The organism is Calditerrivibrio sp. (genome assembly GCF_049968475.1).
GTDB classification, from domain to species: Bacteria; Chrysiogenota; Deferribacteres; order Deferribacterales; family Calditerrivibrionaceae; genus Calditerrivibrio; species Calditerrivibrio nitroreducens_A.
In genome coordinates this window covers 1-115,343 of sequence record NZ_JBMFQS010000004.1, presented here as the reverse complement: position 1 = coordinate 115,343, position 115,343 = coordinate 1, and the positions used below count along the sequence as shown (strand labels likewise).

The 115,343-nt window shown below is 35.4% G+C and carries 120 protein-coding genes and 2 tRNA genes; 49 read left to right on the top strand and 73 right to left on the bottom strand.

Annotated features, from left to right (window positions below; genetic code table 11):
• Positions 1–143: 143 nt before the first annotated feature.
• The 5 genes from rfbB to ACP5Q2_RS05330 all read right to left on the bottom strand — a co-directional run bounded on the left by rfbB (position 144) and on the right by ACP5Q2_RS05330 (position 5,265).
• A complete protein-coding gene (rfbB, locus tag ACP5Q2_RS05350; RefSeq protein WP_428097963.1) occupies positions 144–1,244 on the bottom strand; it encodes a dTDP-glucose 4,6-dehydratase in 1,101 nt (366 codons plus the stop codon).
• Positions 1,245–1,248: 4 nt separating this feature from the next.
• Positions 1,249–2,145: a dTDP-4-dehydrorhamnose reductase gene (gene rfbD, locus ACP5Q2_RS05345; RefSeq protein ID WP_424605208.1), complete on the bottom strand. Its 897-nt coding sequence runs from the start codon at positions 2,143–2,145 to the stop codon at positions 1,249–1,251.
• A complete protein-coding gene (gene rfbC / locus ACP5Q2_RS05340; RefSeq protein WP_428097960.1) occupies positions 2,142–2,699 on the bottom strand; it encodes a dTDP-4-dehydrorhamnose 3,5-epimerase family protein in 558 nt (185 codons plus the stop codon). Before rfbC ends, rfbD begins: the two co-directional genes overlap by 4 nt.
• 1 nt (position 2,700) lies before the next feature.
• Complete coding sequence (rfbA, locus tag ACP5Q2_RS05335; RefSeq protein WP_424605210.1) at positions 2,701–3,567, bottom strand: glucose-1-phosphate thymidylyltransferase RfbA; 867 nt, start codon at positions 3,565–3,567, stop codon at positions 2,701–2,703.
• Between the two features lie 270 nt (positions 3,568–3,837).
• Positions 3,838–5,265 (bottom strand): mannose-1-phosphate guanylyltransferase/mannose-6-phosphate isomerase, encoded by a 1,428-nt coding sequence (locus ACP5Q2_RS05330; protein WP_428097956.1) that lies wholly within the window; start codon positions 5,263–5,265, stop codon positions 3,838–3,840.
• A gap of 245 nt (positions 5,266–5,510) precedes the next feature.
• Here ACP5Q2_RS05330 and ACP5Q2_RS05325 point away from each other — a divergent pair.
• Positions 5,511–5,584: transfer RNA gene (locus ACP5Q2_RS05325), tRNA-Arg, on the top strand.
• Between the two features lie 22 nt (positions 5,585–5,606).
• Here the strand turns inward: ACP5Q2_RS05325 and ACP5Q2_RS05320 are convergent.
• From ACP5Q2_RS05320 to fliD, 13 genes are all read right to left on the bottom strand, one after another.
• Positions 5,607–6,386 (bottom strand): menaquinone biosynthetic enzyme MqnA/MqnD family protein, encoded by a 780-nt coding sequence (locus ACP5Q2_RS05320; RefSeq protein WP_424605212.1) that lies wholly within the window; start codon positions 6,384–6,386, stop codon positions 5,607–5,609.
• A gap of 1 nt (position 6,387) precedes the next feature.
• Positions 6,388–6,933, bottom strand: a complete 546-nt coding sequence (locus ACP5Q2_RS05315; protein WP_428097952.1) for a manganese efflux pump MntP family protein — start codon at positions 6,931–6,933, stop codon at positions 6,388–6,390.
• Positions 6,933–8,501, bottom strand: coding sequence for an aspartate:alanine exchanger family transporter (locus ACP5Q2_RS05310; protein ID WP_428097949.1), 1,569 nt, complete (start codon positions 8,499–8,501; stop codon positions 6,933–6,935). The genes ACP5Q2_RS05315 and ACP5Q2_RS05310 overlap by 1 nt, the downstream gene beginning before the upstream one ends.
• 23 nt (positions 8,502–8,524) lie before the next feature.
• Positions 8,525–9,346, bottom strand: coding sequence for a pyrroline-5-carboxylate reductase (gene proC / locus ACP5Q2_RS05305; protein ID WP_428097946.1), 822 nt, complete (start codon positions 9,344–9,346; stop codon positions 8,525–8,527).
• Positions 9,333–10,187, bottom strand: coding sequence for an alpha/beta hydrolase (locus ACP5Q2_RS05300; protein ID WP_428097944.1), 855 nt, complete (start codon positions 10,185–10,187; stop codon positions 9,333–9,335). The genes proC and ACP5Q2_RS05300 overlap by 14 nt, the downstream gene beginning before the upstream one ends.
• Positions 10,188–10,268: 81 nt before the next feature.
• Positions 10,269–10,697: a metal-dependent transcriptional regulator gene (locus tag ACP5Q2_RS05295; protein ID WP_428097940.1), complete on the bottom strand. Its 429-nt coding sequence runs from the start codon at positions 10,695–10,697 to the stop codon at positions 10,269–10,271.
• Between the two features lie 40 nt (positions 10,698–10,737).
• On the bottom strand, positions 10,738–11,709 hold the full coding sequence (locus ACP5Q2_RS05290) for a ribonuclease Z (RefSeq protein ID WP_424605218.1): 972 nt from the start codon (positions 11,707–11,709) through the stop codon (positions 10,738–10,740).
• Positions 11,699–13,246: an AAA family ATPase gene (locus ACP5Q2_RS05285; RefSeq protein WP_428097937.1), complete on the bottom strand. Its 1,548-nt coding sequence runs from the start codon at positions 13,244–13,246 to the stop codon at positions 11,699–11,701. Before ACP5Q2_RS05285 ends, ACP5Q2_RS05290 begins: the two co-directional genes overlap by 11 nt.
• A gap of 22 nt (positions 13,247–13,268) precedes the next feature.
• Positions 13,269–13,595: a hypothetical protein gene (locus ACP5Q2_RS05280; protein WP_428097934.1), complete on the bottom strand. Its 327-nt coding sequence runs from the start codon at positions 13,593–13,595 to the stop codon at positions 13,269–13,271.
• Positions 13,596–13,613: 18 nt separating this feature from the next.
• The gene (locus tag ACP5Q2_RS05275) at positions 13,614–13,790 is read right to left on the bottom strand and encodes a hypothetical protein (protein WP_424605221.1); all 177 of its coding nucleotides are present in this window, start codon (positions 13,788–13,790) and stop codon (positions 13,614–13,616) included.
• 14 nt (positions 13,791–13,804) lie between these two features.
• A complete protein-coding gene (locus tag ACP5Q2_RS05270; protein WP_428097931.1) occupies positions 13,805–14,140 on the bottom strand; it encodes a hypothetical protein in 336 nt (111 codons plus the stop codon).
• A 3-nt stretch (positions 14,141–14,143) separates the two neighbouring features.
• Positions 14,144–14,578 carry a flagellar export chaperone FliS gene (gene fliS / locus ACP5Q2_RS05265; RefSeq protein WP_424605223.1) on the bottom strand — a complete coding sequence of 145 codons (435 nt, stop codon included), beginning with the start codon at positions 14,576–14,578 and terminating at the stop codon, positions 14,144–14,146.
• Between the two features lie 12 nt (positions 14,579–14,590).
• Positions 14,591–17,188 carry a flagellar filament capping protein FliD gene (fliD, locus tag ACP5Q2_RS05260; protein WP_428097927.1) on the bottom strand — a complete coding sequence of 866 codons (2,598 nt, stop codon included), beginning with the start codon at positions 17,186–17,188 and terminating at the stop codon, positions 14,591–14,593.
• Between the two features lie 99 nt (positions 17,189–17,287).
• Here fliD and ACP5Q2_RS05255 point away from each other — a divergent pair, with 99 nt between their 5' ends.
• Positions 17,288–17,902, top strand: a complete 615-nt coding sequence (locus ACP5Q2_RS05255) for an HAD family hydrolase (protein ID WP_428097924.1) — start codon at positions 17,288–17,290, stop codon at positions 17,900–17,902.
• Positions 17,899–18,621, top strand: a complete 723-nt coding sequence (locus ACP5Q2_RS05250; protein ID WP_424605226.1) for an acyl-[acyl-carrier-protein] thioesterase — start codon at positions 17,899–17,901, stop codon at positions 18,619–18,621. Before ACP5Q2_RS05255 ends, ACP5Q2_RS05250 begins: the two co-directional genes overlap by 4 nt.
• Here ACP5Q2_RS05250 and murI read toward each other — a convergent pair.
• The 21 genes from murI to trkA all read right to left on the bottom strand — a co-directional run bounded on the left by murI (position 18,613) and on the right by trkA (position 38,126).
• The gene (gene murI, locus ACP5Q2_RS05245; protein ID WP_424605227.1) at positions 18,613–19,398 is read right to left on the bottom strand and encodes a glutamate racemase; all 786 of its coding nucleotides are present in this window, start codon (positions 19,396–19,398) and stop codon (positions 18,613–18,615) included. The two genes, ACP5Q2_RS05250 and murI, sit on opposite strands and share 9 nt — an antisense overlap.
• A gap of 76 nt (positions 19,399–19,474) precedes the next feature.
• Positions 19,475–20,434 (bottom strand): hypothetical protein, encoded by a 960-nt coding sequence (locus tag ACP5Q2_RS05240; RefSeq protein WP_428097921.1) that lies wholly within the window; start codon positions 20,432–20,434, stop codon positions 19,475–19,477.
• On the bottom strand, positions 20,431–21,066 hold the full coding sequence (locus tag ACP5Q2_RS05235; RefSeq protein WP_428097918.1) for a response regulator transcription factor: 636 nt from the start codon (positions 21,064–21,066) through the stop codon (positions 20,431–20,433). Before ACP5Q2_RS05235 ends, ACP5Q2_RS05240 begins: the two co-directional genes overlap by 4 nt.
• A complete protein-coding gene (locus ACP5Q2_RS05230) occupies positions 21,063–21,689 on the bottom strand; it encodes an MBL fold metallo-hydrolase (protein ID WP_428097915.1) in 627 nt (208 codons plus the stop codon). The genes ACP5Q2_RS05235 and ACP5Q2_RS05230 overlap by 4 nt, the downstream gene beginning before the upstream one ends.
• A gap of 10 nt (positions 21,690–21,699) precedes the next feature.
• Positions 21,700–22,143, bottom strand: coding sequence for a D-aminoacyl-tRNA deacylase (dtd, locus tag ACP5Q2_RS05225; protein ID WP_424605231.1), 444 nt, complete (start codon positions 22,141–22,143; stop codon positions 21,700–21,702).
• Positions 22,140–23,624: a murein biosynthesis integral membrane protein MurJ gene (gene murJ, locus ACP5Q2_RS05220; RefSeq protein WP_428097911.1), complete on the bottom strand. Its 1,485-nt coding sequence runs from the start codon at positions 23,622–23,624 to the stop codon at positions 22,140–22,142. The genes dtd and murJ overlap by 4 nt, the downstream gene beginning before the upstream one ends.
• A complete protein-coding gene (locus tag ACP5Q2_RS05215; protein WP_428097908.1) occupies positions 23,621–25,108 on the bottom strand; it encodes an NFACT RNA binding domain-containing protein in 1,488 nt (495 codons plus the stop codon). The genes murJ and ACP5Q2_RS05215 overlap by 4 nt, the downstream gene beginning before the upstream one ends.
• Before the next feature lie 60 nt (positions 25,109–25,168).
• Complete coding sequence (locus tag ACP5Q2_RS05210) at positions 25,169–26,233, bottom strand: type IV pilus twitching motility protein PilT (RefSeq protein ID WP_424605234.1); 1,065 nt, start codon at positions 26,231–26,233, stop codon at positions 25,169–25,171.
• A 10-nt stretch (positions 26,234–26,243) separates the two neighbouring features.
• Positions 26,244–27,053, bottom strand: coding sequence for a hypothetical protein (locus tag ACP5Q2_RS05205; RefSeq protein ID WP_428097905.1), 810 nt, complete (start codon positions 27,051–27,053; stop codon positions 26,244–26,246).
• Complete coding sequence (locus tag ACP5Q2_RS05200) at positions 27,046–28,038, bottom strand: tetratricopeptide repeat protein (protein WP_424605236.1); 993 nt, start codon at positions 28,036–28,038, stop codon at positions 27,046–27,048. The genes ACP5Q2_RS05205 and ACP5Q2_RS05200 overlap by 8 nt, the downstream gene beginning before the upstream one ends.
• On the bottom strand, positions 28,039–28,719 hold the full coding sequence (locus ACP5Q2_RS05195; protein ID WP_428097902.1) for a 3'-5' exonuclease: 681 nt from the start codon (positions 28,717–28,719) through the stop codon (positions 28,039–28,041).
• Positions 28,720–28,852: 133 nt separating this feature from the next.
• Positions 28,853–29,698, bottom strand: a complete 846-nt coding sequence (locus tag ACP5Q2_RS05190) for a DUF4384 domain-containing protein (RefSeq protein ID WP_424605238.1) — start codon at positions 29,696–29,698, stop codon at positions 28,853–28,855.
• Positions 29,699–29,722: 24 nt separating this feature from the next.
• Positions 29,723–29,796: transfer RNA gene (locus ACP5Q2_RS05185), tRNA-Arg, on the bottom strand.
• 92 nt (positions 29,797–29,888) lie between these two features.
• Entirely contained in the window at positions 29,889–32,171 is a 2,283-nt protein-coding gene (locus tag ACP5Q2_RS05180; protein WP_428097900.1) for an endonuclease MutS2, read from the bottom strand.
• Positions 32,171–32,701 (bottom strand): CvpA family protein, encoded by a 531-nt coding sequence (locus ACP5Q2_RS05175; RefSeq protein WP_428097897.1) that lies wholly within the window; start codon positions 32,699–32,701, stop codon positions 32,171–32,173. Before ACP5Q2_RS05175 ends, ACP5Q2_RS05180 begins: the two co-directional genes overlap by 1 nt.
• Before the next feature lie 15 nt (positions 32,702–32,716).
• Positions 32,717–33,169 (bottom strand): GatB/YqeY domain-containing protein, encoded by a 453-nt coding sequence (locus tag ACP5Q2_RS05170; RefSeq protein WP_424605241.1) that lies wholly within the window; start codon positions 33,167–33,169, stop codon positions 32,717–32,719.
• Entirely contained in the window at positions 33,144–33,680 is a 537-nt protein-coding gene (locus ACP5Q2_RS05165; protein ID WP_424605242.1) for a cob(I)yrinic acid a,c-diamide adenosyltransferase, read from the bottom strand. The genes ACP5Q2_RS05170 and ACP5Q2_RS05165 overlap by 26 nt, the downstream gene beginning before the upstream one ends.
• A complete protein-coding gene (gene pfkA, locus ACP5Q2_RS05160) occupies positions 33,681–34,643 on the bottom strand; it encodes a 6-phosphofructokinase (RefSeq protein ID WP_424605243.1) in 963 nt (320 codons plus the stop codon). It abuts the gene before it with no gap.
• A gap of 10 nt (positions 34,644–34,653) precedes the next feature.
• On the bottom strand, positions 34,654–35,319 hold the full coding sequence (gene queC, locus ACP5Q2_RS05155; RefSeq protein WP_428097893.1) for a 7-cyano-7-deazaguanine synthase: 666 nt from the start codon (positions 35,317–35,319) through the stop codon (positions 34,654–34,656).
• 9 nt (positions 35,320–35,328) lie between these two features.
• Positions 35,329–36,720: a TrkH family potassium uptake protein gene (locus ACP5Q2_RS05150; protein WP_428097890.1), complete on the bottom strand. Its 1,392-nt coding sequence runs from the start codon at positions 36,718–36,720 to the stop codon at positions 35,329–35,331.
• Between the two features lie 62 nt (positions 36,721–36,782).
• On the bottom strand, positions 36,783–38,126 hold the full coding sequence (trkA, locus tag ACP5Q2_RS05145) for a Trk system potassium transporter TrkA (protein ID WP_428097887.1): 1,344 nt from the start codon (positions 38,124–38,126) through the stop codon (positions 36,783–36,785).
• Positions 38,127–38,305: 179 nt separating this feature from the next.
• On the opposite strand from trkA, the gene ACP5Q2_RS05140 reads away from it, so the two are divergent.
• The 11 genes from ACP5Q2_RS05140 (at position 38,306) to rsmD (ending at position 46,484) form a co-directional block, all read left to right on the top strand.
• Positions 38,306–38,818 (top strand): YceD family protein, encoded by a 513-nt coding sequence (locus tag ACP5Q2_RS05140; protein ID WP_424605247.1) that lies wholly within the window; start codon positions 38,306–38,308, stop codon positions 38,816–38,818.
• A gap of 2 nt (positions 38,819–38,820) precedes the next feature.
• Positions 38,821–39,003: a 50S ribosomal protein L32 gene (gene rpmF / locus ACP5Q2_RS05135; RefSeq protein ID WP_424605248.1), complete on the top strand. Its 183-nt coding sequence runs from the start codon at positions 38,821–38,823 to the stop codon at positions 39,001–39,003.
• Positions 39,004–40,086 (top strand): phosphate acyltransferase PlsX, encoded by a 1,083-nt coding sequence (plsX, locus tag ACP5Q2_RS05130; protein ID WP_424605249.1) that lies wholly within the window; start codon positions 39,004–39,006, stop codon positions 40,084–40,086. It abuts the gene before it with no gap.
• A gap of 10 nt (positions 40,087–40,096) precedes the next feature.
• Positions 40,097–41,071, top strand: coding sequence for a beta-ketoacyl-ACP synthase III (locus tag ACP5Q2_RS05125; protein WP_428098053.1), 975 nt, complete (start codon positions 40,097–40,099; stop codon positions 41,069–41,071).
• 14 nt (positions 41,072–41,085) lie between these two features.
• Entirely contained in the window at positions 41,086–42,018 is a 933-nt protein-coding gene (fabD, locus tag ACP5Q2_RS05120; protein ID WP_424605250.1) for an ACP S-malonyltransferase, read from the top strand.
• Positions 42,011–42,754, top strand: coding sequence for a 3-oxoacyl-[acyl-carrier-protein] reductase (gene fabG, locus ACP5Q2_RS05115; RefSeq protein WP_428097883.1), 744 nt, complete (start codon positions 42,011–42,013; stop codon positions 42,752–42,754). The genes fabD and fabG overlap by 8 nt, the downstream gene beginning before the upstream one ends.
• Positions 42,755–42,787: 33 nt before the next feature.
• Complete coding sequence (locus ACP5Q2_RS05110; RefSeq protein WP_013451346.1) at positions 42,788–43,024, top strand: acyl carrier protein; 237 nt, start codon at positions 42,788–42,790, stop codon at positions 43,022–43,024.
• Between the two features lie 91 nt (positions 43,025–43,115).
• Positions 43,116–44,357: a beta-ketoacyl-ACP synthase II gene (gene fabF, locus ACP5Q2_RS05105; RefSeq protein ID WP_428097880.1), complete on the top strand. Its 1,242-nt coding sequence runs from the start codon at positions 43,116–43,118 to the stop codon at positions 44,355–44,357.
• The gene (gene rnc / locus ACP5Q2_RS05100; RefSeq protein ID WP_428097878.1) at positions 44,347–45,042 is read left to right on the top strand and encodes a ribonuclease III family protein; all 696 of its coding nucleotides are present in this window, start codon (positions 44,347–44,349) and stop codon (positions 45,040–45,042) included. The genes fabF and rnc overlap by 11 nt, the downstream gene beginning before the upstream one ends.
• Entirely contained in the window at positions 45,035–46,036 is a 1,002-nt protein-coding gene (locus ACP5Q2_RS05095; RefSeq protein WP_428097875.1) for a radical SAM protein, read from the top strand. The genes rnc and ACP5Q2_RS05095 overlap by 8 nt, the downstream gene beginning before the upstream one ends.
• Positions 45,957–46,484, top strand: a complete 528-nt coding sequence (gene rsmD, locus ACP5Q2_RS05090) for a 16S rRNA (guanine(966)-N(2))-methyltransferase RsmD (protein ID WP_428097872.1) — start codon at positions 45,957–45,959, stop codon at positions 46,482–46,484. Before ACP5Q2_RS05095 ends, rsmD begins: the two co-directional genes overlap by 80 nt.
• A gap of 16 nt (positions 46,485–46,500) precedes the next feature.
• Here the strand turns inward: rsmD and ACP5Q2_RS05085 are convergent, their stop codons facing one another.
• Genes ACP5Q2_RS05085 through ACP5Q2_RS05070 form a run of 4 tightly spaced genes read right to left on the bottom strand, consistent with a single transcriptional unit; the run spans position 46,501 to position 49,578 of the window.
• A complete protein-coding gene (locus ACP5Q2_RS05085) occupies positions 46,501–47,763 on the bottom strand; it encodes an Nramp family divalent metal transporter (RefSeq protein ID WP_428097870.1) in 1,263 nt (420 codons plus the stop codon).
• Positions 47,764–47,768: 5 nt separating this feature from the next.
• Entirely contained in the window at positions 47,769–48,347 is a 579-nt protein-coding gene (gene ruvA / locus ACP5Q2_RS05080; protein ID WP_424605257.1) for a Holliday junction branch migration protein RuvA, read from the bottom strand.
• Between the two features lie 3 nt (positions 48,348–48,350).
• Entirely contained in the window at positions 48,351–48,845 is a 495-nt protein-coding gene (gene ruvC / locus ACP5Q2_RS05075; protein WP_428097866.1) for a crossover junction endodeoxyribonuclease RuvC, read from the bottom strand.
• Positions 48,846–48,849: 4 nt separating this feature from the next.
• On the bottom strand, positions 48,850–49,578 hold the full coding sequence (locus ACP5Q2_RS05070) for a YebC/PmpR family DNA-binding transcriptional regulator (RefSeq protein ID WP_424605259.1): 729 nt from the start codon (positions 49,576–49,578) through the stop codon (positions 48,850–48,852).
• Between the two features lie 135 nt (positions 49,579–49,713).
• Here ACP5Q2_RS05070 and ACP5Q2_RS05065 point away from each other — a divergent pair, with 135 nt between their 5' ends.
• Genes ACP5Q2_RS05065 through secF form a run of 9 tightly spaced genes read left to right on the top strand, consistent with a single transcriptional unit; the run spans position 49,714 to position 57,422 of the window.
• The gene (locus ACP5Q2_RS05065) at positions 49,714–50,211 is read left to right on the top strand and encodes a YajQ family cyclic di-GMP-binding protein (RefSeq protein ID WP_013451355.1); all 498 of its coding nucleotides are present in this window, start codon (positions 49,714–49,716) and stop codon (positions 50,209–50,211) included.
• Positions 50,212–50,222: 11 nt separating this feature from the next.
• Entirely contained in the window at positions 50,223–50,576 is a 354-nt protein-coding gene (locus ACP5Q2_RS05060) for a cupin domain-containing protein (RefSeq protein WP_428097862.1), read from the top strand.
• 9 nt (positions 50,577–50,585) lie between these two features.
• The gene (gene ndk, locus ACP5Q2_RS05055) at positions 50,586–50,999 is read left to right on the top strand and encodes a nucleoside-diphosphate kinase (protein ID WP_424605261.1); all 414 of its coding nucleotides are present in this window, start codon (positions 50,586–50,588) and stop codon (positions 50,997–50,999) included.
• A gap of 56 nt (positions 51,000–51,055) precedes the next feature.
• On the top strand, positions 51,056–52,450 hold the full coding sequence (gene thrC / locus ACP5Q2_RS05050; protein ID WP_424605262.1) for a threonine synthase: 1,395 nt from the start codon (positions 51,056–51,058) through the stop codon (positions 52,448–52,450).
• Positions 52,451–53,470: a tRNA preQ1(34) S-adenosylmethionine ribosyltransferase-isomerase QueA gene (queA, locus tag ACP5Q2_RS05045; RefSeq protein ID WP_424605263.1), complete on the top strand. Its 1,020-nt coding sequence runs from the start codon at positions 52,451–52,453 to the stop codon at positions 53,468–53,470.
• Between the two features lie 4 nt (positions 53,471–53,474).
• Positions 53,475–54,608, top strand: coding sequence for a tRNA guanosine(34) transglycosylase Tgt (gene tgt / locus ACP5Q2_RS05040; protein WP_424605264.1), 1,134 nt, complete (start codon positions 53,475–53,477; stop codon positions 54,606–54,608).
• On the top strand, positions 54,601–54,927 hold the full coding sequence (gene yajC, locus ACP5Q2_RS05035; RefSeq protein ID WP_424605265.1) for a preprotein translocase subunit YajC: 327 nt from the start codon (positions 54,601–54,603) through the stop codon (positions 54,925–54,927). The genes tgt and yajC overlap by 8 nt, the downstream gene beginning before the upstream one ends.
• A gap of 16 nt (positions 54,928–54,943) precedes the next feature.
• A complete protein-coding gene (secD, locus tag ACP5Q2_RS05030) occupies positions 54,944–56,497 on the top strand; it encodes a protein translocase subunit SecD (protein ID WP_424605266.1) in 1,554 nt (517 codons plus the stop codon).
• Positions 56,498–56,507: 10 nt separating this feature from the next.
• Positions 56,508–57,422, top strand: a complete 915-nt coding sequence (secF, locus tag ACP5Q2_RS05025; RefSeq protein ID WP_428097856.1) for a protein translocase subunit SecF — start codon at positions 56,508–56,510, stop codon at positions 57,420–57,422.
• A gap of 39 nt (positions 57,423–57,461) precedes the next feature.
• On the opposite strand, the gene ACP5Q2_RS05020 is transcribed toward secF, so the two are convergent.
• Complete coding sequence (locus ACP5Q2_RS05020) at positions 57,462–58,082, bottom strand: flagellar hook-basal body complex protein (protein WP_424605268.1); 621 nt, start codon at positions 58,080–58,082, stop codon at positions 57,462–57,464.
• A gap of 80 nt (positions 58,083–58,162) precedes the next feature.
• On the opposite strand from ACP5Q2_RS05020, the gene ACP5Q2_RS05015 reads away from it, so the two are divergent.
• The 5 genes from ACP5Q2_RS05015 to ACP5Q2_RS04995 all read left to right on the top strand — a co-directional run bounded on the left by ACP5Q2_RS05015 (position 58,163) and on the right by ACP5Q2_RS04995 (position 63,540).
• A complete protein-coding gene (locus tag ACP5Q2_RS05015) occupies positions 58,163–58,921 on the top strand; it encodes a DUF3108 domain-containing protein (protein WP_424605269.1) in 759 nt (252 codons plus the stop codon).
• A 469-nt stretch (positions 58,922–59,390) separates the two neighbouring features.
• The gene (locus ACP5Q2_RS05010) at positions 59,391–60,041 is read left to right on the top strand and encodes an acetate uptake transporter (RefSeq protein WP_424605270.1); all 651 of its coding nucleotides are present in this window, start codon (positions 59,391–59,393) and stop codon (positions 60,039–60,041) included.
• A gap of 124 nt (positions 60,042–60,165) precedes the next feature.
• On the top strand, positions 60,166–61,242 hold the full coding sequence (gene leuB, locus ACP5Q2_RS05005; protein ID WP_424605271.1) for a 3-isopropylmalate dehydrogenase: 1,077 nt from the start codon (positions 60,166–60,168) through the stop codon (positions 61,240–61,242).
• A 164-nt stretch (positions 61,243–61,406) separates the two neighbouring features.
• On the top strand, positions 61,407–62,237 hold the full coding sequence (locus ACP5Q2_RS05000; protein WP_428097850.1) for an SIR2 family NAD-dependent protein deacylase: 831 nt from the start codon (positions 61,407–61,409) through the stop codon (positions 62,235–62,237).
• A gap of 73 nt (positions 62,238–62,310) precedes the next feature.
• Positions 62,311–63,540 (top strand): hypothetical protein, encoded by a 1,230-nt coding sequence (locus ACP5Q2_RS04995; RefSeq protein ID WP_424605273.1) that lies wholly within the window; start codon positions 62,311–62,313, stop codon positions 63,538–63,540.
• Between the two features lie 89 nt (positions 63,541–63,629).
• On the opposite strand, the gene ACP5Q2_RS04990 is transcribed toward ACP5Q2_RS04995, so the two are convergent.
• The 20 genes from ACP5Q2_RS04990 to ACP5Q2_RS04895 form a co-directional block, all read right to left on the bottom strand.
• Positions 63,630–64,094, bottom strand: a complete 465-nt coding sequence (locus ACP5Q2_RS04990; protein WP_428097848.1) for a nucleoside deaminase — start codon at positions 64,092–64,094, stop codon at positions 63,630–63,632.
• 1 nt (position 64,095) lies between these two features.
• On the bottom strand, positions 64,096–64,797 hold the full coding sequence (locus ACP5Q2_RS04985; RefSeq protein ID WP_424605275.1) for an RsmE family RNA methyltransferase: 702 nt from the start codon (positions 64,795–64,797) through the stop codon (positions 64,096–64,098).
• A complete protein-coding gene (locus ACP5Q2_RS04980; protein ID WP_428097844.1) occupies positions 64,790–65,575 on the bottom strand; it encodes a 50S ribosomal protein L11 methyltransferase in 786 nt (261 codons plus the stop codon). The genes ACP5Q2_RS04985 and ACP5Q2_RS04980 overlap by 8 nt, the downstream gene beginning before the upstream one ends.
• 1 nt (position 65,576) lies before the next feature.
• On the bottom strand, positions 65,577–66,047 hold the full coding sequence (locus ACP5Q2_RS04975; protein ID WP_424605277.1) for a tRNA (cytidine(34)-2'-O)-methyltransferase: 471 nt from the start codon (positions 66,045–66,047) through the stop codon (positions 65,577–65,579).
• Positions 66,047–66,382 (bottom strand): ribosome silencing factor, encoded by a 336-nt coding sequence (rsfS, locus tag ACP5Q2_RS04970; protein ID WP_424605278.1) that lies wholly within the window; start codon positions 66,380–66,382, stop codon positions 66,047–66,049. Before rsfS ends, ACP5Q2_RS04975 begins: the two co-directional genes overlap by 1 nt.
• Entirely contained in the window at positions 66,379–67,023 is a 645-nt protein-coding gene (gene nadD / locus ACP5Q2_RS04965; protein ID WP_428097840.1) for a nicotinate-nucleotide adenylyltransferase, read from the bottom strand. The genes rsfS and nadD overlap by 4 nt, the downstream gene beginning before the upstream one ends.
• A gap of 1 nt (position 67,024) precedes the next feature.
• On the bottom strand, positions 67,025–68,290 hold the full coding sequence (locus ACP5Q2_RS04960) for a glutamate-5-semialdehyde dehydrogenase (RefSeq protein WP_428098051.1): 1,266 nt from the start codon (positions 68,288–68,290) through the stop codon (positions 67,025–67,027).
• Positions 68,241–69,395: a glutamate 5-kinase gene (gene proB / locus ACP5Q2_RS04955; RefSeq protein ID WP_424605280.1), complete on the bottom strand. Its 1,155-nt coding sequence runs from the start codon at positions 69,393–69,395 to the stop codon at positions 68,241–68,243. Before proB ends, ACP5Q2_RS04960 begins: the two co-directional genes overlap by 50 nt.
• Before the next feature lie 99 nt (positions 69,396–69,494).
• Positions 69,495–70,238, bottom strand: coding sequence for a polysaccharide deacetylase family protein (locus tag ACP5Q2_RS04950; protein ID WP_428097837.1), 744 nt, complete (start codon positions 70,236–70,238; stop codon positions 69,495–69,497).
• A 9-nt stretch (positions 70,239–70,247) separates the two neighbouring features.
• The gene (locus tag ACP5Q2_RS04945; protein WP_428097834.1) at positions 70,248–71,303 is read right to left on the bottom strand and encodes a glycosyltransferase family 4 protein; all 1,056 of its coding nucleotides are present in this window, start codon (positions 71,301–71,303) and stop codon (positions 70,248–70,250) included.
• 83 nt (positions 71,304–71,386) lie between these two features.
• The gene (locus ACP5Q2_RS04940) at positions 71,387–72,103 is read right to left on the bottom strand and encodes a succinate dehydrogenase iron-sulfur subunit (RefSeq protein WP_428097831.1); all 717 of its coding nucleotides are present in this window, start codon (positions 72,101–72,103) and stop codon (positions 71,387–71,389) included.
• A 14-nt stretch (positions 72,104–72,117) separates the two neighbouring features.
• Complete coding sequence (gene sdhA, locus ACP5Q2_RS04935) at positions 72,118–73,887, bottom strand: succinate dehydrogenase flavoprotein subunit (protein WP_428097829.1); 1,770 nt, start codon at positions 73,885–73,887, stop codon at positions 72,118–72,120.
• A gap of 22 nt (positions 73,888–73,909) precedes the next feature.
• Positions 73,910–74,230, bottom strand: coding sequence for a succinate dehydrogenase, hydrophobic membrane anchor protein (locus ACP5Q2_RS04930; protein ID WP_428097826.1), 321 nt, complete (start codon positions 74,228–74,230; stop codon positions 73,910–73,912).
• A 12-nt stretch (positions 74,231–74,242) separates the two neighbouring features.
• Positions 74,243–74,659 (bottom strand): succinate dehydrogenase, cytochrome b556 subunit, encoded by a 417-nt coding sequence (locus ACP5Q2_RS04925; RefSeq protein WP_428097824.1) that lies wholly within the window; start codon positions 74,657–74,659, stop codon positions 74,243–74,245.
• Between the two features lie 152 nt (positions 74,660–74,811).
• Complete coding sequence (locus ACP5Q2_RS04920) at positions 74,812–75,207, bottom strand: hypothetical protein (protein WP_424605287.1); 396 nt, start codon at positions 75,205–75,207, stop codon at positions 74,812–74,814.
• A gap of 87 nt (positions 75,208–75,294) precedes the next feature.
• Positions 75,295–75,531, bottom strand: a complete 237-nt coding sequence (locus tag ACP5Q2_RS04915; RefSeq protein ID WP_428097821.1) for a hypothetical protein — start codon at positions 75,529–75,531, stop codon at positions 75,295–75,297.
• Positions 75,532–75,585: 54 nt separating this feature from the next.
• Entirely contained in the window at positions 75,586–77,955 is a 2,370-nt protein-coding gene (locus ACP5Q2_RS04910; RefSeq protein WP_428097818.1) for a DUF4388 domain-containing protein, read from the bottom strand.
• Complete coding sequence (locus ACP5Q2_RS04905; RefSeq protein ID WP_428097815.1) at positions 77,948–78,712, bottom strand: inositol monophosphatase family protein; 765 nt, start codon at positions 78,710–78,712, stop codon at positions 77,948–77,950. Before ACP5Q2_RS04905 ends, ACP5Q2_RS04910 begins: the two co-directional genes overlap by 8 nt.
• A gap of 49 nt (positions 78,713–78,761) precedes the next feature.
• Positions 78,762–79,799, bottom strand: coding sequence for a cell division protein ZapE (gene zapE / locus ACP5Q2_RS04900; RefSeq protein WP_428097812.1), 1,038 nt, complete (start codon positions 79,797–79,799; stop codon positions 78,762–78,764).
• A gap of 143 nt (positions 79,800–79,942) precedes the next feature.
• Positions 79,943–81,268, bottom strand: coding sequence for a citrate (Si)-synthase (locus tag ACP5Q2_RS04895; RefSeq protein WP_428097809.1), 1,326 nt, complete (start codon positions 81,266–81,268; stop codon positions 79,943–79,945).
• 285 nt (positions 81,269–81,553) lie between these two features.
• Between ACP5Q2_RS04895 and ACP5Q2_RS04890 the strand changes: the two genes are divergently transcribed.
• The 21 genes from ACP5Q2_RS04890 (at position 81,554) to ACP5Q2_RS04790 (ending at position 105,335) form a co-directional block, all read left to right on the top strand.
• Complete coding sequence (locus ACP5Q2_RS04890) at positions 81,554–82,393, top strand: GRP family sugar transporter (RefSeq protein ID WP_428097807.1); 840 nt, start codon at positions 81,554–81,556, stop codon at positions 82,391–82,393.
• A 162-nt stretch (positions 82,394–82,555) separates the two neighbouring features.
• Positions 82,556–83,197 carry an enoyl-CoA hydratase/isomerase family protein gene (locus ACP5Q2_RS04885; RefSeq protein WP_428097804.1) on the top strand — a complete coding sequence of 214 codons (642 nt, stop codon included), beginning with the start codon at positions 82,556–82,558 and terminating at the stop codon, positions 83,195–83,197.
• The gene (locus ACP5Q2_RS04880) at positions 83,197–85,572 is read left to right on the top strand and encodes a DNA polymerase (protein WP_428097802.1); all 2,376 of its coding nucleotides are present in this window, start codon (positions 83,197–83,199) and stop codon (positions 85,570–85,572) included. Before ACP5Q2_RS04885 ends, ACP5Q2_RS04880 begins: the two co-directional genes overlap by 1 nt.
• Positions 85,572–86,609, top strand: coding sequence for a sensor domain-containing diguanylate cyclase (locus ACP5Q2_RS04875; protein WP_424605296.1), 1,038 nt, complete (start codon positions 85,572–85,574; stop codon positions 86,607–86,609). The genes ACP5Q2_RS04880 and ACP5Q2_RS04875 overlap by 1 nt, the downstream gene beginning before the upstream one ends.
• A complete protein-coding gene (hisD, locus tag ACP5Q2_RS04870) occupies positions 86,606–87,865 on the top strand; it encodes a histidinol dehydrogenase (RefSeq protein ID WP_428097799.1) in 1,260 nt (419 codons plus the stop codon). The genes ACP5Q2_RS04875 and hisD overlap by 4 nt, the downstream gene beginning before the upstream one ends.
• A gap of 3 nt (positions 87,866–87,868) precedes the next feature.
• Positions 87,869–88,510, top strand: a complete 642-nt coding sequence (rpe, locus tag ACP5Q2_RS04865; RefSeq protein ID WP_428097797.1) for a ribulose-phosphate 3-epimerase — start codon at positions 87,869–87,871, stop codon at positions 88,508–88,510.
• Positions 88,511–89,836 (top strand): methyltransferase RsmF C-terminal domain-like protein, encoded by a 1,326-nt coding sequence (locus ACP5Q2_RS04860; RefSeq protein ID WP_428097795.1) that lies wholly within the window; start codon positions 88,511–88,513, stop codon positions 89,834–89,836.
• Positions 89,836–91,122, top strand: coding sequence for a GGDEF domain-containing response regulator (locus ACP5Q2_RS04855; RefSeq protein ID WP_428097792.1), 1,287 nt, complete (start codon positions 89,836–89,838; stop codon positions 91,120–91,122). The genes ACP5Q2_RS04860 and ACP5Q2_RS04855 overlap by 1 nt, the downstream gene beginning before the upstream one ends.
• Positions 91,115–92,530, top strand: coding sequence for a L,D-transpeptidase family protein (locus ACP5Q2_RS04850; protein ID WP_428097788.1), 1,416 nt, complete (start codon positions 91,115–91,117; stop codon positions 92,528–92,530). Before ACP5Q2_RS04855 ends, ACP5Q2_RS04850 begins: the two co-directional genes overlap by 8 nt.
• Positions 92,527–93,945, top strand: a complete 1,419-nt coding sequence (locus ACP5Q2_RS04845; protein ID WP_428097785.1) for a M99 family carboxypeptidase catalytic domain-containing protein — start codon at positions 92,527–92,529, stop codon at positions 93,943–93,945. Before ACP5Q2_RS04850 ends, ACP5Q2_RS04845 begins: the two co-directional genes overlap by 4 nt.
• A gap of 48 nt (positions 93,946–93,993) precedes the next feature.
• On the top strand, positions 93,994–95,052 hold the full coding sequence (locus ACP5Q2_RS04840; RefSeq protein WP_424605303.1) for a BMP family ABC transporter substrate-binding protein: 1,059 nt from the start codon (positions 93,994–93,996) through the stop codon (positions 95,050–95,052).
• A 36-nt stretch (positions 95,053–95,088) separates the two neighbouring features.
• Positions 95,089–96,597 carry an ABC transporter ATP-binding protein gene (locus tag ACP5Q2_RS04835; RefSeq protein ID WP_424605304.1) on the top strand — a complete coding sequence of 503 codons (1,509 nt, stop codon included), beginning with the start codon at positions 95,089–95,091 and terminating at the stop codon, positions 96,595–96,597.
• The gene (locus tag ACP5Q2_RS04830) at positions 96,590–97,654 is read left to right on the top strand and encodes an ABC transporter permease (RefSeq protein WP_428097781.1); all 1,065 of its coding nucleotides are present in this window, start codon (positions 96,590–96,592) and stop codon (positions 97,652–97,654) included. The genes ACP5Q2_RS04835 and ACP5Q2_RS04830 overlap by 8 nt, the downstream gene beginning before the upstream one ends.
• Entirely contained in the window at positions 97,647–98,558 is a 912-nt protein-coding gene (locus tag ACP5Q2_RS04825; protein WP_428097778.1) for an ABC transporter permease, read from the top strand. The genes ACP5Q2_RS04830 and ACP5Q2_RS04825 overlap by 8 nt, the downstream gene beginning before the upstream one ends.
• On the top strand, positions 98,555–99,103 hold the full coding sequence (locus ACP5Q2_RS04820) for a phosphoribosyltransferase family protein (protein WP_428097774.1): 549 nt from the start codon (positions 98,555–98,557) through the stop codon (positions 99,101–99,103). The genes ACP5Q2_RS04825 and ACP5Q2_RS04820 overlap by 4 nt, the downstream gene beginning before the upstream one ends.
• Positions 99,090–100,592 carry an ATP-binding protein gene (locus tag ACP5Q2_RS04815; RefSeq protein ID WP_428097771.1) on the top strand — a complete coding sequence of 501 codons (1,503 nt, stop codon included), beginning with the start codon at positions 99,090–99,092 and terminating at the stop codon, positions 100,590–100,592. The genes ACP5Q2_RS04820 and ACP5Q2_RS04815 overlap by 14 nt, the downstream gene beginning before the upstream one ends.
• A complete protein-coding gene (locus ACP5Q2_RS04810; protein WP_424605309.1) occupies positions 100,579–101,307 on the top strand; it encodes a glycosyltransferase family 2 protein in 729 nt (242 codons plus the stop codon). The genes ACP5Q2_RS04815 and ACP5Q2_RS04810 overlap by 14 nt, the downstream gene beginning before the upstream one ends.
• Positions 101,297–101,578, top strand: coding sequence for a lipid-A-disaccharide synthase N-terminal domain-containing protein (locus tag ACP5Q2_RS04805; protein WP_424605310.1), 282 nt, complete (start codon positions 101,297–101,299; stop codon positions 101,576–101,578). The genes ACP5Q2_RS04810 and ACP5Q2_RS04805 overlap by 11 nt, the downstream gene beginning before the upstream one ends.
• Positions 101,565–103,157, top strand: a complete 1,593-nt coding sequence (locus tag ACP5Q2_RS04800; protein ID WP_428097766.1) for an ArnT family glycosyltransferase — start codon at positions 101,565–101,567, stop codon at positions 103,155–103,157. Before ACP5Q2_RS04805 ends, ACP5Q2_RS04800 begins: the two co-directional genes overlap by 14 nt.
• A 20-nt stretch (positions 103,158–103,177) precedes the next feature.
• Positions 103,178–103,771: a phosphatase PAP2 family protein gene (locus ACP5Q2_RS04795; RefSeq protein ID WP_428097764.1), complete on the top strand. Its 594-nt coding sequence runs from the start codon at positions 103,178–103,180 to the stop codon at positions 103,769–103,771.
• Positions 103,749–105,335 carry an ArnT family glycosyltransferase gene (locus tag ACP5Q2_RS04790; protein ID WP_428097761.1) on the top strand — a complete coding sequence of 529 codons (1,587 nt, stop codon included), beginning with the start codon at positions 103,749–103,751 and terminating at the stop codon, positions 105,333–105,335. The genes ACP5Q2_RS04795 and ACP5Q2_RS04790 overlap by 23 nt, the downstream gene beginning before the upstream one ends.
• Here ACP5Q2_RS04790 and ACP5Q2_RS04785 read toward each other — a convergent pair.
• The 9 genes from ACP5Q2_RS04785 to rimP form a co-directional block, all read right to left on the bottom strand.
• The gene (locus tag ACP5Q2_RS04785) at positions 105,332–105,919 is read right to left on the bottom strand and encodes a hypothetical protein (protein WP_428097758.1); all 588 of its coding nucleotides are present in this window, start codon (positions 105,917–105,919) and stop codon (positions 105,332–105,334) included. The two genes, ACP5Q2_RS04790 and ACP5Q2_RS04785, sit on opposite strands and share 4 nt — an antisense overlap.
• A gap of 174 nt (positions 105,920–106,093) precedes the next feature.
• Complete coding sequence (pnp, locus tag ACP5Q2_RS04780; protein ID WP_428097755.1) at positions 106,094–108,214, bottom strand: polyribonucleotide nucleotidyltransferase; 2,121 nt, start codon at positions 108,212–108,214, stop codon at positions 106,094–106,096.
• A 2-nt stretch (positions 108,215–108,216) separates the two neighbouring features.
• Complete coding sequence (gene rpsO, locus ACP5Q2_RS04775) at positions 108,217–108,486, bottom strand: 30S ribosomal protein S15 (protein ID WP_013451416.1); 270 nt, start codon at positions 108,484–108,486, stop codon at positions 108,217–108,219.
• 67 nt (positions 108,487–108,553) lie between these two features.
• Positions 108,554–109,459, bottom strand: a complete 906-nt coding sequence (truB, locus tag ACP5Q2_RS04770) for a tRNA pseudouridine(55) synthase TruB (protein WP_424605316.1) — start codon at positions 109,457–109,459, stop codon at positions 108,554–108,556.
• Positions 109,459–109,809 (bottom strand): 30S ribosome-binding factor RbfA, encoded by a 351-nt coding sequence (rbfA, locus tag ACP5Q2_RS04765; RefSeq protein WP_424605317.1) that lies wholly within the window; start codon positions 109,807–109,809, stop codon positions 109,459–109,461. Before rbfA ends, truB begins: the two co-directional genes overlap by 1 nt.
• The gene (locus ACP5Q2_RS04760) at positions 109,809–110,090 is read right to left on the bottom strand and encodes a DUF503 domain-containing protein (protein ID WP_428097750.1); all 282 of its coding nucleotides are present in this window, start codon (positions 110,088–110,090) and stop codon (positions 109,809–109,811) included. Before ACP5Q2_RS04760 ends, rbfA begins: the two co-directional genes overlap by 1 nt.
• A complete protein-coding gene (infB, locus tag ACP5Q2_RS04755; RefSeq protein ID WP_428097747.1) occupies positions 110,090–113,221 on the bottom strand; it encodes a translation initiation factor IF-2 in 3,132 nt (1,043 codons plus the stop codon). The genes ACP5Q2_RS04760 and infB overlap by 1 nt, the downstream gene beginning before the upstream one ends.
• A gap of 73 nt (positions 113,222–113,294) precedes the next feature.
• Positions 113,295–114,581 (bottom strand): transcription termination factor NusA, encoded by a 1,287-nt coding sequence (nusA, locus tag ACP5Q2_RS04750; RefSeq protein WP_428097744.1) that lies wholly within the window; start codon positions 114,579–114,581, stop codon positions 113,295–113,297.
• Positions 114,582–114,606: 25 nt separating this feature from the next.
• Positions 114,607–115,080 carry a ribosome maturation factor RimP gene (rimP, locus tag ACP5Q2_RS04745; RefSeq protein ID WP_428097741.1) on the bottom strand — a complete coding sequence of 158 codons (474 nt, stop codon included), beginning with the start codon at positions 115,078–115,080 and terminating at the stop codon, positions 114,607–114,609.
• Positions 115,081–115,343 lie beyond the last annotated feature (263 nt).

Here is a 115,343-nt window from a genome sequence, read left to right as displayed (position 1 = left end):
TTTTTAGACATTTAAAAATCAAAAATCATTTAAAATCAATTATTTAGCGATGTCTATTGGTTACAACCTTTTTAAAGTGGTTGTAACCTTATCTCCGACAAAATTCCAATAAAAATTTTAACATTAAATTAACAAACCTAACTTTACCGATCACTGTAATTCTTCTCAATCCACTTCAAATACTCCCCAGACCTTATATTTTCCACCCACTTTTTATTGTCTATATACCATCTTACTGTCCTGCGGAGACCTTCTTCAAATGAGACTGATTGCTTCCAGCCAAGTGCCTGCTTTATTTTTGTGCAATCTATGGCATACCTTCTATCATGGCCGGGTCGATCTTTTACAAATGTAATGAGATCTTTTAACTTTTCCTGTGGTTTACCTGTTTCCTCCGATACCATCCAAATCAGATACTCAAGTAGTCTTATATTCTCCCACTCATTTTCTCCACCAATATTATACTTTTCACCTATTTTACCAAATCTAATTACCTGCCACACAGCTATATTGTGATCCTCCACGTATAGCCAGTCTCTGATATTTTTACCATCACCATATACAGGTAAAGGCTTATCCTCAAGCATGTTTAATATCATAATTGGGATAAATTTCTCTGGGAATTGATATGGACCGTAATTATTTGAACAGTTTGTCAAAGTAACAGGTAATCCGTAGGTGTGATGGTATGCCATCACCAAATGGTCGCTACCTGCTTTGCTGGCTGAATATGGGGATCTGGGATCATAAGGGGTATTTTCCGTAAAATATCCTGTATCTCCAAGGCTTCCGTAGACCTCATCTGTAGAAATATGATGGAATAATACTGGGGCATCAGACAATCTACCATAAATCTCTTGCCAGTAATTTCTCGCCACATCGAGCAGTGTATAAGTACCAAGAACATTTGTGGTGATAAATGCCTCCGGCCCAAGAATTGATCTATCCACATGGCTTTCCGCCGCAAAATGAATCACACAGTCAAGATTATACTTTTTGAAAATATGTTCTATAGCAGGCCTATCCCTGATGTCAGCCTTCACAAATCGGTATCTGGGACTTGAACCACTACCGAACCTTTCTTCTACATCTATCAAGCTTCCCAAATTACCTGCATAGGTTAGTAAATCTACGTTTATTACAACACCTTTAAAACCAGATTCTTCTGACAAAAGGTATCTAATCATATTAGATCCTATAAAACCAGCACCACCAGTAATAAGAATTGTATTGAAATTTCTCATAACTTTAGCTCCTGTATCTTTGGGATATACCACTGATAAAATTTCTTAAGCTATCTTTCCAGAAGGGTACCTCCACACCTATCTTCTTAATTTTCTCTTTTGATAAAACTGAATACTTAGGTCGCTTTACCTTTGTGGGGTAATCTTCAGTTTTAATTGGCTTTATATTGCAATTCTCTTTTAAAATCTCATACTCCCTACCAAGTCTGTAAATCTCAAGGGCAAAATCATACCAGGAAATCTCCCCTTCATTTGAATAATGGTAAATACCTATAGGCTGTTTATCTTTCGACAAATTTATCATTTGTAAAATAGCAATTGCAAGATCGTATGTCCAGGTAGGACTTCCAAATTGGTCAGAAACTACAGAGATTTCTTTTCTTTCATTCATCAACTTTAACATTGTATAGACAAAATTATTACCAAACTCCCCATATAGCCATGAAGTGCGAATAATAATACTTTCAGGAAATATTGATAAAAGGCGCTTTTCCCCCTCAAGCTTTGTCCTACCATAAATAGAAATAGGAGAAGTGGGATCATCTTCCAGATATGGGCGGGGCTTACCATTTTCTATTATCGATTCTCCCGAAAAAACATAATCTGTGGAGATATGAATGACAGTGGCACCTATCTGCTTTCCAACCTTACCAATATTTTCAACACCTTCTACATTGATAGCAGTACATAATTCTACTTCATCTTCTGCTTTGTCCACTGCTGTGTAGGCGGCACAGTTTACAATGAATTTAATTGTTCTATTTCTTGCAAATTGAAATAGAGTTTCATGGTCAGTAATAGAAATCTCTTTATCCGTAGCAATAAAAGGTACCGAAATCGATTTAAACATCTCCGAAAGCTCTGTACCTAGCATCCCTCTGGCACCGATAATCCATATCACAACATATCCCCCTGAATCTCTTTTAAATACGGTAGTTGCATATCCTTTTGAGATATAATGTATTCGACACCAAGATCAGGCCAATTTATATTAATCATCGGATCGTCCCAGCGAATACCACCATCTGATTGGGCATTATATTCTGCGGTACATTTATATTCAAGCTCTGTATCATCCTTAAGAGCAAGAAAACCGTGGGCAAATCCTGCAGGAATCCATAACATGAGATTATTTTCTCCAGATAACTCCAAAGCATACCATTTCCCAAAGGTAGAAGATCCTTTCCGTAGGTCTACGGCAACATCCCAGGCAGCTCCCCGCGTAACCCGCACTAGCTTCCCCTGAGCATGAGGCTGTTTTTGAAAATGCAGGCCTCTTATGGTCCCTTTTTTTGATTTTGAATGATTATCCTGAACAAATCGATCTAAAATGCCTAGTGACTTGAAATCGCTTTCTTTATAAGTTTCCATAAAAAAGCCCCTATCATCTCTAAAAATCTGGGGCTTAATCACTAAAAGCCCATCAATTGGAGAGTCAATTACTGTAAAAGGCATCTTATTCCCCATCAGCTATAAAACGAAGGTATGCACCATAATCTGTTTTAATACCATTTGCAAGTTCAAGCAATTGAAACTTATTTATCCATCTATTCCTATAAGCTATCTCTTCGATGCAGGCAACGTACAACCCCTGTCTTTTTTGAATGGCCTCCACAAAATTGGCTGCATCAAGTAGTCCATCATAAGTACCGGTATCAAACCAAGCCATCCCTCTTCCAAGAATCTCCACGTTCAGCGCACCCATCTTTAAATACTCATTGTTTACTGCAGTTATCTCAAGCTCCCCTCTATCGGAAGGTTTTATATTTTTTGATATATCCACAACTCTATTGTCATAAAAATATAGTCCCGGAACGGCATAGTGGGATTTCGGATTTTGTGGCTTTTCTTCAATAGAAATGGCTTTGCCGGAAGCATCAAACTCCACAACACCGTAAGATTTTGGATCTTTTACCCAGTAACCAAAAATAGTGGCTGATGAACTACTTAATACAGCTTTTTGTAATATATCCGTAAAATGCTGACCGTAGAAAATATTATCACCTAATACCATTGCCACCCTATCTTTACCTATAAAATCTTCACCTACAATAAACGCATCCGCAAGCCCTCTGGGTGTTTCCTGAATAGCATATTCAAACCTCATCCCCAGCCAATGACCATCTCCCAAAAGCTCTTTGAATACGTTTATATCTCTTGGTGTAGAGATAATAAGGACCTCCCTGATACCTGCAAGCATCAAAACTGATAAGGGGTAATAAATCATAGGCTTATCATACACCGGAAGAATCTGCTTTGATATCGCTTTAGTGATTGGATAAAGTCTAGTGCCTGAACCACCTGCCAAAATTATACCTTTCATAAAGCCTCCTAGTAAAAAAGTGTTAAGAAAAGTTCAATGTTATATGTAAATGGTTGTTTTTTTAACTTTTAACTTTTAACTTAGAAATTAGAAATTGAACTGTTTCCAAGCTACCGCCCAAGGAACTAAATCCCCAATCTAAAAAACGCAACAGATTTTAAATTCATCAAAAAAACTCAATATCACTTAATGGTATATTATAAACTACAAAAAAATTTCTTTCAATCTATTTTTTAAATGACAAGTTTAAGAATTAAATGAATTCTTCCGTTAATTCCCCCTGTAAAAATCGTCGTCTATCCTCACTATATCATCTTCACCTGTATATTCACCCACCTGAGCTTCTATAAGCACCACAGGTATTTTTCCGGGATTGCCAAGTCTATGCAAATCGCCCATTTTTATATAGGTACTCTCATTGGGTCTCACTAAGTATACTTTATCCCCCACCTGAACCTCAGCGGTACCACTCACAACTATCCAGTGTTCATTTCTGTGGAAATGTTTTTGAAGGGAAAGTCTTTTACCAGGTTTCACCACAATTCTTTTTATTTTGTAATTTTTTTCATCGATGAGCACTTCGTAAGTACCCCACGGGCGGTGGACCTTTGAGTGAGTAGTAAGTAGAGAGTTGTTAGTAGTTTTGAGTTGATTTACTATATCTTTTACTTTTTGGGTTTGGCCTTTTTTGGCTATCAATAGAGCATCATTTGTATCTATAACAATAAAATCTCTTAATCCTATGGTGGATATAACTTTTTTGTCATTATCAGAGTATAAAAAGTTTTCCTCCCCATCAATCTCCACAATCTTTTCCCTATCTGTCTTAACTTCTTTAATTAAACTATCGAAACTTCCCACATCATTCCATTCAAATTCGGATAGTACTACCTTGATATTTTTACTTTTCTCCATCACGGCATAATCTACACTTATATCAGGTATCTTCTCCATAAAGATATCCACAATCCTTTTTTGATTTCCGTTGATTTTTTTAGAATTTTCAAAAGCTTTCTTGGATGATTCGTATACTTCAGGGGCATGAGTTTTCAATTCTTCCAGATACACTCCTGCTTTGAACATAAACATACCGCTATTCCACAAAAATAATGTTGAATGCTGATTGCTGAATGTTGAATTTTTTTCTAAATACTTAATGGCTGTATCTAAATCTGGTTTTTCGTGAAATAATTCCACATTCAAAATTCCTAATTCAACATTTATTTCGGGCTTTGCTTGAATATAACCGTACCCTGTATTTGGACTATCTGGGGTGATGCCAAATGTCACGAGATAGCCCTCTTTCGCCAGATCCCTACCTTTATTTATAGCTTCTATATATTTACTTTCATTTTTTATTAGATGGTCGCTCGGCGTAACAAAAAGAATCTCATTCTCATCACTATCAAATGCACCAAAAGCTATTGCACCTGCTGTATTTCTACCGAAAGGCTCTAAAATAAATGACAGATTTTGCGAGTTTAATAATGAATTTTCTTCCATCTGATCGATGGCTAAAAAATATTGATCCTCATTTGAAATAATAATAAAACTGCTGCAAAATTTTAAGTTTCTCTCAACGGTCAATTGAAAAAGAGACTTGCCGTCAAACAACTTCAAATACTGTTTTGGTAATAATCTTCTACTGAGAGGCCATAATCTTGTGCCGCTACCACCGCTTAAAATCAGATTCTTCATTAAAATCTCCTTTTTAAAATCTATAAACGATACGAAAAGAATATTATATATTTTGAAGATGTCAAGGAATTTTGATTTTTTAATGTAAAATTTTGAATGTTGGATTTTGAATTATGGATGATGAATTGTGGAACTGCTGTGTCAAAAATAAAATATTGTTAATAAATAAATATATAAAGAAGTATCCCTTTTAAAACAAAAAATCCTTTACTTTACACGATTAATATGTTATAAATATTGTCTGTGTCCCCGTAGCTCAGCAGGATAGAGCAACAGATTCCTAATCTGTAGGTCGCACGTTCGAATCGTGTCGGGGACGCTTTTTTTATTTATAGAAATTCTTAAAAATAAAAATTCAACGGCGGAACCTCTTTTAAAATACCCAATTCTTTTGCATATCTATAATAAAGCAACAAACCTTTTATATGCTTATCCGTCAGGTTATAATCAATCGTCTCCCAATAATCAATTATCTGATACGAAGTCAACCCTTCAAACATATACCTGTCTATCAAAATGGAGAGATTATCTTTAGATCTATATTTTACGTCTATCAATACCTTAATAAACTCTTCCGCCTCCTGAACCTTCCCCCTGTTCAAAAGCCATAGTGCATACACAAAGGGATAACCTGTATTTTCATACCATATTTTACCAAGATCGAAAATATGAGGAAATTTGCCGTTGTAATAGTTGAATAAAGCCCTATCACCAATATAAAGGGATGCATCCGCACCATCCTCTTCATTTAAAAATTCCACTTCAACACCCCAGAATTTTTTCAGTATAATCTTGAGCAAAATAACACTTGTCCCAGATTCGTCGGTGAGATAGATTTTGGCTCCATTTAATTCATCTTTAGGAAGATGGGAAAAGAGAACAACGCTTTTTACGTAATTGATGGAACTTATAGATATCTCAGGAATAATCAGAAACCTATCCGGATACCTTGCATAGACAATACTACTCAACGCAGATGTATCTATCACTCCTTCGATCATCATCCTGTTAAGATAAGACGGAACTCCTCTTATAAAATTGAATTCTGGCAGTTTCAACTGCTTTAGATGATAGAAAATGGGATAAACATTTGCATACTGAATTTCACCTATATTTAACATTTTACACCACCAAAAACTTAATCCCTATAACCACAAGCACCACAGCTCCAAAAAACTCAGCGTATTTACCTGTAAAATGTCTACTAATTTTACCAAAATATACTCCCATCAATGTCCCAATAGCACACACAATACCTATAATCAATGAAGGAAAGATTATACTACCTTTGTAAAGGGCAAGCGAAACACCCACTCCCAATGCATCCATACTTGTGGCAACAGAAAGCACAACAAGAGACCAGCCTCTGGTGGGATCATTCAGTGAACATTTTTGTTCCTCATCCTTAAAAGACTCCTTCATCATTCTATAGGCTATGTAAAAAAGTATAAGAGCAGCGATAATATTAATATTTCCAACCCACCTCATCAGTATTCTACCAAAAAAAGCCCCCAAAATAGGCATAATAAACTGGAAAAGCCCAAAATGCCAGCTAAGTCTGAAATAATGTCTTGGGGTATTGTAGCTACACCCTATTCCAAAAGCAACACTGAAAGCATCCACGCTCATCGCAACAGCTATAAGAAAAATCTCAATAATTGTAAGCATTAAAGAAGTACTCCAGCTACCTGAGCCAGCAACATCGTAATGATAAGAGCAAAAGGGTAAGTGGAAGCATAACTAATTGAAGGATAATCAGTCTTTGTAATTTCATTTGCCATCGTAAGTGTAGGTGTGGACGTCATAGCTCCAGCAAAAATACCAAAAACATCTATAATATTCAACTTAAAAAAATATCTCATTATAAACACGAAGATAATAAGAGTAAAAAGTATAGCACCCACCGACACATAGATGGATGAAAGTCCATGTTTTTGAATCGATACCACCACAAACTTTCCGGAATTTGCACCAATTACCGCCATAAAAACAAGCTGACCAAGGGTCTTTAAAAGGGAAGTGGAATGAGGAGAAAGCTGCCAAACCAGTTTACCAGTTCTTCCCAAACGTCCAAGTACAACTGCAGTGATAAATACTCCCCCCACAAAACTCAACCTGAAATCACCCAAAAAAGGTAAATTTATAGGTATCTTACCTATAAAAATACCCAACACAATACCGATGGATATCGGCAGAAAATCCCCAGCAGGATAAGCTAACAAATTATTACCAATATATTCCGTCACAGCATCTGCATTATTTTCAGGCACAGTAATGTAAAGCTTATCCCCTAACATCAGAGTCAACCCAGGATTTGGCTTGATGTCGATCCCTGATCTTCTTATTTTAGTAATTACACCACCTAAAGCCTTTAACCTCTTAATCTCACCAATCTTTTTACCAACCACCTGTTTTGAAGTTACAAGCAGACGCAGCACCTTCATATTATCGTGAAACTCCACAAAATCTTTTATCTCCTGTCCCAACATCAATTGAGCAGTTTTCAACTCCTGTTCTGTCCCCACAACCCTTAGTATATCACCCATTTCTATGATATTCCTGTCTTTAGAATTTTGAGATTTTTCTATCCTCTCTATAAAACATCCCGTCATTACTTCAAATTGATCTTTTGTAATCTTTTCTCTACCAAAATTCTCATTCGTTACCAAAAAGTTTTTACCACCTAACTTCTCATAGGATGATACAAGCTGATTTTCATAGAGGGTGACCTCATTTTGAATATTTATACGAAAAATCGTCGGAATCAGTCTTACAAAAACAACACTGGATATGATCCCAAAAGGATAAGTCAAACCAAAAAACACCGATGCCTGACTGATATAATTATGCTCCAAAACAGCCGCAAGAGAAGGGGCACTGGACATACTGCCGGTAAAAACACCAATCAAGGCACCTTTTGAAAAACCTAATAGTTTTCCTGATATAAATATCACAAAAAAAATAAAGCATATTATCCCTGTTGCTAACGTGTTAAAAAATATCCCATTTTTCTTAAACGTCTCAAAGAAAAGTGGCCCGGTTTGTAACCCCACCGCATACATAAAAAGAGCCAGACCAAAGTACTTAAAATCCTCAGGCAGTGTAACACCATAATACCCTGCAATCAGAGCCACCACCAAAATCGCTGATATATCAAGGGAAAATCCTCTAAACTTTACATTTCCCAGAAGATATCCGAGAGTGACAATTATAAAAAGATGAAGTACAGTATCCAAATTAAATCTCTCCTAGTTTGAAACTATTTTTTCTTACCAAGCTCTATGGATCTCCTGGTGGCGGTTTCAACCGCATTAATGAGGGTAGTCCTGAGTCCCCCCTGCTCCAATGTATGTATACCTGCTATTGCTGTACCCCCCGGAGACGTAACCATATCCTTTAGAGTGCCCGGGTGTAATCCCGTTTCGATCTGCAGTTTGGCAGATCCTAAAACCGTCTGAGCAGCCAGCTTCATGGAGATATCCCTCGAAAGCCCAACCTTTACTCCTGCATCACTCAGCGCTTCAATTATCATAAAAATATAAGCAGGCCCGCTACCAGAAAGCCCGGTGACAGCATCCATCTGATACTCTTCAACGATTACAGATATCCCCACTGCTGAAAATATCTCCTGTGCTATTTTTACATCCTCTTCAGTGGCATTGTCCCCAGGAGCGATGCCCGTTGCACCAGATAGAACAAGTGCCGGAGTATTTGGCATCGTACGAATAAAACGTATCTTTTTCCCCAATGTATCCTCCACAAACTGAGAGGATATCCCGGCGGCAATTGAAATAAGTAATTTATTATCATTTACCCTTTCACTTATGTCCTTTAAAACCTTCTCCATTATCTGAGGTTTCACAGATAAAACCACCACATCCACATCGTCCACAAGTTTTTTATTGTCTTTGAATATGATATTAATTCCAAATTCATTGCTCAATTGCTCCAGCTTCTCAATATCCACATCGCTGGCGTATATGCTCTCTGCAGGAATCTTTTCTGACTTTAAAAGCCCCTTAATGAGGGCTGTAGCCATATTTCCGGAACCAATGAAACCTATCTTTTTATTTTTTAACATCCATCGCCTCCAACCAACCTAATATTTTTTCGTATATCTCTTCCTTTTTAGGGTTTAAACTACTCGATAAAATATGTTTTACTTTTGGGTCGTCTATTAAAACAAGCTCTTTTGAAACGGAAACTTCGTTAAAAAATTTTACACTGCCACGGTAGTCCACCACGTCGTCAAACTTAGAATGAAAAACAAGTATAGGTTTTTTTAGTAGATCCTTATGTTCCCATGTATACTCTATAAGATATCTGAGATTTACCATCCCTTTAACAGACCTCTCTCCATAATAATATTCTTTGAGATTTGATGTATCAGAATATTCTTTTTGTATGCTATTTATGAAATACTGTGCAATTGGAACAAAATCGAATCTTGAATCTAAAATATCAAGCGCCGGGGATAGAAGAATAACACCATCCAGATCATTGTAATATGCCACGTTTAATGCCAACAATCCCCCCATCGACTGTCCTATCAAGAAAATCTTTTTGCAGCTATTTTTCAGAGTAAAATAACCATATTTTAATGAATCGTACCAATCCCTATAACTTAATCTATCCAGATAAGCCGATTTTGACCCATGCCCCACCAACCTAACATTGTAAACGGTAAAACCTTTTCTATTCAGATACTCCCCAAGCTCAGACATCTCAAAAGGGGAAGCGGTGAAGCCATGTATTAATAAAATTCCAACGTTTCGATCACCCATTTTAAATTCGGGCATATTTCTGCTATTTAATACCCCTTCAGATAAAGCTCTTTTTTTATCTATAGAAATTAGCTCATTTATATCAACATTTTTCAGATCAGGAAAACTATCCAATCGATAAGGAGGCTTTTTATTCATAACCAACACCACAGTAAAAATAATTGAAAACAATAACCACGGCAGTATAAACCATCTTAAAACAACCTTTTTATTAGCCATTTAATTTTTACATTCTTTTTTAAATTTTTCTATATCGATACAGTTCTTATCAGATTCAAGAACAAATTTTAAAAAAGCTTCCAGACGATTAAAGGTCCCTTCACTTATCACATGCTCCACCTTGCAGGCGTCATCCTCAGCTACCGAAAACTCAACATCAAGCACATCGGTAAAAAATCTCGTGATGATTTTGTGTTTATCAAGTAGATTTTCCGCCAATTCCTTCCCTTTTCTGGTAAATTGCACCTCTTTATATGGAAAATACTCCACTAGACCCTTGTCGGATAATATTTTTAAAGCATTTGTAACAGCTGGTTTTTTTACATTCAGTCTTTTGGCTATATCTGTAACTCTTGCGGAACCATGCTCCTTCTGGAGCATCAGTATCATCTCCAGGTAGTCCTCAAGGCTTTTGGTTAATTCATCCATAATATCTCCGACGATACATTACATTATTAATAAAAATTTATCAAATAATTTTTTCTGAAAACCCATCGTAAAGCTCATCCATAAAATGATCCCTATCATGTTCATATTTCGGTGCAAAATGGAAAAATTTAACAAATTTTGACCTAGATCTCAAAAAAATCTCTTTTGCTAAAGATATTGTAAGATGGGATTTTTCAATAGCATGAAGGACATCAAACTTGCTAAACATCGCTTCTATCAAAAGAATATAGCTATTTCTGGCAAAATCCACCGCTTTTTTGAAATTCTCATAAGTGGGTGCTATATCGGTAATAAATGTTATATCCTGAGGCTCTGAATATATCACAAGCTCCTTTTCAAGATCTGCCACGTTATACAATCTACCATCCACTTCGATATCACCTTTATTTTCACCTTTAATTAACCTATCTTTTAGATCTGTAAGCCAGGGTCCAGCTTTTAGATTTAGCTTTTCAAGTACATTTTTTTTTATATTTATATGCACCGGCTCTTTAATACGATAACCAACAGAGATAGTCTTATGATCAAAAAAACAATAGTCAAACTGGAAACGATCCCCTAAAAGAACCTCTTTTGGAACCTCCTGTTCATATATCGGCACAAATCCGTTTAATGCGGAAAAAACAGCTTTTTTAACCCTTTTTACTCCCAGCTCATATACCTCAATAGTAAGTGGATAGCTTTTGATCAGATTCCATGTATAACCGTCAAGCTTACCTTTTACATTATTGATAAAATTGGGAGGTCCATAGAATCTTATGGGCTTTTCTGACCTCAAACAACCCCTCAATATCCTGTCAAAACCGTAAAAGTGATCCATATGGGTATGGGAAACAAATACGTCCCTTACGTCAAGCAGCTCACTGTTTGTAATATCCCCTAATCTACCGCAATCAAAAAGGAATGCATCTTTTTTGTAAATATTTCTCACAAAGAATGCAGTGTCATCAAAGGGGGAGTTCACCCTCTTTATAAGATAGTTATTTCTCATAACGGGCTTTCAATTCAGACATTATATCATAGGCATTCTGCTCAGGTTCACCAATAGTAACAACGGTGAGATCAGCCCCTATATCTTCAAACTCATTTTTCTGTTTTTCATAGATCTCCGGCCTACCATCTGAAACTGACTCCTTCTCAAATCTTTTATCCAATCTTTGATAGATAACTTCATCCGGTGCTGTAAATTTTACTTTTATAGGTTCCCCTCTGAAAATACCCAAAAATTCATTTAAATACCTCTTTTTTCCAAAGCTTCCATCCACCACCACCATTCTGTAATTGTTTAACGATTTGTTGGCAAGATCCGCAAGTGTTTGATAAACCTTTTTTGTCATCTCCTCAGAATACAGCCCCTCATTATAGCCATCAAAGACCCTATCGGTGGGCTTTACACCTGCAATCTCTTTTCTTACCACATCACTATTTAGATATTTTGCAGCGTATTTATTCGCAAAAAACTTACCATTTTTACTTTTACCAGACGCTATCATTCCGTAGAATATAAGCGACTTTGTATCAAACATATTCACCGCATAAGACAACGAAAGATCAGCCATCCTTTTTACTTCAGCAAGCTTTTCCCCATACAGTCCCCAGCTTTCATCTTTTCCATCCAACATAAAACAACCCACCTTGAAACGGACAAAAGCTCTGTAACATTTATAAAAGTTTATCAGATGTTTACTATCTTCATCATCATACAACGATAAAAACCCGGAAAGGAGACTATCTGATATATCAACGTAACCCATATAATCTGTCTCCATACACAAAAAGACAAAATCTGACACAACGTCGTTGTATCTAAATCTCTTGTTAAACTCGATACAATCTATCAAACCTATATCATCCCCATCGAAATATACATGTTCCGCCCTCAGATCCCCATGACCATCTATGACATACCCATTTTCAAGCCTTCGTTCAAATAGTTGTTTATTTTCGTTTAAAAACTTCATGGTAGTATTCTTGATGAACTGGTAATCCGATTCTGAAATAAATTTACCCACATACTTCGAGGTCTGATCAAAATTCTCCTCACAATTTTTCTTCACGATCTCATATGAACCATTCTCTTTTGCTGTGGCATAATCTGTTTTTATATTTTTAAAGAGAATTGCTATCTGTCTGCCGATATTAAACCCTTTTTCTACGTTGATCTCACCATTTTTCAGCTTTGTGGAGAAGAAATCTTTATCATCAAGCCGCCTCATCTTTACGAGATATTCTACTGTTGGAAGGGTATTTTCTATCGGGACGATATCAAAACCCTTATTTTTTCTAACTACTTTCAGTAAATCAAGATAAACCCCTTTCGAAAACCTCTCATTAAGCTCTTTTTCAAGATAACAGTAACTCCTTCTATACTGAGACAGCGTAAAATCAAGAAAGCCATAATTAACAGCCTTTTTCATCTTATAAACATACTCATCCTTGATAAAAACGTATGAAATATGGGTTTCTATTATCCTGTCAGGTCTGAGTAAATCTTTTACTATAATGGCATTTGGGCTCATCTCGTTCATAAATGCTCCTTGAATTAAAATTTTATATCTTCTTGTCAATTAAACTTTCAAGTTCTTTATGGGTATTATTAAACCTATTACTTACTACGACTTTTCTGTTTGTGGATTCTATTGTATTTTTGACCTTTTTTTTCATTTCATTCAAATGTATGTTCAGATCATTGTTTATAATACTAAGATTCATAGCGATGTCTTCGAAGGGGTGATCTTTTAATATTGATATAAGCTGGTCTAAAAAATTAAGATATATGCTTAATGTTTCTTCAATCTTTTCATATTCTGATGTAGATCTGATTTTGGATGCTATATCACTGATCTGTTTTAATAATATTTCAGCTTCCTTTCTCATGCATCAGTAATACTTAAATCAGGCGTAAAGGTCAATAATATTTTTTGAATCAGAAATCTTCGGGGCTGATTGTATCAGCTTCATCACCTCTGCACCCTGCTGTTTTTGCAGATCCAGGGCAGTTTTAGCCATCTTTACACCGTAAGCATACTGATACTGTGAAAGTTTCATGTTGCTTGCCGCTTCAAAGTTCATATTTTTTCTCCATATTATTCAAAAGGATAGAACCTCAACACCTTATTAGGATCAGCTTTTTTATGGGCATCAATCACTTTCGGAAGCTCACCTTTAAACAGTCTTTTAAGCTCCTCAATATGCCTGTTTGCCTCTTCCTGATCACGTATAAAACCGCTTTTAGAAGCCAGAATATTTTCTTCCCTCACCTTTAAAAAGTTTATAAGCGTATTGTCCATCTTCTTCTGAAGTGATCCATCCTGTTTGAATGATCCCTCAGTGGAAGAGCTTTTGGGTGGGGGGCTCTTTTTATCCAGCTTCAGCAGCCTATCCTTCAGACTAATTATGGAATTGCCGTCACCAATTACCATAATTTAACCTGCCACGTTTAATTTTATATTATCCACCTTTTGTTGATTATTAGGAGTTTGTTTTCCAAGCTCCTCCTGAGTCACCACTTCTTTCCATGCATCCCTTAATGTTTTCAGAATTCCTAAAACTGGTGTCAGTTTCTCCACATCTTTCGTCTTATTTGCTTCCACAAGCTGCCATATTGCAAAATCGTAAAGTTTGAACAGATTTTCTGCTATCTCCCCAGCTTCCATATTTAAAGTACTCAAAAGCTCATACAGTATATTTTCAGCCTTTATGATATTTTCATGGGCAGCTACTATATTTTTCTCTTCTATAGCCTTCACTGCCATATTGATAAATTTTATTGCCCCATCATACAGGAGCAAAACCAGTTTCCCTTTCGTAGCTCCTTCTATCTCATTTTTGAGATAGGTTTTTTGAGCTTGCTGATACATAGTTACCTCCTTTTACTTTGTGCCACCTGTAATAGACGAAATTATTCCTGAAAGAGCATTTCCTCTAGCCTGTAATTCTGCGATTCTAGATTCCATAGCACTAAACTGACTCCATAGCCTTTCATAATAAGCATCCACACTTCTCTGAGTCCTATCCATAGCTTCAGCTAAATTTAAGATCTGCCTATCTATCGTTCCATAGGTTTTGATCTTATCATAGATAGATCCACCCACTGAACTATAACTCTTTATAGTGTTTTCAATTCTTCTGGCCCACCCGGTGGCTGTGGTAGTATTTTCGGCAAAAAGGTTAAAAACATCATCGGGATAGTTAGTAATTGCATTGATGAATGTACTGTTGTTTTGAAGTTGGGATTTAATGGCATCAAGATCTGTAGTATCTTTGACAAGATAACCTTTCTTAAGTATCTCCAGATCCCCATCACCTGCTATATTAAGTCCAATCTGGGAAAGATTGTTATACTTGCCGGTTATTCCGGTCAAGTCAGAAAAAAGATTGCTTCTCAGGGAGTTTTTTAAATTTCTAAATTCTGCACTTTTTCTTATAATTTCATAGGTATTAAGCGTCTTCCATTTCTCTTCGTAATTCTTCACCTCCGTTTCAGACATTTTATTTTTATCTGCTGTTGTCAATGCATTGAGGTATTTCTCATCCTCTTTGTTTATTTTTGGGGGATTCAACTTCTCCACCAATTCATTATAATGCTTTATAAAACTAGCCATGTATTCAACTGCTTTTGTGGTATCAACAGTGATATCTATGGTAACAGGTGTAGGAGAGGCAGATTTTAAGTTTAATGTAACCCCTTCTATAATATCACTTATACTATTATTTTTTCTCACGTAGTTTATACCATCCACATTTACAACCGCATTCTGTCCAGCGTATCCAATCTCCTTCTGTACTGTTGTGTTGTCTGTAAGATTTAAAGCTTCAAGAAGATTGCTGGTATCACTTGGAGAACCAAACTTAATCTTATCTATACCATTCGTTGAAACGATATTAATCTTGTCTCTTGATCTTTCATAACTGATATTAACCCCGGCACCTGAGTTGTTTATCTTTGATATTACACTATCTAATGTATCAACATCAGGATCCACATAGATAGAAACTCCATTTATTGTAAATACTCCTTTAATTACTGTTGCTGTCAAACCGGACTGAACCAAAGTGGATGTTGTATCTACCGTACCAAAAGTTTTACCTGTTACCGTCTGGGCGCCGGATAAAACTGTAAGTTTCATAATTGATAGGATGTTGCTCGTATCTGAAAAATCCCCAAGGGATATGGTTGATGAACCTAATGTGGTGGATTTTAATTCAAAGCTCTTTGTGGCTGTATTGTAGCTTGCCACCACACCAGCCCCGGAAGAGTTTATCTGAGCTATGAGATCGTTTACTGAAATCTGGGTATAATCAGCGATTGTTATCTTTTTTCCATTTATGGTAAAGGTTCCATTTGTGGCTGAAGTGGGGGCTGTGGAAAACCCTGCATTCTGCAAACCGGTAACCGATGTATTTAAGGTACCTGTTGTCACCTGTGCACCGTAAATCATAGTATAGGTGGCTGCAGAGACGTTTAACGTTGCATCCTGAGGAATCTTCATTATACCAGATGATAATGCTGCTGTGTTGAAAGTAACACCGGGGATAAGCCCCCCTGTAGAATTATTTATTTTTGTTAAAAGGTTTGAATATGAGTTACCCACATGATATTTTTTCATCTCAGATACTGTTGACGTGGTTGTGGTGGATAGTCCAAGATCAGACTGCAAACTACCACCGGTAATCGATAAGTCGAGCTGTTCTGAGGATGTGCTGTAAAAGCCTAATCTCCAATTTCCGCTATTATAATCCGCCCTTACAGAAAAATATTGAATGTTTGATGTATTATACTGGGTATTGAGTTGGTTGTTTAGGGAGGTTTCAATCTGGTTTGTAATACTGTTTATATCATCACCACTATTAATGGTGAGATTTATTGTGTATGTATTTGATGCTACGTTCAATAGTAATGTACCGGTAGAGCTGGAAGTAAAATTACCATAGCTATCTACGTTAGTTACATTACTACCTCCCGTTACTTTTTTAAGCTGTCCCAATTCATTAAACTTAAAACTATCTGTGGAAACGTAGTATGTTCCATCATCGGAGATGGAAACATCATGAACACCTTCATTAAAATCTGTCGGTCTACCAGTAATGGAAGTCACCCCTGCACTATTCAACTGCAATTTTGCTCTTGTGAACTGGCTTAATGAATATGAGTTTTTTGCAGTCTGAATTACCTCAACAGTGTGGCTACCAACTTTCGCAGAAGGTGTAACTGTAGCTGAAACAACAGAGTTATTTGAGGAGGTGGAATTTTTATTTTTAAATGTGGATTCTAATTTTAAATTGAAAAGATCTGTCCTCATTGTATTAAGTCTATCAGATATATCCTGATAAACGGACTTTTCCAGAGTCTTTAGATTATACTTTGCTTCAAGATTATCCAATGGAATTCTGGCCTGAGAAACCAGCTTTTCCACGAGTGCGTTTGTATCCATCCCTGATATAACGCCACCAATCCTCAATGCATCCATACTAACCTCCCTGTTAGCTAATTACCTAATCGACACTAATAGTAAAAACTTTAGAAAAAAACTTGCTATTTAAAAAAATTGGTTTAAATTATCCCGATGATGAAAAAGCTTGTTATATACGATTGTGATGGTGTTCTTTTTGATAGTTTTGATGCTGTAATGGCGTACTACGACTTTATCTGTGAAGAATTCGGACTAAAAAAGATCGATCGTTCGGACAAAAAGATGGTAGAATCTGCAATGATTAAAACAAACGAAGAGATAATTAATCTTCTTACCGATGACAAAAAAAAGGTTGCTGAAATCCTCGAATTTGCAAAAAAACAGAATTTTACAAAGTTCTTAAATCTGATGAAGCCTACTAAAAACATAAAAGAGGCCTTATCCCTTCTCAAATCAAAAGGTTTAAATATTGCCGTTTTTACGAATAGAGGTTCATCACTCGGTTATCTCTTGAAAAACTTTGATATGGATAGATATTTTGACTTCACAGTAAACTCATTTGACGTAAATAATCCAAAACCTCACCCGGAAGGGCTTATTAAGATATTAAACCATTTTAATCTAACAAATAGAGACGCCTTATTCATCGGTGATTCAATAAACGATTATTTACCTGCCAGAAGCACAGACACAGACTTTGTAGCCTTTGGAAATAAGATAGAAAATGCACCGGTAATTTACGATCACCTTGAGATAGAGAGGTTCATATGATATACGAGTTTAAATATTCAGTAAATTATAGGGATGTAGACCAGAATAGATTTTTAAGAAGCGATTCTCTGGTGTCTCTTTTGCAGGAGGCAGCCATTCTACACTCTGAATTTGTGGGGTTTGATGCCGACTATATGTTAAAGCACAACGTAGCATGGATGCTGAATAGATTTGCTCTGGTGATTCACGACTACCCATTCCTGAGGGACGAGATAACGATAAAAACCTGGTCGAGGGGGTTAAAATCGTTTAAAGCTTTTAGAGACTTTGAGGTTTTTAACAATGGAAAGCTGATCGCAAACGCCACATCTTACTGGTTTTTCATAGATACGAAAAGAAAAAGGATAGCAAAAGTACCGGAAGAGGTTCAAAAGATGTATGGTTACCACGATATGGCCACAAATATATCAATAGATGATTCAGAGCCACCTCATCTGGAAGACTTCTTTCTGGATAAACAGCAGATTATCCGATATAGCGATATTGACAGCAACGGTCATCTGAACAACGTAATATATCTGAATATGCTTGAGGATACTTTAAAAGGGCATGGTATTATGAAAAAAATCAAAGAATATTACATTTCTTTCAAAAAAGAGATCACTTACAATCTTTTATCCATAAACGTATCTATTATGCAGGCGGATCAAAATAGATACTTTTTCCATTTTAACAAAGAGGAGGATATATACGCCGAAGGGGTTGTAAATCTATTTTAGTTCTATACTATCAAGATTCACCTTAAACGTGGGTATGTCACCTATAATGAGCTTTTTCAGATTTTCAAAGGAAACAGATTCGTCTGTCACAAACAGGTTTCTAAGCCCTTTTTCGTTTAAATCCAGATTTATTTTATTAAGGTAATCTATTATAGCCACAGATGAATCCACAAGATTTAAGTCCGGATAAATTCTATTTATAACATCTTTTAAAACCGGATAATGGGTACAGCCTAAAATCAGAGTGTCTATCCCTTCCAAAACGATATCATCTAAATATTCTTTTAAAATGATTTCTGTAACAGGATGCACTATCTTACCCTCTTCCACTAATGGGACCAGCAGAGGACACCCTTTTTGATAGACTCTCACACCACCCCCAGTAAGGGCACTTAACGTATTTGCGTATGAATTACTATTTATCGTAGCCTGTGTACCTATAACCCCAATTTTTCTATTCTTAGTGGCATTTATAGCTGCAATGCATCCCGGCTCCACCACTCCTATTATGGGGATATTGTATCTATTTTTTAAAAAATCAAGCGCATAAGATGATGCAGTATTACAAGCCACAACCACCACATCCACAGCAAAACTCTTTACAAGAAACTCCGTAAGCTCTAAGCTGTACTTTACAATGGTATCTCTTGACTTATTACCGTAAGGAACCCTGGCCGTATCGCCAATATAGTAAATATCAACAGTTTTAAATCTATCAGATATCGATTTAAATACCGTCAAACCACCCACACCTGAGTCAAATACTCCAATAGACATACATTCTCCAATATAAATTTAGAAAACAGCATCTAATAATAAAAATAGTTATTTGTGTCAATTCAAATATTAATCTTTAAAATGTTATCAATACGATAAAATAACGATTCTTTTTCCACCTCATCCTAAAACCGCTCTTACGACATAGTATCTCCCCAAGGGACAACCCCACCCCAAGCCCCCCTGACTGTTTATCAGCTATATCATTTAAAAACAGCAGATAATTCCTATGCTTATAAATTCCAGATCTGATATATACAAAACTTTTAGCATATTTATTTATATTATCCATAAGTATAAACAGCAAAAATTCGAGGTCATAACGATTTCCCTTCACCATCAAATCAGAGGTTTTTACTTTTATTTTAAGCTTTTTATTGAAAATTAATATATCTTTCAATAAATTATTTAGATTAATCTCTTCAATCTTTTCGGAAGCAATATTTATATTCCTTACGTAATTTTCCATTGCTGAGATATCGGTATTCAATCTATTATAACTTTCCTCGATCCTGCTTACAGCAGAATTATTTAACCCTTTAAGCAATTCGAGATTTATTTTCTGTGTGGAAAGATAATTTCTCAATTTATGGGAGAATATCAGCAAAATTGCCTCAAAACTACTTCTAACCCTTTTTTCTTTTAAAATCATTCGGTGAACGGTAAAATAGTAAAGTAATGAGATAACCATCAATATTATAAAATCCCAATATACCATGAGAAGTATCTTATCTTTTATCCTCTCCTGAAAATAGCTATTTTTAACATAAAAAAAGTTCGGTTTATCAACCTCAAAAAGGGTATATCTTTTACCATCCATCTCATTTTTTGAAATCTTTAAATATTCCGGATAATCAAAAGGGATATTATGTTTTGAGAGAATCTGGTAGTTTCTTATCTCCTGCCTTAAGTTGTCTTCTATTTGCCCATTTATAGTCATGATAAATATCAGATTTATCATGGTAAGACCCATCATCAACACCAAAAGCATCAAAAGAAATACCTTAGACTCAAAAGATAAAGATATATCTTTCATTTTAATTTATACCCTCTACCTTTATAGGTAACTATAAAGTTATCCGGTAGAGCTTTTCTGAGATTTTTTATATAAGTGCGGATAGATTCGGTACCCACAACTTTATCCCCCCAGATATAACTTAAAATTTTATCCATTGTCACAAGCTTGCCTCTATTCTGGGCAAGTAAACACAGCAACTCCCACTCTATCCTTGAAAGATGAACCTCCAGATCATCCACATATAACTTTTTACCGGAAAAATCTATCAAAACATTATCAATTCTAAGATTTTCGCAACAGTAAATCCTTTTGGTAAGGGCTTTTATCCTCAACAGCAATTCTTTTGGATCAAATGGTTTTACGATATAATCATCCGCACCGTACTCAAAGCATATCTCTTTACTTTCCATATCGTTTTTGGCAGTAATGACAATTATCGGCAAATCCAACCTTTTTTTTCTGATCTCTTTTAAAATATACTCCCCTTTTTTATCCTTTAGCATCAAATCGAGAAGGATTATGTCAAAATGTTCGACTGAATAAATCTCCTCCGGGTAAGACAAAACTTCAGCTTCAAAATTATTTACCTCAAGGTACTCTTTGAGGGACTCCGCAAGTAATATATCATCTTCTATTATTAAAACCCTCAAACTACCCTCACAAAATGATTATGGCGTTTTTCATCACCTATGGTTGTAAACTCACCATGACCTGGTATAACTATTGTATTATCATTCAATCGATATAACTTCAATATCGATTCTTTCAACTCATTGAAATCACTATACGGGAAATCTGTCCTGCCCACAGATCCAGCAAAAAGGGTATCCCCTGTAATCACGAGGTTTAGTTCTTTTACGTAAAAAGAGATCCCTCCAGGTGTATGTCCAGGGGTTTCAATAATTAAAACATTAGCAACAGTATTTTCAATTCTAACATTCTCGGATAGGTCAAAATCCACATCGGGAGATACAACTGGTGGTAGACCAAACATCGATGCATGCAAAGAAGCCTGTCTGAGCAAAAACTCATCCTTTCTGCTCATGTAAAAAGGGATTCTAAATCTATTTTTTAGTTCAAACACAGCACCGATGTGATCAAAATGTCCATGTGTATTGATTAAAACCTCAGGGACAACCCCTTTTTCTTCTAAAAAACCAATGATCTTTTCAATAGATCCACCTGGGTCAACTATGATGCAGTTTTTATCATTATAAATAATTGTACAATTAACCATCAAAGGTCCTGTCGGTATAACGTTAAAACTTAGCATAAAAAACCTCTTAAAGTTTAATTATTATCGTCACAGGCCCATCATTTAAAATGGAAACCTTCATATCGGCGGCAAAAACACCACTTTTTACCTTATCATCCCCAACGATTTTTTTACATTCATAGATAAATTTTTCATAGTATTCTTTTGCAAGATCAGGATGCATGGCGTTTGTGAAATCCGGTCTTCTACCCTTTGATACATCCCCGGCTAAGGTAAACTGACTGACAATAAGCATTTCACCTTTAATATCAATGAGCGACTTTGACATCTTGCCATTTTCATCTTCAAAAATTCTGAGCTCAGAACATTTTTTCGCCATCCTGGCAATATTCTCAACATTATCCCCCTTTTCGAAACCGATGAGAATATTAACCCCCTTTTCTATTTGGGAGTATAAACTGCCATCTATCACAACAGAGCTTTGTAAAACCCTCTGGACAACCGCTATCACCTCAAAACCTCCCGTATCCTGATTCCCATAAGTCTACAAGAAGCAAAATACAACAAAGACGATAATACGACATTTATAAGCACATTAATTTTAAAATATTTACCTATTATGATAAAACAAGACATAATTACGGAAGATAAAACGATTTTCAACATCAGTCCACCATTTTCATAAAAGGAAAAACGATAATCACCTATTTTCTTGTAAAGTATTATAGTATTTATCATCGCCACGACAGATGAAGCTAACGCAATACCAGCATGTCCGAATCTAAACATAAATATATAGTCTAATAACGCATTTAACATAGACATAAAAAATGCTACCCTGACGGGTGTTATTGTATCCTTTTTAGTATAAAATACTCTTGTAAATAGCCCCACTAGAGAATAGAATAGAAGCCCTATCGAATACATTTTAAGAGCTTCAGATGTGAGCTTTGCCTCAGTGATTCCAAATGATTTCCTTTTGTATATGAGAGCGGTAATATCGTATGATAATAAAAATAGTCCTATGGTGGCGGGGATAACTATGAAACAAAGCGAAATAATCGATTTATCGATTATCTTATAAGCTCTAACCCTGTCATTGTTGGCTAAGGCCCTGCTCATTTCGGTTAGAGAAACTGAATTAAGAGCTACGGAAAAGACCCCCAGGGGAAATTGAAAAAGCCTATTTGCATAGTAAAGAAAGGAGATACTGCCAGCAGATAAAAATGAAGCAAAAATTCTATCCACCACAAAATTTATCTGATTTATTCCGAGCCCTGCAATGGAAGGAATGATAAGTAGAAAAGTTTTTTTGAGATCCGGGTCTCTTTCCCCAAAAGAAACGACTTTAAAACCTTTTTTCAAAGAATAAAAAAACACGTAAAGTAGTTGAGCCACTCCACCCAATAAAACACCCCAGGCAAGGTAAATGATATTTCCTCCATAATGATACCCCGCTAAAGCTCCTAACATCATAAAGATATTGAGCATAGCAGTGGATGAATAAGGAACATAATAGCTACCCATTAGATTTAAGTAACCTGTAAGCATTGCAACAACCGTTACAAACCAGAGATAAGGCATCACGATTACCAACATCTTTGATGCTGCTCCAATGACATCCAGGTCATTTCTACTTCCCGGCATAAACAGGGTAATTATGTAATCTGGAAAGATGTATACCAAAAGGGTAATAAAAAGAATGAACCCGGATACTCCAATTATAAGTTGATTTAAGTATTTTATGGCATTATCTTTACTCTTAGCATACTTTTCAGCAAGTATTGGAACATAGGCTGAGCTTAATGCCCCTTCCGCAAAAAGTGCCCGAAATAGATTGGGTATGGCAAAAGCCACAAAAAAGGCATCCGTAAATCTATTTGCCCCAAATACTGCAGCTACGGTTAAATCCCTCACAAGCCCCAACACTCTACTCGTCATTATCCCTGAACTTGACTTTAAAAAATAATGAAGAAAACCTCTGTTTTTCATTTCTCCTCCAGAGTAAATCCGATCTCTTCCGGTGAAGCCGGTTGAACCATGATAGTTTTGAATCTATCGTAAATTACAAATCCCTTTGCAGCACCTTTCACCTTACGGACATACTTTCTTGATGTCCAATCCACCGCCACTTTTTGTTCATTTTTCAACACACTATAATATGCTGTAACCCTTGCAACATCAGTCAAAAGATCATATGACGGTAGGCCAACATTAGATTTTAAAATTACATGGGAGGATGGATACCCATGAACATGAAACCAGATATCCTCTTTATCCGCCAGACCTAATATCTCATCATTACCGAAACTATTTCTGCCTATCAATAAGATAAAATCATCCTTCCCGTATTTATAATATCTTTTCACCTTTTTAGTCCTTCCCTTTTTCACTCTATGATCAGGTTTTAAAAGATCTCCTATTTCATCATAGTCTATATCTCCATTATCCAGAAAAAAAGATAACTCTTCGTAGAAATCAATCTCCATCTTTATATCTGAAATCCTTTTTCTTATCAAAGGTATAGACCTTTCAAGCTTTTTCCCTCTATTAAAAAGGGATTCGATATAGGCATCCATATCCCTCACATCTTTTAATTCAATTGAAACAATCTTCTCCCCATTTGGAGTAAATTCTAAAAACTCTCCACTTCTCATAGCTTCATCTATTCTAAAAAGATTATTCTTCAAAATCTCAGCTTTATGAAGTAATTCATGATAATTTTCTGCGATGGATAGCTCCCCTTCCAGCTTTTTCAAAAGATCTTTTTTATCAGAAATCCTTTTTTTTAGCTGCCTCTTGATACCTTCAAAAGAGAAAACTTTTTTTTCTTTGTTAAATTTACATTTATAATCTTTAATATTGATCTCGTTTAAATCCTCCGAAATCCTAAAAGGGTAGGCTCTACCATCACTGTCAATATAGATATTTTCATCTGATAACAGCTCTTTTATATAACATACCACATCCCCCACTTCACCTTTTATCCCTATTAATCTATTTGCAAAATCGGCAGTTTTTTTATAAAACCCTTCCAAAAGATTGAAATCGGAAATGGAATCATAATTATCAAGGGAAAACTGCTTATTGGATCTAAAGACCTGATACTTACATCCTATGGAGATATCCCTATCCTGGTCGATATTTTTGTCTGAAAATCTGTACAATATTATATGTCCATTATCTAAGATAAAAAAATTAGAGTTACCCCCAACTAATTCAAAAACAAGTTTGAAATATTCAGATATCCCAGATGCTTTTCTCTTTTTCACCTGAATATAAAATGCCCTGTCATATCCTCTCTGTTTAAAGCTGATGATCTGGGAACTGTTTAATTTTGAAAAAACCTCCTTCCCGGAGAAGGATCCTGGAAAGTATATACTACCATCCTTCATATCAAAAACGATGTAGCATCTATCATTACCAGAGTATACGATCAGGCATAGGTTATTACCATCGGTTAAAATATTATTCACGTTGGAGTTGATGAAACGATTTAGATATTTCAAAAACTTATATAATAAAAGCCCATCCATCTACTGCTTCTGCTGTAGAAACTTTTCAAACATCTTCTTATCATTAGCCTTAAGATAAGCCTCTTCGGGAGAAATGACTTTATTCATAAGAAAATCCAGAATGACCTGATCCATCATCTGCATACCATCAGCCTTACCAGTTTGCATTATGGATGGGATCTGGAATATCTTCCCTTCCCTTATTAGATTTGCAATTGCACTATTTACCACCATTATCTCAAGGGCGGCTACCCTTCCAGGCTTATCCGATCTTTTTAAAAGCTGCTGGGAAATAACACCTTTCAAAGACTCTGAAAGCATCGTTCTAATTTGAGCCTGTTGTCCTGCTGGGAAGGCATCTATAATCCGGTCAACGGTTTTGGGGGCAGAATTGGTATGGAGAGTTCCAAAAACAAGATGGCCGGTCTCCGCAGCTGTTATGGCAAGCTCTATCGTCTCTAAATCCCTCATCTCACCCACTAGAATCACATCCGGATCCTCCCTCAGGGCAGCTCTTAAGGCGGCACTAAACGATTGTGTCATAGACCCAACCTCTCTGTGGTTTACAAGACAACCTTTGCTTTCATGAACAAACTCCACAGGATCCTCAATCGTAAGTATGTGATCTTTTCTATTTCTGTTTATATAATCTATAATTGCCGCAAGTGTTGTGGATTTTCCACTTCCGGTTGGACCTGTGACCAAGACAAGCCCCCTCGAAAGATTGGCAAACTTTAGCACCTGCGGAGGTAACCCTAATTCTTCCGCTGTTAGAATCTTAGATGGAATAATCCTGAAAACAGCCGCAATCCCCCTTTTCTGGTAAAAGTAGTTTGCCCTGAATCTCGCCATACCAGGTATTTCATATGCAAAATCCAGATCCTTTTTCTTCAGAAAGAACTCCCTCTGTTCATCTGAGATTATCTCAAAAAGTAGCTTTTCAAGGATCTCATTGGTCAGCTCCTGATATTTTATCTCCTCCAATTCACCATGTTTCCTCACCATTGGTTTACACCCACTACTTAAATGTAAATCACTACAGTTATTTTCCATCATATATTTAAAAAAAGCATCTATCTTAGCCATATTTCACCACCTAAGATATTAGTATGAGATCTTTATAATCTATTTTAATATTGCTGACAAAAGGGTACCCTTCCACAGGTGCATATCTTTTAAAAACTTTAACTTTACCAATATAATCCATATTGGAGAAATAGATTCCATCCTCCAGTTCAACCGGATAAAGCTGCATATACACCCCATTGCACCCGGTAATCTCTTCGTAAAAAAAACTGTAACGTTCTTTTAAATATTCCCGAACCTCTTTCATCCCAAGATAGAAAAGATCATCAAAAACTTTATTTCTACGATCATTTAAAAAATTATACACCATCAAGCGATCAGATATGATAAAAAAATCGTATCTTATCCCATTTTCAAGGATTAAATCTTTTAATCTGTCAAATTCGCTGTCAGCTTTACCTTCAACCATATTTAAAATATCCAAGATATTCTCCTCACTGGCGACAGACAAAAGAACTTTTTTATTGGAAACCCTCTCAAAATACTCCACCACTTTGGTATCAAATGGATCATCTGTAATTACAGAGATATTATATTCATCTGCATATATGGGCAAGGCTTTATGACTCTTCATAAATTCTATTGAAAAACGCTTCACCAATTCGAAATCGACCTGATCTTTACCTACAATGACAAATGGCAGATCGATCTGTTTACTTATAACATAATCAAGCTCTGCTTTGCTTATTTTTCCAAGCTTTACAAGTGCTTCGCCAAGCCTTATTTTCTCTTTCTTCTGTAACTGTAACCCTTCCTCTATATCTTTATCGTTGATCATCCCCATATCTTTCAATATCAACCCAAGATTTCTATTACTCATAATCAAACTCCTCTCCAAAGCTATTTTTTATAACATCATCCACACGATCTATAAACTTATCGAAGAAATTAATAGACTCCAATTGGGCAATATGTTTCTTTACATTCTGCAATCTCACGCCATAAAACCTCTCGATGATGACGGATACCTCCCACTCCTGTAAAATTGCATCAAGTATAAAACAGTCGCAAATTGCAGCCAGCATCTTATCAGAAGCGGAATATTTTACCTGATTTAATTCTATTAACATATCCACCATTAACTCTATCTCCACATCTGCATAGTTTCTTATGGATAAAACCTCCACCAGATAGCGGAGAGCTTTTGAATAAACACCGGTCTTAAATGAAAATTTTTCAATGTTATTAAAATAAAATAGCTTGATGTTGTTTTTATAATACCCCTCAATATCCACAATATATTCATATTCATCCTGTAGAGAAATATTTCCCTGGTATATGGAAAGGGCATTAAGTATAACGTCCTTTGCCTCAGAAAAACGTTTTTTTATAAGGAAATAGTATGCAACCTTTATATAATCATTCACCCCCAAAAGGTGAGATTGATGAAGATCTCTATATATGGAAACGGCATTTTCATAATCTGATACAAGGATCTTGTAGAATAAATAAAGCAATTTGCCTCTGGTACTATACCTTTCATCGTCCATAAGCTTCATTATATACCTTAAGGCACTTTCATCCCTTCCTAAATCTATCAATACCTCCGCCATAAGAGAAAACGATTCGATATCATCAGAAACATCTTTTTCGTATTGCTTAAAATATTCCAGAGATTTTAACCTATCACCTTTAACATAGTGGTATTTACCTAAAATACGATAAATCTTTTTCAAGAATTCCGGGTCTTCGCCATATTTCATGAATATTTTTGTTATCCCCTCATCGGCTTTATCAAGCTCCCCTGCCTCTATTAAATTCTCTATATCTTTACACAATATATCAATGAAATTTATCTTTTTCACCTATGTTTGCTCCCTATGCAATTCATAAAGATCCCGGACTGTTTTACATGTATCAGAAATCTGCATAATCATCTTATTGAATACCTCGGCAGTAGCCATTGCATCCCCAAGAGCCGTATGTCTGCCATTACATTTCACTTTATAAAGATCTAGCAAAAAATCAAGACCCACATGGTCGTTTTTCTTAGCAATTCCCCTGGTGTATATAAACATCGTATCAAGATATTTCTGTTTTAACGCGCATCCAAAAGTTTCCGTAAGCTCTTTTGATATCATATCCACATCAAACCTTATATGATGTCCCACAATGACAGACTTTCGTATGAATTTCACAAATTCGGGCATCACCTCCACCACAAATGGTTTATCCTTTACCATTTCATCCGTAATCCCATGCCATTTGATCGATTCTGGATCTATGCTTTTACCGGGATTTATAAATACATTGTAATAATCTATTATCTTAAATCCTTTTATCTTAACCGCCGCAAGATTGATAATTTTAGCCGTATTAATATCAAGACCAGTGGTTTCGGTATCCACCACACAAAACTCCACATCAAATATGGCTCTATTAAGAAAATCTGTTTTATTGTATGTTTCACAAATTTTTACAACGTAATTACGAATAGGGTCATTATAAAAATCTGTTTTACCCTTTTTGAATAATTTTCCAAACATAGCTACCCCCAGAAATAGATAGATTATATTACCATTTTAATCAAGCGTTATTTATAAGTGTATAACATTTCACCTTATTTACTCTAAGTCCATAATAAATTATCACAATTTAGTCAACTATTTGATGAAAAGATTATCTCACATTCACCTTCAAACTTTTCTCAAAAAACTCTTCGATTGGCTGTGTATTGTCGGTTTTCGGTTTTAAGCTTATACCCCTTGTGGACAGGGATAGATCATCTTTGCTTGTTGTTTTCACTTTGTAAATAGCTCCGACACTTTCTGTGTCTATCTTTCCAAGCTCAGTGGTGCTCGCATACAAAATGATCTCATCCTCCCCAAAAGGAGGCTCTATTTTTAATTCAAAGCGGTCTCTGGCTGAGGGAACCTCATAAATCACCCCACCCTCAAAATGGTAATCCGATCTGTAAGGATTCGGCAGGATTTGCAATATCTGACCCGTTGAATCTTTGTAAAAAATCTTTGCGTAAAAAGGCTTATTACCCTGTATATATATCTTTACCGTATCATTAACCTTGTAAACCTTTTTATTGGTGAAAATGTTTACCACGAGTGGTGCCGAAGGATCATTGATCAGAAGATTTTCTATCGATTTATCTTTATCGAATGCAGGGATAACCTCCGCCTTAATCCTCACTTTGTAGCAATCACCTATTGCGGGTGGCTCTTTGTCCCAATTTCCTTCCTGCTCTATAACCTTTACATTTGAAGAGGCAAAGGACTCAACGATATCATTTTTTAATTTCAGATCCTCCACCAATGTTTGGGATTTTATTTTAGTGGATACCTTTTCTGCTGCATTCCGCTTAGCATCATTTATCGCCATCTCTTCCGCCTGTCGTTTAGTTCTATCCTCCGAAAGGCAGGCATAGCCATAAGATTCTGTAATAACTGAGGTGGATGCAAATACAGATTTGATAAATAGAGTAAGCACAAATAGAAAAATAATTTTTTTCATAAAATCCCCCAGGTATAAAAAAAACGCGCCCTGCAGGAGTCGAACCCACAACCTTCTGATCCGTAGTCAGATGCTCTATCCAGTTGAGCTAAGGGCGCCTACTATTTCGAAGAATTATTTAATACCACAGATACGAAAATAAGTCAAGTAGGGGCGAACCTCTCCTGCTTGTTCGCCCTTGTGTCTGCCTCTATATCAATTCCACTATGGTAATTGCATCCCCACCCTCTTTTATATCTGCAATTCGAAAGCCTTTTACCCTTTGATCTGATTTTAAAATATTATGCAACCCTTTTCTTAAAGCACCAGAACCCCTACCATGTATGACGAACACCCTATCCCATCCGGATAATATAGCCTTGTCCAAAAATTTATCCAGTTCGTCCCAGGCTTCATCCACCGTCTTACCCACGAGCAGTATTTCATATTTGGGACTTCTTTCAACTACAGTACTCACGGATATATCCTTATCCAATTTTTTATGGTTTACAGACAATTTTTCTCCTCTGATCTTATCAAGTTCGATGGTAAATTTCATCCCCTCCATATCCACATACGCTTTGTTTTTAGATATTTCGAGAATCTTAGCAACTTTATTATATTTTGAAAGTTTTACAATATCCCCCACTTTGAGGTCTGTTAGATGATCACCACTTTCCAGTGATTCCATCCTCTTAATTATCTTACTTTTTATTTCGTCAACTTCTTTGTTATCCATTGAACGTACTTTCATAGATTTTACTTTATTCAAAATAGAAAGGGCATCAGATAATATCTGTTCCTCTTTTGCATTTAGCTTCTTTTTTAGCTCATTCTCCTTTACAATTAACTCCGACTCTTTTATCTCAAGTGATCTCTTCAATTCAACAAGAGTATATCTCTCCTTTTCAATATCCAATTTTAGTCTGTTGAGCTCATCAGCGGAAAGGGTCTCAAGGGAGCTATACTCTTCTAATATCTTTTTAGCTCTTAGAATTATAGATTCATTGAAATGCAATTTACCAGCAATAATAAGTGGATCCGAACGCCCCGCCAACCCTTTTATCAATCTGAATTTAGGTTCAAAATTTTCATAATCGAAATCGACACCATAAAGTACCACACCTTTGTATCTATATGCCATATTTCTGACACCACTAAAATGAGTGGTGACTATTACCCTGGAACCTTTCCCCATCAAATACTCGATAATGGAGATAGCAAGAGCCTCCCCTTCTTTCGGCTCTGTACCTGTACCCAATTCATCCAGCAAAACCAGAGAATCACCATCAGCATTATCCACAATATGTTTGATATTTACCATATGTGAAGTAAAAGTACTTAAATCCATCACTAAAGACTGCTGATCTCCTATATCGGTGAAAATCTTATCAACATTTATCAATTCAGCGTACCTTGCAAACAAAGGTAACCCACACCTACCTAACACTGTATTTATGCCTATCGATTTTAGACCTGCCGTCTTACCTCCGGCATTTGGGCCTGTAATTATTGCCACGTTTACATCTTCTGCCATTTCAAAATCTATAGGTACTGATTTTTCTTTTTTTAAATCATAAATCAATGGATGGTGAAGTTTTTCAACGTAAATTTTGTTTGAAAAATTGGGAAAAACATAATCCCTTTCCCCTATATAACTGAAAATTGCATAAAAATAGTAGAGTTTCTTCATTGAATTTACCGTTTCGGTGATTTCGTAAGATTTTGACTTAATAACATCCAGCAACTTTTGTAAAATTCTGTTTACCTCTATCTCTTCCAGAGAGATAAGCTCTTGATAACGATTATTCATATCCACCACATTTGACGGCTCCACATATAGCGTCATACCGGTTCCGGATATGGAATGAACTATACCATTTATAAACTGCCTGAAGTTGGGCCTAAGAAGCAGCATAAGTCTATTGCTGTACTCTTTTATTACCCTTTCCTGCACAAATTTCTCCGAATCTTTACCGTTTATCAGATTGTTTAACGTATCATAAATCTTTTCTTTAACACTTTTTTTCTCTTTTCTTATATCCCGGAGTCTTTCAGATGCATCATCCTTTACCTGCCCATCATTGGTTATCTTTGAAAAGACATCATCCACAATCTCCGGCAACACATAGATATTTGAAAATAAAGTTTTAAGATGATTTACATTAAAATCAGCAAACACTGCTTTCTTAAATTCACCAAGCTTTTTATGAAATTCTGCAAATACAATAAAGTCCACCACCAGCCATGATGAATATGGATCTAAAAGTTTTTTATAGAATTGATAATAATTTTTTGAATCCGGCAGTTCTCTTCCAAAATCTCCAAATAGCTCCAGCGCCTCACGAATCTGATTCTGCTCTTTGATTATTTTTTGGATTGAGTTATAAGGATCTAACTCATCTATAAAATCTGATGAAAATTGTGAAATGGAATGTTTTTTTAAGTGTTCTTTAAACTGTAGAAAATCTATCTGCTGAAAAGGTGAATCCATCACAGAATATTCTTACCATTTTTCAAAAAAGGGTTGGAAAAGCTTTTACCTGTTATCTTATTCAGCATCTCATAGATATAAGGATTCATAGCTATTATTCTGGAAGAAACAGGAGAGCTTAAAAGCTGCCTTGTAAAAGAGGATGAAGGGGATATTGAAACCACAAAGCTCAGTAATATGCTCATAATAACGGCTGATTTCAATAATCCGAATAACGCACCCCCAGTTTTATCAATCCATCCAAGCTTAATTGCTCTGAAAAATTTTTTTGTCAAATATGACGCCGTGATTACCAAAACAAAAATAATAAGAAACGTCAGCACAAAACCAAAAAGCTTTGCCATAGCGGGGCTAAAGCCAAAAAATTCTAAGACTTTCATTGAAAAAGGGTTTATCTGGAAGGAAAAAAGGTATGAAAGGATAATTCCCAAAATCCTGAAGATCTCCCAGATCAACCCTCTTAAAAAACCTTTGATTGTAAAGACAAGCAGAATTATTAGAAAAAAAGTATCCCAGCCTGAAAAATACATACAAGAACCGTAAAGCTAAATTTTGCCACTTATCACGTCATTGACCAGAGTATTTACCTCTTTACCGTCGTATCTACCCTGAATGCGTCCCATCACACTTCTCATCACCACACCAAAATTCTTTTTATCTGTTATATCAACCTTAGCCACCTCTTCTTTTATAATGGCAATTACCTCATCCTTATTCAAACCTTTCGGTAAATACTTTTCAAGATACTTAAGCTCTTCTTCCTCTTTTTCCACAAGGTCATTTCTGCCAGCATTTTTAAACTGCTCAATGGAATCCTTTCTTTTCTTTATGGAAGACTGTATTACCTTTACCACCTCATCATCTGACAATTCCCCTATTTTGGCGATTTCAGCATTTTTTATCTCTGCTTTAATCATCCTTACAGCATTAAGAGCCAGTTGATTTTTCTCCTTCATATACTGCTTCATATCTTCATTTATCATCTCTTTTAAACCCATGTATCTTTCCTCCTTTTCTCTTTCCTATGACCCTTGCCATCATAAACAAAAGATCGGAAAGTCTATTTATAAATCTTAAAACGATTTTGTCAATATTTTCATGTACAGAAAGCTCAACCGCCCTTCTTTCAAACCTCCTGCATATAGTTCTACAAATATCCGCAATAGAGGCTTCATAACACTCGGATGGCATCACAAAACCTTTTAATTCACCCACTTCATTTTCATAACTATACAAAAGATCTTCGATCTCAGCCAGATCCTTTTCCTTAATTAAGAATTTCTCATTATCTATAGTTGTAGCTAGATATGAATTTATCTGGTAAAGTTTATTCTGGATCAACTCAATTTCATCATAAAAAACTGAATAGCTATTCTTTAACAAACCAAGAAAGCTAATCAACTCATCACAGGTGCCGTAGGCTTCCACCCTAAAATCATACTTTTTTACCCTTTCACCGGAATAAAGGGATGTCTCACCACCATCCCCTTTTTTTGTGGCAATACTCATCTACCTACTCAGAACTTCAGCAATCTCTATGAGCTTATGATCTAAAGGTTTTTTAAGCCCTATAATATCTTTAAACGGCACAAGCTCAATTTTGGTCTTCTGTAGAGCCGTCATGGATGCTGTAACACCATCAAGGAGAGCCTCCACTGCAGCCGTGCCCATTCTGGTGGCTAAAATCCTATCAAAAACAGTGGGGCTACCACCACGCTGCAGATGCCCCAGCACCGTCACCCTCGTATCAAAACCTCCTATCATACCAAAAACTTTTCCAAAATCCATAGCAGATCCAACCCCTTCGGCAATAATTATGATACTTCTCGTCTTACCCTCTTCGTAACGTTTTTTTATTTTGGCAATTATCTTTTCTATATCGTATTCAACTTCAGGGATTAGAACAGCTTCCGCACCGGTGGCAATTGCTGAAACAAGTGCAAGATAACCACAATTTCTACCCATCACCTCTATTAAAAACGTTCTGTCATGTGAGCTGGCGGTATCATTTATTGAGTCCACAGCTCTAACTATAGTATTTAAAGCCGTATCGACACCTATCGACATATCAGTACAACATAGGTCATTGTCTATCGACCCGGGGATACCTATCGTTTTAATACCATACCTTTCTGAAAGTATCTTGGCACCTGTGAGAGATCCATCGCCACCTATTACGATAAGTCCATCTATCCCTAATTCTGCAAGATTATTCACCGCTTTTCTCTGCCCCTCATCGGTCTTAAATTCCATTGATCGGGCACTTTTCAAAATAGTACCGCCCCGCTGAATAATATTTGCCACAGATTTATTATTCATTGGAATAATCTTCCCTTCAATTAATCCTTTATATCCCTGCTCAATCCCAAAAGGTTCGAGATTGTGAGCAATGGCAGTTCTAACAACGCTTCTTATGGCTGCATTCATACCAGGGCAATCCCCACCACTTGTCATAACCGCAATTCTTTTCATAATTCCCCCTTTATTTTCTATATGGGATAGGATCAACCATCCCAGCCTCTTTGAAACCTTTTAATCTAAGTAAACAACTATCACAAACACCGCATGCAAGCTCATTTTCACCATAACATGACCAGGTCAATTCAAAAGGTGCCCCCAATTTCGCACCTATACGGACAATCTCCCCCTTGGTCTTGTCAATCAAAGGTGTTTCTATCAAAAGGTCAGTATAGGCAAGCCCAACTTTTAAAATCTGATTGAATGCATCGTAAAACTGCTTTCTACAATCGGGATAACCGCTACTATCCTCCTCCACAACACCGATGAAGATCCTATCAGCCCTGATGACCTCAGCCCAGCTGACAGCAATGGATAGAATATTTCCGTTTCTAAAAGGCACATATGTATTTGGGATATCTTTTCTGAAAAGGTCCCCTCTTTCGATTTCCATTGAATCCACAGTCAGAGAGGATCCGCCTATCACTTTTAAATAGCTGATATCAACAATCAGTTTCCCTACCACTTTAAAAAAATCTGCCAATTTATAAAAGGACTCAAGCTCTTTTTTTTCAGTTTTCTGACCATAATTAATATGAAGAAAATAAAGAGAGTACCCCATATTTTTAGCAATTGCAGCGGTCACACAGCTGTCCAATCCCCCACTCACGAGCACAATCCCTCTTTTCATAAGTTTCTCCTATTTTTTCCAGTAGTATGGTGTTATTATAATAAGAAATGTATAAATTTCAAGTCTTCCCAGCAGCATACCGAAACTTAAAGTCCATTTTGCGAAATCAGAAAAAGAACTATAATTATCCATAGGTCCCACTGCACCAAAGCCAGGGCCGATATTACCTACACACGCCAGAGAAGCAGTAACTGCCGTGATAAGGTCAACTCCGGAGATGCTTATTATGATAATTATAAAAAGGTTTGTGAGCATATACAAAAAGAAGAAACCTGAAATTGCATAAACTGTGTTTTTTCTGACAGACTCACCATTTATCTTCAAGACAAATACCCCTCTTGGGTGTACTAAGTATTTCATTTCATTGATGGCCTGTTTTAAAAGGGTTAGCACCCTTACCACCTTTATCCCTCCACCGGTGGATCCGGAACAACCACCCACAAACATCAAAGCAAAAAGTAGTACCTGAGAAAAAGCCGGCCACTTTTCGTAGTCAGCTGAAGCAAAGCCTGTTGTTGTGATGATGGTGGCCACCTGAAAAAAAGCTGATCTAATACTATCGTGGAATGATAAACCAAGTGATTTATAAAGGTCAACTCCGATAATAAAAGTATACAACCCTATCAAAGCCACATAAAATTTCCACTCTGAATCTTTCTTTAGTATCTCAAATCGCCCCAGAAAAAGTTTATAATGAAGAGTAAAATTCATCCCGGCAAGTATCATAAATATTGCCACCACCCATTCGTAGTATGGGTTTTTATATGATAAAAAACTCTCATTTTTCACAGAAAAACCACCTGTGGCAAGGGTGGCAAAGGAATGGTTTAACGCATCGAAAAAATTCATCCCTCCAACCATTAAAAGCAACACTTCAGCTACAGTCAGAGCAATATATATATACCATAGATACTTGGCGGTGGTGGTTATCCTTGGGGATATCTTATCAACGGAAGGTCCAGGGGCTTCTGCTTTGATAAGCTGCATCCCTCCTATCCCTAAAAGGGGAAAAATTGCTACAGTAAGAACAACTATCCCCATTCCACCCAACCAGTGAGTGAGTGATCTCCAGAACAGAATCGATTTTGGAAGGTGCTCCACCGCAGTAAAGATAGTTGCTCCGGTGGTGGTATAACCCGATATGCTTTCAAAAAAGGCATCTGTAAATGAATTTACAACACCGGAGAGGGTATAAGGCAGGGCACTCACCAGTGATATGACAATCCATCCAATAGATACTAAAAACATTCCGTCAGCGGATGACAGATAATTCTTTTTTATCTTTCTAAAAAGAAATATTAATATAAAACTTACGCATAAATTGAAAACCATTGTGAAGAAAAAAACCTTTGCGATCAAAACTTCTTTGTAAATAAATGCTACTATTATTGGAAATATCATAAAAAGAGACACAATCAAAACTAAATATGCAAAAACTTTAAATATAAATTTAAATCTCATCTCTATTCTACAAAAAGCTCCTCAATATCTTTAATAGCATCTTTAAGTGCAAAAGTTATGACAATGTCCCCACTTTTGAAAGCAAAATTACCATCGGGTATATAGCTTTTGCCATCTCTATTTACAGCCACAATAACAGAATCCTTAGGTATCGGACAATCTTTTATCTTAAGCCCTTCAAGGTGTGTTCCTGGTTTCAATAAAAACTCAATTGCCTCCGCTTTACCATTAAAAATAGAGTAAACATTTAGAATATTGCCCCGCTTTATATACTTCAAAATAGCATTAACTGCACTCAATTTAGGACTAATACATATATCTATTCCAAGTCCACTGGCCATGTGAAGGTAATTATTTTTATCGATAAGAGCGATAGCCCTTTTTACCCCGATAGATTTGTAGTAGCTTGCTGATAAGATATTTATTTCATCGTTGTCGGTGGCAGTAATTATTAGATCTTTACTATTTAAATCTTCTTCTTCAAGCAACGATTCATCGGAGATATCACTATTCAAAACAAGAATATCCGGAAACATATCCGCAAGCTTTTTCGACTTTTCATAATCTTTTTCAATTACGATAATCTCTCTTCCTTTACTGATCAAACCATCAATAACAAGCCGCTGAATTTTGCCACCACCAGCTATCAGGACAGATTTTATCTTTCTTCTTTTTAAGCCTATGTGAGAAAAAAGATGATCAAGATCTCCCCTTGATCCCACCACAAAAAGATGGTCACCCCTTTTTACCTCATATTTACCAGCAGGTATTAAAAAATTATTTTCATTGAAAATCCCCGCAACCACAAAGGGTATATTGCTCTTTTTCCTTATTGTTTCGAGTGTTTTACCGGCTATATTGACGTCATCATCCACAAAAACTTCCCGCAACTGAATATCGGTATCATCAAACACAAAAATATCACTTACAGCACCATATTCAACAGCTCTAATAATAGATTTAGCCGCCTCCACCTCTGGATTTATAAGATAGTCAAAACCAGCAATCTTTTTATCAAAAAGGTTGATTTTGTGATAATCAATATTTCTTACCCTTGCTATTTTTGTATCCACAGAAAAGTTTGAATTTACAATAAGGCACGATATCATATTTACTTCATCAGAATCTGTCACGGCAATAAAAAAACTCGCATCATCGACATTTATACTTTTTAGCAGATCATAGTTTGTTACTTCCCCTTCCACCACAAAGCAATCAAGATGCTCATTTACGTATTTAATTCTATCTTTGTCCTTATCAATGAGTGTAACATCATAACCATTCTCCACAAGATGCCTGGCTAGATTAAACCCCACTTCACCTGCACCTGCAATTACAATCTTCAAAATACACCTCACATAATTTTATAATAGTTTATATCATTTATTTTTATAAAAATCAAAGGGGAAAAAGCAAATCGGAACTTATTGTAAATTTTATGTTTTAGTAATACCAATAATTTTAAAAGTTGACAACACAAATACTTTAACATATAAGAATATTTCAAATTTTTAACGGTGAGATTATGAAGATTTTTTTTGAACAGATAAAACAGGATGGAAATGTTGTTAAAACAAATTTCGACTTTGAGGTTGAGGATGTAGTTTTTTCTGTTAGAGATTTTAACGGTAAATTATACCCGATTAAAAAAGGGTATATCCTTGATGGAGATATAAAGCTTGTTATTTCAGATAAATGCGACAGATGCTTGAAAAATTTTGATGAAACGTTTAACGAGCACATAACGGTTGAAATAGTAAGGGAATTATCCACTGATGAGGATGAAGAAAAAGAGTTAGAAGATGATGACATGGGATTTTATCATGTTAAGGAAGACTTTATAAATATTCATGAGATACTTTTTCAGGAGGCTATGTTAATAAGACCGATGAAGAGATTGTGCAATGAGAATTGCAAAGGGATATGCCCCGTATGTGGTAAAGATCTAAATGAAGATAAATGTAGCTGTACAAATGAACTGGATGATAGGTGGAAAGCTTTAACAAAGCTATTACAAAACAATAAAATAGAGGTGTAAAGATGCCAAACCCAAAAGGTAAATCAAGCAGATCAAAGATCGGAGCAAGAAGGAGTCATCACAGGGCAGTTCCACGTGGCTATGCCAAATGCGATAACTGCGGAGAGTTAAAGCTTAGTCATGCAGTTTGCCCAAATTGTGGATACTATGCAAAAAAGAAGGTAGTAGAAGTAGAAGAGATCTAAATGATCAGAGTTGCTGTTGATGCTATGGGGGGGGATTTTGCCCCCCAAGAAGTCATAAAAGGTGTTTTGCTTGCCAATAAAGAGTACCCAATAGATATAATACTCGTGGGTGATGAAAGGATAATCAAGCAGGAATTGGAAAAGCAGGCCAAAACCTCTTCCATAGAAAGGGTATTCATCGTAAATGCTGAAGAAGAGATAAAGATGGATGATATCCCATCCGTAGCAGCACGTAGAAAAAGAAACTCATCCATGCACGTGGGTATGAAGCTGGTCAGGAATGGGGAAGCAAATGCTTTCTTCAGTGCAGGCAACACCGGTGCAATGATGGCAGTATCGAAACTGATCCTTAGAACCATAGAAGGTGTTGATAGACCAGCAATTGGGGCGGTATTTCCTAACATAAAATCGAGTACGATCATTCTGGACGTCGGTGCCAATGTGGATTGTAAGCCTATACATTTTTTACAATTTGCAATTATGGGAAAGGCATACGCCAGATATATATTAAAACTGGAAAACCCAAGAATAGGCTTATTAAGCATCGGTGAAGAGGATGTAAAAGGTAATGAACTTACCAAATCTGTATTCACACTACTAAGAAACTCAAATAATTTAAACTTTATCGGAAATGTTGAAGCAAAAGAGATCTTCAAAGGTGTTGCGGACGTTATAGTTTGTGATGGGTTTACCGGAAACATAGCGTTAAAATCCAGTGAAGCTGCTGCAGGCTATATAGGCACACTCCTGAAAGAGGAACTTAAAAGAACATTTATATCAAAAATAGGAGCACTACTTGCAAAGGGTGCCTTTGATAGAGTCAAAAAAAGAACCGATTATACTGAATATGGCGGAGCCCCGTTGCTTGGTGTGGATGGTATAGTCATAATAGGTCACGGCAGTTCAAATGCAAATGCTGTGAAAAATGGGATAAGAGTCTCTTATGAGCTTGCTTTAAATAAAGTCAACACACATATTGCAGAGGATATAAGAAATTCTCTGGAAAATCACAAGCAGAATGTTTCTCTATGGGAAAGTATAAAAGACAAAGTAAAAAACATGGCTTCACAAATCCAGAAGTGAGGTTATTATGATATATACAAAAATCTTAGGAACAGGATCTTATTTTCCTGAAAAAGTTCTAACCAACAAAGATCTTGAACAGATGGTTGATACCACAGATGAATGGATAACCACACGAACCGGCATAAAAGAAAGAAGGATCTCAGTAGATGAACCAACTTCTGTATTAGGTATGAAAGCCGCAGAAAAAGCAATCGAAATGGCTCAGATAGATAAAAATGAAATAAGTGGTATAATAGTAGCCACATTTACACCTGATACCACAATGCCTTCCGCAGCTTGTGTGATCCAGAATCTACTTGGTATCCAGAATAATTCTTTCGCATTCGACTTAGCGGCAGCCTGTACAGGGTTTATATATGCTTTATCAGTGGCTGATTCGATGATAAAGTCAGGCATTGCGGATAAGATTCTGGTGATTGGTGCAGAAAGAATCTCCCCAAATGTTGACTGGACAGATAGAAATACATGTGTTTTATTTGGTGATGGAGCAGGAGCAGTAGTTTTAGGAAAAAGTAAAGAGCCAGGATTTAGATCTTTCCATATACATGCGGATGGTTCAGCCAATAGACTATTGACACTCGATACTCTTGGTAGCAACTTTATGGCAAATAGAAAGAATATGAATATCGAAGAAAATCTTATAAAAATGAAAGGGAATGAGGTTTTTAAAATAGCTGTAAGAGCAATGGCGGAAGCCACCGCAAAGGCTGTTGAATCAAGCGGTTTAAAATATGAAGAGGTTGACTTTTTCATCCCACACCAGGCAAATTTGAGGATAATAGATGCCGCAGCCAAAAGAATAAATCTGACTTATGAAAAGGTTATTATTACACTTGACAAATTTGGCAACACCTCTTCCGCCACAATACCCACCGCACTTGATATAGCTGTGAGGGATGGCAGGATCAAACGGGGATCAAATATTGTATCTGCTGCTTTTGGTGGTGGTTTGACATGGGGCTCAACGTTGTTTACATTTTAATATAAGGAGATATGATGGGTAAGATTGCTGTTGTATTCCCCGGTCAGGGCTCACAATATGTGGGAATGGGTAAAGATTTTTATGAAACTTATTCGGAATCTAAAAAATTTTTCGAGATAGCCAACTCAGTTTTAAAATACAAACTTACAGATATAATGTTTAATGGGCCTGAGGATGAACTTAAAATAACTTACAATACCCAACCTGCACTATTAACAGTAAGTATAGCTATATGGGAATTAATAAAAAATAAATTGGATGTAAGCTATTTTGCCGGCCATTCACTGGGGGAGTATTCAGCAATTGTTGCGGCAGGTGGCATGAGCTTCGAAGATGCTGTTCTGGCTGTCCACAATAGAGGTAAATTCATGCAGGAAGCTGTTCCGGTGGGGACTGGTGCAATGGCGGCGGTTTTATCGATGGATGAAGCCATTATACTTGAAACCTGCAAAGAGATTTCAAAAGATGGATTCGTAGTGGAACCAGCGAATTTTAATTCAGAAGCACAGATAGTTGTGGCTGGCCATGCAGAAGCAGTTGATAGGTTTATCGAAAAAATCAAAGAAAAAGGTGGCAGAAAAGTGGTAAAGCTTCCGGTTAGCGCCCCATTCCACTGCTCCCTTATGAAACCAGCAGAATTAAAGATGGCAGAGTATTTGAAAAATGTACAGATAAAAGATCTATCAAGACCGGTTTTCAATAATGTAACTGCTTCTATGGAAACCGCCTCTTTAGAGGTAAGGGAAAATCTTATAAAACAGGTTTCATCACCGGTAAGATGGACAGAGCTAATAAAAAATATGATAAGTGAAGGTGTGGATACATTTTTTGAAGTGGGGGCAGGGAATGTATTAACTGGTCTCATAAAAAAGATTGATAAAAATGTTAAATGTTTTAACATATCTAAAATAGATGACTTACAAACTCTTGGGGGATTTAATGTTTAAAGATAAGGTTGTACTTGTAACTGGAGCTTCAAGAGGTATCGGTAGAGCAATAGCAAAAGCTTTTGCTGAAGCTGGAGCAAAGGTTTGTATAAATTACAGCTCAAGCAAAGAAAAAGCAGTTGAATTAAAAGAAGAGATTATTTCAAAAGGGCTTACTGCTGAAATCTTCCAAAGCAATATTGCTGATGAGTCTTCTGTAAAAACTATGTTTGATGAGATAGAAAAAACCTTTGGCATTGTTGATATCCTTGTGAACAATGCCGGAATTACAAAGGATAATATCATCCTCAGAATGAAATCAGATGAGTGGGATGATGTAATAAATACAAACCTGAAAGGTGCTTTTAACTGCATCAAAATCGCCTCCAAAGGGATGATGAAAAAAAGATATGGTAAGATAATAAATATAACAAGTGTCGTTGCATTTACAGGTAATGTTGGTCAGGCAAACTATATTTCAAGTAAAAGTGGTATAGTGGGGCTTACAAAATCGGCGGCGATAGAATTAGCAGGTAGAGGAATAAGGGTAAATGCCATAGCCCCAGGTTTTATTGAAACAGAGATGACAAAAGATCTACCAGAAGATATAAAAAATGGTATGCTTTCTAGGATACTGCTAGGATATTTTGGCAAACCTGAAGATGTTTCAAAAGCCTGCATTTTTTTAGCGTCACCCGATTCGGATTATATTACCGGTTCAGTATTACATGTAAATGGTGGAATGTTTTTAGGCTAATTAATAAATTACTATAAAAAAGGAGGCTCAATTATGGCTGATGTAGCAGAAAGAGTGAAAAAAATCATTGCCGAGCAACTCAATATCGATGAAGCTCAAGTAAAACCGGAAGCATCTTTTATAGATGATCTTGGTGCTGACTCCCTCGACACTGTTGAGTTGATTATGGCTCTTGAAGAGGAATTTGACATCGAAATTCCTGATGATGTTGCGGAAAAGATCAAAACCGTTGGAGATGCCATTGATCAAATCTCAAAGATGGTTGCCTAATTTCATATTACTAAAACATAACCCCCGTAAGGGGGTTATGGGGTAATCAATATATTTTATTGTTTTACCCTTTAATATTTTTGGAGGAAATATGAAGAGAAGAGTAGTTATCACAGGTATAGGCCTCCTTTCTCCTGTGGGAAATGGAACTGAAGAAACTTTCAAAAGTCTTATAGAAGGTAAAAATGGTGTTGGTTATGTTACCTATTTTGACACGTCAGATTTCCCGGTAAAAATAGCAGCAGAGATAAAAAATCTCAATCTTGAAGATTATGTGGATAAAAAAGATATAAAGATATTTGATAGATTTGTGCTTTACGGTCTTGTGGCCGCTGAATTTGCCAGAAGAGATGCAAACCTAGATACAACAAAGATCAATGGTGAAAGAGCCGGCGTAATAATTGGATCTGGTATAGGTGGATTCACAACGATAGAGGAAACCCATAAAACTTACCTTGAAAAAGGTATGAGGAGGATCTCTCCTTTCTTCATTCCATCAGCCATAATAAATATGGCAAGTGGAGCAGTATCCATTAGATATGGTCTGAAGGGACCAAATACCAGCGTTGTAACTGCTTGCGCCACTGGGGCCCATTCAGTGGGGGATGCATTTAAAATCATACAACGTGGAGATGCTGACATCATGTTTGCCGGTGGCTGTGAAAGTGCAATTACGCCTACAGCTTTGGGTGGTTTTGCAAATATGAAAGCATTATCCAGAAGAAACGATGAACCGGAAAAGGCAAGTAGACCTTTTGATAAAGATAGAGACGGCTTTGTCATGGGTGAAGGGGCAGGTATACTCATCCTGGAAGAGCTGGATCACGCTCTGAAAAGAGGGGCAAAAATCTATGCTGAAATTGTGGGGTATGGTTTGACCGGAGATGCATATCACATAACTGCTCCCGATGAGACCGGCGATGGTGCCAGAAGATGTATGCTTATGGCATTAAAAGATGCTGGAGTTTCTCCGGAGGTGGTGGATTATATAAATGCCCACGGTACATCAACACCTTACAACGATGTAATCGAGACAAAAGCTATAAAAGCCGTTTTTGGTGAACATGCCTACAAATTAAAAATCAGTTCAACCAAATCGATGACCGGCCATATGCTGGGGGCTGCAGGCAGTGTCGAAATAGGTGTATGTGCATTGAGCATCTACAATGAGATTTTACATCCCACTATGAATCTTGAAAATCAAGATCCTGAATGCGATCTTTATTATATACCAAATAAACCAGAAAAAGCTAAGATAAACTATGCCCTTTCAAACTCACTCGGTTTTGGCGGTACAAATGCTACTATTCTTCTAAAACGTTATGAATCTTGAAAAATTGAATGAGATATTAAACTACAATTTTGAAAATAAAGAGCTTCTTATTGAAGCTCTTACCCACTCATCCTTCTCATACGAGAACAAACTTTATAGAAATTATGAAAGATTGGAATTTCTGGGGGATGCAGTACTTCAACTGATCGTTTCGGAGTATCTCGTATTCAAATATAAAGATTTCGATGAAGGGATGCTTTCCAGATACAGAGCATACTTTGTCAGTGAAGAGTTTATAAGTGAGCTTGCCAAACAGATAGAGTTAGGAAATTTCATAAGATTAGGTAAAGGTGAATTAAATTCCGGCGGTAACGATAGGCCATCTATCTTGTGTGATATATTCGAATCGATCGTTGCTGCAATGTATCTTGATGGCGGATACAACGAAGCCAGAAGATTTATAATTACCATCGCCGCAGATAAAATAGATGAAGTTATACAACAAAACATATTTACAGATTATAAAAGTGAATTACAGAAACTGACCCAAAAGATCTTCGAATCTCTACCAGATTATAGAGTAAAAGATGAAACTGGACCAGAGCACGATAAAACCTTCATCGTTGATCTTTACATTAATGACACATATTATTGTAGTGGCAGTGGAAAAAGTAAGAAGAAAGCAGAGCAGGACGCCGCTAAAAAAGCTTTTTTAATGTTGAATGAACATAAAGTAGATGCTTAAAACAAAAAAAATAAAGATTCTACCAGTATTTATACCATTTTTAGGTTGTCCTAATAGATGTCTTTTTTGCAATCAAAACGCCATAACCGGCATAGATAAAAACTACAAAGAATCAATAATCTCCCAGATAGAAGATTACCTCAAAATAAATGAAAATTGGGATGAGATTGCTTTCTTTGGCGGAAGCTTTACCTGTTTAAAAAAAGATTTAAGATATTTTTTTTATGATACTGCCCATAGATATAATTTTAATAACATAAGGGTATCCACCCGACCTGAATGTTTTTCCGAAGAAATCGTGGAAGAGCTTTTTCAAAATGACGTAAAAACTGTTGAAATTGGTGTACAATCCACCTCAAGCAAGGTACTGAAGTTTAACCTTAGGAATTATGACAAAAAAGTTATTTTTAATACAATAGCGCTTTTAAAAGGGAATTTCAAAATCTGTACACAACTTATGACGGGGATGTACGAAGAAGAGCTGCAGGATATATTTGAAATGATAACTGATATCTTACACCTATCTCCAGATTATGCCAGGATATACCCAACGGTCGTTTTAAAAAACTCACCTCTTGAAGTTCTTTATTTAAATGGATCTTTCATACCAGATCCCCCGTCTGTAATTATTGCCAAAACTTCCATTGTGTATTCTTACCTTTTATGTAATGATATCAGGGTGATCAGAGTGGGCCTCCCGGAATCCATAAATTTAAAGAGAGAAACCTCTAGTGGATTCCATCATCCAGCTATGGGTGATATTGTGAAAACAACAGCTAAGATGGCCTACATATTGAAGTTCAACAAAATACCAAACGACATGATCTCTTTTAAAGGTCTAATAAATAAACTTTATAGCAACCTGCATATTGTTACTGATAAATATTGGTTAAAAAATCTCTGTGGAGAAGAAATTGAGGATAACTGGCGGTTTTTTGAAAGGGCGGCAGATATCGTTTCTAAAGGACTCCAACATCAGACCAACCACCGATAAAAATAGAAGCGCCATATTTTCTATTTTATCAGATAAGGTGATTGATGCAGATATACTTGATGTATGCTGCGGTACAGGGGCTTTTGGAATTGAAGCCATAAGTCGTGGAGCAAGATCTGCAACATTTATAGACAGAGATACTTCTAATCTATTAAAAAATCTCCACTTAGTAGATGGTTATAATTATACTATTATTAAAGGTGATTTTCTGAAAAAAATGGTAACACTTATCGAAAAGAGTTTTGATATTATCTTCATTGACCCACCATATTTGAAATACATTTTAAAAGATATCCTTGAGATCTCTTCAAAACCTTTGAGGGATAATGGTATTTTAATTGTTGAAGATTCCTCTAAGGTTGTCCCCTATGAAAATGAAACCTTTAAAATAATAGACCATAGAATCTACGGCGACTCCACAGTGATATTTTTTAACAAAAAATCCTGATAATAATGATCAAATTCTACAATATGATACTAAAAAACAGGGCTATATTAAGTATCGTTACTACCCCGGCTATTGAGTAAAGTAGGATTTTAGTAAATTTTGAATTTTTGTACTTCCCCATAACCTTCTCAGAAGATGTCAGATAAACCTGCACAAAGATTGTAATGGGAAGTTGTATACTTAAACACATCTGGGATACAATGAGCCCTTTAAATGGATTGGAAATTAAAAATATGATAAACAGAGCAAAAATTAGTGAAATCAAAACACCCAGCTTCGAGTGGCTATCCTTTATATCATAAGGCTCTTTAAAAATACCTGCAAAAATAGTACCCGCCGCCATACCAGATGTGGTGGTGGAAGCTACGCCCGATAATAAGAGGGCAAAGGCAAATACCACTGCAGCATTATTTCCCAGAAGTGGAGCAAGTAGTACACTTGCCTGTTCCAACTCTGTAACCTGTTTTTTTGCCACATAAAACGTAGTTGCTGCCAGCAGTATCATCGCACTATTTATAGCCCAACCCACCAGCATAGAAAAAAAAGTATCCAGAAACTCATATTTCAGCTGTTTCCTTATGATATTTTCGTCCTTCTTATTCCACTGTCTACTCTGGACAATCTCAGAATGAAGAAATAGGTTGTGGGGCATCACCACAGCACCCAACACACTCATCACAACAACCATAGAACCTTCGGGAAATGAAGGGGTGACCCAACCTTTGACCGCCATATCCCATTCAATATTCACAAGGGAAAGCTCATATAAAAAGGATAGCCCAATTACAGAAACAAACATGATGATCCATCGTTCCAATATCTTGTAAGAATTTGTATAAAGCATAATTATGACAAAAATGGTAACCAATAAAGCCCCTATTTTTAAAGGTATATCAAACAACATCTTAAGAGCTATGGCCCCACCTAAAATTTCAGCCAGTGATGTGGATATGGAGGCCAGCATAGCAGAAAAAAGTATCAATTTTGAATAAACAGGTTTCAAGTACACTGTTGTAGCTTCAGACAAACAAAGCCCTGTAACAATCCCCAGATGGGCTACATTGTGCTGCAATATTATCAACATTATGGTGGATAATGTAACCATCCACAAAAGAGAATAGCCGTAATCCCCCCCAGCAGCAAGATTAGAAGCCCAATTCCCCGGATCGATAAAGCCTACTGTGACCAGAAGGCCGGGTCCAATATACTTAAAGATCTCCAGTCCTTCAAAAGTTGGTCTATGCCTATTTCTGTCAAATATCTTAAGAAAGTTATGCATATCTTTTAAAGTTTATTCAGCAGTTTCAAGGCTTCCCTAAGCCTTTCTTCAAACGTTTTATACCTTTCATCCAATCTTTTCAAAGCTGATGATGCATCCACCTTTTTGTAACCAAGATTCACAAGGGCACTTATGATATCATCATCTAATCCACCAGCATTCTCATCCATAGCCACTTCAAACTCTTCTATCTTATCCCTCAATTCCAGAATGATCCTTTCGGCAGTTTTTTTACCCACTCCGGGTGCTGTAGCTATTAGGTTTATATCTCTGTTCTTTATGGCAGACTTTAATTTTACTATCTCACAGGTGGAAAGGATGGAGATTGCAAGTTTGGGTCCAACTTTTGAAACGGAGTTTAGCAAAAGAAACAAACGTTTCTCATCGTCATTTAAAAATCCGTAAATACTTATCCCATCCTCCCTCACAATAGTATAGGTGGATATAATCAGTTCAGAATTCAAATCGGGAAGTGCTGTAAAGCAGTTTAATGAAATCGATATCTCAAAAAAGATACCATTTACATCTAAAATGATAGAATTAGGCTTTTTTTCATGGAGTTTACCTCTTAGTTTTGCAATCATAGGCTACCTCAAATTTCCAAAGGTGTAATTGGTCAAATTCAGTCCAAGACATATAGCACAGGCAAGGGCATCGCTGGCATCATTTAAAGTATTTTTCAATTCGATCTTAAGAAGCATCTCCACCATCTTTTTCACCTGCTCTTTATCAGCCTTACCATAACCCACCACAGATTTTTTTATCTGTAAAGCAGTATACTCCATCACTTCCACCCCTGAGGCAACAAGTGTTGAAATGATACAACCTCTCGTTTGCCCCAGAAGGATAGCACTTTTAATATTGACTGAATAAAAGATATCTTCAACCGCAGCATAGGATGGCTGAAATTGTTTTATTATATTCGATAGACCAATAGTAATCTCTTTTAAACGCAACACAAGAGATTCTTTTGGATCTGTTTTTATAACAAAATGGTTCAGGTAACTTAGGTTTTTATTCCCAACCTTTAAAATACCCACACCTGTCTTATTTAAACCTGGATCTATACCTAAAATTATCAAATTGCTATTCTACCATGTCAAAATTCGAATAGACTTCTTGTACATCATCCAGATCTTCCAGAGCTTCCAACAATGCCATAGTTTTCTCGGCTTCTTCCCCTGATAGCTCGATCGTGTTTTTGGGTCTCATAGTTATTTCAGCATATTCAATCTTTATGTTATTCGATTCTATAGCCTTCTTTACCGTTTCATAGCTTGAAGGATCTGTGATTACTTCGTATCCATCATCATTTGAGACAACATCCTCAGCACCTGAATCTATTGCAATCATCATCAACGTATCCTCATCCACAGCATCCTTCGGTACATTTATAACACCTTTTTTATCAAACATCCAGGATACACAACCAGCTTCCCCCATACTCCCACCACGTTTTGTAAGGGTAGATCGTACCTCAGCTACAGTCCTATTCTTGTTATCCGTCAGCGCCTGTATCAGTATTGCTACACCACCTGGACCATACCCCTCATAAATCACATCTTCGTAGTTTGAACCATCACCCTCTCCAAGACCTTTTTTAATTGCCCTTTCCACATTATCTTTCGGCATATTTGCAGCTTTTGCCTTATCAAGGGCAAGTCTCAACCTTGGATTAAACTCTGGGTCTCCACTCTGACCTATTTTTGCAGCAACTGTTAATTCTTTTGCAATCTTCGTAAAAATCTTCCCTTTTTTAGCGTCTTGAGCCGCTTTTCTATGTTTTATATTAGCCCACTTACTATGACCTGCCATATAATACCTCCAATCTTATTTTAAGCTTTCAGTTATACTCAATAATCTATTTTTTTTCAAGATTTTTCTTGATTTTGTATCTACTTTATGTAATATTTATATTTTGTGGTCTTACAAAAATTCATGGAGGACTAAATGGCTGATGAGCATTCTTTCGATATAGGTTGTGATGTCGATTTCCAGGAGGTACTTAATGCTGTCAACCAAGCAAATAAAGAGATAGAGCAGAGATTTGATTTTAAGGGTTCTGTCAGCAAAATTGATTTCAATAAAGGTGAAAAGGAGATTACAATCGTATCAGATAATGAAGGTAAGTTAAAAAGTGTCCATGAAATACTGTTATCAAAACTCGTCAAAAGAAATGTCTCCACCAAAGCCCTCATCTTTGGAAACATTGAAAAAAGTTCTGGCAACACTGTCCGCCAGAAAATAACGTTTCAGCAGGGGATACCTCAGGATAAAGCCAAAGAGATCGTAAAATTGATAAAAGATTCCAAGATAAAAGTTACAGCCTCCATAAACGAAGATAAAGTGAGGGTAAAAGGTAAAAAAATTGATGACCTGCAAGAGGTAATTAAGCTTGTTAAGTCTAAAGATTTTGGAATAGAGATACAGTTTTCCAATTATAGATAGGAGGCAATGGAATGATAATTAGAGGAAATGAAATAGCTGAAAAAATTGTGGAAAAACCGAGGGATGGAAGAGGAACACTAATTAATCTGGCGTATGAAAAAGCTTGTGGAATACAGGGAACAATAAAGATGTTTTCCGTGGTAACACTTAATTCAGATTCTATGGTGGGGTATCATCAGCATGTTGATGATATGGAGATATATCTCATGCTTGACGGTACCGCCGTGGTTAATGACAATGGCACAGTAGATCTATTAAAGTCTGGGGATATGTTAGTCACAAATTTTGGGGAATGGCACTCCATTGAAAATAAATCCGCTGATCCGATCACATTCATGGCAATTATAATTGATAAAATAAAGTAGGAGGAATAAATGGAAAAAACATTCGCAATAATCAAACCTGATGCTGTGGCTGCAGGTTACTCAGGAAGAATAATCGACAGAATCGAAAAAGAGGGATTTAAGATTGTGGCCATGAAAAAGATCTGGATGACCAAAAAGATGGCCGAAGGATTCTATGCCGTTCACAAAGATAAGCCTTTTTTCGATGCTTTGACCACCTTCATGAGCAGTGGCCCATCCATAGTGATGATTTTAGAAAAGGAAAACGCCATAGCAGACTGGAGAAAATTAATGGGCGCCACAAACCCTGCTAATGCTGAAGAAGGAACGTTAAGAAAAGAGTTTGGCAAAAACATCGACAACAATGCTGTCCACGGATCAGATGCCCCAGAAACAGCAGCACAGGAAACAAGATATTTCTTTGCCGATATCGAAATGGTATAACAATCTGGGGGTCTTTTCCCCCTTTTTTCACGAAATCTTGAAATGGAGAAAAAGTGATGAAATATAAAAGCACAAGAGGTAAAGTAAACCAATTATCTTTCAGCGAAACAGTCCTCATGGGACTTGCAGATGATGGTGGTTTGATAATACCGGAAAAGATACCACAAATTGGAAAAGAAGAGATACTAAGATTAAGTGATCTCCCCTATAAAGAGCTTGCCTTGAATATTATGGAATATTTTATCGACGATATCCCCCGGATTGATCTAAAAACAATTATCAATGATAGCTATTCCGCTTTTGATACCGAAGAGGTTATACCTGTGGTCTCTTTCGGAGGTAATCTTTTTATAGGTGAGATCTTCCATGGACCCACCCACGCATTTAAAGATATCGCTTTACAATTTTTAGGTAACCTTTTCTCTTTTATATTAAATCAAAAAGGGCAGAAAATGAATATCCTTGGGGCCACAAGTGGTGATACCGGAAGTGCCGCCATATATGGCTTTAAAGGGAAAAAAGATATCAATATATTTATCTTGCACCCCCACGGGAAAGTAAGCCCGGTGCAAGAGCTTCAAATGACAACGGTGGATGACAAAAATGTCTTCAACATAGCCATCGAAGGGACATTTGACGATTGCCAGTTTATTGTAAAATCGATATTTAATGACCTTGAGTTTAAAAAAAGATATTCACTGGGGGCGATAAACTCGATAAACTGGTCAAGGGTACTGGCACAGATCATATACTATTTTTATACATATTTTAAATCCACAAAAGGTAACGATGAGTTGCCCGAAGTTTATTTTGCAGTACCTACAGGTAATTTTGGAAATATATTTGCAGGTTACGTAGCCAAAAAAATGGGGCTACCTATTAAAAAACTTATTTTAGCCACTAATGAAAACAATATTTTGACGAGGTTTATCAATAATGGGGACTATAGCCTGTCAAAAGTAGTTGAAACCTATAGCCCCTCAATGGATATCCAGATCGCCAGCAACCTTGAAAGGTATCTCTATTTTCTTTACAACGAAGAATCTGAGATACTTTCTGAAAAAATGAATGAATTTGAAAAAAACAAACGGCTTTCATTTAAGGGTGATGAACTCAAAAAGATCCAGTCTGACTTCGTATCTATATCCACAAGCAATGAACAGACACTTAAAACGATAAAAAATTTTTACAAAAAATATTCCTATATTCTTGATCCCCATACAGCATGTGCCATCAACGCAGTGGAAGCTGTTTATAATACCCAAGATATATTTATAGCTCTTGCCACGGCTCATCCGGCAAAATTTGAAGATGCAATAGTAAAAGCTATAGGGATAAAACCTGAAGAGCCCTCAAGGATAAAGCAGATAAAAGGTAAACCCAAAAGATTTACTATACTACAAAACTCAATAGAAGATGTAAAAAGATTCATACAGGAAGCCTTGAGTTAGATGTCATACCTTTTAAAAGATTACGATTTTGAACTACCTGAAGAATTGATAGCCCAATACCCTGCTGAAAAAAGGGAAGAATCGAATCTTATGATTGTGGATAGATCGAAAAAAGATTTTTTTATCACAAAATTCAAAAATATAGTGGATTACCTGCCGGAAAAAAGTTTTTTAGTTGTTAATAATACAAAAGTTTTAAAAAGTCGCATCTATGCGCAAAAAATTTCAGGCGGTAGAGTTGAAATCTTCTTTATCGAAAAGATAGATGATCGAAGCTTCAAAGCTATGACAAGGGGTAAATTAAAAGATGGTGATATACTGAAGATCAATGATTCGATTACACTAAAAATATTGGGAAGTTGTGAAGATAATTTAAGAATAGTAGAGCTATCAGGCATAGACATCTATAGTTTATTGGATAAATTTGGTCATATCCCCCTTCCCCCATACATAAAAAGGGAAGATAACAGCCACGATGAAACAAGATACCAAACTGTTTATGCCCAAAACCCAGGTTCGGTGGCAGCCCCCACCGCAGGCTTACATTTTACAGAAGAGCTAATAGATCAGATTAGACTAAAACATGACATCGTGGAAATAACTCTCAACGTTGGGATAGGTACCTTCAGACCTGTTAAAACTGAAAATATTAAAGAGCATCAAATGCATTCTGAGAAATTTTTCATCCCTGAAGAATCATTCAAAAGAATAAATTCATTAAAGTCACAGGGGTATAAACTTATCTCAGTAGGCACAACCTCCACCAGATGCCTCGAAGCTGTGGCTAAAGACGGCCTACTTCAATCTTATGGTGAATCGGAAACGGATATCTTCATAAAGCCTGGATATAAATTTCAGATAATTGACCATTTAATCACCAATTTTCATCTGCCAAAGTCCACTCTTTTCATTCTTGTGTCAACATTTGCAGGATTAGATCTTATGAAAAAGGCATATACCTATGCCATAGAAAAGAGGATGCGATTTTTTAGCTATGGTGATGCTATGTTAATAATATAATAATGTGGAGGTAGATATACTATCGTTTGTTATTGATAAAAAGGATAAAAACTGCTCAGCAAGAGCCGGAACAATAAAAACCACCCACGGAATCATAGAAACACCGATATTTATGCCTGTGGGAACAGTTGGGTCTGTAAAAACCCTCACCCCTGATGAACTTTACGAAATAGGAGCCACTATCATTTTAGGGAACACTTACCACCTTCATCTGAGGCCAGGTGAGGAGATTGTGGCACACTTTGGTGGATTACACAGATTTATGAACTGGCAGAGGAATATTCTTACAGATAGCGGTGGATTTCAGGTTTTCAGCCTTGCAGATTTAAACAAAATTACTGAAGATGGTGTAGAATTTAAGTCACACATAGACGGTAGCAGACATTTTTTTTCCCCGGAAATATCCATGGAAATACAGAAAAAATTGGGTTCAGATATCGTTATGGCATTTGATGAGTGTGTCCCCTACCCTTCCGAAAAGAGTTATGTTGCAAAATCTCTCGAAAGGACAACCAGATGGGCAAAACGGTGCAAAGAATACACCCTTGACAATCACCAATCACTTTTTGGTATAGTTCAGGGGGGGGTATTTAAAGATCTTCGTAAAATAAGTGCAGATCAGCTAATAGATCTGGACTTTCCGGGATATGCCATAGGTGGATTAAGTGTTGGTGAAGAGATCCCACTGATGTACGAAATTGCAGAGTATACAGCCCATTTATTGCCTGAAGAAAAACCCAGATACCTTATGGGTGTGGGTACCCCTGAAGATATATTAAATGGGATAAGTTTTGGGATAGACATGTTTGACTGCGTCATGCCCACGAGAAATGCCAGAAATGCCCTTCTTTTTACATCTGAAGGGAGGCTTTCCATAAAAAGGGCTGATCTGGCTAAATCCGATGACCCCATTGATAAAAATTGTGGTTGTTACACCTGTCGTAATTTTAGCAGGGGATACCTGAGACACCTTTATAAAGCAGGTGAAATATTGGCCATGAGGCTTAACACCATTCATAACCTTCACTTTTATATTTCTCTTGTAAAATCTGCTAGAAATGCTATAATTAATGGAAATTTTGAAAAATTTAAAAGCGATATGCTATTAAAATTAAATCAAGGAGGCAACAATGTTTGAATCATTAGCTTATGCATCAAATGGAGCAGCACAGGGAGGTAATCCTCTAGCAGGTCTCATCCCCCTTATACTTATTTTCGGAGTATTTTATTTTCTGTTGATAAGACCCCAACAAAAAAGGCAGAAAGAGCATATGAAATTGCTTGAATCACTAAAGGCTGGAGATGAAGTAATCACAACAGGCGGCATATATGGAAAGATCGACAGGGTTGTGGATCAAAACACATTTGACGTGGAAATAGCAAAAAATGTCATAGTAAGAATGACTAAAAATGCAGTTGCTGGAAAAATAACCCAACAGACTTCAAATAATCAATAAATAGGAGAGCTTGATAATGCAGCTAAAGCTTAGATGGATTACTATATTGATTGTATTTGCAGTATCCTTTTTTTTTATGTTCCCATTGGACAAAAGAATCAATCTGGGGCTTGATCTAAAAGGTGGTATGCATGTAATCCTTGGAGTGGAAACAGACAAAGCTGTCCAGGCCAAGATCGACACATTAACAGGTCAGATCAGAAAAGAACTGAGAAACTCAAAGATAAACTTCGCCTTTGTTCAAAAAAATGAAGCAGGTAAGATAACTATTGGTCTTTCCGATCCCGCCGAAAGAAACAAAGTAAAGGATCTCATATCAAAAAATTATCCTATACTAAAAGAAAGTGGCTTAAATAGCGATGAGAAAGTTATAGAGCTGAGTCTTGATCCGGATGAAGCAAAACGCATAAAAGATTATGCGGTGGAGCAGGCTGTTCAGGTTATTAGAAACAGAGTAGACCAGTTTGGTGTAAATGAACCGGTAATACAAAGACAGGGTAAAGAACATATCCTTGTGCAGCTTGCGGGGGTAACAGATCCTGAAAGGGCTGTTAAACTCATTGGAAAAACTGCCCAGCTAAAATTTTATCTCCTTGATGAAAATGCTAATAACGAAGAAACTATAAAATCTGGAAATATTCCACCAGATGATATAATATTGTATGGCAAAAAGATCGACAAAGTCACCGGTCAGGTTGTTTCCACCACCCCTTATGTATTGAAGAAGGATGCCGTTTTGACTGGTGATTATCTACTTGAAGCTGAAGTTCGTATCTCATCTCAATTTAATGAACCTTACGTCTCTATAAAATTTGATCCCGCTGGAAGTAAAATCTTTGAAGAGATCACAGCTGAAAATGTAAACAAAAGGATGGCAATCGTTCTTGATGATAATGTCTATTCAGCACCAGTTATAAGAGAAAGAATAGCAGGTGGTGAGGCCCAGATATCAGGTAGTTTTACCCTTGAAGAGGCAAAAGATCTGGCCATAGTATTGCGAGCTGGTAGTTTACCTGCTCCCGTAAAGATTCTTGAAAATAGAACAATAGGCCCATCTTTAGGGGAAGATTCAATAAAAAAAGGGATTATAGCAGGTATTATAGGTGTAGCAGCGGTCATCGCCTTTATGTTAATTTACTATAAATTTTCAGGGTTCATCGCAAGTATTGCACTACTGTCAAATGCCATAATAATTCTGGGAGCTATGGGTATGTTTAAAGCAACCCTTACATTGCCAGGTATTGCCGGATTGATACTTACAATGGGTATGGCAATAGACGCCAACGTACTAATTTTTGAGAGGGTCAGAGAGGAACTGCGATTGGGCAGAACTCCTATGAATGCCCTTGAGGCTGGTTTTGAAAAGGCAATGTCCACAATTATTGATTCAAACATTACAACTCTTATAGCAGGCTTAGTTCTCTTCCAATTCGGTACAGGCCCTGTAAAAGGTTTTGCTGTAACCTTGACAATAGGTATTCTTTCATCAATATTTACGGCAGTCACTTTATCTAAAACGATCTTTTTGACACTCTACGGCAACAAAGAGATCAAAAAACTCAGTGTATAAGGAGATTGTAATGGCTGAATTTTTAGAACTAATCAAAAATGACTCAAGGATAGATTTTTTAGGTAAAGCAAAGCTATTTTTTGTTATTTCAGGAGCTCTAATAGTAATATCTTTGTTTTTAATTTTTACAAAAGGCTTAAATCTTGGTATAGACTTTTCTGGTGGCACAGTAATACAATTGAAGTATGAAAAACCAGCAGATCTTGACAAATTAAGAAAGGGTATTGGTGATCTCAAAATAGGAGATGTATCAATTCAGAATTTTGGTAACCCAGAAGAAGTCCTAATTAGATTAGGTAAAACAAGAGATATGCCATTGGAAGATCTTTCTAAAACTATTCGTGCAAAAGTGGCTGAAATTGATCCAAATAACAAGTTTATAGTTGAAAGGGTGGAACAGGTGGGACCACAGGTGGGATCAGAACTTCAGTACAAAGCCATGATGGCTTTGCTTTATGCCAATATCGGGGTTTTAATTTATGTTGCCATAAGATTTGAGCTTATTTTTGCCATTGGTGCTATATTGGCTCTTGTCCACGATGTTATCATCACACTCGGATTCTTAAGCCTTACATCCAAAGAGTTTAACCTCACCGTTGTGGCAGCGCTACTTGCCCTTATAGGTTATTCTTTGAACGATACTATAGTCGTTTTTGATAGGATTAGGGAGAGGATTAAAGCTACAGCAAATGATAAGATCAACATAAAAGATATTATGAATAAAAGTATTAATGAAACCCTTAGTAGAACCATCATCACATCTCTTTTGACATTTCTTACAGTCCTGTCACTGATGATTTTTGGTGGTGAAGTAATCAACCCTTTTGCATTTACACTCGTAATAGGGATAATAGTAGGTACATATTCTTCAATAGGTATTGCAAGTGGTCTTGTTTACCTGATAAAAAATTTCAAAAAAAACTAACACTAAAAGGATGGGTAAAAAACCTATCCTTCTTTTCATTCATCCAACGATATTCACAATATTCCCCAGCATTTCATCTACGGTTTTGGCAGTTTTGACGTTTGCCTGAATATATCTAAAGTTTGTTATACTCTCCACCATCTCCTTTGCTATATCAACATTTGAAGCCTCAAGAAATCCAGAAAGAATTTCATAATTGTTATCAGGTATTACGCCTCCATTTTGATTGTATATCTGTAATTTCCCTTTTACCTCACCATCGACATATACATTCCCTTTGTTGTCAATTTGGACATTATCGGATGATGTCCCGACATTTATACCCACTTTTCTACCAGAAACATCCACCATTTCACCATTTTTATCTATGCTAAATATACCCAACCGAGAGTAAACTTCTTTGTCTCCTTCAGTAAGTTTGAAATAACCATCTCCGTTTATGGCAAGATCGAGAATTCTGCCAGTATTTATAAAATAACCAATCCCTTCATTGGAGGTAACAGAATATAATTCCACACCACCTTTTGAAAACTCTTTCAAGTGGGCAATCTTACCTTTGAATGCGGTGCTACTGATATTGGATATATTATTTGCCGTAACACCATACTTTTTATTACCTGCAGATATCGCAGATAAGGCATAAAACAAGCCTGGTATCATACCGTCACCTCTTTGGATATTATATCGACCAAAAATTAATTTTCAATTGTTTTTTTTTCGTAATAAGCTATATTTTTGTTATGAGAAAATTACTGTTACTTTTCTTTATATTTATATTGCCAATTGCTGTTTTTGCTGATGATCTGAGTTTATGTTATAACGTCAAGGCATTGTTTGTAACTGTAGGTAAAACATGTATACACTACAAAAAAGACAAAGATACACTTTATTTTAATAGTATCATAAGATCTTCAAGACTTGTAAGCTTTATGAAAAGAATCGAAGATAAAGGGAAAGGGATAGCCGATCTTAAATCCTTTAAACCAAAATACTTCCTGTTTGACCAGGAGGAAAGTAAATACAAAGCCACAAATGAATATATCTACCATGATGACAAAATTGTATCCAAAACCACCCATTACGATAAATCATGGAAACCTACAGAGGAAGAGATAAAAGAATTTAGCAGCACAGATTATTTTGAACCATTCATGTTATCAATGGTTTTCTATAAAAATATTCATCACAAAAAAGAAGAACCTTTAAAATTATTTTATAAAAACAAAACATACAATATTCCATACAAAATATTAGGAGACGAGATTGAAGAAATAAATGGTAAGAAAGTTCCAGTAAAAAAGATATCAGTGAAACCATTTATAAAAGGAAAAGGTCTTTTGGTACCGGATGGAGAATGGTTTATATACTTAGATAAATCAAATCTCTACCCTGTAAAAATAGAAGCAAAATTTGTATTCGTTTCAGCAGTGGCCTATATCGAAACTATTGAAGGAAAAAATACGCTTATAAAAGAGATCATTGAGCAGTATAGCAACTGAGCGCAAATATCTAAAAAATCAAAATAATACAAACCTTTATAAAAAAATACTAAGTTCAAAAATTTATCTAAAATCAAAGCCATACATAAGAGATAAAACCACAAAATTTTTAACTTAAAGTTATATTTTACATCATAAATTAATATAACGTTGGATTAAAACAACCGCCATCAAAACTACAGATTTATAAATTAGTTACTAATATACATGAAAAGTATTATATCAGAATGCCTTCCATACAAATAAAAAAATGACAAAATAAAAATAAAAAAGTTTTATAAAAGAATTAAAATTATATTTTAGATGAAACAAAATAAACATAGAATAAAAAAATAAACTAACAATACAATAAATATACAATAAAATAACATATAAAACAAAAGTTTTATCGATGGATAGTATTATATTTACTATTGATTAATAAAATTATCTTTGATAAACAACATGGAAAAAAGCAAGGAGGTTTTAAATGGTAAAAGCAGCTGAAGTTACATTAGAAAGTATTCAGTCAAAATCATTAGTAGCTGAAACGGTAATTAAAGACACTACAGCCAACCCTGCTCCACTGGGTTTAATGGGTTTTGGACTCACCACAATCCTTCTTAATCTTCATAACATAGGTTTATTTGGATTAAGCAGTATGATTCTTGCAATGGGAATCTTTTATGGTGGAATGGCTCAAATCTTTGCTGGCATAATGGAATGGAAAAAGAAAAACACTTTTGGTACGGTAGCTTTTACCTCTTATGGTTTATTCTGGATTTCGCTTGTGGCACTGATAGTATTTCCCAAAATGGGGATTATATCTGCCCCTGAAAAAAACGAAATGGTAGTTTATCTTTTCTTATGGGGCATGTTTACAATGATTCTACTCGTTGGAACATTTAGAATGAATTTTGCAATTATGTTTGTATTTCTTATGTTAACCGTTCTTTTTATGATGCTTGCAATAGCAGATGGGACAGGTAATCCTGCAATCAAACTTGCAGCAGGCTACATAGGGATATTAACAGGTGCTTCCGCAATATACGTTGCAGCAGCCCAAATACTAAACGAAGTATACGGAAGCACATTACTCCCATTAGGTGAATTCAAAAAAAGACAACCAAGAGTCCTATAAAACACCCATTTCATATATATGGTGGGACAACCCCACCTTTTTTTATATCTAAAATTATTATTTAAAATAACTTGATTTTTTTTATTTTTACTATACAATAGATAAAAAAGTTTGGGGTGAGATTATGTTTAAAGTTGCCGTATTGCCGGGTGATGGTATAGGTCCAGAAGTCATGGCACAAGCTATGAAAATAATTAAAAAAATTGAAAAAAAATATAGCGTGAAATTCGATTGTAAATTTTCCGAAGTTGGCGGAATAGCAATTGACAATTATGGAGAACCACTCCCACATAATACTTTAAAACTCTGCGAAGAATCTGATGCCATTCTATTTGGTTCTGTTGGTGGCCCAAAATGGGAAAATTTACCTCCAGAAAAACAGCCTGAAAGGGGTGCCCTTTTACCATTGAGAAAACATTTTAATCTTTTTGTAAACATTAGACCTGTAAAAGTCTATCCTGCCCTAAAAGAATCCTGCTCATTAAAAGATAAATTTATTCAACAGGGGCTTGATATAGTCATATTGAGAGAACTTACAGGTGGAATTTACTTTGGACAGCCAAAATATATATCAGAAGATAGAACCTATGCAGTTGATACAATGAAATATACCGTTCAAGAAATCAAAAGAATTGCAAAAGTTGCCTTTGAAACTGCAAGATTAAGAAAAAAAACCGTCACAAGTGTAGACAAAGCAAACGTACTTATGACCTCTGTCTTATGGAGAGAAACCGTCACAAAGTTGTGGGAAAAAGATTATCCGGACATAAAATTGAACCACATGTACGTGGATAATGCCGCAATGCAGCTGGTGAGAAATCCATCACAGTTTGATGTTATACTTACTGAAAATATGTTTGGCGACATTTTAAGTGACGAAGCCGCCATGCTGACCGGTTCCCTAGGGATGCTTCCTTCGGCATCTCTCAACGAAAAGGGGTTTGGATTATACGAGCCAATAGGTGGTACAGCACCTGATATCGCCGGACAAAATATAGCTAACCCAACTGCACAGATATTATCCGCAGCACTAATGTTAAGGTACAGCTTCAAGATGGACGAAGCCGCAAGAGACATAGAAACCGCCCTTGAAAAGCTTATTGCCAAAGGAGCAAGAACTGCAGATATATTCTATGGTGACCCCGGAACCTATAAAGTATCCACAGAAGAATTTGGGGATGAATTGGTGGAGTTGATATAGGTAAAAGAATAAAAAAGCCCGCATTTAAGCGGGCTTTTTGGTAATGTCAAATTAATTGTGTACCGACATCACCCTTTTTTGGCAACCAGTATAACAAAGATATAACCATATTGTATCTATACTTTTTTATAGACAAAGAATAATAAATTTGATATTAATAGATTATGAACCTTGATGAAGCCATAAAAATTGCAGCTGATGAGATAAAAAAAGCTGATATTTTTGTGTTTACCGCAGGAGCTGGTATCGGTGTGGATTCTGGACTACCAGATTTTAGAGGGGACAGAGGTTTTTGGAGGGCTTATCCAATGTATGAAAGACTTGGGCTAAGCTTTGTAGACTGTGCAAATCCTATACATTTTGAATCCGATCCATCTTTTGGTTGGGGATTTTACGGTCATAGATTGAATATGTACAGAGAAACCATACCTCATAATGGCTTTAATATCCTATTAAAATGGGGTAAAAAGATCGCAAAGGAGTATTTTGTCGTCACATCGAATGTTGATGGCCAATTTCAAAAAGCAGGTTTTGAAGAGGAAAAGATATATGAAATTCATGGCTCGATTCATTACTTACAATGTATAAGACCCTGCTGTGATGAAATATGGCTTAATAACGAAACAATTGAAATAGATATAGATTCAATGAGAGCAAAAAATATCCCGATGTGTAGATATTGTAATAAAGTAGCCCGACCAAACATTTTAATGTTTGGTGATTATAGCTGGCTAAGTCACAGGTCTAATCATCAGAGGATACTTTTCGAAGAATTTTTACATAGGAATTCTGATAAAAGAATAGTAGTCATTGAAATAGGTGCCGGCACTGCCATTCCATCAATAAGACATACCGGTGAGAGAATAATAAGTAGATACAACGCATTTTTAATCAGAATCAATCCTCGAGAATATTATACCTCTGGTGAAAATGCCGTAGGTATAGCATCATCTGGGCTTAAAACGCTTGAAGCTTTAGATGATATCCTCTCATAATATGAAACTTCATCAGGATTTAACCTATAAAAAAATATTTATTTTTTGGTTTCCTCTTCTCTCTGCCTGGATGATGATGGCTTTTGAGGGTCCATATATCGCTGCAGTCATAGGAAGACTTCCTGATGTAAAACATAATCTGGCAGGTTATGGTATAGCTTATTCGGTGGGCTTACTCGTGGAATCCCCGATAATTATGCTGATGAGCGCTTCAACAGCTATGGTAAACTCAAGAAAAAGCTATATTAAATTGAGAAATTTCACTTTTTCCCTGATAATTTTTCTTACCCTGATTATAATATCTATTTTGATAAAGCCGGTGTATAATTTTATTTTTCAAGATATTCTCAAATTAAACGAAGAGGTCAAAAATATCGTTTATTACGCAATTGCAGGGCTGATACCATGGTCTGGTGCTATCGGTTATAGAAGATTTTATCAGGGAATTATCATCAAATATGGAAAAACCCAACAGGTGGCATTTGGAACATTCACAAGACTGATTACAATTATATTAATAGCACTTATTTTAAAAATATATACCAACATCAACAGTGCATTACTCGGTACCCTTACCCTGAGCAGTGCAGTCATAGTGGAAGCCGTTGTTACAAGAATTTTTGCCATAAAACCTGTCTCAAAAATATTATCAATAGATAAAGATGAACATTTAACCTACCTGGACATATTAAGATTTTACTTTCCTATGGCTATGACCCCACTTATTGCATTAGTTGTACCGCCCCTTACCACATTTTCTCTACTAAAAGGGAAACATCCTGTGGAATCGGCAGCTATAATGCCAGTATTAAACTCACTCACTTTTGTTTTTAGAGCTGTGGGACTCTCATTCCAGGAAGTAGCCATAGCTCTTATGGATGAAAATTTCAAAAATTATAAAAAAATAAGAAACTTTATGAGGGGACTATTTATTTTCAATCTGTTGGGATATAGTACTATAAGCTTTACCCCTCTTTCAGACTATTATTTCATCAAGATATCAGGGATGACTGATGAATTAGCAAAAATGGCTAAAATCCCCGCCAGAATACTTACATTCATTCCACCTTTTACCGCTCTACTTGCCTTCCAAAGATCACTTATAGTAAAAAAGGGGGTCACAATGCACATGACCACTGCTACCATTATAGAGGTATCGGTAGCATTTTCTATATTAATTACTATACCTTTCCTGGATATCCCATCAATAATAATAGCATCATCCGCACTACTAATCGGAAGAATCCTGAGTAATCTGTACCTTCATTTTGTAATAATAAAAACTGTGGAAATAGAAAAATAATTCTAACTCACTTCCAACCCCATCATCCAAAATTCAAAATTCACCATTCACCATTCAACATTCAACATTCAACATTCAAAATTTAAAATTTAAAACACCTTCCCCCTTACCTTTTTAAAAAAATCCCTCATCATCCCCTTTATCTCCTCCTCAAAGACCCCAAATTCATAATCAACACTGTGATTTAGAGTTTTGATATCAAAGATTCTATCATTGGATACTACACCTCCAAACTTCGGCTCAACTGTACCAAACACAACCCTTTTTATTCTATAGTGAAGTATGGCACCGGCACACATTATACACGGCTCCAACGTAGAATACAAAACGCAGCTATTTAAGCGCCAATCGCCGATCTTTCTGGCAGCTCTTTTCAGAGCTATAATTTCAGCATGATCCATGGGATTTTTAGTAACTTTTTTCCTGTTGTAGCCGGAGGCTATAATTTTTCCATCCATGACTACAATAGCCCCAATAGGTACATCATCATATTTCAATGCCCTTTTGGCCACCTGAATAGTTTTTTTCATGAAATGCAGATCCAGATCATCCATATCAAAAGGTATCTATTAAAATTTTTGCATACCCCGCAAAAAGTAAAGCAGCTGTTTCTGCTTTCAAAACACCCTTTATAGGTGATACTGGTACAAAACCCTTTTCTGAAAGTAATTCTATTTCATTCTCTTCAAAGCCACCCTCAGGGCCAATTATAAGACTTACCGATTTGGATCTAATTTCCATTCTGCTTTTACTTAGCTTACGTTCGTATAGCAGAAAATTATTCTCCGTATCTGGAGCTATTTCAGAGATGTTTATAACTGAATCCAAATATGGTAAAAAATCATGCTCTGCCTGAAGAGCACCTTTAATGAGAAGCTTTTTGATCCTCTCCAAAGTATTGTTGGTTACCATTTGAATACTTCTTCTGGTTATAACAGGAATCACATTTGTGACACCAATCTCTCCCAATTTTTCCATAACTGTATCAAAATATTCCCGCTGCAAAATCCCCACGTAAACATTTAATTTGTAATCAAGAATTTCATGTGACTTCTTACTGTTTAACGTAAAAATGCCCGACCTCTTCATCCCAAAATAAAACTGATACTCACCAACTTCACTGTCATTTATAAAAATAAATTTATCACCTATCTTTGTCCGCAAAACATTTTTTATATGGTGATACATATCCTCATCAATCTCAATCTCATCTTTAAGATCTTTGTCTATATAGAATCTTTTCAATTTTTCAATCATCTTTTCTCCTGTACCTTATACCTACCCAGTTATCCTTTTCGATATATCTATCCAATAAAAACATTTCATTGTCAAATGTTTTTAAAAAATAATCCATTTCATCTTTTAAAATGCCAGAAAAAATAAAATACTGTGGATCTATTCCTAAGAAAAAATCTTTCAATTGAATTAGCACGCTACTGATAATGTTTGCCACCAAAACATCGAATTTTACCAATGATTTAAGAGACTCTACACCACCAGCCCATATTATAATATCTTCCGAATTATTTAAAACTAAGTTCTCTTTTGTATTTTTGATTGCAGTACTATCATTATCAAAACCATACACCGAAGATGCCCCGGATAATTTTGCTGCAATTGATAAAATACCACTTCCGCATCCCACATCAAGTACCTTTTTACCAAAACAAACCTCTTCCAGAAGTGTAGCCGCGAGCTGTGTCGTGGGATGGTTCCCGGTACCAAATGCTAAAGCCGGATTTATCAGTATTGATTCCCCTCTTACAAAATCTTTTGAATCAAATATATATTTTATCCGGTCGGTAAGATTTCCTGGTCTTAAAAACTCTTTCCATTTCTCTTCCCAGCCAGTCTCTTCCACCACCTTGACCATCGGAGAATCGATAAAATTCATAATCAAATCTTTATCTTCTTCCTCACAATAAATAGAATACATGACCTTTTTGTCAAAATCATCCTCTATCAGCATTATCCCTTTTTCTTCAAGCAGTTCCAAAAGACCATCCGAAAATCTATCAAATCTTATTTCTATCATACTAAAAAAGCCCCCCAAAATTGTTCCTTCTAAGTATATCGTATAGTACAATAGCCACCGAATTGGATAAATTCTGACTTCTTATTTTATCATTCATCGGGATACGATAAAATCTATCCATAAAACGATCCCTTATAATATCCGGCAAGCCCGAAGACTCATTCCCAAATATAATGATAATATTATCCGACAAAGGGATCTCCGTATAATACTTTTCAGCAAATTTACTTAAAAAAGCATATTCATAATGTGTTTCAGGGAATTGACTGAAAAACTGCTCTAAGCTATCTACTTTATGTATCGTTACATACTCCCAATAATCAAGACCAGCTCTTTTTAAATATTTATTGGATAGTGAAAAGCCGAGCTTACCGATCAAAATCAATTCCACATCTGTGCCGGCACATAGTCGTGAAATATTGCCGGTATTTTGAGGTATTTCAGGTTCGAAAAGAGCTACCTTAAGAGTCATCAAACCTCTACCTTTTCACAAGCTCCCCAGATGGACTCAAGTTTATAATACTCCCTTTCCTGTTTACCCATGATGTGTATCAAAATACTCCCAAAATCGATACACACCCACCTTGATATCCCATATCCTTCATCTTTCAGTTTTGTAAGATTTTGCTCTTTGCACACCTCTTCGGCATAATCCGCAAGTGCTTTTATATGGGTATCTGAATTACCTGTACAGATTATCAGATAATCCGCAACGGAGGATACATCCTTAATTTTGTAAATGACGACATTTTCAGCCATCTTTTCCAAAAGTTTATCTTTTATCTTCCGCAAAACATCTTCTATCATCTAGCCTCCCGATAAAGATTGTTATTTCTAATATATTCGTATACCTTTTGTGGCAAAAAATCTATATATTCATCATTGGACAATAATTCTCTAATATCTGTACTCGATATAGGAACCTCTTTAATGTGGGTGAGGATGATCTTTTTTTCCATACCGAATACAAAATCTTCAAAACGAATCACAAGTGACAAGAGCTTCACAGGAATAGTTTGCAACATCTTATCCATTGAATAATTTGGTCTATTGACCACCACAAAGTTAGCAAGATCGAAGAGTTCTTCCCATCTATTCCATGTTTTTATTGTGGCAAAGATATCCGTTCCCACTATAAAAAAAAGCTCGTTATTCTTATAAATTTTATTAAATTTCACCAATGTATTATAGGTATAGGACTTCTTTGAAGAGCAGATTTCAATATCAGATATATCAAAAATGCTCCGATCAAGATCTTCAATTGCAAGCTTCAACATCTGTATACGTTCTTCTGGTGTAGTATTGGGCAATTTTTTATGGGGAGGTATTTTGGATGGTATAAAATAGAACCTATCAAAATTGAATAGAGATTGAACCTCCACCGCAAGATTTATATGCCCCTTATGAACAGGATTAAATGTACCTCCAAAAAGAGCTATTTTTTTCAATTTATCTTATCTGCCCTGTACCAAAAATTTGATATTTTGTGGTTGTTAGATCTCTTGCCCCCATTGGACCCCTGCAATGTAGCTTCTGGGTACTGATACCGATCTCAGCCCCCAGTCCAAATTCTCCACCATCTGTAAATCTGGTGGAAGCATTTACATATACAGCAGCAGAATCAACAGAATCTAAAAAGATAAGGGCATTACTGTAATTTTCGGTCACTATAGCATCAGAATGCCCTGATCCATATTTATTGATATGATCAATAGCTTCATAAATAGAATCCACAATCTTGATTGAAACCTTCAAATCGAGATACTCAGTACTCCAATCTAACTCATCTGCAGGTTTTACATACTTATACAATTGCGATCTTTCACAGCCAACCATCTCCACATTATTGCTGTGGTATATCTCCACCAAATCGGTAAGGAACTCATTCGCCACCGCATGATGCACCAGAAGAGTCTCCATCGCATTACATACACCAGGCCTACTCACTTTTGAATTGAGGGCTATACTTATGGCCATATCCTTATCAGCGAATTGATCAATATACACATGGCATACACCTTTGTCATGCTTTACAATAGGTATGAGGGAATGCTCCACCACATAAGAGATCAGATTTTCCCCTCCCCTTGGTATAATAAGATCTATAAATCCTCTGGCTTTCAGCATCTTATCCATAATTGTCCTGTCCGGATCTATGATTACGCATACAATATTTTCATCAAGGCTTAGATCAACAAGAGATCTTTTTATAATATCACCAAGGGCGATATTGGAAAAGTTTGCCTCTTTACCGCCCCTTAAAATAGCTGCATTCCCGGATTTAATACACAGAGCTGCCGCATCTATGGTGACATTAGGTCTTGATTCAAAAATTACACCAATTACCCCTATGGGAACCCTCACTTTATTTATTTTAAGTCCATTAGGTCTGATGGAGCCAAATTCTACAATACCCACAGGATCATCCTGATTTATTATATCATTCACGCCACTTATCATGGCATCTATACGCTTATCATTAAGGATTAGTCTATCTATTAAGGAACTTTTAAGATTTTGCTTTTTGGCATTGTCAATATCCTTCTCATTTGCCAGGAGTATATCATTTCTAAATTTATCCAAATTTGTAGCTATACTTTTTAATATTTCATTTTTCCGGGAAGAAGTTAGTCTTGCTATCTGCTTTGAGGCTCTCTTAACATTCTCAAACAATTCCACATATACCCCCTTTCTTTTTAGATAAGACAAGATCATCCTTATGAATGACTTCATCACCTATTTTAAAACCAAGGATCTGATCTATCATATCGCTTTTAACTCCTTTGATCTTTTTAACATCAGACGATGAGTATCTTGTTTTCCCTCTGGCAATTTCAACTCCGTATATATCCACAACTTTTACCACATCCCCCACCCCAAACTTACCAGAAACATCTAAAATCCCCGAAGGCAATAATGAACCATTCATCTCTGAAAGAGCTCTAACGGCACCACTATCAACTACTATTTCCCCTTTTGGGGTAGCCGCATAAGCAATCCAGAATTTCTTTTTATCCTTCACATCCTCCACATGGGAAAAAAATGTCCCAATCTCTTCTCCTCCTAAAAATCTTTTGACATTTTCAGGATCTTTACCATTTATTATCCCCACATAACAGCCGGAGTCAAGAGCTTTCCTTGCTGCCACCAGCTTGGTTTTCATGCCGCCTGTTCCCACTCCTGATACTGACTCACCGGCAACATCTAAAATATCTTCGTTTAGAAATTTTACTTCTTTTATCAACGTTGCATCTGGATATGTCAAAGGATTCTTATCAAAAAGCCCATCCACATCTGAAAGGATAAGTAACATATCCGCCCCTAAGAGACCAGACACCAATGCTGATAGGTTATCGTTATCACCAAAGGTTTCCACATATTTTAGCTCATGTACAGCAACAGTATCATTTTCGTTTATTATTGGGACTACCCCCATATCAAGGAGTCTTTTAATCGTAGTTCTGGCATTCAGATACCTTTTTCTATTGGAAAAATCATCCTTTACAATCAAAATTTGACCAACTATAAGATTGTATTTTTTAAAAGCATCCTCATAATATTGGATAAGCTTAGCCTGCCCCACCGCAGCACACGCCTGTTTGTCGGCAATATCCTTTGGTTTGGATTTAAACCCTAGAAGCTTAAACCCCGCCGCCACTGCACCAGAAGAAACAATCACTATATTTTTGATATCTAATCTAATTTCAGATATAACAGAAGCAAGTTTAGATAAAAAATCCTTATCAATCTTATCCTTACCAGCAATAATACTACTACCTATTTTTATAACAATCGTATTAATTTTTGGTAATTTTCTCATGTTTTAGATAATATATAATTTTTTTCAGAAATCAATAAAATAATACGTTATTCCTTATTATTCTGATTATTACTGAAATAAAAAATTACCTATATCCTTTTATTCATCCAGAGACAATAATTTTCTTTTGGGTTTATTCTTGAAAAAAAGTTTCCACACAAAACCTATGATACTATCTCCAAAACTTACCGCTTTTCTTGGAATTGCAAGAGGGTCGATATCCAGAGTTATAGAAGATCTTTCGCAGGTGACACCAGTGAGATAACCAGCTTCCTGGGTGATTTTCATAATCTCGATATTATGATCCCCATATGGGTAACAAAAATGTTTCACCTCTTCACCAAGAAGATCCTCTAAAACTTTTTTGCTTTTTTCTATATCGTTCTTGGCTATATAATACTCCTGTTGAGTCAATCTCAGATGATCATACCCATGGGAACCAAAGTCTATTCCATATTTCTTTAGTTCTCTTATCTGGTGGGCATTCATCAATTTAGCAGGGAAATGACCATCTTTTTCAAGCCAATCCGCCTTATCACCTATTTTACCTACCACAAGGTACACAATCGCACTATATCCATACTCCTGTAAAGCTGGGAACGCATATTCATAAAAATTTTCATATCCATCATCGAAAGTCAAAACGACTGACTTTTCTGGTAGTTCTTTTTTACCAGAAAGATACAGATAAAGATCGTCCAGGGAAATCGATTTAAATCCATACATTTTCATCAAACTTAATTGAGATCTGAATCTACCCACATCACAATACGTAGCTTTATGAGTGGTAATATTTTTAAATTTTCCCACCTGATGATACATCAAAACGTTAATTCGAGGCATGGCATCTCCTTAATTCTTGAGCTCATGGTAAAGTTTTAAAATACTTTTATACATAATATCAGCACTAAATCTGTCATTAAAACTTTTCTTTGCATTTATCCCCATCTGTTTTCTTAAATCCAGATCATCACAAAGTTTATTCATATATTTTGCCATCTCTTTAGCGTTCTCACTTGGGAAAATAAAGCCATTTACACCATGTTCAACTGCCTCCGGAATACCACCGATGTTTGATCCAATCACAGGTAACCCCGCCCCCAGAGCCTCTAATATTGCAAGTGGCATCGCTTCCCTTCTGGACGGTGATAGAAAAATATCTAACATTGATAAGTAAGGATACACATTATCCTGCTGCCCAACTAACAAAACATTTTCAGAAAGCCCCATTTTATTAATCTTATTTTTTACCACCTGCCCAAATTCCGTGTTAAAATCCCCCACAAATATCAGCTTACCTCTTCTGCCAATTTCATCAAAAGCCTCCAGAGCTATATCGTGCCCCTTTTCATGTATTATACGGGAAATCATACCAAACAATACCTCATCTTTATCTACACATAATTCCTTTCTCAATCTCAATCTATCTTCAATAGCCACAATAGGCTCAATTACACCATTATAGATAACTCTCAACTTATTTTCATCATACCCTTTATGCAACAAAAAATTTTTCACAGCATTAGATACGCAGATGATCCTATCAACGTACTGAAAATGTTTCCATGTATTGGTGGAATGGGCGGTGGCAACAGAAGGAATTTTCAAATATTTAGAAGCAAGTCCGGCATAAAAAGCACCCCTCGTGAGATGTCCATGTATTAGTTCAGGTTTAAATCTCTTCAAGACTTTAATAATCTTAGCTAATGAAAATATATCATAAAAACCATGCATAGGTATATGGTGCTGTTCTACTCCGATAATGCTTAATTGATCTGACAACCATGAATCTTTTGGGCCTAAAAAAACAACCTCATGGTTTTCATTTTTAAGCAACTCAATTAATATTAAAAGGTGTTTTTCAGCACCACCAAGCTTATGGCTGTGTAAAACAAAAGCTACTTTCAAATGGTAATCTCCTATTTTTGATAACTTATAGAAGATTTTATAAATTTAAGCAATAAAAAAAGCCCCCTCTTGGGGGCTTTTTATTAGTATCCTCTTTCGAGGAGCATTCTTCTGATAGCAACAATAGCCTTTGTGGGATTGAGCTGTTTTGGACATGCCTCAACACAGTTATAAATAGTGTGGCATCTCCATACCCCATGTTTGTCATTAAGAATCGGAAGTCTATCCTCAGCACCTTCATCTCTTGAGTCAATAAGATATCTGTATGCCCTCAAAAAGGCATTTGGTCCAAGATACTTTTCATCAGCCCAATAAGATGGACATGAAGAAGAACAGCAACCGCAGAGGATACATTCATAAAGACCGTCCAGAAGCTTTCTGTCTTCAGGTGACTGATAAAACTCTTTATCTGGAGCAGGGCTTTTCCTGATAAGGTATGGTTTTACCGTGATGAACTTCTGGAAGAAATCATCCACATCTGTCACAAGGTCCCTTATAACCCTCATACCAGGTAGAGGCTGAATTACGATATGATCAGTCCCAAGATCCTCTATTTTTGTCATACAAGAGAGCATATTAACACCATTTACGTTTAGACCATCAGAACCACAAACACCCTCACGGCAGGATCTTCTAAAACTCAAAGTTGGGTCAAGCTCCCATTTAACCTGGTTAAGCCCTTCTAATAGAAGCATACCAGATCTTCTTATTTCCACTTTATATGTTTGATAATAGGGTTCTTTATCTTTTTCAGGGTCGTATCTAAAAATTTCAAATGTAACAAATTTATTTGTACTCATCATAATCCTCCCTATTAATATACTCTTGGTTTTAGTGGGAATGTTTCAACAGTAAGAGGTTTCATACGCACCGGTCTATAATCTATCTTAATATTCCCATCGCCATCAAGAGTAACTTCTGTGTGCTTGTGGAAGTTCACATCATCCCTTTCTGGATAATCTTCTCTTGCATGACCACCCCTGGATTCTTTCCTCATAAGTGCAGCTTCAGTGAGAGCCTGCGCAACAAGAACCATATTATTTAGCTCAAGGGCTTCAATAAGTTCGAGGTTGTATACCGAAGATTTATCATTTACCCTGTAATCATCGAGTTGTTTCTTCAGATCTGCAAGAATCCCTTTTGCAGTAGTCAAAGTTTCTTCCGTTCTAAACACACCCACATATTGCTCCATACACTCAGTAAGTGCCTTATACATTGGTCCAAATGTATTTTTACCATTAGAATTCAAGAATTTCTGCAGAAGAGCTATACCTTCCTGACCTGCATTTTCAGCAAGAGGAACAAAATTATTTTCTTTAGCATACTTAGCAGACTGCTCACCTGCTGTTCTACCGAATACAACAAGGTCAAGAAGTGAGTTTGTACCAAGTCTGTTAGCTCCATGAACTGATGCGGAAGCAATCTCACCTGCCGCAAAGAATCCAGGTATAGGTTCTTCTGGATTTGGACCAACTGCCCTAATAACATTAGTAAGGTAGTTTGTGGGTATCCCTCCATTCTGATAATGAGCTGTAGGCATAACTGGAATAGGTTCTTTGGTACAGTCCACACCCGCAAAAACCAGAGCAAGTTCATGAATACCTGGAAGTTTTTCATGAATAGCTTCAGCACCAATGTGATCTATCTTCAAAAGAACATGATCTTTGTTTGGTCCAACACCTCTACCTGCAAGAACCTCTTTCACCATGGATCTTGATACGATATCTCTTGGGGCAAGGTCTTTAATAGTTGGAGCGTATCTCTCCATAAACCTTTCACCCTGAGCATTAAGAAGTATACCACCTTCACCCCTAACACCTTCTGTAATAAGGTTTCCAGCAAGGTAGATACCTGTTGGGTGGAACTGAATAAATTCAGCATCGCTCCAAGAAAACCCTTTTCTAAGAGCGAGTGCAAGACCATCGCCAGTATTAATATGGGCATTTGAGTTTGTTTTGAATATTCTGCAGCATCCACCAGTGGCAAATACTACAGCTTTCGCATGGAAAATATGGAAACCGCCATTTTTGATATCCCAACAGAGAACTCCGTTTACTGCCCCTTCATTTGTGAGAAGCTCAAGGGCATAAAACTCGCTAAAAAATTGTGTTTTCTGGGCAACAGATTTTTCAAAAAGAGTTTGCAGCATAACGTGACCTGTTCTATCTGCTGCATAACATGCCCTTTTTACGGGTCTTTTACCAAACTCCGCAGTGTGACCACCAAAAGGCCTCTGGGCAATCTTACCTTCAGCAGTTCTGCTGAAAGGCACCCCAATATGTTCAAGCTCTATTATGTATTGTGGAGCAAGCTTAGTCATATATTCACAAGCGTCCTGATCTGCAAGATAGTCACTACCTTTTACAGTATCATACATGTGCCAGAGCCAATGGTCCTCTTCAAGGTTACCCAATGCTGCAGAGATACCACCCTGAGCTGAAATTGTGTGGCTTCTTGTAGGATACACCTCAGAAATTACAGCGGTGCTAACATATTGAGACGCCACCTGGGCAGCATTAAGCCCTGCACCGCCAGCACCCAAAATAACCACATCATATTTATGATATTCTACTTTAACAGACATATTCTTTACCTCTCCTTAATTTTTATAGACCAGAAACTACTTTGAGAGCCAAAACAGCTGCTGTAACACCAACAATCCAGTAAATAGCAAGAATTATGGCCCTCCAGATAGTTGATTTAACATAATCATCGGTGATCATCTTAAAACCATTCAGCGTATGAAAAATACCAAAAGCAAATAAAGGACCTAAAACGATACTTTTAAGTCCCCACTCACCAGATTTTATCATAGAAAAAAAGTGAACTGCAATTACAACAATAAGAATTACTCCAGAAACCCTTTGCAACAGCCATTCAAACAAACCTGAATCGCCATGACCATTATATTTATAACCTTTTATCATATAATACCTCCTTTAAGAAAACAGCGGTATGGCACCTATGATTGTTACCACAATGGTAAGAAGTACCACAACCATAAACTGTTTCGAGAAAACTTCTTTTTCTGCACCGTTAGAAAAATCGATCAAAACTATCCTGAATCCATTAAAAGCATGATATGCAAATGCCACAAGAACTATTATCCTGGCAATTGCATTACCTGTCAAAGCACCAAACCAGTCAGCATACCCTGCCTTACCAAAAATATGAAGAAGCAGGTACAAACCTAAAATTACACCGCTAATACGATGTAGAAGCCACGCAGTCATCCCCGTGTGCTTCTTGTAGGAAACCTTTTTGGGATAGGTCACCAAATCTTTTCTTGGCATTTTACACCCCTTATATTTTATTTTACAAACACCGGTGAAATTTAACTCATTATCTTCTACCATAAAAATTCGTGAATGTCAATAGTCCTGTATACAATATACAATTTTTTTTTGATATTCCCATGTTTATATGGTTAATCTTTAACTGATATAGAAAAAATTAATCTTAAATCAGCTCATTGAAAATAATAACTACGTTTTACTATTCAAAACTACTATAATAAATTTAATACATTCTTCATCTTGATATTAGCCTGAGCCATCAGAGCCGTTGAACTATTCATCTTCATCTGCGCTGAAACAAGCGTAGCTATCTCCTCCATCTTCTTTATTTCATCTTTTGCGATCTCCTTTCTCGCTTCAGATTTTTGCATAGAATCAATTGTAAATTCAAGAGACCTAAGCCTGGCATTAAGGGTATTAACAATGTAGTTGACATCATTCACCGAACTGGAAATAAGAGAACTCTTGTAATTATTACCTGTCTTAGGAGCTATATCAGAAGTACTTCCAGTTTTGTCGATCTTTTGAAACTGAGATGGATTTAAATTATTAACATCTTTTTTATCAGGATAATCTACAGGAAGCGTAATTTTATCTATCTTAACCATGACGCACCTTCACGGCACATCCATGTCAATATTAAGCCTCCCTGCGTATAAATGTATCGACCAAAAAAAGTAAAACTTTAGAACTTTTTAAAAAATTGCTTTAGTAACTATTTCTTCTAGGGAGTCTTTCCCGGAAAGCTTTATCACCTTTTTTCCATCAATGACCACAACAGGTGGATTTAATATCCCATATTTTTCCGGAATAGCAGTTTCATTTGTATCATACAATTTTACATTTTTACCAAATTTATATCTAATATTTTCAACGATATCAGTAGTTTCTCTATCAATATTACCATTATAAAATACCTCAATATTCAACATATCTACCTCCAAATTAATGTTGTACTTTAATTATAACATAAAAGTTTAAATAAACTACTTTAGTTTGTTTAAAAAATGAGCAAATCTCTTATTTTTATCTGGAAATTTAATTAAAGCCTTATCTAAACATCTTTTTGCTTCTGTTTTTTTACCAAGTTTGATATATGCTTCTATGATTGCAGCGTAAAGCTCCGGCTCTGGGAATTTTTCCACTCCAACCATCTCCATAATCTTTACACCTTCCTCATATTCCCCTTTTTTAATCAAAGCATAACCATAGAAAATCATTATCTCTTCATCATTAGAGAAAGCATTATAAGCCTTTATAAAAGAATCCACAGCATCATTCAATCTTCCCATATTTAAATACACTTTTCCACTTGTGAGAAGTTGCTCCGCCAGAAGAATATTCTTTATATCTATTTTTTTCTTAGGTTTATCTTTTTCATTCATCTGTAAAAGAGTATCATACGCATACTTAATTATCTCAAAAATTTCCCTCGCCAGCTGTTTACCCTGAGGATCAAGCACAAGATCCGGATGGAACTTTTTGGAAAACTTAAGATATTGCTGTTTTATCTTATCCAGATCGATCTCACCCTTAACACCAAAAATCTCTTCAGGTGTCATCTGCTTAAATTTATTCAGATTTTCTTGTAGTTCTTGAAGAGAAAACTCAGGGGTCTCATACTCTTTTATATAACCAAGTTTCAACAAAATATTAAGTGCTGATAATTCATAATCATTTAGACTCTGGATTTCATCAGAACTTATTTTTCCATCGTCAAAATGCTCCAGAAGATTTACAATAAGACCGATATTGTCAAATTCTGCGATTAAACCTATCTTATCCTTCAACAATTCATAATCAGAATTTTTGTTTATTTCATTTTTTATCTTCAACTTTCCGTTAACAAGAGCAAGGAATAACATAAAAAGAACATTGAAATCAAACTTTACTTCAATGGGTATAGTTTTATCATATACAAATATTGCTGATAAAATATCGCTACTTATAATCTCGTAAAAAAGCATATTCTCATAGATATCTAAAATCCCCCTTATTTCATCAAAGGAATAGTTATTCTTTTCCATAAAATTGGAGAAGAATGTTATAAAATCTTCAGAAGCATCAACACTTGAAGTAAAAACAATGCTACCTTTTTCCTGCAAGAAATTAGATATGGAAAACTCTTCAGACACAGAATACAGAAAAATCAATCTACCTTGCTTAAAAAAAAGCTTTCCTGTCAGATTATGGGATACAACCTCCAGTTCACCTGTCAATTCTCTTTTATAAATATCCAACAATATTGACAATATGTCATTACTCATTACTTCCGTTTTGTTCTTTTCCCTATTTTTCATCATCAATAAGCCTAATCTATGGAGCTTATCTATTATTAAAAAAAGTTCCGTCTTTGTTATGGTCACTACTTTAGACAGCTTTGCCACTGTAGGATACTCATCTATTCGGGAAAGAACATACCCTTCAACAGGTGAAATGTAAACCTTTTCATCCAGCAGTTTCAACCTATTAACAGAAAAAACCGTGTTTTCTCCACCAAATTTTTTCGTAAAGTATTTCGTGATATAAAGCACCATATTATCATAAAACTTTTTGATCTGTTCATTATGATACCCGGAGCTTAAAATAGACATTATGTTTTTTAATGATTCATAAATCTTATTCTTATTGAATAATTCAAGAGCCACTATAAATTTTACTATAGGGTCCTCTTCTTTGACAAATTCCTTTTCAGATACAATTTTGATGGAGCCATTTATAATACCCGTAAAAATCTCCTCCAAAGTCTCAAATTCATCCCCACCTTTTTCAACAATAATTTCCCCGACATTTTTTTTACCGTCAATATATTTTTTCAAGGGATGATTATCATCTTTTAGAGCCAGAACAGAACCATAAGAGAATACCTTTAAAAATCTTGCAACCTCATCTTTTCTTCTTAAGCCTTCAAGGATTAAAAAATCAACAGGAATAGATATCATCGTATCATAAACCTGTTTCTCATCAAAAATAAAAAAGCCACTCTCCCAATTTAATATATGAAAGACCACTTCCTGAACCTGTATCTCTAGAATCTTTTTTACACTTGCTTCATCGAGAAAATTATATTCCACCAAAACCTGACCTATAGGAATTTTCAGCTGCTTTTGCAATGAAAGCCCCTTCACAAGGGTGTTTTTATTAAGAATTTTATATTTAAGCAAAAGTTGTCCCAATAAAAGATGAGGTATATTGGAGGTAACATACACTATTTTACCATTTTTAAATATTATATTTACCTCATCGCTCTCCTTCTGTAGATGCAGCTCACCATTTTTATTGGAAAAGGCAATCCATTGAAAAACCTCCGTGAGAGGCATAGCTTTTAGATCACCCACAAGCCCTTTACTAACCATTTAACACCTTTAAAAGCTTATCCTGGATATGACCATTTGTGGCTACTATAAAATCTGACCAGAGGTCAAATACATCACCAAACCTTCCGGAAACCTTACCCCCAGCCTCTTCTAAAATAACTATCCCTGCTGCAACATCCCAGGGCTTAAGACTTGATTCATAATAGCCATCAAAAACCCCTTTTGCCACATAACAAAGATCCAACGAAGCAGAACCAGCCCTTCTGATACCCCTTGTATTTTTCAATACAGCATCGAGCATATCCAACAAAAACCTTTTATCAGTATCCACAATAGAATAAGGAAAACCAGTAGCAATAAGACTATTTATTAATTCATTTTCAGAGCTTACTCTTATCTCTGTACGATTACAGAAAGCACCTTTACCTGTTTCCGCAAAAAAAAGCTCATCAAGTATAGGATTATACACAACACCGCATCTTTTATCTTTAGAAATATACCCCACCGAAACAGAACAAAAAGGAAATCTATGAACAAAATTTGTAGTACCATCTATCGGATCTATAAAAAAACTTCCCCTATCATCGTAACCCGCATCAGTATTATATTCTTCCGACACAATTTTTTTATCAGGAAAGTTTTTTTTCAATTCACCAATAAGATACAGTTCTATTTTCTTATCATATTCTGTCACGAGATCAATTGTGTTTTTAAAGTCGACTTTAATAGGCGTGGTATAACCATCTAAAAGTATCTTACCGGCAGTCAATGTTATATTTATTATTGTTTCTAACATATTTTATTATAATATCAAAAATTCTTTTTATGCAATAGAAATTTAACACTTATTTATCAAAAAATACAGACAGTTCACCCAATCTTGATAGACACCTCAGCAATTTTTTTTGAAAACATGACTCAAGCATCTCGTTGGAAAAAAGATCTTGTGGTTTATAATCTGTCCTGATGAAGATATTCGTATTATAGTAGTAACAACTATCGATAAAATGGGCAAAACGCAGCGCATTATTGAGATGGGGAAATGGTTCCAGACCTTCAATGAATATAGATTCTACTTTTTCCGGAATTACAAAATATTTAAACGGATGATTGTCTATTAACGTAGATATAAGATCATCAATTGTAATGAGTAACTTACTTTCTGAATTATCCTTTTTAAAAAATTCATAAAAGTGTTCATCAGTTACCTTTCTTTTTACCTGATGCTTTTTCTTTCTATAATCCTCCCCTTCCACTATGACAGTCTTAAAAGTATTTGCAATTACACCGAGCTCCCTTGCAAACTCATCCGCCTGAAACCGGAATTTACCAAGATCCGAAGGCAATGTATTAGAAGTAGTTATTATCAGGGTGTTTTTGTTTATATTTGAAAAAAATTTTGCAATCATTCTTGTGGTGGCTGGATCATCCAGTTCAAATTCATCAATCAACAGAAGATCCAACTTTGAGAATTCATCGATACATTTTTCCACACCCCAATAAACAAAAAAATAGTTCAGATCACCAAAGCTCATGAAGGCTTTTTTGACATCAGCAGTATTATAACAGGCTGATAGCAGGTGTGTCTTACCTACACCATAACCACCATCTATGTAGATATTTTTAATTGGCAACCCTTCATCTACTTTTTTGCTAAAAAAACCAAAAAAACCTTTTTTTAATACATTAGGTTTATTTTTATACTCGTTTAATCTATTTATTTTGTCCATCAACGTCTCTTTAATGTAATACTGAGATGGGTAATTGTCATCAGGAAGATAGTTTTCAAAAGTGCAATCGGAAAATTTTGGGTGCGGCCTCAAATTTTCAAAACATTTTTCTATCGATACTTCAAATGAGATCTCTTTTATACTATATAACATACCCTACCTTTATTATTTTTTTAAGAAGCAGATTTCTACATAATTTATGCAATAAAATCAAGTATTATTAAAAAATATTTTATACAAATAATCACAAAAAAAGGGGAGCGTTTGCCCCCCTGTATAGATTCAAAATATGTCGATTATAGTTGTGGTGGATTAGCTGCCCACTTCTCAAGCATATCTGTAGTGACAGATTTTGGTCTTTCGATTGGATAACCAAGACCCCTATCCCAGGTAATGTTAGCCATACATCCGAGAGACCTACCAACACCAAAAAGTACAGTGTAGAAATCCCACTCTCTAACACCATAATACCACTGGATAACACCTGATTGTGCGTCAACGTTTGGCCATGGGTTTTTAGCTTTACCATGTTTCATCAATACATCTGGTGCAACTTCATAAATCATAGATACAACTTTAAATAGTGGGTCATCTTTAAGCCCAGGAGTTTCAAGACAGAAATTCCTTTGAGCTGTATATCTTGGGTCAGTCTTACGAAGAACAGCATGACCATACCCTGGGATAACCTGACCAGAATTAAGCGTATCCCAAAGAGCTTTTTCAATAAGCTCCTTTGTAGGTTCTGCACCTTTTAAGTACTTCTCTTCAAACTTGATAATCCAATCGAGAACCTCCTGGTTAGCAAGACCGTGAAGAGGACCTGCAAGACCGTTGAGACCTGCAGAATAAGCATAGTATGGGTCAGAAAGGGCAGAATGAACAAGGTGAGTAGTGTGGGCTGAAACGTTTCCAGATTCATGGTCAGAGTGAAGAATAAAATACATCCTTGCAACATCTGCATACTCTTTGCACTGACCGATCATATGAGCAAAGTTTGCACCCATATCAAGTGAAGGATCTGGGGCAACCTGGAAGTCACCTCTATATTTAAGATTATAAATGAAAGCTGCTATTATTGGAATACGAGCCACAAGATCATAAGCATCTTCATATACATATTCCCAGGCAACTTTTTTATTGAAGTTACCGGAGCTATAGAATTTTGCAAACTTAGAATCTTTCTGCATAGAAAGAATACCAGTAGAAAGCATTACCATAGGGTGGCTATCCCTCGGAAGAGCTCTGATTGCATCCCACACATAAGATGGAACCACCTGACGAACTTTCCACTCTTTTAATACCTCATCCACCTGCTCTTGAGTAGGAATATCTCCTGTAAGAAGGAAATACCAGAAAGCTTCAACTGTAGGATATTTAGAACCAGGAGCTTTTGGAAGGGCTTCAAAGGTTTCAGGGATAGTTTTACCACGGAATCTAATGCCTTCAAAAGGATCAAGATATGAAATATCGGTAACCAGAGCCTTGATATCTCTCATACCACCAATAGCCTGACTGATAGTAACCTTGTCGATTACAACGTTACCAAATTCTTTCAACAATCTTTGAGTTCTGACACTGTGCTCGGCTATTTTTTTAGCCAGAGTTTGTTTTAATTGAGACATAACTGACCTCCTGTTTTTTATTGGTAAATTATAAACCATTGTTTATTTTCTAACATTAAAAACTGAGATTGTCAACAATTTTATTGTATACAATATACAAATTCATTCTATGAACACTATTGTTTTCATTGATAATTTGAATTATTTATTTTAATAAACAGAATTAAAAAAACATTTTAATATAAACAATTCTCTAAAAATTGTACTTTTAAATCACCTAACATAAGAGATATATAAGAAAAATCATTCTTGCCTATTCAAAAAAAATTTATTACCCTTATGGGCATGTATGGAATAACGTTGATAATAATCAGTGCTCTTATGCACGCCATGTGGAACTTTTTTCTCAAAAAATCATCTGATAAGCATATATTCAACTATCAAATGCACATGATTAATCTAATACTTATGACTTTATTCTACCCAACATTATTTAACAACTACCTATATTTCGAAACAAAGCCCATCATTTATGGTTTTATGGCAGGCATATTTTTCTCTATGTACCATCTTTTTTTAAGCAAGAGTTATAAAACAGAAGATGTTTCCAAAGTATACCCCATAACCACCTCGTCACCAATTTTTGTTTCTATTCTGGCAATGATATTTTTAAAGGAAAAAATTTCTATTTTAGGCTTCATCGGTATAATAACAGTAATTTTAGGTATACTTATTCTCAACATGAACAATATCGGTAAAATAAAATTTACAAAGGGTGTTTACCTTGCGATTCTGGCATCCATGTCCTACTCTTTTGGTGCTATCATAGAAAAATCTGGAGTGGGAAAAGGGAATATTTTTCTCTATATTTACTCCGTGACATTCTTTATGACATTATTTCTATTTATCTATTCAAAACAGAATTCAAAAGGTCACTTAGAATTTGCATTAAATAATATCAATCTACTATTACCAGCAAGCATTGTTCTTTTTCTATCAGTAGTAACCTATAGGTTTGGTTTGGAAAGGGTCAGTGTATCCTACGCCACTTCCATAAGGCAGATAAACGCACTTTTTGGGGTAATAATAGGTATATTATTTTTAAAAGAACCTTTTGAAAAAAAGAGGATACTGGGAGCACTGACAATTATACTGGGAATTATTTTCATAAAAAAAGGGATGTAATTTGGCACAAAAAATGCTAAGTGTAATTTTAGAAAGTAGTGGAACAACCACGCTTTTCAGAAGGACCGTCACCTGCCGGCTGGATGCCGGCACCTTTTATTTTATTTGATTTTTGGAAACATTTAATATAATATATCCAACAAAAAGATCAAGGGGTGTATATTGATAGATTTTAACATTCATGGTGAATTAGCAAGAATAATACTTAAGCCAGAAGAAAAATTCAACATATTGAGCCCTGAAAACATAAAAAAACTTATATCCACCTTTAAATCGATCAAAAGCACTCAGGCAAAATGTATACTTGTCTACGGACAAGGTGGTTCTTTTGCGGTGGGCGCAAATATAAAACAGATGTACGAATATGATGGATATATGGCTAAAGGATTTTCTATTTTGGGTAATAAACTTTTCAAACTTATGAATGAACTACCTCAGATCATCATAGCTGAGATAGACGGGTTTTGTATGGGTGGTGGGGTTGACTTTGCAGCATCATGTGATTTTAGATTTGCCACCAAAAGAAGTAAGTTTGCCCATCCCGGTGCTCAACTTGGAATAATTACAGGGTTTGGTGGTACCCAGAGACTTCCAAGGTTGATGAAACAAAATGCCATTTCTGATCTATTTCTATCCGGTGAGCTATTCGATGCAAATTATATGTACAACGCAAGATTTTTAAATGGAATATTCGATAGCTATGATGAACTTTCAAAACACACAGAATCTCTCTCAAACAGGATTATTTCCAAAAATAAACTTTTTTTAAAAGAACTAAAACACCTCAAATATAGGATTTGCTGATGAACGTAATAATTGATGGACATTCCCTGGCGTATAAAATTTTTTACAAAACCCCACCTCTTTACAACTCAAAAAAAGTCCCTACTTCTATGATACACTCATTTCTGAATACTCTTCTTTCGATAAAAGATAAATTAAACCCAGATAAAATGATCGTTGTTTTCGACTCCAAAGGAGATACTTTTCGTCATGAATTATTTACTGAATACAAAGCCAATCGATTGAAAGCCCCAGAAGATCTCATTGTGCAGGTGGAATATCTAAAAAAAATAATACCCCTCCTTGATTTTGAGCTTTATGCAAAAGAAGGATTTGAAGCTGATGATCTTATTTATACACTGTCGAAAATGACAGATGATCAGGTAATGATAGTCACGAAGGATAAGGATTTGGCGCAGATTGTGGATGAAAGGGTAAAAATTTTTGACTATCAAACAGAAGAAACTGTTGATAGAAAAAAGATACATGAAAAATTTGGCATATATCCAGAGCAGATAGTGGATTTCCTGGCACTTACAGGGGATAGCTCAGACAATATACCTGGCGTAAAAGGTATTGGGGAAAAAATAGCCGTGTTACTTCTAAATGAATTTGGTAGTCTTGACAATATCTACTCAAATCTGGACAAAATTAAGCCATCCTACAGAGAAAAACTTGAAAAAGACAGAGAGATTGCTTATCTAAGCAAAAAATTGGTCATGCTAAAATTTTTAGACAACTATAAAGAAGCTATAGTAAACTCCGATGGAAATCTGGAAGAATTATTGGAAGAGCTTGAACTAAAATCGATATACAAAAGATTATTCGGGAAACAAAAAAAGTTTACACTATCCGCTGGAACTGTGAAAGCTCCCCTCTTTGTGGCTTATATAAATAATAAATTGTATGTAGTAAACAACAAAAATTATCAAGAGATAGAAAAGATAACCGACCTTAAACCGAGATACGTTTTTGATTTGAAAAATATAATCAAAAATCACAAAATTGATACAGAACAACTGGTAGACATTGAGATTATCAGCTGGTTGACAGATCCAGATACTGGAACAATTAAATTCACCGATAAAGATACTTTAGAATCTTTTTTTGAGAAGATATTACAAAAAAAAGACTTCATCCTTGACAGAATGGATAAATATCATTTGTGGGAATTATATAACAACATAGAGCACAAAATAATACATATCCTGGCGGAAATGGAACAAACTGGAATCCTGCTTAATGCCAAAAAACTAAAAGAAACAGACGAAAAGATAAAAGAACTTTTAAACAATGAAAAAAAAACCATTGATGAGATGTTGGGGGAAGAGATCAATTTAAATTCACCCAAACAGTTATCTTTTGTATTATTTGAAAAACTTAAGATGGTCCCATTTAAAAAGAATAAAACAGGTTATTCCACAGACGAAGACTCTTTGAGAAATATGATTTTTCTAAACCCATCGTATGAAAATCTTTTAAAATCTATTCTAAGATACAGAGAATTCAGTAAACTGATATCCACCTATACTTCTAAGCTATCAGATTATATAGACAGCTCCACAGGAAGGATACACACCCAGTTTAAGCAAACCGGGACTGCCACAGGAAGATTGTCATCCGTAAATCCAAACTTACAAAATATCCCCCAAAAAGGTGAATTAGGCTCTGAGATACGCTCTGCCTTTGTTTCAAAAAATGGTTATTCCTTTTTGTCAATAGATTATTCCCAGATAGAGCTTCGTATACTTGCCCATATATCAGATGATGAAAACCTCAAATCTGCTTTCAAAAATGATTTTGACATCCACACAATGACGGCGATGAAGGTATTTGGATTGCCAGAATCAGAAATCACAAAAGATATAAGGCGAATAGCAAAGGCGGTAAATTTTGGGATAATATATGGATTAAGTCCTTACGGATTATCCAGGGATGTGGGGATTCCACAAAATGAGGCAAAGATATTTATAAAAAAATATTTTGAGACCTATCCAAATGTAAAAAAATATATGGAAGATATCGTAAAAAAAGCAGAAAATGATGGCTATGTCACCACTATTTTAAATAGACCAAGATTCATACCCGATATTAAAAGCGCCAATAATACCATAAAACAAAGGGCTGAACGAATTGCCATTAACTCACCCATACAGGGTTCCGCCGCCGACATTATTAAATTGGCAATGATAAAAAGTGATGAATATCTAAAAAAAGAGCAAATCGATGGCAAACTGATTCTCCAGATACATGATGAGCTGGTATTCGAAATTAATGACAAATATATTGACAAAACTTCCAAAGATATTAAAGTAATAATGGAAAATATATATCCTTTAAAAATACCATTGAAGGTAAATTTAAGTATTTCAAAAAATCTTGGAGATTTGAAATAATGAAAAAAGTGAATGATATCCTAAGGGAAAATCAGCTACTAAAAAAAGAGTTAGAAGGGATATTAGAGGTTATAGCAGAAAACGAAGTGAAATCAAAAGGTCTCAAAGTAGTTGAATACTCCTTTTTACTTTCTGAAACTTTAAAAGAGATAGATGAAAAACCGATGAGCTATTTAGAGGAGATTTTTGAGATTGATAAAGCAGCTCTCTTTATAAATTTTGAAGAGCTAATCATCTATTCAGAAGAAGAATATCGTCATATTTTCAAAGCAAATAACAAAACTTTTAAATACTTTTTCATAGAAAAAAGACCATACCTCAGCTCTGGCACTGTAAACTTGATATCAGAATTTAATATTATGGAGGATATAGGTTCTTACCTTATATCGCCAATTATTCTCAATGATAAGATAATTGGTAGTCTTAATCTTTATAGCAAAAATCCAAACAGATACACAAACGAATACAATTCAGACTTTATAAAAGATCTATGTTTCAAAATTGGTATCGCTCTGAAAAACATTAACACAAACCAGATGTTGATAAATCAATCGATGGTGGAAGAATCTTCTGGATGTTACAATAAAAAGGCTATGTATTTATTTTTAAATTCATTTATAAATAGATGCTACAGATATGGACATCCTTTTACCTTTATCATCCTTGACATTGATGATTTTAAAAAGATAAACGATACGAAAGGACACCTTTTAGGTGACGAAGTATTGGCAAAATTTGGCCAAACTTTAGTTAAGAGCTTTAGAAAAAGCGATATTGTTGGAAGATTTGGAGGTGATGAATTTTACATAATAACCCCTGAATCTAAAAAAGATAAGATAGAATATATCACCTCAAAGACGTCAACAATACTGAGTGAAATATACAAAAAAACTGGAATAAGAAAAAAAGCATCCATCTCTTTTGGCTATATCACAATAGAGTCTATAGATAAAACTCTTGAAAATCCAGAAATGATATTTAAATTGGCAGATACAGAACTCTATAAAATGAAAAAGGAGAAACATATAAAAAGATGATTTACAAAGATACCAATGAGATATTACCAAGAATACTAAAAAGAAGCGATGATTACGAGGAACAATACCTCAGCACTGTGCTTTCAATTATTGACGACGTAAAGAAAAATGGTAACTCTGCTCTAAAAATATATTCAAAAAAATTTGATAATAACCCTGATGAAAATCTCGAAGTCACCAAAAAAGAGATGATTTCTGCATATGATAATATTGATGAACAATTAAAACTGGATCTTCAACTGGCTAAGAAGAATATAGAAGAATACCACAAAAATCAGCTTGAAAAATCATGGTTTATCGAAAAGGAAGGTACTATTTTAGGACAGAAGATAACTCCACTTGATAGAGTTGGTGTTTATGTACCTGGCGGAAAGGCAAGCTATCCTTCCACCGTACTTATGAATGTAATACCTGCGAAAGTGGCAGGAGTGAAAGAGGTAATTGTAGTAACACCCGCAAAAGATGGAAAAATAAGCGAAATAGTGCTTGCGGCCTGTTATATAGCTGGTGTGGATAAAATTTTCAAAATCGGGGGTGCACAGGCTATAGCCGCTCTTTCTTATGGCACAGAAACGATTCCTAATGTTGATAAGATCGTAGGACCTGGGAATATATACGTTGCATTAGCCAAAAAATTGGTATTCGGTAGAGTAGACATAGATATGATAGCAGGCCCCAGTGAAATACTTATTATCGCAGATGATTCCGCAAACCCCGAATATGTGGCGGCAGATATGCTATCACAGGCGGAGCATGACGAACTGGCATCTTCAATTACCATCACAGACAGTCTAGACCTTGCAGAAGAGATAGAAAAGTATTTAAATATTCACCTAAAATCTCTTCCCAAAAGAGATATTGCAGAGCAATCTCTAAAACAATATGGTGGGATAATTGTTGTTAAAAATATAAATGAAGCGGTGGAATTATCCAATAGCATTGCCCCCGAACATTTGGAATTAGCAGTAAAAAACCCTTTTGAACTTCTTCCAAAAATAAAGCATGCAGGAGCAATCTTTCTGGGGCATTATACACCTGAAGCAATGGGTGATTATTTTGCAGGGCCAAACCACACCCTCCCCACTGGTGGAACGGCTAGATTCTCATCCCCTCTTGGAACATATGACTTCTTTAAGAGATCGAGTATAATATCATACACAAGGGATAGTTTTTTAAAGCAAAAGGAGAATGTTTATAGACTTGCAAAATCAGAAGATCTCGATGCCCATGCACTTTCAGTAAAGGTAAGGGGATAGACGATGATTGTAGCCCCATCAATTTTAAGCGCAGATTTTTCAAAACTTGGCCAGGAGATTATAGATATAGATAGATCAGGCGCTGACTGGATTCATATAGACGTTATGGATGGATTATTCGTTCCCAATATAACGATTGGGCCCCTCGTGATAGAGGCAATAAGATCTAAAACGGCTAAACCATTTGACGTTCACCTGATGATAGTTAATCCTGAGAAATATATAAACCAATTTGCAACTGCAGGTTCAGACATAATAACCGTGCACTACGAATCAACTGTTCATCTTCACAGGGTAATACATCAGATCAAAGATACAGGGAAAAAAGCCGGTGTTTCAATAAATCCATCAACCCCTGTGATAATGTTGGATGAGATTTTGCCTTATCTGGATTTAGTACTTATTATGAGTGTAAATCCAGGTTTTGGTGGTCAAAATTTTATAGAATCGTCTATAAATAAAATTAAAAAATTAAAAGAGATGATCGTTAGTGCAAACTTACAAACATTAATAGAAGTGGATGGTGGAGTCTCTGATAAAAATATAAGGCTACTAAAAGATGCAGGTTGTGACGTTGTGGTGGCCGGGAATTACATTTTTAAATCAAACGATTATAAATCCGCCATAAGAAAGCTTAAGATATAGATGAATAAGGAATTTATTAGAAAATACCGAGATCTTTTTGGTAATGAATCTGATGATTTCTTTGCATCTCTTTTAAAAAAACGTAAAAGATATTTTAGGCTGAATAAAGCAAGAGATGTGGACTATTTAAAAGAACTCAACTCATATAAGATCTCCGCCACGGATATACCCAACATTTTCTCCTACGATGAACCAAATGAAATTATTACAAATACTATCTCTTTTCTGACCGGAGGAATATATATACAAAACCCATCTTCAGTGATACCACCAATGATATTGTCGAAATTACTTGGTAATAAAGGGATTGTAATTGATGTAGCGGCGGCACCAGGGGGAAAAACAACTGCGTTAAGTGAATTTTCCAATCGAAATATGACTATTATAGCCAATGAGCCATCCTCCTCCAGGTTAAAATCACTAAACTTCAATATAGAAAAGTATGGAGCGTGGAACATAAATACAATTTCTTATGATGGTAGAATTCTGCATAAAAAATTACCACAAATTTTCGACGGAATATTACTGGATGCCCCCTGTAGCAATGAAAACAAGATTGGATACAACGATGAGGTAAATAAAAACTGGTCTATAGATCTTCTAAACAAAATGAAAAAGCTACAAAAAGAGATCATTTTATCATCATTACAACTTTTAAAACCAGGTGGTTTTCTCATCTATTCCACCTGCACTTTCTCCATAGAAGAGAATGAAAAGAACGTTGAAGAAATACTAAAAGAAAATTCCGATGTAGAACTAATTGATATTAATGAAAATAGATTCACAAAAGGGATTTCCGGCAATATTTCAATTGATGATAAGGTTATAAGAGTGCTACCCCATAAAAGTGAGTATGATGGTTTCTTTATTGCAGGATTAAAAAAGAAAGGAGAACTTATTATCGATGATAAACACGAAAAAAATATAGAAGAAACTAAAATAAACCGATTTTTTCCTGGTCATACATTTGAAGGTGCTTTTAAATCTATTGATGGTTTAGTATTTTTTCAAAAAGAAAATAGAGTAATTGAGAAAATTAAGTTTAACAAAACAGGGATAAAAGCTGGCAAAATTGTAAAAAATGAACTCGAATTATCCTCACAGTTTTTATGGGAATTTGGAAAGTTTTTTAACGAAGATAAAAAAATATACATTGAAAGAGAAATTGCTATTGAATTTTTATCTGGATTTGATATAAACATGGAAGTCGATAGAGACAAAAATGCACTTTTTTATGAGAATATACCGGTAGGAATTGTGAAAAATCTTGGTGGTGTGCTAAAAAATAAACTTGATAGATATTTTCTATACGGAAGAGGAATATAATGCCTGAAGTGTTGGTGGTGGAAGATAGTAAATTTTTCCAGAAAGTACTTGAAAACGAGTTTAGAGAATTGGAGTATAACGTTACATTTGTCTCTTCTATCAATGAAGCAAAAAATATTTTAAGTGGTAACAAAAAATTTCATCTTGCAACGGTGGATATAGAGCTTCCGGACGGGTCAGGGTTAGATTTTTGCAGAGAGGTAAAATCCAATCCAGCTTTCAATTACTTGCAACTATTAGTCATAACAAGCTCCAACGATGAAGACAGCAGAGAAAAAGCTTTTAAATCAGGAGCAATAGCCTTTATAAAAAAAGATGAAGTACCACATAGGCTCAAAAGCTATATAAAAAATATCCATTCTATCATCTCAAATATCTCATATTCAAACAATCTGGTAATACTGCTGGAAGACAGTGACTTCCAGAGAAAATACATAAAGAGCACTCTTGAGTTTGCAGGGCTTAAGGTTATCGACTTTAGTAATAATGAATCTTTAATCGAATATCTCGAAAACAATAAACCAATTGTAGACTTAGCAATATTTGATTATTTGCTGGATGGCCAAAACTGTCTTAAGTCCATTTTATATTTAAAAGAAACAAAACTTTATGAACAGGTACCAATCATTATGCTCACAGTATCAAATGATCTATCCCACAAATATGAACTCTTTATGATAGGGGCAACCGACTTCATCTTAAAACCTTTTGATACGGGTGATTTTTACTTAAGAATAAGAAACCAGCTAAAAACTAAATATCTCATTGATATGCTTGATGCCAAAAACAAGTTACTTACCATATCATCCATCACCGATGATCTAACAAAACTATATAATCGTCGATTCTTCTGGGAAACCATCGAGAAGGAACATAAAAGACACAGCAGGATAAACTCAGAATACAGCATCATAATGCTGGATATCGATCATTTTAAAAAGATCAATGATAATTTTGGACATGGTACTGGAGATCTTGTTTTAACGGATGTTGCATTTAGCCTGAAAAATGCGGTGAGAAATACCGATATTGTTGCAAGGTATGGTGGTGAAGAATTTATAATTTTACTTCCGGATACCAAGAAAGATAATGCCATAGTTGTGGCAAATAAAATTTTAAATTCCATCAGAGAAATTCCAGTTAATTTTAGAACTGAACCTATAACTGCAAGTATAGGATTAGCTTCTTCCAGAGAAGAGAATAATTATGAAAAAATCATCTCATTAGCCGATGAGAGATTATATAAAGCCAAAAATAATGGAAGAAATAGGATCGAATATGATTAAAATAATCAGAATATTTTTATCACTAACATTATTAGTAGTTTGCTACAATTCAGTTTATGCGTACAAAAAGATCTTTGCAGATGTTATGTCAAAAGGTGTGGATAAAGAGAAGGTATTTTTAGTTGATAAAGGTATGAAAAAATCATTTTTAGTCGAAATTAGAGATGATGTGCCAATATTAATTAATGAATTTGATGACGTCATTGTGGGGGAAGGTAACGGTGATAAATTGAGGGAGGGCGATAAAAAAACCCCCACCGGTGTCTATTATGTTGTAGGTTTTATTCCACCGTCCAAGCTTGATAAAATTTATGGGTCAGGTGCATTCCCACTGAATTACCCAAACTTTGTGGATAAGCTATACGGTAAAACTGGTCACGGTATATGGATTCACGGAAGGGATCCTCATGAAAAAAAGCAGGCTTCAAAAGGTTGCGTAGTACTCAAAAATGAGAATATTGATTATCTCAAATCTATCAACTTCATCAATACACCAGTAGTAATTGCTGAAAAATTACACTTTACAGATGAATTAAACTATAATACAGAAAAAATTTTCTGGCTTAATTTTCTCAACGAATTTTATGAAAGCTGGAAAAATAACGATATTAATAAGCTTAGCAAATTAATACATGTAAGATTTAAAGATAGCAATCACAAAAGCTACTCCGAATATATTCAGAGAAAAAAGATGCTGATGGAAAAATACCCCCAAAAAACTATAGTTTTTGAAAATATAAAGATCTTCAAAGAGAATGATTCTGAAGTAGTATTCGATTTCGACCAGTACTATTCTGCACCAAACATCACCACATACGGTACCAAAAGGCTTTACTTAATTAAGGAGGCAAATGATTTCAAGATAATTGCAGAAGAGTATATTCCAAAAGCTATTCCGGACAGATATAAGCATATGGCCAAATCTGAAGTAATAAAAACAGTCAAGCCAATTGATAACACGGCAAATTATGAAAAACCTACAACACCTATTGTCAAAACCGATAATGAAGCTACAAAACAGGTACAAACTCAAACCACAGCTCCAAAAGATAATAATACAAATATCGAAAAAACTATCAATGACTTTGTAGAAGAGTGGCGATTAAGTTGGGAATCAAAAGATATCAATAGGTACATAGATTTTTACAGCCTAAATTTCAAATCTGGTGGTTTAGACTATGAAGGATGGAAAAGTGATAAGGGTGGTAAGTTTGAAAGGATTAAAAATATATCTGTGGTAATATCAAATATCAAGATTGAAAAACTTAAAAATGGCGATTTTAACGTTACTTTTGTTCAGCGATATAAAACAGAAACTATGAACAATAAAGGGGTTAAGACACTCACCATAAGAATAGAAAACGGTAAACCCAAGATTATAGGAGAATCCTGGAGACCTCTTAAATGATAATAAGGGTACTGATATTTGCTCTTATCATCCCCATAACACTATTTGCTGTAGATAGACCATCTTTAAAGCATGAGGTATATCTTGAGGGTACTGATTACGAGCTTCATATCTTCAAAATTTATGGAAAAGAACCCGGTAAAAAAGGATTGATAGTAGGTGGTATACAAGGGGACGAACCTGGTGGGTATCTTTCTGCAGATCTCTACGTGGATGCCTGGCTGGAAAAAGGGGATCTTATTATCATCCCCAGAGCAAATTTTAAATCGATAATTTTATTCAATCGTGGCATCGATGGTGATATGAACAGAAGATTTATTGATAATAAAACGAAACATGAAATGGATCAGGTGGTGGATATCATTCAAAAACTGATGTCAGAGGTCGATTTTTTTCTACACCTTCACGACGGTTCAGGTTTTTATTCCCCAGTCTATGTTGATAAACTGAGAAACCCTTACCGTTGGGGTCAGTCTATAATTGTTGATGCGGAGAAGTATATCTGTAACAACAAAGAGATAGATCTTGGTAAAATTGCAAAAGAGGTAATTAAAGAGACAAATAAAAAGATAAAAGAGAAAAACTTTCATTTCGAATACCTAAATACTGACACAGATAACCCCACAACAAGATACAAGGATATGAGAAAAACAGCCACCTATTATGCCCTAAAAAATTACTGCATCCCCTCTTTTGGACTTGAAACGTCAAAAAATCTCCCGGACGATAAAACAAAAATTTTACATAAAACATATCTAATCAATGAATTCTTTAAAATTTTTGATATAAAACCTGAACTTCCCCCGATTAAGTTACCCATTCCAGAATTAAAATCAATTAAAGTTCTTATTGATGATAAACCAATAGAGATAAAAAATGGATATATCTTTAATGTAAAAAAAGGTGTAAAATTAAAAATCGAGGCAATAAATTCAAATTATAAAAGAGGATTGTCCTGCGATATATTGGGGTTTAATGGATTAAATGATAAAGGTTTAGATTATGTGGTACAAAAAGATACAGAAATAAAATGTAGAAAAGACCACAAGATAATAGGCTCTATCAAGCTACATGTTGTAGATGAACCTGAGGATCTAAAAGAAAATGGATATTTTGAAATCTCCGTAAATGGAACCATAATGAAGGTATATAACAATCAAAAACTGAATGTAAAAATCAACGATAATATTGTTTTGTTAAACTTTAATGGAGATTCTAATATACCGATAAACTTAAGAGGTTTTGTACCAACTAATATAAAATCAAACGATGGTGATGACAGGAATATTAACATAATTGCAAATAACAAATATTTTATGAAAAAGTATGCTCTTGAAAATGGCAATACATACGAGATAATTGCTGGTACTCTGGATAATATAAAAGGTAGAATTTTATTGTCAATTGACAAGTAATAAAAGATAACTTAATATAGCTTTTTATACTATAAATATGGAGGATATATGTTAAAAAAAATACTATTTTTAATGGTTTTTCTATTTACCTTTAACCTACTCTATGCCAAAGATTTAAATGTAGGATTTGTATATGTGGGGCCAGTAGGTGATGGTGGCTGGACATATGCTCACGACCTTGGTAGACAGGAGATGGCAAAGCTCCCATTTGTAAAAAAAACACAATATATTGAATCAGTGCCAGAGGGAGCAGATGCCACAAGAGTAATAACAAACCTTGCCCAGAAAGGGTATAACCTAATCTTTACAACAAGCTTTGGATATATGGACCCCACAATTGAAGTGGCAAAAAAGTTTAAAAACGTTGTATTTATGCATTGTTCAGGCTATAAAACCGCTGACAACGTGGGTAACTATTTCGGAAGGATGTATCAGGCAAGGTATCTATCTGGAATAATTGCAGGATCAATGACAAAAAGTAACATAATAGGGTATGTGGCGGCGCATCCAATCCCAGAGGTTATAAGAGGGATAAACGCATTTACTCTGGGGGTAAGAAGTGTAAACCCAAAAGCTGTGGTAAAAGTTGTGTGGACAAATACATGGTTTGACCCTGCCACTGAAAGAAATGCTGCCGATAGCCTACTTGATGTGGGGGCTGATCTGCTCACCATGCATCAGGATACACCAGCAACCCTTCAGGCAGCAGAAAAAAGAGGCAAATTCGTAATAGGCTATAATTCTGACATGAGAAAGTATGCCCCAAACGGATTCCTCACCGCTCCCGTGTGGAATTGGGGTGTGCTATACAAAGAGATCGCTACACAGGTTAGTAATGGGACATGGAAACCATCTTCAATATGGTGGGGATTGGATAAAGGGATTATAGATCTTGCTCCATTAAGCCCCAAAATACCTTCAGAAATTGTAAAAAAAGTTGAATTGGAAAAAAGAGATATAATCTCCGGTAAAAATAAAATATTCGTTGGGCCATTAAAAGATAACAGTGGCAAGATCGTTGTACCAGCAAGAAAAGTTATGTCAGATCAGGAACTTTTGAGTATGAACTTTTTTGTTGAAGGTGTTCAGGGTACTATAAAGAAATAAAAGGTGGTGGTATAAGCCACCACCTTCATTTTATATATGGAAAAAATTTTAGAACTGAAAGAGATATCTAAAAAATTTGGTAATTTTCAAGCAAACAAAAACATTTCATTCGATCTCTATAAAGGTGAAATACTAACCATCTTAGGCGAAAACGGTGCTGGAAAAAGTACCTTAATGAATATCATTACCGGCTTTTATAGAAGCGATGATGGGGAAATCTATGTAAATGGAAAAAAAGTAACATTAACCAGCCCAAAGGATGCCATAAAACATGGCATCGGAATGGTACATCAACATTTCATGCTTGTGAAGAACTTAACTGTATTTGAAAATCTATTGGTGGCACTTAAAGATAAGCGTTTTATAATAAATAAAAATAGATACGCCAATATATTTTTAAATATATTCAAGAAGTTTAATCTCAATATAGATCTTGATCTACCATTGTGGAAGCTATCAATCGGTGAGCAACAATGGATAGAGATTATAAAACTACTTATAAACGACTGTCAGATTCTGATACTGGATGAACCCACAACACTTCTTACACCACAGGAGACAGAATTCCTGTTTAAGTTCCTATTCGAGCTTAAAAAAGAAGGGAAATCTATAATCTTTATATCCCATAAAATTAAAGAGGTGATGGAGGTTTCGGACAGGATTGTAATACTGAAAAAAGGTGAAGTTGTAAGTATATTAAATAAAGAAGATTTTAATGAAAATAGAATATCCCATCTGATGGTTGGAACTGTTTTAAAAAATAAATATGACAAAGATGTAAAACCATCGGATGATCTTTTACTCGAAATATCAAATCTCTATGCAAAAAATGATAAAGGCCTTGCAGATCTACAAGATTTTAACTTAGTGGTCAGAAAGTCTGAAATTTTAGGTATAGCAGGGATTTCTGGAAATGGGCAAAAAGCTCTGGCAGAAGTTTTAACAGGTTTAAAAGACCCTTACAAGGGTAAGATCTCCCTAAATGGCATAGATATTACATATGGCACAGCAAGACAGAAGTATATCCACGGTATAGCGCATATACCTGAAGACAGAAAAGCAATGGGGATAGCACCAGATCTGACCGTTGAAGAGAATCTGATACTAAAAAATTTCAAAGATAAAGAGTTGGGTGGAATTTTATTAAACAGAAAAAATATAAATAGATACGCAAATGATCTTGTGGAAAAATTTAATATCCAATATGGGGTTAAAAATGCTCCAGTTAGGCTCCTTTCAGGTGGTAATATTCAAAAGGTCATCATTGCAAGAGAGCTGAGCGAAAATCCGACAATTTTAGTTGCCCTTTACCCCACAAGAGGTTTGGACATTGGGTCACAGGAGTTTATACATCAAACCATAATAGAACATCAAAAAAAGGGGATGAGCACCATATACATTTCGGAAGATCTGGATGAGCTATTTAAGATATCAGATAGAATAGCAGTGATATTTAGAGGAAAAAATATGGGGTATTTTGAACCTGATAATGTAGATAAAAAAACAATTGGGAAAATGATGGGAGGGATAATAAAAGATGATTAGAATCGAAAAAAGGATATCCAACTCCCAGAATTTAAAAAGCCTGGCAAAATTTTTCTCTTTTGTCATTGGGATACTAATAAGTTTATTTTTTTTAAAATTTCTTGGTATAGGATTGATAGATTTAATAAAAAATATCTACTATGATGCCTTTGGTTCTATTTATTCCTTTACAGAGTTGCTCATTAAAATGGTGCCTCTTTTGATATGTAGTATCGGAGTTTCTTTTGCTTTTAAAATGAAGTTGTGGAATATCGGTTCTGAAGGTCAGCTTTATATAGGCGCCCTTGCATCCTCTCTTACAGCAATTTATATACCATTAAACTCACATTATCTTATGATTTTTCTTATGTTTTTGGCTGCTTTCATTGCAGGAGGTTTGTGGAGTGGCCTTGCAGGATTTTTAAAAGTAAAGCTCAACGTAAATGAAATAATTGTAACATTGTTGATGAATTACATAGCTATTCTTATAGTGGATTATCTAGTGTATGGCCCATTAAAAGATCCAGAAGGGTTCAATTTCCCCTATTCCAAAAAATTTACAGATATCGCAAAGCTCAGTACATTTGGCGATACCAGATTACACACAGGAATAGTTTTGGCAATATTTCTTCTTATTTTATACTATATTTTGATGGAAAAATCTGTCTGGGGTTATGAGGTGAGGGTGATAGGTAGCAATCCCAATGCTGCAAGGTATGCTGGTATAAATATAAACAAAAATATTTTAATAATTATGATTTTAAGTGGTGGAGTAAGTGCTCTGGCTGGATTTACAGAGGTTTCCGGTGTCCTTCACCGACTTCAGCATTCGATATCTCCAGGCTACGGCTATACAGCCATTATTATAGCCTGGCTTTCCAATCAAAACAGTATTGGAATCCTGTTTTCATCTTTATTTATGGCTTTGATATTTTTAGCAGGGGATACATTACAACTAAACTATCAGATACCAATATCTATGGTTAATGCTTTTCAGGGGATATTACTATTTACTCTACTTACGGGAGATTTTTTTATAAATCACAAGATAACAATGAAGCGGAGAAAAAATGCTTGATATAATAATCGATACTACAATTAGAGCGGGTACACCGATTCTTTATGCCACGATAGGTGCCATAATAATGGAAAAAAGTGGTATCATAAATCTTGGCATTGAGGGGTTGATGCTGATAGGAGCACTATCAGGTTTCTATTTTACATTTATCACCAATAGCTTATTAATAGGATTTCTGGCGGCGATACTGCTATCCGCCGCAGCAGGATCTATCCACGGTATTTTAACCACATATTTAAAAGCAAACCAGATAGTCAGCGGTCTTGCCCTGACGATGTTTGGTACAGGTATTACGGCTATGCTTGGCAAGTCTATGGTGGGAGAAAATATAAGAGGTCTGGAAAGAATTAATACAGTAAAAGATATTCCATTTTTAAGTCCAGTATTGAATCAGGATATTATGGTGTATATAAGCATCTTATTACTTTTGTTGATACATTTTTTCCTGTACAGAACAACCATAGGTCTAAATTTAAGAACAGTTGGAGAAAATCCTTATGCAGCTGATAATGCAGGTATAAATGTACATTTATACAGACTTTTCGCAGTTGTGATAGGCTCTGGTATAGTTGGCCTGGGTGGTGCATATTTGTCTTTAGTTTACACTCCTTTATGGATTGAAAATATGTCCGCCGGTAGAGGGTGGATTGCAGTAGCCCTCGTTATCTTTTCAAACTGGGATGTACGAAAAGCCTTAATAGGATCTTATCTCTTTGGTGGCATAGCAGCTAATCAACTCAGACTTCAAGCAATGGGAACAAACATACCGGTGCAGATCCTTCAATCATTGCCATACCTCTTTACCATACTTGTACTGATCATTTCATCACTTAAAAATGATAGCACAAAGCAAAACCAACCGGAATCTCTTGGTAATCCTTATGATAGAGAAGATAGAGTATGATACAAAAAGCTAAATCACTTTTGTTAAAATTTATCAAAGAAAAAGGGGCTATCGTTGGTGATATCATAAATGTAGAGCAGTTTTTAAACCATCAAGTTGAACCTTTATTATTATCAGCTATTACAGAAGCTTTTGCAGAAATTTTAAAAGGGACAGAATTTACTAAAATCATCACAGTAGAGTCCAGTGGCATACCACTGGCCACAGCACTTTCTCTAAAATTAAATAAACCTTTTCTGTTTTTCAAAAAGAAAAAACCGATTACCATGAAGGATTACTTTGAGGCAGAATCATACTCTTTCACTAAACAGGTTTCCACCAAACTTTACCTCTCCAAACATTGCATTGAAGAGGGTGAAAATGTTGTTGTTGTTGATGATTTTTATGCAAATGGGGATACCCACAAAGCAATTAAATCCCTTGCTGAAGTTGCCGGTTTTAACATTTTAAAGTATATTGTTGTTTTTAATAAATCTGACAACGAAGAAATCTTTTCATTATTAAACAAAAACCTTTTAAGAGATATTAACAATGAAAAACAATAAACCCCAAAAAAATCTCCAGATTAAAATTACGCTGCTAATTTTTATAATGTTAATTTCCATTTCCCTCATAGTATCCACATATTTAAAAAAATCATCCGAAAAAAAATCTGTCGAGATCGCCACAAATTATGCTTATGCTATATCCAAAGTAATCGATTCAGCCCTATCGTATTATATGCAAAAGGGACACAAATCTGAGATAACAAGCCTAATAAATGAATTATCCACAAATGAATACTTGATAGGTATCCATATATTTGATAATACTAAGAAATTAGCCTGTATAAATCCAAGAGATAAAAGCCATATCATGACATCAGAATATATCGAAGAAATTTTAAAAAATGTAGAATACAGGTCTACACTAAAGATAATAAAGACAAAAAACTACCACTTTCTTGCATATTACTCCCCTTATGCAAATAAAGGTGAGTGCAAAAGATGCCATCAGGAAAAAGATATTATAGGCACTTTAAATGTGAATATTGATCTACAAAAGATTTACGAAACCACTCTTTCTGAGGCAAATAAGACTTTCTGGGTATTGCTACTTTCAAGTTTTTTCATAGCTGCCGTACTTTCTTTACTTATAAATATTTTAATCATAAACCCCATAAAAAAGATTGAAAAAGGGATGGAAGAGCTCACCAAAAATAATTTTGATGTTAAAATAGATATAAAGTCTGGAGATGAACTGGAGCTCCTGGCAAAGAATTTCAATGAAATGGTTGATGCCTTAAATAATGCAAACAAAACTATCGATAATATGCACAAAAGCATTATTCATACCGATAGACTGATGACAATAGGAACTTTGACCGCCTCCATAAGTCACGAGATTAAAAATCCACTAAATTCTATAATGATTTCTTCGGATATTTTAATGGAATATTGCAAAAAAAATGTTGCAGACACAAAACTAAAAAGCTTTTTAGAATCTATAATAGAGGATGCCCAACGAATAAAAGAGATTATAGATCAGACACTTAATTTTTCAAGATATGAAACATCCATTAATGAAAATATAAACATAAAAACATTGGTCAAAAGTATAGAGATATATTCCAAAAGGATATTATTCAATCATGAAAATGTAGATTTTAAAATTTTAGCTAATGTCAGCGATGAAGTTTTTATCTTTGGCAATAAAACCAATATAGAGCAGATGCTGGTGAATATTTTGAAAAACGCTGTGGAAAGTATACCATCAAATAAAAAAGGTATTGTAACCTTTACAGTATACTACGATCTGAAAGATGTGATTTTTGTAATAGAAGATAACGGTATGGGGATACCGGAGGATAAATTGGAATTGATTTTTAAAGAATTTTATTCTACAAAAACGAACGGAACAGGGCTTGGATTATCTATAGTAAAAGAGATTGTGGAGAACCATAGCGGTACAATCGATATCGTATCAAAAGTAGATATGGGTACGAAAGTAACAATCAAAATACCAATTAAAAAGGATAAAGATGCCAGAGATTAAAAAGATTTCATTTGTTCTGCCAGTTTACAACGAAGAAGGTAATTTATACAACTTATATTCTGAGATTTCAGAAGTGGCAAAAGATCTACCATACGAATACGAAATATTATTTGTGGATGACTGTAGTAAAGACAATAGCTTACAAATTATTAAATCACTCGCCGGCAAGGATGACAGAGTAAGATATATCTCTTTCGAAAAAAATTCCGGTCAATCGGCTGCTTTGTATATAGGATTCCAAAACGCCTCCGGAGACACAATTATAACACTCGATGCAGATCTTCAAAACGACCCCAAAGATATCCCCATGATGCTTGAATATTACAAAGATTACGATATGGTAAATGGTTGGAGAAAAAACAGACAGGATACACTTTCCAAAAAAATAGGTAGCAAAATAGGTAATGCCGTCAGAAACTGGTTTACAAATGAAACGATTCATGACACCGGCTGTGCTTTAAAAGTTATGCGGGCGGAGTTGTTAAAAAAGATAAAAGGTTTCAAGGGGTTCCACCGATTCATTCCCACACTCATGCGTCTGGAAGGTGCAAAGGTGATTGAAGTGCCAGTAAACCACAGAAACAGATACACAGGGGTATCAAAATATAACAACACCAAAAGAGCCATACAGGGGTTGTATGACCTTATTGGGGTAAGATGGATGATATCACGACATATCAAACCGATAATAAAGGAGAAGAACTTTGAAAAATGAATGGTGGCTTCTAACAATAGGTTTTTTAGGGCAGGGTTTATTTTTTATGCGTTTTTTTGTTCAATGGATATACTCAGAAAAGCAGAGAAAAAGCATAATACCGGAATCTTTCTGGTACTTTAGTATCGGGGGAAGTATCTGCCTTCTCATATATGCTGTGCTTAGAAGAGATATAGTTTTCACAATTGGGCAAACAACAGGTTTTATAATATATTTCAGGAATCTCTATTTCATCAAAAAAGAAAAAAGGAAAAAACTTGCCAATAGTTAAAAAAAAATTTATTTTTTTTCTTTTTATTTACACAGTCTTAGCTTTTTACACTTCAGCTTACGCCCCTATATTTGAATCCACAGAAGCCCGCTATGCTGAGATTGCACGGGAGATGATACAATCTGGTAATTTTATAGAGCCATATTTCAACGGAATAAAACATTTCCACAAACCCCCTCTCACATACTGGTTTATAGCATCAGGGATGAAGATATTTGGTATAAACAACTTTGGATCAAGATTTTTCGGTATAATTGCATCCATAATTACCCTTGTTTTTACAGTAAAACTATCAAAATTTTTTATAAGAGAGGAAGAGAGGTACTACGCAGCATACGTATTGTCTTCGTCGATTCTTTTCCTAACAGTGTCAAGAATAGCAGCAACAGATATATATCTAACAATGTTTACAGTGATATCCCAATATTACTATTTTAATCAAGTTTATTATAAAAAAGATACAAAAAATGCAATCTTAATCGGTATCTTCTTAGGATTCGGTTTTATCACAAAAGGACCAATAATATTTCTATTCACACTTTTACCATTTTTCGTAATGAAGTTTTTCGATTATCATTTCCGAAAGGTTTTTAGCTTTAAAGATGTTATTCTCTCCACAATATCATTCATCGCAGTATCCCTTCCGTGGTACCTTATAGTAATTATAAAAAACCCAGACCTTTTAAACTATTTCTTAAAAGTCCAGACCATAGAAAGGGTCACCACAAACAGATTTAACAGGGAAAAACCTTTTTATTTCTTCTTTGGAACGGTCTTCGTTTCAACACTACCCTACTCTATACTTATAATTACAAAAATAAAGCAACTGTTTTCAAACTACAAAAGCCATATCACCCTTATTGTATATATCATAACCCCATTTATCATTTTCTCCATAGCAAAAAGTAAACTACATTCTTACCTAACCCCGCTGACACCCATAATGAGCATACTCGTATTAAAATTATACACCGAATACTGTAAACCGATATTCAACAAAATAGTCTTATATTTTGCTGCATTATTACCAATTACTTTTATTATTGCTACTTTTTTATTAAAAGAATTAAGATTCAATCTTACAATTATTATTCTTTCGATTATATCTATAGCTTTTGTTGTAATTTCCAGAAAAAAAATCGAAAATCATCTATTCAGCTATAATTTAGGATTGATAGTAGTTATAATTTTTAATATAATTTACTATTCATCCTCAATATTTCAGGATAAGTTGATGGGGTTTGAGAATATGGTAAATGCTGCAAACATTATAGATCCTGATAGAAAACTTGAAGCTTTATGCTATAAACGAGACCTACCATCCACATCATTTTATAGAAATAAAATAACAGTGATGGCGCATGGAACCACCAGAGAAACCCAGTTCGAGAAAGATGACAACTACAAAAAATACTACATACAAACAGAAGATGAGATGAAATCTTTTATAAAATCAAATAGTTCATTCTTTCTTTTCACCAAAGGTGCGCTGAATGAATTTAAAGATAAATACAGAATAGATTGTGAAGAGAAATATATACAAAGGGATTACAGCCTTTCTTTATGCAAAAGCAATTGATTTATAGTATATTTTTTTTCTTGTACACCATTTTAATCATTTCATTCTACCACTTCTGGGATATACCTATAATAACCTTTTTTTATCAACTTAAAGGGACTACTATCTACAACTTTGCAAAAAATATCACTGACTTTGCCAAAGCAGAATATCAGCTGGTACCTTCTTTGATATTCTATATATATTTTAGAAACAAAAATCGGTATTACGCAAATATAGCCCTCCTGGTTTTTGTATCTGTAGCTTTATCAGGACTAATTACAGATATCATAAAATTCATTCTTGGAAGATACAGGCCAATAGAGTACTTTGAACATCATCTATACGGTTTTAAATTTCTTCAAACTAAATACAAATATACATCAATACCATCAGGCCATTCCACAACAATCTTCAGTGCCATGTATGTTCTTGCTATTTTTTTAAAAAAGTATAGATTCCCTCTTATTATCATCGGCCTATTGATGGCATTTACAAGGGTGATATCCCTTAATCACTACCCAAGTGATGTTTTAGCAGGAATTTTAGTTGCAATCACCATAAGTTCTATATTATATAATGGATTTAAAAAAAGAGGGATGTTGACAATCGATGGAAAATCTATTCAAACATAAATACACTAAACCTATTATATTAATTTTATACGTACTATCAATTTCAACGTTTGCTTTATTTCCAAGGGATCTCTTCTTTGGAGATGAAGTACGTTATGCAGATGTGTTTCTTCACCTAAAAGAGGGCAATTTTATTTTGCTCACATTAAATGGTGAATCCTACCCCGACAAACCACCCCTATTTTTTATTTTTATCTATTTTTTAAAATTGATTACCAGAATCCCAGATCCACAAATCTTTTTTATAGCAACATCGATAACAGGTGCCATGTTCATCACCGGAAGCTATTATTTTTTAAAAATTATCACAAAAGATGAAGATAAAGCATTTTACTCAAACATTTTAATAGTATCAAATTTATATTTTATAGCTTTGGTAAATTTTGTGAAAATGGATCTGTTCTTTTCATTTTTTATTCTTTTATCATTTACGTTCTTTTATCTCTACTACGAAAAAGATAAAATATCTTTTTTATACTTAGCATTTATGATGGCAGGTATTGCACTATTTGTAAAAGGCCTACTTGGACTCATATTTCCCATTTTATCTTTTATAGTATTTTGCCTATTAAAGAAGAGATACAAACCTTTTTTGAATTTCCATTTCATATTAGGGCTTATTGTGGCATTAATTCCAACAACCATCTGGATTTTTGCATTGATCAAGATAAATGGATTTGATTATGTTTACAACTCCCTCTTTTACCAACAAACGGTAAGAAGAGCGATAGATGCTTTCCACAGCAAGAAACCATTTTATTTTTATTTCTATGTTTTACCTTTAGTATGGCTACCTATTTCAATCGTAATACTATCGAATATAAAAGATTTAAAAACTTTTTTATCAGAATACAAATGCAAAGATAATGATGGTCACCTATACAATCTTGTTGTATTCTTCACATCTTTTCTGATACTTTCGTTGGTAAGCAGTAAATTTCCTAACTACCTTCTCCCAATTTTCCCCTCATTTGCTCTATTGATTTATCAATTAGTTATAAATTCTAAGGAAGATCGTAAATTATGGTTTGCAACTTCCATAATATTTATAATTATCTCATCTGTCATTGGCTATCTTACATTTAACCGAAACAATTTTCCATTTATGGAAAATGTCAATTATTCATGGATTGTATCATTAGTGGGGATCTTAATTGCTATATTTTTAATAAAATACTCAGGCAAATCCACAAATAAGATATTGTCAATATACTCAGTGCTGATAATTATCTTTGCAAACTCACTTAATATAACATTTGTGCTACCCTCCAGCCCTTTCTTTTCCCCAAGAATTATAGGTGAACAACTGAAATATTACTCAGAAAAAGGCTACAAACCTATATCATTTGATACCTATTCAGGTACGTACTCATTTTATGCAAACAGATCTGTTTTGGAAACAAGAGACAAATCTAAAATAGAAGAACTCATTAGAAATGGTGAAAAATTAGTTATAGCCATGTCCGAAAAGAACTGGGATAGATGGGAAAATAAACCTGATTCCCTTAGAATCGTAAAAAGACAATTTATGATGAATAAATACTATATCGTATTAATAAATTAGGTCTTACGTTTATTGATAATTTCGTCAGCATAATCTGGATAGAGTTCTTTTAAGCAATCAGGACACAGCCCATGGCTAAAGGTAAGCCCAAGCCTGAGAAAATAATTTTCAAAACTCATCCATTCATTCTTATCTCTTACCTTCTTACATTTTGAGCATAATGTAATATATTCTTTATTCGCCTTCTGATACTCAACATATTCAGAACAAACTTTTATGAACTGAACATAACCAACAATATTGTCCCGATCAAAGATCGGGATAATCGTAAAGTCTCTAAACTTACCATCAACGGGACTCTTTTTGATAAACTTAATATCCTTAATATATTTGTTGTTAAATTTGTCTATCCAACAATCTTCACAAATATCACTCAATCCCCGCAGCACCTTATAGCACTTCTCTCCTATGATCCTATTCTTCTCAGGAACAAAATCTAAATCCCGCCAATTGGAATAGATTATATTTAAATCCTTATCAAGTAAAGTAATGTTATATCCAATAAAATCAAACAGAAGAAAAATCTCCGAAAAATAATCTAAGTTATCAATAATATTTTTTGAAATTTTAAAACAATCTAACATATTAACTTTATCAACAATAATCTATCAAAAAGTCAATATTTAAATTAAAATTAACTTAAATAAAAAAAGTAAGCCTAAAATAAACTTATTTATGTATGATCCCTAAATAAAAAATCTTATTATATATTGATAAAACTAACAAGCCACCGATTTAGTGGCTTGTTAACCTTTTAACTACTCAGACTGAGTTATCTTTTCAAGTGTTGCTTTTCTTGATATCTTGTGTCTTCCCCTTTCATCTTTACCAAGATATTTTACTTCCACCATATCACCTATCTTCAAATATTTGGAGAGATCATCCACCTTTTCGTGGCTGTACTGGGAAACATGTAAAAGAGCCTCTATACCAGGCGCAATCTCCACAAATGCACCATAATCCATCAGTTTTTTAACTTTTCCTTTGTATACCTTATCGATGGTGAGTTCCCCAAGAATAGCCTCAATCATGGCTATTGCAGAATCGATTGAATCCTTTGAGCTTGCGAATATATTTACAACTCCACCATCTAAGATATCGATAGATACACCGGTCTCTTCGATGATCGCCTTGATATTTTTCCCTGCAGGTCCAATTATCAGTCCAACCTTTTCGGGATCTACATTGATTGTTACAAATCTTGGAGCGTATGGAGAGAGATCAGATCTTGGAGATGCCAAAGCTTCCTGCATTTTTGAAAGGATATGCAACCTTCCCACTTTAGCAGCGGCAAGAGCTTCCCTCACAAGGTCCATACTGAGTCCTTCAATCTTTATATCCATCTGCAGAGCAGTAATCCCATCTTTTGTTCCGGCAACTTTAAAGTCCATATCACCCAGATGATCTTCAATCCCCATAATATCACTCAGGATAGCATATCTTCCCTTCTCATAAATGAGCCCCATTGCTATACCTGCCACCATATCCTTCACCGGAACACCAGCATCCATGAGGGAAAGACATCCACCACAAACGGTGGCCATTGATGAAGACCCATTTGATTCAAGTATTTCAGATACAACCCTTATTGTATAAGGGAACTCAGACTCATCAGGAATAACAAAGCTCAAAGCCCTTTCCGCAAGAGCACCATGCCCCACTTCACGCCTTCCAGGAGCCCCCATTCTGCCAACCTCTCCCACAGAAAATGGAGGGAAATTATAATGTAGCATAAATCTTTTAGATGAATTACCCTCTATATCATCCACAAGCTGACTATCCATTTTCGTACCAAGAGTGGTGGAAACTAAAGCCTGAGTTTCACCTCTGGTAAAAAGAGCAGAACCATGTGCCCTTGGCAATAATCCCACTTCTATATCGATTGGCCTTATTTCATCGTATCTTCTTCCATCAACCCTGATTTTATTTTCAAGAGTGATTTCCCTGAATATCTTCTTTTCCACCTCGTGATAAGCTTCAGAATATAAAGATTCAACTTCGCTAAATGCTTCGCCTAATTCAGTTTTTAATTTCTCAAAATACTCATCTTTTACTCGATCTATAGCATCATATTTCTCTTTTTTACCTTTTGTCATTACTGCATCGAAGAGGGACTGTTTACATTCGGCATAGACCTTTTCAAGAATGCCCGAAGGCACAGAAAAATCTTTGTAATCTGCTTTTGGTAAGCCCAGTTCTTCCCTCATCTTTTTTTGAACTGCAATTATCTCTCTTATCGCCTGATGTCCTTTTTCAAATGCTTCCACCACTTCTTCTTCCGAAACATTTTTCAGTCCAGCTTCCACCATTACAATAGCATCCTCTGTTCCAGCAAGTACTATGTTCATAACAAGCTGATCAAAAAGATCTGCATCAGGGTTGATTATATATTCCCCATTCAATTTCCCAACTCTAACAGCACCAACAGGTCCATTAAAAGGTATATCTGATATCATAAGAGCAGCACTTGCTGCATTTATGGATAAAACATCAGGTGAATTTTTCTGATCGCTTGATACAACTGTTGCAACAATCTGTACCTCATTTCTGAACCCATCAGGGAAAATGGGTCTCAATGGTCTATCTATTAGTCTTGCAATAAGTGTCTCTTTATCAGAAGGTTTACTTTCACGCTTCAAAAATCCACCGGGAATCTTACCCACTGAATAAAACTTTTCGATATAATTTACCGTAAGAGGGAAAAAATCTATATCTTCTGGGACTTTTTTACTCATAACGGCGGTTACCAAAACTACCGTTTCACCATGTTTTGCCCAGATACTACCATTGGTCTGTTTTGCCTTCCATCCCGTTTCTAAAATTATAGGCTCGGCATTGCTGCCAAGCCTTATTTCGTAAGACTTAATATTTTTCTCCATTATTACTTCCTTATACCAAGTCTTTCGATCAACTGCTGATACCTATTAAAATCCTTTCTTTTTAGATAATCGAGCAGCTTTCTTCTTTTACTTACCAGCATCAAAAGCCCTTTTCTTGAATGGTGATCTTTAACATGGGTTTTGAAATGCTCAGTAAGCTGGTTGATCCTCGTTGTCAAAAGGGCAACCTGTACCTCAGGAGAACCGGTATCCTGATCACTTGTTTTGAACTTCTCAATGAGTTCCTGTTTTAATGCTTTGTCTAATGCCATTACACACCTCCGAATTTTATATTATACAAAATTTTAATTTTTTACAAGTATTTTATGATAAAAATCATCATATTTTAAAATTTTCATTTTTGAAGACACGAACATTTTTAAAAGGGATCTCGCCTTCAGCCTTTTCGGCAATTGAAAGTACAACCCCTTTCGCATCTGTAACAAAAACCATTTCTGTCAAATTATCTGGAATATACTTATAATTTCCTTTTTTAATCGAAACACCATTTCTCACCATATCCACAAACTGGTCTTTTACAATTACCCTGCTCCAATTTAATACTCTATTTACGGGGATTAAAAAATCGTAATTTTTATTTCTATACATCAACCCTATCTCTTCCACTGTTAAAGCTGTATCGACGTGAAAGAATCCACTTTTGATCCTGATCAATTTATTCATAGTCCCAAAAGTACCCAACATTTCACCTATCTTGTTTATAATACTTCTTACGTAGGTACCTTTTTCCACTTTTAAAGATATAGTAAGATGCGGATAATTATATTCAACAAGTTTTATATCGTATATGATACTCTTACGCATACCGGCATTTTCAATAAGCCCTTTTCTGGCTAATTCATACGCCCTCTTACCTTTAATATTCACTGCAGAAAACGCTGGAATTTCGAGCTCCACCTCCCCCACAAGATCTTTTAGAATATTTTCTATCTCTTCATCGGAAGGTATTCTGACATCACCTCTGGCAACTAAATTTCCAGTGGTATCATAGCTATCAGTCTTAAAGCCTAATACAGCTCCTGCAACATACTCCTTGTCTTCTGCTATAAGATAGGAAGCTAATTTTGTTGCTTCATTGAGACAAACGGGCAATACCCCTTCAGCTATGGGATCAAGTGTTCCGGTATGCCCCACTTTACAACCACCAAGAATATTTGATAACTTGTTGATATTAGAAAAAGATGTTACACCTTTCTCTTTGTAAAGATTTATAAAACCTATCATTAATCCTGCTGTTTAACCTGTTTTAGGAGTTCTTCTATCTTTGATGCATAATCCAATGTATTATCTACAAAAAATGTGAGATTTGGTACCTTTTTGATTTTTATAGATTTTTTTAATTTAGAATATATAAAATTCTTAGCCAAATCGAGCTCCTGACGCAAGATCTCCATATCTGTACCATCGAAGCTTCTTATATAAACTCTTGCTAAACTTAAATCTTTTGTAACCACGACATCAGTAATTATCAACCCATGGATATTGGGGTTTTTCACCTCGTATTGCACAATACGACTGATCTCCTCCTTAAGCAATTCCCCCACCCGTCTATCTCTAAAAGTCTCTTTTTTCATCAAAATATCTCCTGTTGAACATCAACTATAAAAGCATCTCTTGTATTTTCCACAAATTTAATTATCTCCTGTAGCTGGGAATCTATCAGCGCAGAATCATCAGACACAACTACGATGGCTATCTCAGCACTTTGCCAGAAATCCTTATCCCCCACTTCAGCCACAGAGATATTAAATTTGTTTCTCAGTTTGGTTTTGAGGCTGTTTAAAACACTCCTTTTATCTTTAAGTGTTCTGGCAGCAGGTATATTTATCTTCAAAAGCAAACTACCTATTAACATTACTCAACATCCTTGAGCAACCTCTTTTCTTCCACAACTTCAAATACCTCTAAAATATCACCCTCTTTAATGTCGTTGTAGTTGGCTATACCAAGTCCACACTCATAACCAGCCACAACCTCTTTTACGTCATCCTGAAAACGCTTCAGAGAGTTTATTTTTCCCGTATAAATAACTATATTATCCCTGATAATCCTAACATTAGAATTTCTAACAATCTTACCTTCCAGCACGTAACACCCGGCCACTTTACCAACTTTGGGAACATTGAATACCTTTCTTATCTCCACTTTGCCAATAATGTTCTCTTTAAGCTCAGGTTTCAGCATACCTTCTATAGCTTTCTGAACCTCTTCTATAGCCTCATAGATAACAGAATAGAGTCGGATATCGATCTTCTCCCTTTCTGCCACAGTCCTTGCTTTTGCATCAGGACGAACGTTAAATCCTATGATAATAGCCTTTGAAGCAAGAGCCAGAAGAACGTCAGATTCATTTATTCCACCAACACCATCATGAATTATTTTTACCTTCACCTCAGAATTGGATAATTTAGTCAGCGAAGATTTCAAAGCCTCAAGCGAACCCTGAACATCGGCTTTTAAGATGATATTCAGATCCTTGATTTCACCCTCTTTTATCTTACTGAATATATCATCCAGAGAAAGTTTCGCCCTTGCCGCCTCATCCTTCTCCCTCTGTTTTTGTAATCGAATTTCCACAATCTGTTTTGCCAATCTTTCATTAGGAAGAACAATAAGCGTTTCACCAGGTTCTGGTACTTCACTAAAACCCATAAGCTCCACAGGGATTGATGGGCCAGCTTCTTTTATACTCCTACCAGCATAGTTATACAATGCCCTGACCTTTCCATAATGAGTCCCAGCCACAAAAATATCACCTACTCTCAAAACACCATCTTTAACAATAAGAGTAACAGACACCCCCTTCTGTTTATCCAACCTGGATTCTATTATTATCCCTTCTGCCGGTTTAACATAATCCCCCTTCAGCTCCAATAATTCAGCCTCCAGAAGCACCCTTTCCAAAAGATCGTCTATGTTTATTCTATTTTTAGCAGAAATCTCCTGAAACTGATACTCTCCACCCCATTCTTCAGGTATTATTCCATATTCTGCCAACTGTGTTTTAACCCTCTCTGGATTTGCATTTGGTTTGTCTATCTTGTTTATGGCAACAACTATCTTTACCCCAGCAGCTTTCGCATGATCAATAGCCTCTTTTGTCTGTGGCATTACACCATCGTCCGCAGCAACCACTAAAATTACGATATCAGTTACATTAGCCCCCCTGGCACGCAAAGTGGTAAAAGCTTCATGACCCGGGGTATCAAGAAATACGATCTTTCCTCTATCTATATCAACCTCATAGGCTCCAATATGCTGCGTAATTCCTCCAGCTTCCTTTTCTGCAACCTTTGTTTTTCTTATTGCATCCAACAGGGAGGTTTTTCCATGGTCAACGTGCCCCATAACAGTAACAATAGGTGGTCTAGGTCTTAAATTTTCAGGCTTACTGTCATATTTTGGTAAAAGATCTTCTTCAGAAACCGTTTTTACTTCCACATCAATGCCATAATCCATAGCTATCAATTGCACTGTTTCTGCATCAATGGATTGATTTGCCGTTGCCATTATTCCAATATTCATCAACTTTTTGATTATATCAGGAATACGTATCCCCAATAGCCCTGCTAAATCACTTACAGTAATACTTTCTCCAATAGTTATCTTGTTAGGTTTTGAAGGCTGTTTTACCTCTTTTACAACCTCTTTTTCCTTTTCTCTATCTTTATCTTTTAACTTAGCCTGTTTCTTAGGTTTTTGGTCTATCTCTTCCAGCTCATCAATAGTCGGCTCTGGCTCAATAACTCCTGTTTCTATCTGCAAAAGCTCTAAATCTTCAAGTAGATTCTGTTTTAAATTTTTCTCTTTCTTAGTCGAGCTCTTTTTTACCTTTATCTTTTTTGATTCTATATCTTTCTCTTCAACCACCGGTGATGGAACATCTTCTTCCCACTTCTTCTTTTTGACGATAAGCTCTTTATCTTCTATCAATACATCACTCATCGGAGAGAAGATAGACTTATCCTTCGAAGGTGCCTCTTCTTTTTTAAAATCAGATCTTTTCCCTTTGTCAAAGCCTGGTCTATCCCCCTGAGGTCTTCCTCCCTGTGGTCTATCCCCTTGAGGTCTTCCTCCTGCAGGCCTATCTCTAAATGAGCCGCCGTCCCTCTGCTGTCCTTGATAAGGTGGCCTTCCACTCCTTTGATGATCCCCTTGCCTGGCTTCAGATCTGTTATCCGGTCTATTTTGATATCTTCCCTGATCTTCCCTTTGCTGCCCCTGAGAAGAAGACACATCTTTTCTATCCTGATGGGGTCTTTTTTCCCATGGTTTTTTCCCCTGGTATGGCTTTTTATGATGCTCCTCTTTCTTATGAGTTTTTGGTTCTTCAGATTTCTGCTTCACCACCTGAGACTCTTCAGTTTTTATAACAGTCTCTTCTTTTTGAACCAAAACTTCGGCAGAAACCTCTTCGGATTTTTTATCTATTTTCTTTTCATCTTCAGAAGGAGCTTGAACTTCATCTGATTTTTTAATAGTTTCCTGATCCTTTTCTGAAACTTGAACATCTTTTGATTTGCTTTCTAAAATTATATCTGAATTTTTAGAGGCATCTAATTCATCTACGGTATTACCACTTGCTGCATCATCCTTTTTCGTTTCAGCCTTTAGCTTCTCATCTCTTAATTTTTCTCTTTCCTCATCAACTTTCTGAAGACTCTTTTCAAGCTCTAATTTCTTTTTCAGTAGTTCCTCTTTTGTGAGTTTCTTCTTTGCATCATCAACCGCAGACTTTTGATCCTTCACAATCACTTCTGTAACTTTTGAATGGCGTTTCCTTCTATCCATTGCCTGTTTAATCAATTCCTGACGTTTGTCCAATGCAATCCTTTTAACATCAAAACCCGCTGATACAAGTTGTTCTTCTGTAACTTCATCATTCTCGCTTGAAATCGACACACCAACACTATTTAATTTCTCGCTAATTTCATCAAATTTTCCCAGCCCTTTTCGTACAAGTTCTGAAATTCTAAATCGATTCATTAATTACACCTCTAAAAATTTAAATACACCATCTATTAATACTATACATGAAATATTCTGTAAACAATTATTTTTACTCTTCAAGCACTGATGCCAGGTAATCAAGAGCAGCATTTAAAATATTTATAGCATCTTCGTGACTTATATTAAGTATCTCAGATATTCTATCAACATCTGTATCCGCCAGCTTTTCAAGATCTGTAACCCCCGCCGCCACAAGTTTTGAAATCATCTCATCCGTCAACACAGACAAATTGTCCAAGCTGTAGATCATGTAAAATTCTTTCATCTCCTGTTCTTGTTCGATAAGTCGTTGTTTTCTAAGCTCTTTATACTCACTCTCCTTCAATATATCAAGCTTCCAGCCGGTGAGTATTGATGCAAGTTTTACGTTTTGACCCCTCTTACCAATCGCAAGGGATAGTTGATCATCAGGAACTACAACTTCAATAGTGGATTCATCCTCAAAAATATTAGTAAGAAGAACTTCAGCAGGTGATATTGAAGCACAGACAAACTTTACTGGATCTGGAGACCACTGAATTACGTCTATCTTTTCACCTCTTAATTCGTTACTTATGGCATTTATCCTGACACCTTTAAGACCGATACAGGCTCCAACTGGATCTATATTGCTACTGGTGGAATAAACTGCAACTTTTGCCCTATCTCCCGGCTCCCTCGCCACACTTTTCACCTCCACAAGCCCATCAAAAACTTCTGGAATCTCAGATTCAAAAAGCTTCTTCAAAAACTGAGGGTGTGTTCTACTTAAAACAAGATGTGGCCAACCTTTTATCAGCTTTATCTCCAGCAACAAAGCCCTTATATAATCACCCCTTGTATAATAATCGCCGGGGATCATCTCTTTTTTAGGAAGAATGGCCTCTGTTTTACCAATCGAAACAGTTACACCCTCCTTATCAGACTTCAACACTATACCTGTGATAATTTCTCCCACCTTACTTTGAAACTCAGAATACACAATATCCTTTTCTGCATCTCTTAATTTCTCAAACAATCTCGTCTTTACGGTGGTTGCAAGCTGCCTACCAATTTCTTCTATGGTGACAGGCACCATGATTACTTTGCCCAGATAGGCATCCTTATCTATTTTGAGAGCATCCTCAAGCAGTATTTCATGCCATACACTATCAACATCCTCCACAACCTCTTTTGGCACAGATATGTTAAAAATGTTTTTCTCAAGATCGATCTCAACTACAGGCTCACCATATTTACCCAATTTTTTTACAAGTGCTGTATATATAGCATCCCTCAAAGCATTGGAAATTATTTTACGACTGAAACCTTTTTCTCTAACTATCTCATCTGCTACTTTTAAAATCTCTTTAAGCATTGTTCCTCCTAAAAATATCTATATTCTATTCTTTAATTTCAAATTCAAGATTCCCTTTTTTTATATCACTATAATTTACGATAATCTCCTCTTTTTTTACATCCAACAGAATAACTTCACCATCTACACCTTTTATATAGCCGGTGTAGTTCTTTCTTCCGGAAGGATCTTTTTTAAACAACTCAATTTTACATTTTCTCCCAATGTATTTTTTATAATCATCTATATTCCTTAATGGTCTATTCAGACCGGGACTTGAAACCTCAAGATTGTATTTATGAGGAATAAGATCCTCTTTATCCAGCCATTTCGAGATCTCTTTACTGAAATTTGCGCAATCTTCAAGCGTAAGATTCTCCTTATCCAGAAATATCCTTAGTGTATACCCCGAAGGCTCCCTCACAAACTTCACATCGAAAATTTCCACCCCAAATTTCGGAGCTATTTTTTCAGAATATTCTTTAACCCTTTCTACGATATGGATATTTTGACTAAACATCAATCTCACCATCCTTAAGCAAAAAAATAAGTGGGATAATACCCACTTGTTCAAAATATAACACAACGCCAAATAAAAAGCAAGTTTTTTTTAAATTCTAAGCATCATCTTTGTTAAGAAGTTCAAGGTTCAATGATTCAAAGTTTTAACGTTACAACGTTCTAACTTCCCAACTTTTCCCACCCAAAATAAACAATATTCCGATATTTTCTACTAAATTCCATTCCTATCAAATAAATCTCATCGTATTTACTCTGATATTT

Coding starts and splice junctions, on each gene's coding strand:
- fabF (WP_428097880.1), top strand. CDS start 43,116: ATGAAGAGAAGAGTAGTTATCACAGGTATAGGCCTCCTTTCTCCTGTG.
- ACP5Q2_RS05085 (WP_428097870.1), bottom strand. CDS start 47,763: ATGCATAACTTTCTTAAGATATTTGACAGAAATAGGCATAGACCAACT.
- yajC (WP_424605265.1), top strand. CDS start 54,601: ATGTTTGAATCATTAGCTTATGCATCAAATGGAGCAGCACAGGGAGGT.
- ACP5Q2_RS04840 (WP_424605303.1), top strand. CDS start 93,994: ATGTTAAAAAAAATACTATTTTTAATGGTTTTTCTATTTACCTTTAAC.
- hisD (WP_428097799.1), top strand. CDS start 86,606: ATGATTTACAAAGATACCAATGAGATATTACCAAGAATACTAAAAAGA.
- proC (WP_428097946.1), bottom strand. CDS start 9,346: ATGTTAAAAAATAAAAAGATAGGTTTCATTGGTTCCGGAAATATGGCT.
- fliS (WP_424605223.1), bottom strand. CDS start 14,578: ATGTATCAGCAAGCTCAAAAAACCTATCTCAAAAATGAGATAGAAGGA.
- rpe (WP_428097797.1), top strand. CDS start 87,869: ATGATTGTAGCCCCATCAATTTTAAGCGCAGATTTTTCAAAACTTGGC.
- rbfA (WP_424605317.1), bottom strand. CDS start 109,809: ATGAAAAAAGAGACTTTTAGAGATAGACGGGTGGGGGAATTGCTTAAG.
- zapE (WP_428097812.1), bottom strand. CDS start 79,799: ATGTTATATAGTATAAAAGAGATCTCATTTGAAGTATCGATAGAAAAA.
- rimP (WP_428097741.1), bottom strand. CDS start 115,080: ATGTTTAGTCAAAATATCCATATCGTAGAAAGGGTTAAAGAATATTCT.
- ACP5Q2_RS05095 (WP_428097875.1), top strand. CDS start 45,035: ATGCTTAAAACAAAAAAAATAAAGATTCTACCAGTATTTATACCATTT.
- ACP5Q2_RS05290 (WP_424605218.1), bottom strand. CDS start 11,709: ATGAGAAATAACTATCTTATAAAGAGGGTGAACTCCCCCTTTGATGAC.
- secD (WP_424605266.1), top strand. CDS start 54,944: ATGCAGCTAAAGCTTAGATGGATTACTATATTGATTGTATTTGCAGTA.
- ACP5Q2_RS04915 (WP_428097821.1), bottom strand. CDS start 75,531: ATGTTGAATATTGAGGTATTTTATAATGGTAATATTGATAGAGAAACT.
- rfbC (WP_428097960.1), bottom strand. CDS start 2,699: ATGCCTTTTACAGTAATTGACTCTCCAATTGATGGGCTTTTAGTGATT.
- ACP5Q2_RS05300 (WP_428097944.1), bottom strand. CDS start 10,187: ATGAATAAAAAGCCTCCTTATCGATTGGATAGTTTTCCTGATCTGAAA.
- ACP5Q2_RS04990 (WP_428097848.1), bottom strand. CDS start 64,094: ATGGATGATCTGGATCTGCATTTCATGAAAAAAACTATTCAGGTGGCC.
- ACP5Q2_RS05320 (WP_424605212.1), bottom strand. CDS start 6,386: ATGTTAAATATAGGTGAAATTCAGTATGCAAATGTTTATCCCATTTTC.
- ACP5Q2_RS05110 (WP_013451346.1), top strand. CDS start 42,788: ATGGCTGATGTAGCAGAAAGAGTGAAAAAAATCATTGCCGAGCAACTC.
- ACP5Q2_RS05285 (WP_428097937.1), bottom strand. CDS start 13,246: ATGAACGAGATGAGCCCAAATGCCATTATAGTAAAAGATTTACTCAGA.
- ACP5Q2_RS05140 (WP_424605247.1), top strand. CDS start 38,306: ATGAAGATTTTTTTTGAACAGATAAAACAGGATGGAAATGTTGTTAAA.
- ACP5Q2_RS04825 (WP_428097778.1), top strand. CDS start 97,647: ATGCTTGATATAATAATCGATACTACAATTAGAGCGGGTACACCGATT.
- ACP5Q2_RS05230 (WP_428097915.1), bottom strand. CDS start 21,689: ATGCTAAGTTTTAACGTTATACCGACAGGACCTTTGATGGTTAATTGT.
- queA (WP_424605263.1), top strand. CDS start 52,451: ATGTCATACCTTTTAAAAGATTACGATTTTGAACTACCTGAAGAATTG.
- infB (WP_428097747.1), bottom strand. CDS start 113,221: ATGAATCGATTTAGAATTTCAGAACTTGTACGAAAAGGGCTGGGAAAA.
- ACP5Q2_RS04845 (WP_428097785.1), top strand. CDS start 92,527: ATGATAATAAGGGTACTGATATTTGCTCTTATCATCCCCATAACACTA.
- ACP5Q2_RS05270 (WP_428097931.1), bottom strand. CDS start 14,140: ATGGTAATTGGTGACGGCAATTCCATAATTAGTCTGAAGGATAGGCTG.
- rnc (WP_428097878.1), top strand. CDS start 44,347: ATGAATCTTGAAAAATTGAATGAGATATTAAACTACAATTTTGAAAAT.
- ACP5Q2_RS05315 (WP_428097952.1), bottom strand. CDS start 6,933: ATGCTTACAATTATTGAGATTTTTCTTATAGCTGTTGCGATGAGCGTG.
- ACP5Q2_RS04830 (WP_428097781.1), top strand. CDS start 96,590: ATGATTAGAATCGAAAAAAGGATATCCAACTCCCAGAATTTAAAAAGC.
- ACP5Q2_RS05180 (WP_428097900.1), bottom strand. CDS start 32,171: ATGGATTCACCTTTTCAGCAGATAGATTTTCTACAGTTTAAAGAACAC.
- ACP5Q2_RS04860 (WP_428097795.1), top strand. CDS start 88,511: ATGAATAAGGAATTTATTAGAAAATACCGAGATCTTTTTGGTAATGAA.
- ACP5Q2_RS04995 (WP_424605273.1), top strand. CDS start 62,311: ATGATGGCTTTTGAGGGTCCATATATCGCTGCAGTCATAGGAAGACTT.
- ACP5Q2_RS04960 (WP_428098051.1), bottom strand. CDS start 68,290: ATGATCTTGTCTTATCTAAAAAGAAAGGGGGTATATGTGGAATTGTTT.
- ACP5Q2_RS05195 (WP_428097902.1), bottom strand. CDS start 28,719: ATGTTTGGAAAATTATTCAAAAAGGGTAAAACAGATTTTTATAATGAC.
- ACP5Q2_RS05070 (WP_424605259.1), bottom strand. CDS start 49,578: ATGGCAGGTCATAGTAAGTGGGCTAATATAAAACATAGAAAAGCGGCT.
- ACP5Q2_RS05175 (WP_428097897.1), bottom strand. CDS start 32,701: ATGTATTTTTCAGGCTGGGATACTTTTTTTCTAATAATTCTGCTTGTC.
- nusA (WP_428097744.1), bottom strand. CDS start 114,581: ATGCTTAAAGAGATTTTAAAAGTAGCAGATGAGATAGTTAGAGAAAAA.
- ACP5Q2_RS04910 (WP_428097818.1), bottom strand. CDS start 77,955: ATGGTTAGTAAAGGGCTTGTGGGTGATCTAAAAGCTATGCCTCTCACG.
- queC (WP_428097893.1), bottom strand. CDS start 35,319: ATGAAAAGAGGGATTGTGCTCGTGAGTGGGGGATTGGACAGCTGTGTG.
- ACP5Q2_RS05165 (WP_424605242.1), bottom strand. CDS start 33,680: ATGAGTATTGCCACAAAAAAAGGGGATGGTGGTGAGACATCCCTTTAT.
- ACP5Q2_RS04785 (WP_428097758.1), bottom strand. CDS start 105,919: ATGTTAGATTGTTTTAAAATTTCAAAAAATATTATTGATAACTTAGAT.
- rpmF (WP_424605248.1), top strand. CDS start 38,821: ATGCCAAACCCAAAAGGTAAATCAAGCAGATCAAAGATCGGAGCAAGA.
- murI (WP_424605227.1), bottom strand. CDS start 19,398: ATGTCTATTGGAGTATTTGACTCAGGTGTGGGTGGTTTGACGGTATTT.
- ACP5Q2_RS04850 (WP_428097788.1), top strand. CDS start 91,115: ATGATTAAAATAATCAGAATATTTTTATCACTAACATTATTAGTAGTT.
- ACP5Q2_RS04810 (WP_424605309.1), top strand. CDS start 100,579: ATGCCAGAGATTAAAAAGATTTCATTTGTTCTGCCAGTTTACAACGAA.
- ACP5Q2_RS04940 (WP_428097831.1), bottom strand. CDS start 72,103: ATGAGTACAAATAAATTTGTTACATTTGAAATTTTTAGATACGACCCT.
- ACP5Q2_RS04980 (WP_428097844.1), bottom strand. CDS start 65,575: ATGATAGAAATAAGATTTGATAGATTTTCGGATGGTCTTTTGGAACTG.
- ACP5Q2_RS05190 (WP_424605238.1), bottom strand. CDS start 29,698: ATGAAAAAAATTATTTTTCTATTTGTGCTTACTCTATTTATCAAATCT.
- proB (WP_424605280.1), bottom strand. CDS start 69,395: ATGAGAAAATTACCAAAAATTAATACGATTGTTATAAAAATAGGTAGT.
- ACP5Q2_RS04920 (WP_424605287.1), bottom strand. CDS start 75,207: ATGGTTAAGATAGATAAAATTACGCTTCCTGTAGATTATCCTGATAAA.
- ACP5Q2_RS04950 (WP_428097837.1), bottom strand. CDS start 70,238: ATGCCTCGAATTAACGTTTTGATGTATCATCAGGTGGGAAAATTTAAA.
- ACP5Q2_RS04820 (WP_428097774.1), top strand. CDS start 98,555: ATGATACAAAAAGCTAAATCACTTTTGTTAAAATTTATCAAAGAAAAA.
- ACP5Q2_RS04930 (WP_428097826.1), bottom strand. CDS start 74,230: ATGATAAAAGGTTATAAATATAATGGTCATGGCGATTCAGGTTTGTTT.
- fabG (WP_428097883.1), top strand. CDS start 42,011: ATGTTTAAAGATAAGGTTGTACTTGTAACTGGAGCTTCAAGAGGTATC.
- ACP5Q2_RS04790 (WP_428097761.1), top strand. CDS start 103,749: ATGGAAAATCTATTCAAACATAAATACACTAAACCTATTATATTAATT.
- ACP5Q2_RS05280 (WP_428097934.1), bottom strand. CDS start 13,595: ATGAGAAAGGAAGCTGAAATATTATTAAAACAGATCAGTGATATAGCA.
- ACP5Q2_RS05250 (WP_424605226.1), top strand. CDS start 17,899: ATGATATACGAGTTTAAATATTCAGTAAATTATAGGGATGTAGACCAG.
- leuB (WP_424605271.1), top strand. CDS start 60,166: ATGTTTAAAGTTGCCGTATTGCCGGGTGATGGTATAGGTCCAGAAGTC.
- ACP5Q2_RS04895 (WP_428097809.1), bottom strand. CDS start 81,268: ATGTCTCAATTAAAACAAACTCTGGCTAAAAAAATAGCCGAGCACAGT.
- fliD (WP_428097927.1), bottom strand. CDS start 17,188: ATGGATGCATTGAGGATTGGTGGCGTTATATCAGGGATGGATACAAAC.
- pfkA (WP_424605243.1), bottom strand. CDS start 34,643: ATGAAAAGAATTGCGGTTATGACAAGTGGTGGGGATTGCCCTGGTATG.
- ACP5Q2_RS04875 (WP_424605296.1), top strand. CDS start 85,572: ATGAAAAAAGTGAATGATATCCTAAGGGAAAATCAGCTACTAAAAAAA.
- ACP5Q2_RS05170 (WP_424605241.1), bottom strand. CDS start 33,169: ATGGGTTTAAAAGAGATGATAAATGAAGATATGAAGCAGTATATGAAG.
- ACP5Q2_RS05295 (WP_428097940.1), bottom strand. CDS start 10,697: ATGGATGAATTAACCAAAAGCCTTGAGGACTACCTGGAGATGATACTG.
- truB (WP_424605316.1), bottom strand. CDS start 109,459: ATGATAGGTTTTATAAATCTTTACAAAGAGAAAGGTGTAACATCTTTT.
- pnp (WP_428097755.1), bottom strand. CDS start 108,214: ATGGAGAAAAATATTAAGTCTTACGAAATAAGGCTTGGCAGCAATGCC.
- ACP5Q2_RS04925 (WP_428097824.1), bottom strand. CDS start 74,659: ATGGTAGAAGATAATGAGTTAAATTTCACCGGTGTTTGTAAAATAAAA.
- rfbB (WP_428097963.1), bottom strand. CDS start 1,244: ATGAGAAATTTCAATACAATTCTTATTACTGGTGGTGCTGGTTTTATA.
- ACP5Q2_RS05010 (WP_424605270.1), top strand. CDS start 59,391: ATGGTAAAAGCAGCTGAAGTTACATTAGAAAGTATTCAGTCAAAATCA.
- ACP5Q2_RS05065 (WP_013451355.1), top strand. CDS start 49,714: ATGGCTGATGAGCATTCTTTCGATATAGGTTGTGATGTCGATTTCCAG.
- ACP5Q2_RS05330 (WP_428097956.1), bottom strand. CDS start 5,265: ATGAAGAATCTGATTTTAAGCGGTGGTAGCGGCACAAGATTATGGCCT.
- fabD (WP_424605250.1), top strand. CDS start 41,086: ATGGGTAAGATTGCTGTTGTATTCCCCGGTCAGGGCTCACAATATGTG.
- thrC (WP_424605262.1), top strand. CDS start 51,056: ATGAAATATAAAAGCACAAGAGGTAAAGTAAACCAATTATCTTTCAGC.
- ruvA (WP_424605257.1), bottom strand. CDS start 48,347: ATGATTGCAAAACTAAGAGGTAAACTCCATGAAAAAAAGCCTAATTCT.
- ACP5Q2_RS05015 (WP_424605269.1), top strand. CDS start 58,163: ATGAGAAAATTACTGTTACTTTTCTTTATATTTATATTGCCAATTGCT.
- rpsO (WP_013451416.1), bottom strand. CDS start 108,486: ATGGCATTAGACAAAGCATTAAAACAGGAACTCATTGAGAAGTTCAAA.
- plsX (WP_424605249.1), top strand. CDS start 39,004: ATGATCAGAGTTGCTGTTGATGCTATGGGGGGGGATTTTGCCCCCCAA.
- sdhA (WP_428097829.1), bottom strand. CDS start 73,887: ATGTCTGTTAAAGTAGAATATCATAAATATGATGTGGTTATTTTGGGT.
- ACP5Q2_RS04905 (WP_428097815.1), bottom strand. CDS start 78,712: ATGTTAGAAACAATAATAAATATAACATTGACTGCCGGTAAGATACTT.
- ACP5Q2_RS04855 (WP_428097792.1), top strand. CDS start 89,836: ATGCCTGAAGTGTTGGTGGTGGAAGATAGTAAATTTTTCCAGAAAGTA.
- rfbA (WP_424605210.1), bottom strand. CDS start 3,567: ATGAAAGGTATAATTTTGGCAGGTGGTTCAGGCACTAGACTTTATCCA.
- ACP5Q2_RS05060 (WP_428097862.1), top strand. CDS start 50,223: ATGATAATTAGAGGAAATGAAATAGCTGAAAAAATTGTGGAAAAACCG.
- ACP5Q2_RS05240 (WP_428097921.1), bottom strand. CDS start 20,434: ATGAAAGATATATCTTTATCTTTTGAGTCTAAGGTATTTCTTTTGATG.
- ACP5Q2_RS04975 (WP_424605277.1), bottom strand. CDS start 66,047: ATGACTCTTAAGGTAGCTCTTTTCGAACCTGAAATACCTCAAAATACC.
- ACP5Q2_RS04985 (WP_424605275.1), bottom strand. CDS start 64,797: ATGATTGAAAAATTGAAAAGATTCTATATAGACAAAGATCTTAAAGAT.
- murJ (WP_428097911.1), bottom strand. CDS start 23,624: ATGAAAAACAGAGGTTTTCTTCATTATTTTTTAAAGTCAAGTTCAGGG.
- ACP5Q2_RS04835 (WP_424605304.1), top strand. CDS start 95,089: ATGGAAAAAATTTTAGAACTGAAAGAGATATCTAAAAAATTTGGTAAT.
- ACP5Q2_RS04815 (WP_428097771.1), top strand. CDS start 99,090: ATGAAAAACAATAAACCCCAAAAAAATCTCCAGATTAAAATTACGCTG.
- ACP5Q2_RS05210 (WP_424605234.1), bottom strand. CDS start 26,233: ATGGCTAAGATAGATGCTTTTTTTAAATATATGATGGAAAATAACTGT.
- ACP5Q2_RS04760 (WP_428097750.1), bottom strand. CDS start 110,090: ATGTTAATAGGTAGTTTGCTTTTGAAGATAAATATACCTGCTGCCAGA.
- ACP5Q2_RS05255 (WP_428097924.1), top strand. CDS start 17,288: ATGAAAAAGCTTGTTATATACGATTGTGATGGTGTTCTTTTTGATAGT.
- ACP5Q2_RS05205 (WP_428097905.1), bottom strand. CDS start 27,053: ATGAGTAATAGAAATCTTGGGTTGATATTGAAAGATATGGGGATGATC.
- ACP5Q2_RS05275 (WP_424605221.1), bottom strand. CDS start 13,790: ATGAACTTTGAAGCGGCAAGCAACATGAAACTTTCACAGTATCAGTAT.
- ndk (WP_424605261.1), top strand. CDS start 50,586: ATGGAAAAAACATTCGCAATAATCAAACCTGATGCTGTGGCTGCAGGT.
- rsfS (WP_424605278.1), bottom strand. CDS start 66,382: ATGATAGAAGATGTTTTGCGGAAGATAAAAGATAAACTTTTGGAAAAG.
- ACP5Q2_RS04880 (WP_428097802.1), top strand. CDS start 83,197: ATGAACGTAATAATTGATGGACATTCCCTGGCGTATAAAATTTTTTAC.
- secF (WP_428097856.1), top strand. CDS start 56,508: ATGGCTGAATTTTTAGAACTAATCAAAAATGACTCAAGGATAGATTTT.
- ACP5Q2_RS04890 (WP_428097807.1), top strand. CDS start 81,554: ATGTATGGAATAACGTTGATAATAATCAGTGCTCTTATGCACGCCATG.
- ACP5Q2_RS05150 (WP_428097890.1), bottom strand. CDS start 36,720: ATGATATTTCCAATAATAGTAGCATTTATTTACAAAGAAGTTTTGATC.
- ACP5Q2_RS05000 (WP_428097850.1), top strand. CDS start 61,407: ATGAACCTTGATGAAGCCATAAAAATTGCAGCTGATGAGATAAAAAAA.
- ACP5Q2_RS05020 (WP_424605268.1), bottom strand. CDS start 58,082: ATGATACCAGGCTTGTTTTATGCCTTATCTGCGATATCTGCAGGTAAT.